85 protein-coding genes and 1 riboswitch (2 of these 86 only partly in view) are annotated in these 115,343 nt (G+C 68.9%); of the genes, 44 read left to right on the top strand and 41 right to left on the bottom strand.

Annotated features, from left to right (window positions below):
• Positions 1–232: the 5' portion of an MFS transporter gene (locus tag VMT65_RS13540; protein WP_326308503.1), read on the bottom strand. 1,127 nt of this gene lie to the left of the window's left edge; 232 of the gene's 1,359 nt are visible here — the first part of the coding sequence; the start codon lies at positions 230–232; its stop codon lies beyond the left edge, outside the window.
• 142 nt (positions 233–374) lie between these two features.
• On the opposite strand from VMT65_RS13540, the gene VMT65_RS13545 reads away from it, so the two are divergent.
• Positions 375–1,406, top strand: a complete 1,032-nt coding sequence (locus tag VMT65_RS13545; RefSeq protein ID WP_326308504.1) for a LacI family DNA-binding transcriptional regulator — start codon at positions 375–377, stop codon at positions 1,404–1,406.
• Here VMT65_RS13545 and VMT65_RS13550 read toward each other — a convergent pair.
• Positions 1,396–2,172, bottom strand: coding sequence for a GntR family transcriptional regulator (locus VMT65_RS13550; protein ID WP_326308506.1), 777 nt, complete (start codon positions 2,170–2,172; stop codon positions 1,396–1,398). The two genes, VMT65_RS13545 and VMT65_RS13550, sit on opposite strands and share 11 nt — an antisense overlap.
• 131 nt (positions 2,173–2,303) lie before the next feature.
• Between VMT65_RS13550 and VMT65_RS13555 the strand changes: the two genes are divergently transcribed.
• From VMT65_RS13555 to VMT65_RS13595, 9 genes are all read left to right on the top strand, one after another.
• Positions 2,304–3,752 carry an ABC1 kinase family protein gene (locus VMT65_RS13555; protein WP_326308507.1) on the top strand — a complete coding sequence of 483 codons (1,449 nt, stop codon included), beginning with the start codon at positions 2,304–2,306 and terminating at the stop codon, positions 3,750–3,752.
• A 78-nt stretch (positions 3,753–3,830) separates the two neighbouring features.
• Positions 3,831–4,400: a DJ-1/PfpI family protein gene (locus tag VMT65_RS13560; protein WP_326308508.1), complete on the top strand. Its 570-nt coding sequence runs from the start codon at positions 3,831–3,833 to the stop codon at positions 4,398–4,400.
• Between the two features lie 68 nt (positions 4,401–4,468).
• Positions 4,469–5,995, top strand: a complete 1,527-nt coding sequence (locus VMT65_RS13565; protein WP_326308510.1) for an HNH endonuclease signature motif containing protein — start codon at positions 4,469–4,471, stop codon at positions 5,993–5,995.
• Positions 5,996–6,538: 543 nt separating this feature from the next.
• The gene (locus VMT65_RS13570; protein ID WP_326308511.1) at positions 6,539–7,636 is read left to right on the top strand and encodes a TDT family transporter; all 1,098 of its coding nucleotides are present in this window, start codon (positions 6,539–6,541) and stop codon (positions 7,634–7,636) included.
• A gap of 146 nt (positions 7,637–7,782) precedes the next feature.
• The gene (locus VMT65_RS13575) at positions 7,783–8,376 is read left to right on the top strand and encodes an RNA polymerase sigma factor (protein WP_326308512.1); all 594 of its coding nucleotides are present in this window, start codon (positions 7,783–7,785) and stop codon (positions 8,374–8,376) included.
• Positions 8,373–9,059, top strand: a complete 687-nt coding sequence (locus tag VMT65_RS13580; protein WP_326308513.1) for a Rieske (2Fe-2S) protein — start codon at positions 8,373–8,375, stop codon at positions 9,057–9,059. Before VMT65_RS13575 ends, VMT65_RS13580 begins: the two co-directional genes overlap by 4 nt.
• Before the next feature lie 73 nt (positions 9,060–9,132).
• Positions 9,133–9,621: a cupredoxin domain-containing protein gene (locus VMT65_RS13585; protein ID WP_326308514.1), complete on the top strand. Its 489-nt coding sequence runs from the start codon at positions 9,133–9,135 to the stop codon at positions 9,619–9,621.
• Positions 9,618–10,544 (top strand): metallophosphoesterase family protein, encoded by a 927-nt coding sequence (locus VMT65_RS13590; protein WP_326308515.1) that lies wholly within the window; start codon positions 9,618–9,620, stop codon positions 10,542–10,544. The genes VMT65_RS13585 and VMT65_RS13590 overlap by 4 nt, the downstream gene beginning before the upstream one ends.
• A gap of 162 nt (positions 10,545–10,706) precedes the next feature.
• Positions 10,707–11,921 (top strand): L,D-transpeptidase, encoded by a 1,215-nt coding sequence (locus VMT65_RS13595; protein ID WP_326308517.1) that lies wholly within the window; start codon positions 10,707–10,709, stop codon positions 11,919–11,921.
• Positions 11,922–11,925: 4 nt separating this feature from the next.
• Here the strand turns inward: VMT65_RS13595 and VMT65_RS13600 are convergent, their stop codons facing one another.
• The gene (locus VMT65_RS13600; protein WP_326308518.1) at positions 11,926–12,909 is read right to left on the bottom strand and encodes an oxygenase MpaB family protein; all 984 of its coding nucleotides are present in this window, start codon (positions 12,907–12,909) and stop codon (positions 11,926–11,928) included.
• 112 nt (positions 12,910–13,021) lie between these two features.
• Here VMT65_RS13600 and VMT65_RS13605 point away from each other — a divergent pair, with 112 nt between their 5' ends.
• Positions 13,022–13,720, top strand: coding sequence for a TetR/AcrR family transcriptional regulator (locus VMT65_RS13605; RefSeq protein ID WP_326308519.1), 699 nt, complete (start codon positions 13,022–13,024; stop codon positions 13,718–13,720).
• 29 nt (positions 13,721–13,749) lie between these two features.
• Positions 13,750–14,763 (top strand): NADP-dependent oxidoreductase, encoded by a 1,014-nt coding sequence (locus tag VMT65_RS13610; protein ID WP_326308520.1) that lies wholly within the window; start codon positions 13,750–13,752, stop codon positions 14,761–14,763.
• Positions 14,764–14,767: 4 nt separating this feature from the next.
• Here VMT65_RS13610 and VMT65_RS13615 read toward each other — a convergent pair whose 3' ends face one another.
• Positions 14,768–15,418, bottom strand: a complete 651-nt coding sequence (locus VMT65_RS13615; protein WP_326308521.1) for a hypothetical protein — start codon at positions 15,416–15,418, stop codon at positions 14,768–14,770.
• A 69-nt stretch (positions 15,419–15,487) separates the two neighbouring features.
• Positions 15,488–16,150: a hypothetical protein gene (locus tag VMT65_RS13620; RefSeq protein WP_326308523.1), complete on the bottom strand. Its 663-nt coding sequence runs from the start codon at positions 16,148–16,150 to the stop codon at positions 15,488–15,490.
• A gap of 143 nt (positions 16,151–16,293) precedes the next feature.
• Between VMT65_RS13620 and VMT65_RS13625 the strand changes: the two genes are divergently transcribed.
• Positions 16,294–16,692 (top strand): DoxX family protein, encoded by a 399-nt coding sequence (locus tag VMT65_RS13625; protein WP_326308524.1) that lies wholly within the window; start codon positions 16,294–16,296, stop codon positions 16,690–16,692.
• Positions 16,693–16,719: 27 nt separating this feature from the next.
• Here the strand turns inward: VMT65_RS13625 and VMT65_RS13630 are convergent, their stop codons facing one another.
• The 6 genes from VMT65_RS13630 to VMT65_RS13655 form a co-directional block, all read right to left on the bottom strand.
• A complete protein-coding gene (locus tag VMT65_RS13630; RefSeq protein WP_326308525.1) occupies positions 16,720–17,562 on the bottom strand; it encodes a hypothetical protein in 843 nt (280 codons plus the stop codon).
• The gene (locus tag VMT65_RS13635) at positions 17,556–18,281 is read right to left on the bottom strand and encodes an HAD family hydrolase (RefSeq protein WP_326308526.1); all 726 of its coding nucleotides are present in this window, start codon (positions 18,279–18,281) and stop codon (positions 17,556–17,558) included. The genes VMT65_RS13630 and VMT65_RS13635 overlap by 7 nt, the downstream gene beginning before the upstream one ends.
• Positions 18,278–19,066, bottom strand: coding sequence for an AfsA-related hotdog domain-containing protein (locus tag VMT65_RS13640; protein ID WP_326308527.1), 789 nt, complete (start codon positions 19,064–19,066; stop codon positions 18,278–18,280). The genes VMT65_RS13635 and VMT65_RS13640 overlap by 4 nt, the downstream gene beginning before the upstream one ends.
• Positions 19,067–19,079: 13 nt before the next feature.
• Positions 19,080–19,190, bottom strand: a riboswitch (SAM riboswitch).
• Between the two features lie 101 nt (positions 19,191–19,291).
• On the bottom strand, positions 19,292–20,575 hold the full coding sequence (locus VMT65_RS13645) for an MFS transporter (protein WP_326308529.1): 1,284 nt from the start codon (positions 20,573–20,575) through the stop codon (positions 19,292–19,294).
• Positions 20,553–21,179 (bottom strand): FMN-dependent NADH-azoreductase, encoded by a 627-nt coding sequence (locus VMT65_RS13650; protein ID WP_326308530.1) that lies wholly within the window; start codon positions 21,177–21,179, stop codon positions 20,553–20,555. The genes VMT65_RS13645 and VMT65_RS13650 overlap by 23 nt, the downstream gene beginning before the upstream one ends.
• Before the next feature lie 105 nt (positions 21,180–21,284).
• Complete coding sequence (locus VMT65_RS13655) at positions 21,285–22,187, bottom strand: LysR family transcriptional regulator (RefSeq protein WP_326308531.1); 903 nt, start codon at positions 22,185–22,187, stop codon at positions 21,285–21,287.
• A gap of 80 nt (positions 22,188–22,267) precedes the next feature.
• Here VMT65_RS13655 and VMT65_RS13660 point away from each other — a divergent pair, with 80 nt between their 5' ends.
• Positions 22,268–22,924 carry an SDR family oxidoreductase gene (locus tag VMT65_RS13660; protein ID WP_326308532.1) on the top strand — a complete coding sequence of 219 codons (657 nt, stop codon included), beginning with the start codon at positions 22,268–22,270 and terminating at the stop codon, positions 22,922–22,924.
• Between the two features lie 30 nt (positions 22,925–22,954).
• On the opposite strand, the gene VMT65_RS13665 is transcribed toward VMT65_RS13660, so the two are convergent.
• On the bottom strand, positions 22,955–23,356 hold the full coding sequence (locus tag VMT65_RS13665) for a hypothetical protein (RefSeq protein WP_326308533.1): 402 nt from the start codon (positions 23,354–23,356) through the stop codon (positions 22,955–22,957).
• Positions 23,357–23,755: 399 nt separating this feature from the next.
• Here VMT65_RS13665 and VMT65_RS13670 point away from each other — a divergent pair, with 399 nt between their 5' ends.
• Positions 23,756–24,604 (top strand): hypothetical protein, encoded by an 849-nt coding sequence (locus VMT65_RS13670; RefSeq protein ID WP_326308534.1) that lies wholly within the window; start codon positions 23,756–23,758, stop codon positions 24,602–24,604.
• A gap of 22 nt (positions 24,605–24,626) precedes the next feature.
• Here VMT65_RS13670 and VMT65_RS13675 read toward each other — a convergent pair whose 3' ends face one another.
• From VMT65_RS13675 to VMT65_RS13690, 4 genes are all read right to left on the bottom strand, one after another.
• On the bottom strand, positions 24,627–25,211 hold the full coding sequence (locus VMT65_RS13675) for a TetR/AcrR family transcriptional regulator (protein ID WP_326308535.1): 585 nt from the start codon (positions 25,209–25,211) through the stop codon (positions 24,627–24,629).
• Positions 25,204–25,620: a hypothetical protein gene (locus VMT65_RS13680; RefSeq protein WP_326308537.1), complete on the bottom strand. Its 417-nt coding sequence runs from the start codon at positions 25,618–25,620 to the stop codon at positions 25,204–25,206. The genes VMT65_RS13675 and VMT65_RS13680 overlap by 8 nt, the downstream gene beginning before the upstream one ends.
• On the bottom strand, positions 25,617–25,940 hold the full coding sequence (locus VMT65_RS13685; protein ID WP_326308539.1) for a hypothetical protein: 324 nt from the start codon (positions 25,938–25,940) through the stop codon (positions 25,617–25,619). Before VMT65_RS13685 ends, VMT65_RS13680 begins: the two co-directional genes overlap by 4 nt.
• 117 nt (positions 25,941–26,057) lie before the next feature.
• Positions 26,058–26,645 (bottom strand): TetR/AcrR family transcriptional regulator, encoded by a 588-nt coding sequence (locus VMT65_RS13690; protein WP_326308540.1) that lies wholly within the window; start codon positions 26,643–26,645, stop codon positions 26,058–26,060.
• A 113-nt stretch (positions 26,646–26,758) separates the two neighbouring features.
• Between VMT65_RS13690 and VMT65_RS13695 the strand changes: the two genes are divergently transcribed.
• From VMT65_RS13695 to VMT65_RS13755, 13 genes are all read left to right on the top strand, one after another.
• The gene (locus VMT65_RS13695; RefSeq protein WP_326308541.1) at positions 26,759–27,928 is read left to right on the top strand and encodes a hypothetical protein; all 1,170 of its coding nucleotides are present in this window, start codon (positions 26,759–26,761) and stop codon (positions 27,926–27,928) included.
• A gap of 212 nt (positions 27,929–28,140) precedes the next feature.
• Positions 28,141–29,577: an amino acid permease gene (locus VMT65_RS13700; protein WP_326308542.1), complete on the top strand. Its 1,437-nt coding sequence runs from the start codon at positions 28,141–28,143 to the stop codon at positions 29,575–29,577.
• On the top strand, positions 29,574–30,671 hold the full coding sequence (locus VMT65_RS13705; RefSeq protein WP_326308543.1) for an alpha-hydroxy acid oxidase: 1,098 nt from the start codon (positions 29,574–29,576) through the stop codon (positions 30,669–30,671). The genes VMT65_RS13700 and VMT65_RS13705 overlap by 4 nt, the downstream gene beginning before the upstream one ends.
• Positions 30,668–31,027: a RidA family protein gene (locus tag VMT65_RS13710; protein WP_326308544.1), complete on the top strand. Its 360-nt coding sequence runs from the start codon at positions 30,668–30,670 to the stop codon at positions 31,025–31,027. Before VMT65_RS13705 ends, VMT65_RS13710 begins: the two co-directional genes overlap by 4 nt.
• Positions 31,024–32,028 (top strand): hypothetical protein, encoded by a 1,005-nt coding sequence (locus tag VMT65_RS13715; protein ID WP_326308546.1) that lies wholly within the window; start codon positions 31,024–31,026, stop codon positions 32,026–32,028. The genes VMT65_RS13710 and VMT65_RS13715 overlap by 4 nt, the downstream gene beginning before the upstream one ends.
• Before the next feature lie 197 nt (positions 32,029–32,225).
• Entirely contained in the window at positions 32,226–33,101 is an 876-nt protein-coding gene (locus tag VMT65_RS13720) for a PIG-L deacetylase family protein (protein ID WP_326308548.1), read from the top strand.
• Entirely contained in the window at positions 33,098–34,054 is a 957-nt protein-coding gene (locus VMT65_RS13725) for an alpha/beta hydrolase (RefSeq protein WP_326308549.1), read from the top strand. Before VMT65_RS13720 ends, VMT65_RS13725 begins: the two co-directional genes overlap by 4 nt.
• A 33-nt stretch (positions 34,055–34,087) precedes the next feature.
• Positions 34,088–35,191 carry a glycosyltransferase gene (locus VMT65_RS13730; RefSeq protein WP_326308550.1) on the top strand — a complete coding sequence of 368 codons (1,104 nt, stop codon included), beginning with the start codon at positions 34,088–34,090 and terminating at the stop codon, positions 35,189–35,191.
• Between the two features lie 52 nt (positions 35,192–35,243).
• Positions 35,244–35,576, top strand: a complete 333-nt coding sequence (locus VMT65_RS13735) for a DUF732 domain-containing protein (RefSeq protein ID WP_326308551.1) — start codon at positions 35,244–35,246, stop codon at positions 35,574–35,576.
• 198 nt (positions 35,577–35,774) lie between these two features.
• The gene (locus VMT65_RS13740) at positions 35,775–36,146 is read left to right on the top strand and encodes a hypothetical protein (RefSeq protein ID WP_326308552.1); all 372 of its coding nucleotides are present in this window, start codon (positions 35,775–35,777) and stop codon (positions 36,144–36,146) included.
• 95 nt (positions 36,147–36,241) lie between these two features.
• Positions 36,242–36,850: a dihydrofolate reductase family protein gene (locus VMT65_RS13745; RefSeq protein WP_326308553.1), complete on the top strand. Its 609-nt coding sequence runs from the start codon at positions 36,242–36,244 to the stop codon at positions 36,848–36,850.
• Positions 36,847–37,188: a YciI family protein gene (locus tag VMT65_RS13750; RefSeq protein WP_326308554.1), complete on the top strand. Its 342-nt coding sequence runs from the start codon at positions 36,847–36,849 to the stop codon at positions 37,186–37,188. The genes VMT65_RS13745 and VMT65_RS13750 overlap by 4 nt, the downstream gene beginning before the upstream one ends.
• A gap of 1 nt (position 37,189) precedes the next feature.
• Entirely contained in the window at positions 37,190–38,428 is a 1,239-nt protein-coding gene (locus tag VMT65_RS13755; RefSeq protein WP_326308556.1) for an RNA polymerase sigma factor, read from the top strand.
• Here VMT65_RS13755 and VMT65_RS13760 read toward each other — a convergent pair.
• The 4 genes from VMT65_RS13760 to VMT65_RS13775 form a co-directional block, all read right to left on the bottom strand.
• The gene (locus VMT65_RS13760) at positions 38,415–39,233 is read right to left on the bottom strand and encodes a bifunctional allantoicase/(S)-ureidoglycine aminohydrolase (RefSeq protein WP_326308557.1); all 819 of its coding nucleotides are present in this window, start codon (positions 39,231–39,233) and stop codon (positions 38,415–38,417) included. The genes VMT65_RS13755 and VMT65_RS13760 overlap by 14 nt on opposite strands.
• Before the next feature lie 79 nt (positions 39,234–39,312).
• Positions 39,313–67,587: a non-ribosomal peptide synthase/polyketide synthase gene (locus VMT65_RS13765; protein WP_442790221.1), complete on the bottom strand. Its 28,275-nt coding sequence runs from the start codon at positions 67,585–67,587 to the stop codon at positions 39,313–39,315.
• 60 nt (positions 67,588–67,647) lie between these two features.
• On the bottom strand, positions 67,648–68,985 hold the full coding sequence (locus VMT65_RS13770; RefSeq protein ID WP_326308559.1) for a MupA/Atu3671 family FMN-dependent luciferase-like monooxygenase: 1,338 nt from the start codon (positions 68,983–68,985) through the stop codon (positions 67,648–67,650).
• Positions 68,982–70,694 (bottom strand): fatty acyl-AMP ligase, encoded by a 1,713-nt coding sequence (locus VMT65_RS13775; protein ID WP_326308561.1) that lies wholly within the window; start codon positions 70,692–70,694, stop codon positions 68,982–68,984. The genes VMT65_RS13770 and VMT65_RS13775 overlap by 4 nt, the downstream gene beginning before the upstream one ends.
• Positions 70,695–71,017: 323 nt before the next feature.
• Between VMT65_RS13775 and VMT65_RS13780 the strand changes: the two genes are divergently transcribed.
• Positions 71,018–72,274 carry a DoxX family protein gene (locus VMT65_RS13780; protein ID WP_326308562.1) on the top strand — a complete coding sequence of 419 codons (1,257 nt, stop codon included), beginning with the start codon at positions 71,018–71,020 and terminating at the stop codon, positions 72,272–72,274.
• A 12-nt stretch (positions 72,275–72,286) separates the two neighbouring features.
• On the opposite strand, the gene VMT65_RS13785 is transcribed toward VMT65_RS13780, so the two are convergent.
• Positions 72,287–73,261, bottom strand: coding sequence for an oxidoreductase (locus VMT65_RS13785; RefSeq protein WP_326308563.1), 975 nt, complete (start codon positions 73,259–73,261; stop codon positions 72,287–72,289).
• 146 nt (positions 73,262–73,407) lie between these two features.
• Between VMT65_RS13785 and VMT65_RS13790 the strand changes: the two genes are divergently transcribed.
• Positions 73,408–75,363, top strand: a complete 1,956-nt coding sequence (locus tag VMT65_RS13790; RefSeq protein WP_326309169.1) for an aconitate hydratase — start codon at positions 73,408–73,410, stop codon at positions 75,361–75,363.
• A 20-nt stretch (positions 75,364–75,383) separates the two neighbouring features.
• Here the strand turns inward: VMT65_RS13790 and VMT65_RS13795 are convergent, their stop codons facing one another.
• Genes VMT65_RS13795 through scoE form a run of 6 tightly spaced genes read right to left on the bottom strand, consistent with a single transcriptional unit; the run spans position 75,384 to position 83,501 of the window.
• Positions 75,384–76,112, bottom strand: coding sequence for a hypothetical protein (locus VMT65_RS13795; RefSeq protein ID WP_326308564.1), 729 nt, complete (start codon positions 76,110–76,112; stop codon positions 75,384–75,386).
• Positions 76,113–76,168: 56 nt separating this feature from the next.
• Positions 76,169–80,359: a thioester reductase domain-containing protein gene (locus VMT65_RS13800; RefSeq protein WP_326308565.1), complete on the bottom strand. Its 4,191-nt coding sequence runs from the start codon at positions 80,357–80,359 to the stop codon at positions 76,169–76,171.
• Position 80,360: 1 nt separating this feature from the next.
• Positions 80,361–80,597 (bottom strand): phosphopantetheine-binding protein, encoded by a 237-nt coding sequence (locus VMT65_RS13805; RefSeq protein ID WP_326308566.1) that lies wholly within the window; start codon positions 80,595–80,597, stop codon positions 80,361–80,363.
• A gap of 15 nt (positions 80,598–80,612) precedes the next feature.
• Positions 80,613–82,121, bottom strand: a complete 1,509-nt coding sequence (locus VMT65_RS13810; protein ID WP_326308567.1) for a long-chain-fatty-acid--CoA ligase — start codon at positions 82,119–82,121, stop codon at positions 80,613–80,615.
• Positions 82,118–82,651 (bottom strand): FcoT family thioesterase, encoded by a 534-nt coding sequence (locus VMT65_RS13815; RefSeq protein ID WP_326308569.1) that lies wholly within the window; start codon positions 82,649–82,651, stop codon positions 82,118–82,120. The genes VMT65_RS13810 and VMT65_RS13815 overlap by 4 nt, the downstream gene beginning before the upstream one ends.
• A gap of 1 nt (position 82,652) precedes the next feature.
• Positions 82,653–83,501, bottom strand: coding sequence for a (3R)-3-[(carboxymethyl)amino]fatty acid oxygenase/decarboxylase (scoE, locus tag VMT65_RS13820; RefSeq protein WP_326309170.1), 849 nt, complete (start codon positions 83,499–83,501; stop codon positions 82,653–82,655).
• A 140-nt stretch (positions 83,502–83,641) separates the two neighbouring features.
• Between scoE and VMT65_RS13825 the strand changes: the two genes are divergently transcribed.
• From VMT65_RS13825 to VMT65_RS13840, 4 genes are read left to right on the top strand one after another with little or no spacing between them, the layout of a single operon-like run.
• Positions 83,642–84,757, top strand: a complete 1,116-nt coding sequence (locus VMT65_RS13825) for an ABC transporter substrate-binding protein (protein WP_326308570.1) — start codon at positions 83,642–83,644, stop codon at positions 84,755–84,757.
• Positions 84,735–85,799 carry a FecCD family ABC transporter permease gene (locus VMT65_RS13830; protein WP_326308571.1) on the top strand — a complete coding sequence of 355 codons (1,065 nt, stop codon included), beginning with the start codon at positions 84,735–84,737 and terminating at the stop codon, positions 85,797–85,799. The genes VMT65_RS13825 and VMT65_RS13830 overlap by 23 nt, the downstream gene beginning before the upstream one ends.
• On the top strand, positions 85,796–86,635 hold the full coding sequence (locus VMT65_RS13835; RefSeq protein ID WP_326308573.1) for an ABC transporter ATP-binding protein: 840 nt from the start codon (positions 85,796–85,798) through the stop codon (positions 86,633–86,635). The genes VMT65_RS13830 and VMT65_RS13835 overlap by 4 nt, the downstream gene beginning before the upstream one ends.
• Entirely contained in the window at positions 86,632–88,668 is a 2,037-nt protein-coding gene (locus tag VMT65_RS13840) for a cytochrome c oxidase assembly protein (RefSeq protein WP_326308574.1), read from the top strand. Before VMT65_RS13835 ends, VMT65_RS13840 begins: the two co-directional genes overlap by 4 nt.
• On the opposite strand, the gene VMT65_RS13845 is transcribed toward VMT65_RS13840, so the two are convergent.
• Both VMT65_RS13845 and VMT65_RS13850 read right to left on the bottom strand, forming a co-directional pair.
• A complete protein-coding gene (locus VMT65_RS13845) occupies positions 88,640–90,910 on the bottom strand; it encodes a heavy metal translocating P-type ATPase (RefSeq protein ID WP_326308575.1) in 2,271 nt (756 codons plus the stop codon). The genes VMT65_RS13840 and VMT65_RS13845 overlap by 29 nt on opposite strands.
• A gap of 58 nt (positions 90,911–90,968) precedes the next feature.
• Entirely contained in the window at positions 90,969–91,685 is a 717-nt protein-coding gene (locus tag VMT65_RS13850; RefSeq protein WP_326308577.1) for a zf-HC2 domain-containing protein, read from the bottom strand.
• A 109-nt stretch (positions 91,686–91,794) separates the two neighbouring features.
• Between VMT65_RS13850 and VMT65_RS13855 the strand changes: the two genes are divergently transcribed.
• The gene (locus VMT65_RS13855; protein WP_326308578.1) at positions 91,795–92,361 is read left to right on the top strand and encodes a sigma-70 family RNA polymerase sigma factor; all 567 of its coding nucleotides are present in this window, start codon (positions 91,795–91,797) and stop codon (positions 92,359–92,361) included.
• Between the two features lie 51 nt (positions 92,362–92,412).
• On the opposite strand, the gene VMT65_RS13860 is transcribed toward VMT65_RS13855, so the two are convergent.
• From VMT65_RS13860 to VMT65_RS13870, 3 genes are all read right to left on the bottom strand, one after another.
• Positions 92,413–93,558 carry an acyl-CoA dehydrogenase family protein gene (locus tag VMT65_RS13860; RefSeq protein ID WP_326308579.1) on the bottom strand — a complete coding sequence of 382 codons (1,146 nt, stop codon included), beginning with the start codon at positions 93,556–93,558 and terminating at the stop codon, positions 92,413–92,415.
• 180 nt (positions 93,559–93,738) lie between these two features.
• Complete coding sequence (locus VMT65_RS13865) at positions 93,739–94,617, bottom strand: lysophospholipid acyltransferase family protein (RefSeq protein WP_326308580.1); 879 nt, start codon at positions 94,615–94,617, stop codon at positions 93,739–93,741.
• 70 nt (positions 94,618–94,687) lie between these two features.
• Positions 94,688–96,370, bottom strand: a complete 1,683-nt coding sequence (locus tag VMT65_RS13870; RefSeq protein WP_326308582.1) for an AMP-binding protein — start codon at positions 96,368–96,370, stop codon at positions 94,688–94,690.
• A 330-nt stretch (positions 96,371–96,700) separates the two neighbouring features.
• Here VMT65_RS13870 and VMT65_RS13875 point away from each other — a divergent pair, with 330 nt between their 5' ends.
• Positions 96,701–97,597, top strand: a complete 897-nt coding sequence (locus VMT65_RS13875) for an EamA family transporter (protein WP_326308583.1) — start codon at positions 96,701–96,703, stop codon at positions 97,595–97,597.
• Between the two features lie 161 nt (positions 97,598–97,758).
• On the opposite strand, the gene hflX is transcribed toward VMT65_RS13875, so the two are convergent.
• Both hflX and VMT65_RS13885 read right to left on the bottom strand, forming a co-directional pair.
• On the bottom strand, positions 97,759–99,255 hold the full coding sequence (gene hflX / locus VMT65_RS13880; RefSeq protein WP_326308585.1) for a GTPase HflX: 1,497 nt from the start codon (positions 99,253–99,255) through the stop codon (positions 97,759–97,761).
• A 42-nt stretch (positions 99,256–99,297) separates the two neighbouring features.
• Positions 99,298–99,669: a MerR family transcriptional regulator gene (locus tag VMT65_RS13885; protein ID WP_326308586.1), complete on the bottom strand. Its 372-nt coding sequence runs from the start codon at positions 99,667–99,669 to the stop codon at positions 99,298–99,300.
• A 60-nt stretch (positions 99,670–99,729) separates the two neighbouring features.
• Between VMT65_RS13885 and VMT65_RS13890 the strand changes: the two genes are divergently transcribed.
• On the top strand, positions 99,730–100,830 hold the full coding sequence (locus VMT65_RS13890) for an alkene reductase (RefSeq protein ID WP_326308587.1): 1,101 nt from the start codon (positions 99,730–99,732) through the stop codon (positions 100,828–100,830).
• 130 nt (positions 100,831–100,960) lie between these two features.
• Here the strand turns inward: VMT65_RS13890 and dapF are convergent, their stop codons facing one another.
• The 4 genes from dapF to VMT65_RS13910 form a co-directional block, all read right to left on the bottom strand.
• Positions 100,961–101,881 carry a diaminopimelate epimerase gene (gene dapF / locus VMT65_RS13895; RefSeq protein WP_326308588.1) on the bottom strand — a complete coding sequence of 307 codons (921 nt, stop codon included), beginning with the start codon at positions 101,879–101,881 and terminating at the stop codon, positions 100,961–100,963.
• Positions 101,882–101,886: 5 nt separating this feature from the next.
• Positions 101,887–102,708, bottom strand: coding sequence for a TrmH family RNA methyltransferase (locus VMT65_RS13900; RefSeq protein ID WP_326308589.1), 822 nt, complete (start codon positions 102,706–102,708; stop codon positions 101,887–101,889).
• 127 nt (positions 102,709–102,835) lie between these two features.
• The gene (miaA, locus tag VMT65_RS13905; protein WP_326308590.1) at positions 102,836–103,753 is read right to left on the bottom strand and encodes a tRNA (adenosine(37)-N6)-dimethylallyltransferase MiaA; all 918 of its coding nucleotides are present in this window, start codon (positions 103,751–103,753) and stop codon (positions 102,836–102,838) included.
• Positions 103,750–104,553, bottom strand: a complete 804-nt coding sequence (locus VMT65_RS13910) for a hypothetical protein (RefSeq protein WP_326308591.1) — start codon at positions 104,551–104,553, stop codon at positions 103,750–103,752. The genes miaA and VMT65_RS13910 overlap by 4 nt, the downstream gene beginning before the upstream one ends.
• A gap of 176 nt (positions 104,554–104,729) precedes the next feature.
• On the opposite strand from VMT65_RS13910, the gene VMT65_RS13915 reads away from it, so the two are divergent.
• Together VMT65_RS13915 and VMT65_RS13920 are read left to right on the top strand one after the other, a co-directional pair.
• Positions 104,730–106,325, top strand: a complete 1,596-nt coding sequence (locus tag VMT65_RS13915) for a DUF349 domain-containing protein (protein ID WP_326308593.1) — start codon at positions 104,730–104,732, stop codon at positions 106,323–106,325.
• Positions 106,326–106,468: 143 nt separating this feature from the next.
• Positions 106,469–107,254 carry a phosphatase gene (locus VMT65_RS13920; protein ID WP_326308594.1) on the top strand — a complete coding sequence of 262 codons (786 nt, stop codon included), beginning with the start codon at positions 106,469–106,471 and terminating at the stop codon, positions 107,252–107,254.
• Positions 107,255–107,259: 5 nt separating this feature from the next.
• On the opposite strand, the gene VMT65_RS13925 is transcribed toward VMT65_RS13920, so the two are convergent.
• Complete coding sequence (locus tag VMT65_RS13925) at positions 107,260–108,279, bottom strand: GlxA family transcriptional regulator (protein ID WP_326308595.1); 1,020 nt, start codon at positions 108,277–108,279, stop codon at positions 107,260–107,262.
• Positions 108,280–108,425: 146 nt separating this feature from the next.
• Here VMT65_RS13925 and VMT65_RS13930 point away from each other — a divergent pair, with 146 nt between their 5' ends.
• Positions 108,426–109,826, top strand: coding sequence for an MFS transporter (locus VMT65_RS13930; RefSeq protein ID WP_326308596.1), 1,401 nt, complete (start codon positions 108,426–108,428; stop codon positions 109,824–109,826).
• A gap of 63 nt (positions 109,827–109,889) precedes the next feature.
• Here the strand turns inward: VMT65_RS13930 and VMT65_RS13935 are convergent, their stop codons facing one another.
• Positions 109,890–110,471, bottom strand: a complete 582-nt coding sequence (locus VMT65_RS13935; RefSeq protein WP_326309171.1) for an Rv2732c family membrane protein — start codon at positions 110,469–110,471, stop codon at positions 109,890–109,892.
• 291 nt (positions 110,472–110,762) lie between these two features.
• Complete coding sequence (miaB, locus tag VMT65_RS13940; RefSeq protein ID WP_326308597.1) at positions 110,763–112,289, bottom strand: tRNA (N6-isopentenyl adenosine(37)-C2)-methylthiotransferase MiaB; 1,527 nt, start codon at positions 112,287–112,289, stop codon at positions 110,763–110,765.
• Between the two features lie 178 nt (positions 112,290–112,467).
• Between miaB and VMT65_RS13945 the strand changes: the two genes are divergently transcribed.
• The 4 genes from VMT65_RS13945 to VMT65_RS13960 form a co-directional block, all read left to right on the top strand.
• Positions 112,468–113,196: an amino acid ABC transporter ATP-binding protein gene (locus tag VMT65_RS13945; protein WP_326309172.1), complete on the top strand. Its 729-nt coding sequence runs from the start codon at positions 112,468–112,470 to the stop codon at positions 113,194–113,196.
• A gap of 53 nt (positions 113,197–113,249) precedes the next feature.
• On the top strand, positions 113,250–114,083 hold the full coding sequence (locus VMT65_RS13950; RefSeq protein ID WP_326308599.1) for a glutamate ABC transporter substrate-binding protein: 834 nt from the start codon (positions 113,250–113,252) through the stop codon (positions 114,081–114,083).
• An 82-nt stretch (positions 114,084–114,165) separates the two neighbouring features.
• On the top strand, positions 114,166–114,846 hold the full coding sequence (locus VMT65_RS13955) for an amino acid ABC transporter permease (RefSeq protein WP_326308600.1): 681 nt from the start codon (positions 114,166–114,168) through the stop codon (positions 114,844–114,846).
• Positions 114,843–115,343 carry the 5' portion of an amino acid ABC transporter permease gene (locus VMT65_RS13960; protein ID WP_326308601.1) on the top strand. The gene runs 447 nt beyond the window's last position, so only the first 501 of its 948 coding nucleotides appear in the window; it begins with the start codon at positions 114,843–114,845; the stop codon falls past the right edge of the window. Before VMT65_RS13955 ends, VMT65_RS13960 begins: the two co-directional genes overlap by 4 nt.

A 115,343-nucleotide genomic window follows, 5' to 3' on the forward strand; every position in this document is an offset into this window, starting at 1 on the left:
GTCGCCCGAAGACCAATGCGCCCACGAACATTCCCACCACCGCGGCGGCCGAGACCGCGCCGGTCAGGAATCCGGACATGTGCCATTGCTTGGTGACGGTCGGCAGGGCGACGGCGATGACGGTGATGTCGTAGCCGTCGAGGAACATTCCGGCCGCCGACAGCACCGTCACCTTGCGGTGGAAGGCGGTCAGGTCGTCGGAGTCCAAAACTGAGAAGGCATCGCGGGACACGATGCTCCTTCCGGGTCGAAGCTGCTGTACTCAATCGTTTTAGCAGAGCTAGCTGGGTCGTCGAAGGGTATCGCGTCAGAGTCCATCGACTGTTCAGACCATGACCATGGGTGTTCAATTCGCGTTCGCTAGGGTGTCGTTCGTGCCCGTTGCGCGAGAACCCGTCACCCAGCGCGATGTCGCGGCCTCGCTCGGGGTCTCCATCTCCGCGGTCAGCCTCGCGCTGTCCGGGCGGCCCGGGGTCGGCGACGACCTGCGGCGACGCATTCTCGATCGCGCCGCCGAACTGGGTTACCGCCCCAATGCCTCCGCGGTCGCGCTGCGCACCAGCCGAACCCGCGTCCTCGGCCTGCTCATTCGCAACCTGCGCAATCCACACTTCCTGGATGTGATCGACGGCTTCGACGAGACCTGCGCCCGCGCGGGCTACGAGGTCATGGTCGGGTCCTCGCGCTACGACCCGACCCGGGAGGCGCAGTTGGTCGACGCCTTCCAGCATCGCGCCATCGACGGCCTGGCCATCGCGCCCATCGGCACCAACCATCGCGTCCGAGAGCGCTTCTCGGCCACCAGTCGACCGGTCGTGCTGCTCGACACCGCGGCTCCGGACGCGGCCACCATGAGTGTGCGCTCGGATCAGGAAGCCTCGGTGGATCTGGCGGTCCAGCATCTGCTGGAGCTGGGGCATCGCCGCGTGGCCATGGTGGTGGCTCCCGACGACAAGTCACCCGATCCCGAACGCCTGCAACACTTCCGACGTCTGGCCGCCGATCTCGGTTTCACCGCCGACACCGTCACCACCGAGCTCTCCGCCGACGCTGCCCGCACCGCGCTGCGCCAGGCACTGGAACGCGACGCGGCGACGCGCCCGACCGCGTTCATCACCAATAGCGATTACATCGCCCACACCGTCTATCTCGCCGCCGCCGATCTCGGACTGTCCATCCCCGAGGACATCTCGGTCATCGGCCACGACGACCTGCCCACCTCGGCCAGCCTGTACCCGGCCCTGACCACCATTGCCGTCGACCGCCGCAGCATTGGCGAACAGGCCGCGACGCTGCTCATCGACGCGCTGGCCGGAGGTCCGGGCGACCGGACGAATATCGTTGTCCCGGTGGAGCTTCGAGTCCGATCCAGCACCGCCCGGCCCGCGGGTGGGCTCAGGCCGTAGCGCTGTGCCGCCGCTCCTCGGAGCCGGTGTCGAGGCCGACCAATTCGCCGAATCGGGCCAGCACTTTCTCGTGGTACATGGCGAACAGGTCCTCGAACAGCGCCAATTGCGCCTCGGAGGGCCCGTTCTCGGACTCCCACACCGCCAGCAGCGCCCGCCACACCAGTACGTGCAGGTCCGGTGAGACCACGAAGTACGCCCGCGCGGCCTCGGGCACCTCGAACAGCATCTCCCCCACCGAGTTCAGCACCGCGCGCTGCATCGTGTGGCCGAGATCGGTGAGCACCGTGCGCACCAACCCCACCTCGAGCTCGAGCATGCGGACCTGATCGGGATCGGCGCTGCGGGCCAGGGTTTCGAGTTCGTCCACCGCCGCGGTCAAAACCGCGGGCTCGATGCCGCGCTCGGCGGCGGTGTAGTCGAGCAGCGCCTCCAGCACGATGGCCCGCTCGGCCGCCACGATATTGGCGAACATCTCCGCGGCCGTCTCGGGCGAGGGCAGCGACAGCCGGAACAGTCGCCGATACACGTCCACCCCGCCCGCCCGGCGCACATCTCGCACGGTGAATCCGCGACCGCGATGGGCGTCGACGAACCCGTAGGACTCCAGACGACCCAGAACCAGTTGCGCGGTAGCCCGATTCATATCGAACTCCTCGGCGACCTGGCGAACCGACGGCATCAGGTCCCCGGGCGCGTACTGCCCGGTCGCCACGCGGCGAGCGAGCTCGTCCGCCACATCGGCGACGACCGTCTGGGCACCCATCCTGTCACCTTTCGACAACTTTCGGATACGTCCCAGACAGTTTAGACTTTCGTGTGCCAAACTGCACGTGCACGAGGTGTGGCGGGCCACATAGCCTGGGGCGGTCGGGCACGCACACGACGAGGTGAGCAATGTCGATACGGCGGATCGGAAATCGTTCGGGGGCCAGTACACCCGTGCCGCCGGTCCGTGCCGCCACCCGCAATGCCCGAATCGCCAGTCTCCCGGTCGCATTCGCCGGACGACAGGCCGCCGGGGTCGGCAAGAAGGCGCTCGGCAAATCCCCGGCAGCCGTCGACCACGACATTCGGATGCGCACGGCCCAGCACATTTTCGAGGTGCTCGGTGAGTTGAAGGGCTGCGCCACCAAACTGGGACAGCTGCTCTCACTGTATGAGCTGGCCCTGCCGCCGGAGATCGCCTCCCCCTACCGCGACGCCCTCACCCAGCTGCAGGATTCCGCGCCCACCATGCTGCCCGCGACCGTCCGCGAGGCCATGGCCGCCAACCTGGGCGAGAACTGGCGTTGGCACTTCAGCGAATTCGACGAGCGCCGCGCCGCCGCGGCCTCCATCGGCCAGGTGCATCACGCGACCTGGCGGGACGGCCGCAAGGTCGCGGTCAAGGTCATGTATCCGGGCGCGCACCAGGCGGTCCTCGCCGACCTGCAGCAGCTGCGCCGAATCTCGGTGCTGGCCACCGTGTTCGCGCCGGGCGCGGATGTCCCCGCGGTCACCGAGGCCATCTGCACCTGTGTGGCACAGGAACTCGACTATGCCGCCGAGGCCGAGCACCAGCGACGCTTCGCCGAGGCCTACGCCGACGATCCGGACTTCGTGATCCCGAACGTGATCGCCCAGCGCGGCGATGTGATCGTCACCGAATGGCTCACCGGCACACCGGTTTCGCGCATCATCGAATCGGGTGCGCCGGAGGAGCGCAGCCGGGTCGGCATGCTCATCATCCGCTTCCTGCTGTCGGCCTGGTCGCGCACCGGGCTGCTGTACTGCGATCCGCATCCGGGGAATTTCCGAGTGCTGCCCGACGGGCGGCTGGGCGTGGTGGATTTCGGGGCCTGCACGCCCTGGCCGCCGCCGGGCTTCGAGGAATTGGTCGGCGAGGTCATGGATGCCGCATTCAATGGGGGCATACCGGAATTGGATGCCGCCATCCGCCGCCACCGCTTCGTGCGGCCCGGCCGCAGCTACGATGTGGCGGCCCTGGCCGAGGGACTCGACACGGTCGGCGAACCGCTCACCGTCCCCACCTTCCGCCTCACCACCGCCTGGCTACGCGGCCACGTCCGGTCCGTCCTGGCCCCTCGACTGTCGAATGTGCACCGCCAGCTCGACATGCCCGCCTACTTCACACCCTTCGCCCGCTGCTTCCTGACCGCCCTCGGCGTGGTGTGCCAGCTCGAGACCGAGGGGCCGCTGCGGGCCGAATTCGCGCGCTGGTCACCGGAATTGGCCGCCGTCTTCGAGCGCTACGACGCCGCCCGCGCCCAACCCACCGACCTCGGAATCGTCCGTCACCTCCGCAGCGTGCCCACCGACCGCCGCGCCTCCAGCGTCGGCTGACCCGAAACGCCCTCCGCCGACCCGAAACGGCCTTGCCGCACTGTGGGTCTCGATACGATTTCCCCAGGGAGGTGCGCCATGACAAAGGTGCTCTTGATCACCGGTGATGCCGCCGAAGACCTCGAGGTCATGTACCCCTACCAGCGCCTGCTGGAAGAGGGCTACGAGGTCGACATAGCGGCCCCCACCCAGAAGAAACTCCAATTCGTCGTCCACGACTTCACCGACGGCTTCGACACCTACACCGAAAAACTCGGCCGCACCTGGCCTTCGGACGTAGCCTTCGCCGACGTCGACCCAACCGAATACGCCGCCCTGGTCATCCCAGGCGGACGAGCCCCCGAATTTCTCCGCAACAACCCAGACTGCCAACGCCTGGTCCGCCACTTCGCGGAAACGAACAAACCGATAGCCGCGCTATGCCACGGACCCCTGATCCTGGCAGCCGCCGGTGTCCTACACGACCGCACCGCGAGCAGCTATCCAGCGCTGGAGCCCGACGTTATTGCCGCCGGGGGCAATTGGATAGACAGCCCCGACAATATCGACGGCAATTTAATTACCGGCCGAGCCTGGCCCGATCATCCACAATGGATGCGAGCATTCATGGAAGTGCTACGCAAATCCGCACCACCCGCTGGCCAATAATTCGAAAAGCACTGTAAGAACAGACATTTCGGGTTCCCCCCTTTCGAATTCAGCGGTAGAATTAAAGCATGAATTCGAAGGGGGAAACACTCGACAGCACCGGCATCGGCGCCCTGATGACCGCGATCACCAACGTCGCCGACAATGCCCTGCACGGTGGACTCAAGCCGCTCGCCGATATCGATGCCGTGGAATTCATGCGTCGCTTGGAGATCTGCAAGCGTCAACTGGCTGCGGTGGATTCGGCTCTGGTGATCGAGATCGCGGAGCGGGACCTGCCGCGCAAGGCGGGGGTGAAGGATGTGGTGCCGTTCCTGCGTCAAACCCTCGGTTTGTCGCGGTATGACGCGGCGATGCGGGTGAAGATCGCCGAGGCGTGTGGGGAGTTCCTGGGAGCCGACGGCACGCCGCGCCCGGTCACCTTGGCGGCGACCGCGAACGCCTTTGAAGCGGGCGTGATCTCACGCGATCATGTGCGCGGGATCGTGGACATCATGACGCATCTGCCCGCCGACGTGCCCGCGCCCGCGCGGGTCGAGACCGAGGCACTGCTGGTCGAGCACTGCGTGACCGGGCACCCCGACGACCTCCCGAAGATCGGGCGCGAGATCCTCGCTCGTTTGGATCCGGAGGGCACGGTGATTTCCGATGCCGATCGTCGTCGCCGTCGCGGGATCACGATCAGCCGTCCCGGGGTGGATGGGATGTCGAAGATCGAAGGCTGGCTCACCCCAGAGTTGCGCGCCCTGCTGGATGCGATCTTCGCCAAGCTGGCCCGCCCGGGCATGTGCAACCTCGACGATGCTGACACCGAAATCCTCACCGCCACCACGCACGTCGAGTCCAAGGTGTTGGAGGCCGCCGCACGCCGTGATCGTCGCGACGCCGGGCAGCGCACCCACGACGCGTTGTTCGCGCTCGTGACCGCCTTGCAGCCGGTCACCGACACCGCCACTGGTGTCGATGCCGCTGGCGCTGGTGTTGGTGTTGCTGCGGCGCGTGCGGGTAAGCCGGTGAAGCTGGGCAAGCACCGTGGCCTGCCCGTCGAAGTCGTGGTCACCATGAGCCTGGCCGACCTCGAGAAAGGTGCGGGTGTGGCCACCACCGCCTCGGGTGGACATCTGAGCATCAATGAAGCACTCAAGTTGGCCAAGGGATCTCGCCCCGTGCTCGCGATCCTCGACAAGGACGAGATCCCGCTCTACCTGGCACATGGTGAGCGTTTGGCTTCCTCGGGTCAACGCCTGGCGTTGATCGCCCGCGATCGCGGCTGCACCCACCCCGGCTGCGATGTACCCGCGAGCATGTGCGCGGCCCATCATGTGATCGATTGGGCCAAGGGCGGACCCACCGACCTGAACAACCTCGCCCTGGTCTGCGACCACCACCACGCGATGGTCAACGACAGCGAGCATGGGTGGCAGACGGTGATGTTGGGCAAGGACTCGGCTCATCCGGGTCGGGTGGGGTGGATTGCCCCGGCGACGTTGGACCCCTCCCACACCCCGCACGTCAACGACAAACATCACCTCGGGGAGCGGGTCGCCACGGCAGTCGATTCCAGTTGCCGGAAGTGGGGTTCACGGGCAGCGTGACACCCGGCTGCTCGTCTCCGGCTGGCGTGCGCAAAACAACGGGAAGCGTGGTCACCTCGCCTGCCCTACCGGACTGGGGCTGACGCCGAGTTGGGAGCCGCCACCTCACCTCCCAGCCCACGGACTGCACGCATCACCTTCTCGAGACAACCCAAGAACTCGAAAACCACCGAACCGTTCGACAGCTCCACAGTTTTCAGGTTCTTTGACAATTCCATAGAGACGATGAACGGCCGAGCGGTGAGGGGGCTGGTAGGTGAGTGAGGTTCGGTAGGTAAGGGGGCTGGTAGGTGCGGTTTTTGCGGGAGGGGGCTGGTAGGTGAGAGGGCCTCGCAAGCTCGGCCACCCTCTCTCCCTCCTCCTGGCTTCTTTTATCTTTTCTTCTTTTGTCTTTTGGCTCTTCGGGGGTTTCTAGTCATAGATCCGTTCTATGCATCCATCGGATCATGGCCGCTACCGGGAGAAATCCCGACGAACGAGAGTGGAGGCATGACCACAGCAACCTTTCGTAGGACCGCCGAAGCCTCCGTATCCCCTGCTCGGGTGAGTACGGGGTCCTCGGTGCGGGAGGGCGAGCGGTGGGAGCCGATTCGGCATTTGGCACCGAACTGGTTTGCCGTGGTGATGGGGACCGGGATCGTGGCCAATGCCGCGGGCACTCTGCCGTTGCAGTTCCCCGGGCTGCGCGGGGCCGCCACCGGGGTGTGGGCTCTGGCTGCGGTGATTTTGGTGGTTCTCGCGGGGTCGTGGGTGTTGCACTGGCGTCGGTATCCCGAGGAGGCTCGGGGGCATGGGATGCATCCGGTCATGATGCAGTTCTATGGGGCTCTGCCCATGGCGCTGATGACCGTTGGTGCGGGCACGCTGCTGCTCGGTAAGGATGTGATCGGGCTGACCGCTGCCGTGGCCGTCGATTGGGTGTTGTGGTCCGCTGGAACCGTGCTCGGCCTGTTGACAGCCGCCAGCATCCCTTACCGCATGATCACCCGCCACAATTTCGATGCCGATTCCGCCTTCGGCGGCTGGCTGATGCCCGTGGTGCCGCCCATGGTGTCGGCCGCCCTCGGTGCGCTGCTGGTGCCCTACGCTCCCGAAGGGCAGCTGCGTCTGACCCTGTTCGTGGCCTGCCTGGCCATGTTCGGTCTGAGCCTGATCGCCGCCTTCGCCACCATCATCCTGATCTGGTCGCGACTGCTGCACCACGGTCTGCCACCGGCCGGCATGGTCGCCACCGTCTGGCTGGTGCTGGGTCCCCTGGGCCAAGGCGTGACCGCCGCCGGTGCCCTGGCCAATGTCTCGGACACCGTGCTGCAGCCCGGTGACGCCTCCGGGTTCCAGCTGTTCTCGCTGCTGTTCGGCATTCCCACTTGGGGTTTCGCCATGCTGTGGCTGGCCCTGGCCATCGCCGTGACCTACCACGCCCGCAAGTCGATGCCGTTCAATATGACCTGGTGGGGCTTCACCTTCCCCCTGGGCTGCTGCGTCACCGGCAGCACCGCCCTCTACCAGCACTCCGGGGCCAATGTCTTCGCCGTGATCGCGGTGGCTCTCTACGCCCTGCTGGTCGCCGCCTGGGCCGTGGTCGCCGCCAAGACCGTCCGGGGCGTGCTGCACGGCAACCTGCTGCGCCCCGCCAACTGAATATCCCGATCCGAGAGCGTGGCACGGTCCGACCGACGGACCGTGCCCGTTCTTGTCGAACCCGCTCCGTTGTAACCCCGTGCCCTATCTACTGGCAGACGTGAACCTACGTCGGCTTTTTCGGTGGATACAGAAAGCAGCGGTTCATGGTGCGAGGGGTGGAATCCGACCATCAACGCCTCGATCCCGGGCGCCGAACACAACCCTCCGCGGGTTCGGGCACGGGTCGGGAGTTGCGGCTGGTGTCCGGTGACAGCTACGCCAGCTGGGAGGCGGTCTACCGCGACAACGCCACCTGGGTCTACGCGCTGATGTTCGGCAAGGTCGGAAACCGGCCGGACGCAGAGGATCTCACCGCCGAGGTGTTCATGGCGGCGCTCAAACCGCTGCGCATCACCGCCAGCGCCCCCGAGGTGCGGGCCTACCTGCGGGCCACGGCGCGCACGGTGCTGGCCGCGCACTGGAAGGCGCGCATGGGCCGCGAGATCACCACCATCGAGGGCGATATAGCCGACGATCCCCCCGAGGAACTGCCCGATTCCGGAGCCGAGGCCCGCGCAAAAGCCGTGCTGGCCGAGCTCCCGGACCGCTATCGTCGCGTACTGGAACTGCGATTCCTGCAAGGACTCTCGGTGAAGGAGGCGGCGCAGAGCCTGGGTGTGACGGTGGCGAATGCGAAGGTGTTGCAGCATCGGGCGTTGCAGATGGCGTCCCAGCTGAATGAGCGAGGTGTGCGGTGAGCGGGCGGGATGTGCGGCGTTTCGTCGACGAACTACTGGCCGGTAAGCGGTCCACGGGCTTCGAACCCGACGACGCCGAGGCGCAGGAGATGCGCACGGCCATCGAACTGCGTGCCGCGCGCATGGGCAGCGACGCACCCAGCGAGGAATTCCTGAGCAGCCTGCAACGCCGCCTGGCCGACGAAATCGAGGACACGCCAACGGAAGTCCCGAAGACCAACGGCTACCGACGCCGGAACCTGTTGATCGGCACTTCCGCCGCCGCGGCCGCCGCGACCGTCGGCGCGGTGGTGGATCGCACGCTCCTCGGCCACGGCGAGGTGACGACGCCCCCGGCCGCGCAAGCCCCGTTGTCCCCCAATACCGGTGCGTGGCTGCCCATCGCGCGATCCAGCGATCTGCCCGAGGGCGCGACGGTGGCCTTCGATGTCGGCACGGTCAACGGCTTCGTGCGCCGCGCCCAGGGCATTCCGGTCGCGGTCTCGGGCGTGTGCACCCATCAGGGCTGCAAACTGTGGCTGGACGCGCCCGCCGAACGCCTGCGCTGCCCGTGCCACTCCACCTCGTTCTCCATCGAGGGTGCGGTGGTGACCCATCAGCTGCCGGTCGCCCCCGCCCCGTTGCCGACCATTCAGGTGCGTGAAAACAACGGCACGATAGAGGTTTTCGCGCCGACGGTGTAACCCCCGCCCCTATCTATGGATGACCGATTCGCAGCAGCGAAGCGACTCATCCCGGATGGAGGCCCGGACACCCATGAGACCCACCCGCAGCCCACGGCGCGTCGCGCTCGCCGTCGTCGCCGCCACGGCAGCCCTGCTGACCGCGAGCGCGTGCGGCTCCAGCGGCGGCGGCAAAGCCCCCGACAATGCCGCCCCCGGTATCACTTTCGCTTCCGGCACCGCAACGCCCGGCATGGTGCCGGACGGTAGGGGTCCGGCCATGCCCGGCATGTCCATGCCGAGCACGTCGTCCGCCGCGGCGGCGCCGGCCGGACCCAATGCCGTCACCATCGACAATTTCGCCTTCGGGCCCAGCTCGCTGACCGTCAAGGTCGGCACCACGGTGACCTGGACCAATCACGACGAGGAACCGCACACCGTGGTCGCCACCGACGGGACGTTCCGCTCCCCGACCCTGGGCAACAACGCGACCTACACCTTCACCTTCGGCAAGGCGGGCACCTTCGCCTACGTCTGCTCGATTCATCCGTTCATGCACGCGACCGTGGTGGTGACCCAATGACCGAACAGGATCCGCAGCAGATGACCCGCCGCCAGCTCATGCGGCACAGCGCCTGGTTCGGGGCGGCGGTGGGCCTGGCGGTGGTGGGCGGCGAGGTGGTCTCGCACGTGGCAGGCACCGCCCTGGCCGACACCGCGCGCCCGACCCTGCGTTTCGCGCAGGTCAGCGATAGTCACATCGGTTTCACCGGCACCGCCAACACGAGCGTGACCGACACCTTCACCGAGGCCATCTCGCAGGTGAACGCACTGGGCTACGAACCCGACTTCGTCATCCACACCGGCGATCTCACCCACCTGGCCACCCAGGACCAGTTCGATCAGGTCAAGCAGATGATGCAGGGCTTCAAGACCCCGCACGTGTTCACCGTTCCGGGAGAACACGATTCGAGCGACGACGGCGGCGCGCGCTACCGCCAGACCTTCGGCAATGGCACCCGCGGCGACGGCTGGTACAGCTTCGACATCGCGGGCGTCCACGTCATCGGATTGGTCAATACGCTCAATCTCAAGGATCTCGGACATCTCGGACAGGATCAGCTGGATTTCGTCCAGAAGGACGTGGCCGGATTGTCCAGTGACACACCGATCATCGTGTTCAGCCACATCCCGCTGTTCGCCATGTATCCCCAATGGGGCTGGGGCACAGACGATGCCACCCAGGCGCTCAGCTATCTGAAGCGCTTCTCCTCGGTGACCTGCCTCAACGGTCATGTCCACCAACTGTTCACGAAGACCGAGGGCAATGTCACCTTCTACAGCGGCACCACCACGGCCTATCCCCTGCCCAAGCCCGGCGACGGCCCCGCGCCCAAACCGGTCACCCTGCCAGCTGGCAAGCTGCACGACGCCCTGGGGATTCGCGAAGTCACCTACCAGAAAGGTCAACAGCAACTTGCTATCAAAGAACAAACGCTGAAATGACCACTGCCGACCGGCATGTCGCGCGTGTGTCTCACATCGTTGTCATTTCGTCAGCACCACCTGGCGCTTGAAGATCGAAAACGCAAGGTAATCTACTAGGCTGGGCAGTATCAAAATGCTGTGCTGCAGTGCGGCGCACGGCGAGTACAAGAGGGAGAGCCTGTGCCAGCCCGTCGTTTTCGGACGAACGCCGCCGCGAGCGTGTTCATCGCTCTGGTCTTGGCGCTGACGGCATGCTCGTCGAACCTTCCGAGTGGGAAGGTCGGTCCGCGCACTCCGGCCGCGCAGTCCATCACCATCAAGCCCGCACAGGGCTCGGACAAGGTGGATCCCTCGGCGCCGGTCGAGGTGAGCACCAGCAGCGGCGTGCTCACCGACGTCTCGCTGACCAATGAGGACGGCCGGGTCATCGAGGGCACCTTCACCCCGGACAAGACCGCGTGGAAGCCCAACGAGCAGCTCGGCTACAGCCGCACCTACACCCTGAAGGCGTCGGGCGAGGACGTGACCGGTCTCACCGGACCGGTCACCTCCACCTTCACCACCATCGCGCCGAAGAACCAGACCAAGGTGTATCTGAACACCACGGGCGGGCAGGCCATCGTCGACGGCAACAGCTACGGCGTGGGCATGGTCATCGTCGCGCACTTCGACGAGGACATCCCCAACCGGGCGGCCGCTCAGAAACGCCTGGTCGTCACCACCGACCCGCCGGTCGAGGGCGCCTGGTACTGGCTGGACAATCGCAATGCGCACTGGCGGCCCAAGGAGTACTGGAAGACCGGCACCAAGGTGAGCGTGGCGGCCAACCTGTACGGCGTGGAGGTCGGCAACGGCCTGTTCGGCCAGGAGGACTCCAAGGCCAACTTCGTCATCGGCCCCTCGCACGTCTCCATCGCCGACGACAACACCCACCAGGTGCAGGTCTTCGAGAACGGCCAGTTGGTCCGCACCATGCCCACCTCCATGGGCCGCGGCGGCACCGAGACCATCGCGGGCAAGACATTCAGCTTCTGGACCATGCCCGGCACCTACACGGTCATGGACAAGGCCAATCCGGTCATCATGGACTCCTCCACCTACGGTCTGCCGATCAATTCCAAGCTCGGCTACAAGGAGTCCATCAACTGGGCCACGCGCATCAGCACCGACGGTATCTATCTGCACGAGCTGGCGTCGACGGTCTGGGCGCAAGGCAACACCGACACCTCGCACGGCTGTCTGAACCTCAGCCCCGAGAACGCGCAGTGGTTCTTCAACTTCGCGCAGCCCGGCGATGTGGTGGAAGTGCACAACACCGGCGGCCCGCCGCTCGAGGTGTGGCAGAACGGCGACTGGACCCTGAGCTGGGATCAGTGGCTGGCCGGTAACGCCTGACCGGTCACGCGACGGCGGCCTGGAGCCTGCGGGCGTGCGCGGACAGCGCCACCGCATCCGGGCCGCTGATGCGCCGTTCGACGGCATCGGCGAAACGCCGAATGGTGAAGGCGCGCATGGCCGGACGGGTCAAGCTCAGGGAGAGGTTCAGGAGCGGGTCCAGCGCGGCCGGGATGCCGAGGTTGCGGCGGGCCGGACGCGGGAGCGTGGCCATCAGCTGCGGCGTCAGCACCGCGGACAGCAGCAGTGGGGCCAGTTCGGGGAGTTGGGTGAGGGCGAAGCCGCGGATCAGCGCCAGGGTGGGTGCGACGGCCAGGTCGGGACCGAAGGATTCGATGACGCCGTAGCGGTGCGCGATACCGGCGTAGTAGTCGGCGACTTCCCGACAGGTGGTCGGGATCTCGTCGGGATTCGCGCCCATGAGGACGCCGAATTGCTTGGCCTCCAACCAGAATCGGTCACGATCGGCCGGTGCCAGGCGGGCCGGGCGGCGTCCACCCTCGTAGGCGAAGCTCTCGTAGATCAGCAGGGCCGCCTGCATGATCGTCACGTGCGCGAACAGCACCAACTCGGGCCCCTGGGCGGCGTAGGGCTCGCCGGTCCCGGGCACCGTCCCGGTCATGGACCGGTGATAACGGCGCAGATGAGCGGCGATCCGATCGGCGGAAGCCTTGTCGCCCAGGATGATCGGCACCGGAACGCCGACGGTGCGCTGGGCACGGCGGACCGCCATGATCGGGCTCATGCGGCGCTGTGCGCGCCCGGTGACCGCGAGCGGATCGTGGTCGAGCAGGACCGCCTGCATGCCGATGTGCGGCACCTCCAGCAGCGCCGTCACCGGGGCCAGGAAGGGCGTGACCACCGGGTGCAGCAGCACCCGCCAGACTTGTGAGCCGGGCCCGAAATAGCCGTGATCGGCCTGCTCGCCGAGGCCCGCGGGAGTGGGGGCGGGACCGCGTCGCCAGATCCGGATGTCCTGTGCTGCCATGGCCGATCACCTCTTCGTGATTCCATATCGGCTGTCGCACAAGCGTATTGATCAGTCGAACGACTTGACAAGTCGGCCGACTTGTTCGTTGCGCAACCGGTATCGTGGGCGAGTGCCGGTCACGACGGGAAATAGCAAGCGCGACAAGTCCGAAGCACCCAAGGCCAAGCCCGAAGCACCCAAGGCCAAGCCCGAAGCGAAACCCGGTCGCAGCCGGGCCGAGCAGCGGGAGGACACCCGGCTGGCCATCCTGGACGCCACCATCGCCAGCCTCATCGAGAACGGCCACGCCGCCACGACCACGCGCGGGGTGGCCGAGCGCGCCGGGGTCAGCCAGGGCGCGGTCCAGCACTACTACCCCACGCGCGCCGAACTCCTCGACGCCGCGATTCGCCGGGTCGCCGACATCACCGCCCAGGCGGTCATCGAAACCTACTCCACCACAGCCGGATCCGAGCGCGAGCGGGTCGCCGTCCTGGTCGACGAGCTGTGGACCCTGGCGCAGGTGGCACCGGTCAGCGTCGGCTTCGAATTCCTCGCCGCCGCCCGCACCGACCCCGAAATGTCGTCCACCGTCGCCCATCTCGTCCAGCACCTCGAGGAAACGGTCTTCGGCGTCGCCCGGGGCGTCCTCGGCGAGCTCGCCGACCGCCCCGGTGCCCGCGACTGGATGCGGATCACCGTCATCACCATCGCGGGCGTCCTGCTCACCGCCTCGGTCCCCGCCGCCACCGCCCTGGTCCCGGACTGGCCCACGGTCCGCCATCACATCATGACCAGTTTCGACACTTGGCGAGCGGAACGGTCGTGAGCCTGGGCAACAATGGGCAGAATGAGGGGATGAAATCCACCCGTATCGTGCTGGCCTCGCGGCCGGTCGGCATGCCGCAGCAGGAGAACTTCCGCACCGAGACGGTCGAGTTGGACGGGCCGAAGCCCGGCGAGGCCCTGTTGCAGACGTTGTATCTCTCGCTGGACCCCTATATGCGGGGGCGGATGAGTGATGCGCCCTCGTACGCGCCGCCGGTCGAGGTGAACGGGACCATGGTCGGCGGGACGGTGTCGCGGGTGCTGGAATCCACCGATCCCGCGGTGCGTCCCGGCGATATCGTGCTCGGCCAAGCCGGCTGGCAGACGCATTCGGTGGAGAACGTGAAGGCGCTGCGCAAGCTGGACCCGGATGTCGCGCCGATTACCACGGCGCTGGGTGTGCTGGGCATGCCGGGGTTGACCGCCTACACGGGTCTGATCAATATCGGTCGGCCGCAGCCGGGGGAAACCGTCGTGGTCGCGGCCGCCACGGGACCGGTCGGCGCGACCGTCGGCCAGGTCGCGAAGATCAAGGGCGCGCGGGCGGTGGGCATCGCGGGCGGGCCGGAGAAGGTGGCGTTGCTGCGCGAACGGTTCGGGTTCGACGCGGCCATCGACCATCGCGCACCGGACTTCGCCGAGCAGTTGGCCGCCGCCACCCCGGACGGGATCGACGTCTACTTCGAGAATGTGGGCGGAGCGGTCTTCGACGCGGTGCTGCCGCGGCTCAATCAATTCGCGCGAGTTCCGGTGTGCGGCTTGATCGCCAACTACAACAACACCGACCTGCCGCCCGGGCCCGACCGGCTGCCGCTGCTCATGTCGGCCATTCTGCGCCGGAGCCTGACCGTGCGCGGCTTCATCGTCACCGAGTTCTGGGACCAGGCCGCAGAGTTCGTTCCGGCTGCGGCGCAATGGATCGCGGAGGGCAAGCTCGCCTACCTCGAGGATGTGGTCGAGGGCCTGGACCATGCCGTCGAGGCGTTCCAGGGGCTGCTCACCGGAAGGAATCTCGGGAAGCTCGTGATCAAAGTCGCTGACTGAGCGCCTATTTCATGGCCTTGATGTAGGGCCGCAGACCGAGGGTGATGTCCACGCACACGCCGAGCAGCACGTCCCGCTCCACCTGGTCGAGCGGGTGTTTCAGCCACAGGCGCGTGCCCAGGATCGGGATGGGGAGCGGCTGTCCCGCACGATCCCACCAGAAGGTGTCGTCGTAGAGGTCGCTCACCATGCGGGCCCAGCCGCCGACCCTGCGGATGACGTCGAGGCGACCGGTCTCCACGCCCATCCGGTCCAGGACCACCAGGCGGAACAGTTCGGGAGTCTTGGACTCCTCGGGATCGGGGACGAAGTGGAAAAGCGTTCCCGCCGTGGAGCCCACGGCCGTGGAGGTGTCGGCACGCTGAATGGTGCCGATGGCGGTGCCGTCCCCGCGGCTGAGGACCGTGGGGGCGGAATCGCGCGATTCCACCCAGACGATCGAACCGTCGGCATAGGTGATGCGGTGTTTGCCGGTGCCGCCGTTCTTGAAGCCGAACAGGATGGCGGTCTTGGCTCCCAGGCCATTTCCCGCGCCCTGCACGCCGACCGCTAGCGGATCACCGGGACCGTTGCTGAAGGTGATCTTCAGAGCATTGCTGACCTTGTGCACGACCCGGCCCTCGATCATCGTCGAGCCGTCCTGCGGCGCTGACATCGTTCGATGGTAGGCCCGTCAACACGGCTCCACCGGCGATTTCGCGCCCAGATCGCGGCCGGGCGGCAATCAGTTGCCGTTGGGATGGCCGACCTTCGCCAAGGCGGTGGTCCAGTCGGTGGCGATGGCCACCTGCGCGTCGACCAGTGCTACCTTGCCGCTACAGACGAGGCTGTGCAGCCGGGATTCGACGCCGTCCTTGGGGTTGTTCGGCCCGTTGCCCGCCTTGTGATCCGGTGACGGGGGTTCGACCCAGATATTGCGCGGATCATTCGGATCGCCGCCCAGCTCCAGGGAGATGAGGTGGTCGTACTCGGCATCGCGCGGGTCGCCGGTGTAGTCGTAGGACTTGATATTGGCGGCCTTCTCGGGATTGGTGATCGAGCTATTGGGCCGAATCGACTCCGTATAACCCGACTTACAGATGGTGTCGGCCAGATTCGACGCTGTCACTTTGGGATTCGTCGCGCCCGGTGTGCAGTTGGGATCGGGCAGCGGCTGCCCGTCGGAGGTCTTGCGGTAGTGGCAGCTGCCGGGCGCGGGCTGGGCCTGGACGGTGTAGACACCCTGCGGGCCAGGACCGACCGGTATGGTGCCTTCCTTCTCCTTGGGCGCTGGCTGCGGAACCGCTTGGGCCGGTGCGTTGGACGGATGCTTCGCCTCCTCCTTCGAGCAACCAGCGATCAAACCCACGACCAACAGGGCCATCGCAAGCCCTTTGTGCGCCTTCATAACTTCCCCTGCTCGAGCCGGACAGCAGCCTAATTGTGCGTTACCCCTTGGCGATCGGCTACTCGCGACGACGACACACCGGAGGGAAACGCGGGAATCGGTGACCGACCGGACAATACAGACCGACCGGTTATGCTGCAGCAATGGCAGCAGATTCGCCCGGCACCTCCGGAGTCCGTACCCGCGCGCTGGCCCTCGCGGGCCTGCTGCTGGGTGTGGGCAGCTTGCATTTCATCGCCCCCAAGCCTTTCGATGCGCTCATACCACCCCAGCTGCCCGGCAAACCCCGTACCTACACCCAGGTTTCGGGCGCGGCGGAATTGACCGCGGGCACCCTGCTGCTGCTCCCCCGCACCCGCGGCCTGGGCGCACGCCTGGCCGCGGTCATCTTCCTCGCCGTGTTCCCCGGCAATCTGCAGATGGCCTACGACTGGTGGAACAGCGACAGGCCGATGGCGCTCAAAGTCGGTGCCCTGCTGCGGCTCCCGATGCAGATTCCCATGGTGATCACCGCGCGGAAGGTCTATCGCGCCGCACGGTGATCCCATCGAGTCCAATGATCCCGGGTGTCAGTCCCGGGTCACGAACTCGTCGAAGACCGGGGTCGGCAGTTTGAGCTGGGCGTGAATATCACCGCCCAGGCCGAAATGGCCTATCGCGCCACCGTAGTTCTGCTGATAGCTCTGCCACAGCACGACCACGCTGATGATGCGGTTCGCGCCGGGCAGCGCCGGATCCGGGAAGGGGTTGGGCAGGACCGCGCGGTAGGTGGCGGTTCCGTTCTCATCGGTTGTGAAGACGTTCGGGACGCCCAGGGGGCCGGGGCGCGTGGGAGCGTCGGGGTCCAAGTCCTTGGCGCGCAGGGACATCACGGTGTAGAGCGAATCCGGGATGAGGCCGGTGAACTCGAAACGGAACTCCCCCGATCGCGCCTCGTCGTCGACGGTGACCTCGAGGGTGCCGCGCGCCTCGAGCCACGCGCCCAGGATCACCGGCTCGGTGAGTTTGCGGCCGTCCTGCGGGCGGAAGTCCGGGATCGGCGTCTCGTGGAACGGGTAGCTGGGCCGGGTCACCGTGTCGGCGTCGGGACGCTGGTCGGGGGCGAAGACCATCGGATAGTTGTTGGCGGGCAAGGGCAGCGGCAGGGTGTGCAGGACGCTCGCGGCATCCTCCTCCGAGAGGTCCTCGCCCAGCTCGCGCACGATCGTGTAGGCGGCCAGCTCGCCGAATTTCGGCACCGGCGTATCAGCGGCGACAATGGCCCGCCCCCAGCGGCGGGTGATGCCGCCGTCCGCGTCGGGCTCGGTGAGGAAGCCGACCACAATGAAATTGCCGTCGGCGTCGAGGACTTCGCTCGGCGGGTACAGCGGGCCCTGGGTGGTCGGGGTCAGTTCGTAGCTTCGGGTCACCATACGGAGAGCGCTTCCTGATCGGAGAGAAGGCGGCCGGGATCGTCGACGGACGCGCCGACCCGGTCGGAGAAGTGGATCCAGCCGTGGCCGTGCGCCGACAGCACCGCGTCGTCGCCGCGGAAGCCGGGGTGTGCGACGGCCCGCAGGAACGGCAAATCGCTGGCGTGATCGCCGTAGCCGTAGCTGTTTTCGCGGGCGATGCCGTGCTCGCGCAGGAAATCGGTGACCGCGCTCGCCTTGGCGGTGCCGATCATGGGGTGATGGACCTCGCCGGTCAGCACGCCCGCCGCGTCGACCACCGGGGTGGTGGCGATGAGGTGATCGGCACCCAGCGCATCGGCGACCGGGGCGATCGCCGCGGCGAACGAGCCCGACAGCAGGACCGTGGTGTCACCCGAATTCTGGTGTGCGCGCAGCGCTTCCACCGCGTCGGTGTAGTAGACGGCACCGCTCGCGGAGAACTCGGCGAACCAGCGGCGGCCGGCGGCGGCCAAGGCGTCGGCACGCACGCCTCGATAGGCCCGGTAGTACTGCCGGTTCACCTCCTCGCGGGGTGTTCCGGACGCGGCCTGTCGCTTGATCTCGTCGCTGAGGCGCGCGTATTCGCTGCCGTCGTCGCCGTTCTCGGCCAGCCAGAAGCGCTGGAAGGCGAACATGCTCTTGACGGTGATGAGGGTTTCGTCGACGTCGAAGAACGCCGCACCCGCTGTCGCGCTCATGCCACCGCGCCCAGGTAGGCGGCGATCGCCTTGGCGGCCTTGTGGCGTTCGATCTGCGAGATGCGCTCATTGGGCAGGGCCGCGTAGGTGATGCGGGTGGTGGCCACGCTGCGGTCGAGCTGGCGCACGTCGACGTCGATGGCGAACTCCAGCTTGGCCGGGTCCTCGATGGCGATCGGGGTGAGCACCGCGTGCAGGGTGGCGGGCAGCGGGAACAGGAAGGACTTGAACTCCAATTCGATGCTGTTCCAGACGATGTAGAAGTGCTGTTCGGGCCAGCGGCGGCCGTACTCCAGCTCGAACGCGCCCAGGAACAGCTGGCGCACCGCCTCCACGATGACGATGCCCTGCACGTGTTCGCCGGTCTGGTGGTCGAGCAGCAGTTCGTTGTCGCCGTGAATGCGCAGATCCGCCCGGAACTCGGTCTCGGACTCGCGAATCAGATTGGCCAGCAGCACATTCGAATTCTGATACTTGTGTACCTGGTGGCGGGGTGCCGGTTCGTCGACCGCGCCGCGCACGTGCAGCCCGGCCGGGGCGTGCACCCGCGCCACGTGCTCGAGGTAGTCGAGGTCGTGGCGGGTCACCCCCTGCCCGAGATGAACGGTCAACGCGCGCTCCGACTCCCGCCACCGGCCGCCGCGCAGGGCGGCGACCAGTCCCGACACCGTGAAGGCCCGGTCGTCCTCGGCGATACCGCGGAAGCGGTCGGCCACCAGCAGCACCTCGCCGACGGCCACCTCCCCCGAGAGCACGGACACCGAATCGAGCTGGGCTACAGACATTTTTCCTCCGAGAGCAAGACGCTTATGGCGGCGCTCGCCACCATCCGGTCGTCACCCGGAGCACCCCGCCGTCGTGGAGGGTTGCCGCCCAGCCAGCCGGGGCTTGACACTGGAACTCATGACCGTCCACGAAAACCTATGTCCCCCAGTATTTTTGACCCATAGTTTCAACCACCCCGATCGAAACCCGCCCACGGAGGACAGCGCTGTCCCCCGCCCGCCGATCTAACCCGCGGTGGCTTCCCCCACGCCGACCCCGCTCGGTGCCGTCGCGGCTTCCCGGACAACTACTCGCGTCGAGGCGACGGCCAATGCCGCCCCCAGCGCCGCCAATGCCGCGATGGTCAGCGCGACCGCCGAATAGCCATGGCGTGAAACCAGATTGGCGAGCTGTGGTCCCGCACTGGCCCCGACGAACAGGGCGAAGGTGTAGAGCGCGGTGGCGGTGCCCCGTGCCTCGCCCGCCTGCGCCGCGATCGCCTGGACCGCCGCCGGTGCCGCGACCGCGATGGCCGTCACGAACACGAACAGCCACATCGCGACCCATACGCCGCCCAGGGGGACCGCGGTGATCGCCGCCGCTGCGGCGGCTGCGGCCAGGGCGGTGATCAACCGTGCCGCCGGTGCGATCACCCCCAATCGTCCGGCGAGCAGCGGCACCGCCACCATGGCCGGAATCGCGCTGGCCCGCAGCGCGAGCAGGGCGGCATTGCCGGATCCCACTCCGTCCGGCGGTGCGAGCTGGATACCGGTATAGATGCCGACGAACGAGCCCAAGATCGCCAGGCAACTCAGATACAACAGAGCCAGGCGAGATTGCCGGAGCAGAATCACGAAGGGCACGAACACGGTTCGCGCGACATCCGCGAATCCACCCTCGGTTGTGACCGCCGCGTCTCTTACCGAATTCGGCGGCTGGAGAACCACGCGCAGTAACACCGCCGACAGGGCGAACACGACTGCTCCGGCGACGAAGATTGCGTGCCAGCCCCAGGCATTGCCGACGAGTTGGGCCAGGACCTGGGCCACCACGCCCGCGCCGAGGAAGGAGCTGGTCAGGCAGGTGAGGGCGAAGATTCTGCGGTCGGGGGCAATGCGTTCGGCGAGGTAGGCGAAGGCGGCGGGGGCGAAGAAGGAGGCGGTGAGGCCCTGCAGGATTCGTGCCGAGAGGCCGGTCACGAGTCCGGGGGCGGCCGCCACCAGGAGGGAGCTCACCACTGTGGCGAGCAACCCGCCGACGATCACCGGCCGCCGTCCCCAGCGGTCCGAGAGCGGCCCGGTCACCAGGAAGCCCGCGCCGTAGGCCAGCCCGAAGGCGGTGGTGGTCCAGGTGGCCGCCGACTTGGACGTATCCCAGTCCGCCGCAAGCCGATTCAGCACCGGCAGCACCACGTAGAGCTGGCCCACCACCAGGATGCCGACCGCGCAGACCGCCGCGACGGTCCGACCGGTCGGGGCCCAGCCCGGCTCGGTAGCCGAGCCCGGCTCAGTAGTCGGCGGCGAGCTCACGCGCACGCTCCTGGGCCGCGGCGAATCCCGCCTCCGGCTTCTCGGTCAATACCGTTGGCGCGAACCGGATCTCGGCAATGTCCTTGATGCCCACGAAGTTCAGCCAGTCCTCGACGAACGGCGTCGCGAAGTCGGAGCCGAACTGCACCGGCACACCCGGCTGATGTACGCCGCTGGTGTACACCGTGACCGCCCGCTTGTCGGTGAGCAGCCCCGAATACCCGCTCTGCGGATCGAAGGTGAACGTCCACCCCGGCTGGGTCACGATATCGACCCACTGCTTGAAGATGTACGGCACGCCCGCATTCCAGATCGGCAGGTTGATCACGTACAGATCGGCCGCCGCGAACCGCTCGAACACCACCCGCGCCCGCTCCCAGGCCGCGAGCTGCTCGGGTGTCTGATCCCGCCCGGTGAACAATGCCAACTTGGCCTCGGCCGCATGGGTTCCGAAGTCCGGCAGGTCGGCGTCGAACAGATCGATGGTGTCGACCGTCAGCCCCGGATCCTTCGCGACGAGCCCATCGATGAATGTCCGAGCCAACGCCCGCGACTGACTGCGCTCACCGCGCGCCGACGCATTGATATGCAACAGGGTGGTCATCGAATCCCTTTCGTAGACAACGATGTCCACGTCTATCAAGCGGCACCCGCCCCGCACGACGGTTCTGTGCGCGCTGATCCGAAGCCCCCGGCACCGACCGGGCCTTCACTCGAGTGCGGTGGCGACCGCGGCGGGGACCGGGACGCCACGGCGGACGACCTCGGCGATGAAGCGGCGCACCAGAACGTCGGCGGGAGTCGCGGTCAGGCACACCAGGTCTCGGGTGACACCCGGTCGCAGGCGACGGATCGGTGGGACCGCGCCGCCGCCGAGGGCCGTGGTGGGGACGAGGGCCACGCCGAGACCGGCGGCGGCCAGGCGGGCGGCGGTGCCGGCCTGGCGGGTGCGGACCGCAGCCGTGAGCGTCACCTGGTGGCGGGCGGCTTCGGCGTCCAGCCAGGCGGCCAATCCGTTGTCGGGGTGGTAGTGGACCAGGGGTTCGTCTCGGAGTTGTTCGAAGGTGATGAGCTTGCGTTCGGCCAGGGGGTGGCCCGGCGGGAGTACCGCCACGATCTCCTCGACACCGATCAGCTCGACAGCGCCCGTGAAGCGGGTCGGGCGGGGGCCGATGGCCACATCGGTTTCCCCGGCGTCGATCAGCCGGGCCAGCTCGTCGGCGCTGGTGGTCTCGGTGAGACTCAGGCCCACGGCGGGATTGCGGCGCAGCCAGGTCCGCAGTACGGGGGCGAGCAGGCCCGCGGTCATGCTCTCGGCACAGGCCAGGCGCACATGGCCGCCCGCGCCGCGCGCGGTGGCGCGGCCGGTGCTCACCACCCGCTGTGCCGCCGCCAGCGCCGCCCGGGCGTCGGCCGCCACCGCGCGTCCCACCACCGTCGCACGCACGCCACGCGGCAGGCGTTCCAGCACCGGCGCGCCGATCTCCCGTTCCAGGGCGGCCAGCTGATGCGACAGCGCCGGTTGCGACATGTGCAGCGCCGCCGCGGCTTCGGTGATCGATCCGGCGTCGAGCACGGCGACCAGGCATTCTAGAGCGCGCAGGGTAGGCATTCGGTAATTCTATGGGAACGAAAGAAAACCTTCAGATCGCGACGGGATGATCGAGGGGCGGCCGAGCGCTCATCCTTGGCATGACGACATTGCGGAACAAGAAGCTCGTGATCATCGGCGGCAGCTCCGGCATCGCCCGGCGACTGGCGGCCGACGCCGAAGCGCAAGGTGCACAGGTCATCTCGGTAGGCCGCCCCGAGGTCGAGCTGGCCGACGAGGCCACCATCGCCGCCCTGGCCGAACGCGTCGGCGTCCTGGACTATCTGGTCACCCTGGCCGCGGACCCCGCCAACGGCCCGGTCGCCGCTCTCGACCGCGCGGCCATCCACCGCGCCTTCGACGCCAAGGTGATCGGCCCGATCCTGCTGGCCAAGCATTTCGCACCGCGCTTCCGTCCCGGTGGCGCGCTGCTGCTGTTCTCCGGCGTCGCCGCGTGGCGACCCGCGCCCGAACGCGTCGTGATGGCCACGGCCAATGCGGCGGTGGCCACGCTGGCCGCGGCCCTCGCGGTGGAGTTGGCACCGCTGCGGGTCAATGCGATCTCGCCCGGAATCGTGGATTCGGGTGCGTGGGACGGGCCCGGCAAGGCGGAGCTCTTCGCCGCCGTGGCCGCCAGGAATCCGGCCCGCCGCGTCGGCGCGCCCGCGGACATCGCGTCGGCGGCCCTGCTGGCGCTGACCAATCCGTTCCTCACCGGCACCACCCTGCACGTCGACGGCGGCGGTCGCTGGGCGTGAAAACGGCCGGGCGGCAGTGGTTCTCGACGCTCAGGCCAGGATGAAGCTCAGTTGCTGGACGTAGCCGCCCCCTTCGCGATTCCACGAGTAGCCGAACCAGACGCCCGGGGTCACCTCGCGGATCTCGTCGTAGAGCGACGGGGTCGGCGAGGGCGCGTAGTCGAGGATCCAGGCCGGGCCGCCGTCCACGACCGAGGGTCCGGCGAAGACGTTCGCGGGCCAGGCTTCGAATCCGGCGGCCGTGAGGCGGTTGAGGAGGTAGCCGCCGGACGGGCCGGTGTAGAAGTCCTTGCCGATCCACAGGAGCGGGGCCCAGGACTGCATCTCGCGCGGGGCGGCGACCCAGCCGTCCTTCGCGCCGATCGGAACATCGCCGCGCGGGGCGTTGCGGTAGATCGTCTCCAGTTGCGAAGGTGCGCATCTGAAGCGCAACGAGTCCACGGTTGCTGATGTGTTGTCAGAGAACAGAACACACCCGTTGCCATAGTCCGCCTCGGCGTGGGCGACCACCGGGACGAGCATGACCAGCACCCCGAAACCGAGGGGGGCGAGGCTATTCACGAGGGCTTTTCGGAGTCTTTCACCGCTAGTACCCATCACTGTCTCCACCGGGATGAATCCCGACCCACCAGCGATCTTAGTTCGCGGCAAAATAGCTGATCCGAACCGATTCCGAACCGAGACCAGATCGATCCGCAGTTAACAGGAAATTGACAGCGTTCGACTGGAAATGTCTCGAGCTTCGTGTCGATCTAATTAGCTATGACCCCGATTCAGGCCCGCTCACCGCACGCGCGGTGGACTTGGATCGCGGCCGGCAGTTTCGTCGCCGTGATCTCCTTGGCATCGCTCGCCCCGCGTGCCCTCGCCACCTCTCGCGATCAGATCGGATTCGATCAGGTCCCGGAGACCACGCCCGGCACCACGGTGATTGCCCCGCATCCCATCTCGGTCACGGCCATCGCCCAGCAGATGCAGGCCGCCATTCAGGCCGCCTCGCCCGGCACCAGCGTCGGTATCGACGTGGTGGACACCACCACCGGTACCCCCGTCGCCAGCCTCAATGCCGATCAGCAGTTCTACACCGCCTCGGTGGTGAAGCTGCTCATCGCGCTGGACACGCTGAAAAGCCAGGATTGGCAACCGGATTCGGATACCGCCGACCGGGTGAGCCAGATGCTGTCGACCAGTGACGACGATATCGCGGACGCGCTGTGGGACAACGGCGGCAATGACGCCATCATCGACCGCATGGTGAGCACCATCGGGCTGACCGCCACCACCGCGCCCGAGGACACCGCGCAGTGGGGTGAAACGCTCACCACGCCAAGAGATGTCGTGTCGATCTTCCACTACATCACCACCGCGGCCCCGGCCTCGGCGCGGGATCTGATCCTGGGTGCGCTGCACGACGCGTCCGAGACCGCCGCGGACGGGACGAATCAGTACTTCGGCATCCCCGACGCGTTGACCGGTGCGAGCTGGGCGGTGAAGCAGGGGTGGATGGATCTGGACTCCTCGACCACCCTGGACACCACGGGGTTGGTGAGTCCGTCGCCGGATCAGCCGTATCGCTATGCGGTGGTGGTCCTATCGACCCAACCCGCGGGCACCAGCTGGTCGGTGGCGGGCACGGCCCTCACTGCCGGGGTGCAGCTGCTCCATGCTGTCTTGAAGTAGCGGGGCCGTCCTGAAGTAACTCTCACCCGATCCACTGCCGCACCCGATTGCGGGCGATGCGGCGGGCACGTTCCGGCGATACCCGATCCGGCTCGGTGATCACCGAGATCGCCAGCCCGTCCAGCAGCGCCAGCAATTCGGTTGCGGTATCCCGGGATTCGTCCTCCCGCGCGGGCGCGGCGCGGGTCAGCACCCGCGCCAGCAGGTCCTCGGTCTCCCGCCACTGCTCGCGGTGCAGGGCCGCGATCTGCGGGTCGTGGGCCGCGCGCGCCACCAGGGCCAGCCAGACCCGCGCCAGCCGGTCGTCGGCGGTGGGCGGGAGCAGCAGCTCGGTCAGACTGAGCAGCTGTTCGTCCGGCGGGAGCGCGGCGAGGTCCTCGCGCGTGAACCGCATGGCCGCCTGGTGTCGCACGTGATGCCAGGCGGCCAGCAACAACTCGGTCTTGGTCGAGAAGTTGTATTGCACCGTGCCGATGGAGACTCCGGCGCGGGCGGCCAGATCGCGAATGCTGACGCCCTCGATGCCGGTCTCGGCAATGGCGTCGGCGAGGCGTTCCAGCAATTGGTAACGCCGGTCGGTGGTTTCGACGGGGCGGCGGTCAGCCACGGCGTCCTCTCTGCTCGCGGGTGGAGTAGTAGCGCCACGCCTGACCGATCAGCTTGCCCGCCAGCGCGGCCGGTTCGGGGCGCTGATCGGAGTTCGGGGCGCGATTGGCCACGGCGGCGAAGAACAACAGCAGTATGCCCAGCCCGCCGATGCCGAAATACACCCCCTCGCCGAGCATGCCGACGATGAAGCGGGCCGACTCGTGCTCGTGGCCCGCCAGGCCGGGCATGATCAGGTCCTTCTGGGCCCAGTGCAGGGCCTCGGCGAGCACCCAGGCGAAAGCGGCCGCGACGGTGCACCATCCGGCGAGGGGGTGGCGGCGGGCCAGGGACAGACCGAATACCACGGTGACGGCGGCGAGCACGCCGACGGCGATCTCGCTCGCGCCGAACAGGGTCGCGCCGTTCATCGCCGCACCGCCGTTTCCGACCGCGTCTCCGGACCCCGGCGATGCCGCCCAATCGCGACCAGCAGCAGGATCCACGCGCCGATGAGCAAGAGGTTCCGCAGGGCGGCACCGATTTCCATGTGCTCGGTCATGCCCTCGGTGTCCCCACCCAGGAACAGGGTCCGCTCGGCGATCATGGCCACCGCCGAACCGGCCAGCCCGATCACCGCCGCGGCCATCGCGAAACCGAACGCGCCGCCGAGGCGTCGGCGGTAGTAGACCGCCAGTGCCGCACCGGCCACCGGAGCGCACAGCCCCAGCAGCTCCAACACTCTGAACATTCGACCCACCCCTCATACAATCGTTCAATCATCGATCTATTCCGCAGTTCAGAGTGTCATACGATCGTATGAATCGCAACATACCCCTGGCCGGTGGGGTTGCCGATCGGGTGCGGCTCAGATCGTGATGCCGAGGGCTCCCGCGACCGCCCGGGTCAGGTGGTCGGTGACCTCGGTGGCGGTCCAGTGGCGGTGTTCGGTCAGGTCGTAGACGACGCGTTCGTCGAAGATGGTGATCCACAGCAGCACGGCGTAGGTGACGTCGTATTCGGTGGTCTTGCCCTGCAGCGCCAGCGAATTCAGCACCTCGGCGAGCATGTCGTGCAGGGCGGTGATGGATTCGTCCCCGGCGGCGAGGCGCTCGATGAAGCCCTTGGAGCTGCGGATGTAGCGCACGGCCGGTCCCCACTGCGCGGCCTGATCCACCCAGGTGCGGCAGCAGCGATGGAAGCGGTCCACCGGATCGGGTCCGGCGTCCACGGCCGCGAGCGCCTCCATCAATTGCTCGATGGCCCGGCGGTGGAAGGCCTGCAGCGCATCCTGCGGTGTCGGGAAATGCCGGTACGCGGTGGCCACGCCCACGCCCGCCTCGGCGGCGAGCTCGGGGATGGAGAAGCCGATCCGTCCGGCCTGCAGCAGGGCCTGGACCGCATCGACCAGCAGCACGCGGCTGCGCTGAGCATCACTGCGGGTGTTCACGGGCACGCCTCCATCCTCCGCGAACGCGGGTCGGGATTGCCGCGCGGCGCTCGAGTAGAGAAGTTCTTCTCAGTTTCGTATTCTCTAACAGAGAAGATCTCCTCACTTAGGAGGCCGGGATGCGGGCAGCCGCACCGGGCGCGCTCTTGGTCCTGATCATGGCGCAGCCCAATATGGCGACCGGGATGATGCCGTACTACCGGCATGCCTGGGCGCTCGCGCCGCTGCTCATCACGGTGATCTTCGCCGCCTACCTGTTCGCGTTGACGCCGACGCTGTCACTGCTGGGGACGCCGTCCGCGCGCGCGGCCTGGTGGTGGCGGATCGGGGTGGGCAGCGGGTTCGGCGTGGCCGCGGATGTGGCCATGGCCGTGGCGCATTCGCCGTGGCCCGTGGTCGTGGCGCGCGTCTGCGCCGGGCTCTCCGTCGGATTGGTGACCGGATCGCTGGCCGGATTGATCCTCGAGCGCAAGGGCGAGGGCGGGCGCACCGCCATGGCCGTGGCGACCGTGCTCGGGTCGGCGCTGGGGACCATCGCCGCCGCGGTGGTGGCCCAATACCTGCCCGCACCCGGCGTGACCGTGTACCTCGCGCATGGCGTTCTCCTGGCGGCGATGCTGGCGGCCGTACTGAGCGATCGGGCGGTCCGCCCGGCGTCGGTCGCTCAGCACGCGGCTCCCCCGCCGGATGCGACCGAGCCTCGAATCACCGGATACCTCAGTGGAATCGCCGCGTGGGTGTCGGCGGGATTGGTGGTCGCGCTGCTGCCGAGTTACGGCGCGGAATTGCTCGGCACCACGAATCTCGCCCTGCTCGCCTTGCCGGTGACGCTCTACCTGGTGAGCGCCTGGGTGGTGCAGCGAGTGCTGCCACCGGGCCGGCTTGCCGCCGAATCCGTTACGGCACAGGTCATCATCGTGCTCGGCGTCGCGCTGGCCGCGGCCGTGTCGTGGGTGCCCAGCCTGGCCCTGCTGCTGTGCGGCGGCGTGGTGGCCGGGTGCGGGCAGGGTCTGGCCTATCGCACCGGCCTGCGAATCGTCAGTGCCGCAACGCCTCCCGATCAGCACGCCCGGGCCGCCTCGCGATTCGCGAGCGTGGCCTACGCGTGTGCCGCGCTCACCACGGTCGGCCTCGGGGCCATCGCCACGGTCGCGTCCCTGCGCGACGCGGTGCTGGCCGCCGCGGCCGTCCTGCTCCTGGTGGCCGTGGTCACCGCAGTCGTCCGCCGGCGCGCAACGGCGCGCGCCGCGGACTCCCCTCCCGCACCGCGACTCTCGACAACCGCATAACTCGCCAATTCGAAGAATCGAATCCATCGGCGTGAATTCCCGCGCGAATTCCGATCGCGCGTAATTTCGCATGCCCGGTCGAGAATTCCCTTGTCGCCATTGCCAAAATGCCCGAAACGAAGACGTTACGCGAGTTCATCGGACCATAAAATCCAACCGTTTCACTGGAATGCATCGACCTCAAAGACATTCTCTCCGAATGGATTCCAGAAATGGCAGCACCAACTCTCAACCGCAGTCTGAGCCGGTGGGATCTCATCGCCATGGGCGTGGGCACCATTGTGGGCGCGGGCATCTTCGTCACCACCGGCATTGCCGCCGCCACCAAGGCCGGACCGGCCATTGTTCTCTCGTTCGTGCTGGCCGGGGCCATTTGCGCGCTGGTGGCGCTGTGCTACAGCGAACTCGCCGCCATGACGCCGCTATCCGGCAGCGCCTACACCTATACGCGCGGCACGCTGGGCGAGGTGCCCGCATTCCTGGTCGGCTGGAATCTGCTGCTCGAATACGCGGTGGCGGCCTCGGCCATTGCCATCGGCTGGTCCGGATTGTTCGGCGCGGCACTGAATTCCCTCTTCGGGATTTCTCTGCCCAAGGCGATTTCGGCGGGGCCCAGCGATGGTGGCGTCATCAATCTTCCGGCCGTCCTGATCGTCGCCGTGTTGATCGGTGTGCTGATATTCGAGGTGAAACTCACGGCGGCCGTGGTGAAAACCCTGGTGGCCGTGACCATCGGGGTGCTCGTGCTGGTGATCGCGATCGGCGCGCCGCACGTGCATCCCGGCAACTGGTCGCCGTTCCTGCCGTTCGGCGTGCACGGTATCGCGGCCGGGGCGGCGCTGGCGTTCTTCGCGTATCTGGGATTCGACGTCGTGGCCACCTCCGCCGAGGAGACCCGCGATCCGCGCCGGGATCTGCCCTGGGGCATCATCGGCTCGGTCGTCGTCGCCACCGCCCTGTATGTGGCGGTGAGCGCCGTATTGACCGGTGTCGCACCGTATTCCACGCTCGGCAATGCCGCGCCGGTGGCGACCGCGCTGGCCGCGGTGGGCGCGGGGTGGATCGGCAAGGTGATCCTGGTGGCCTCGGTGGTCGCGCTCACCAAGGGCCTGCTCATGGTGTGTTACGGACCCACCCGGCTGGTGTTCGCCATGAGCCGCGACGGGATGCTGCCGAAGGCGCTGTCCCACACCGGTTCCCGAGGCACCCCGGTGCGGCTGAGCCTGCTGCTGGGCACGGTGGTCGCCGTGGTCGCGGGCCTGCTGCCCATCGGCACGGTGGCGGAGCTGGTCAATATCGGCGCGCTGTTCGCCTTCCTGATCGTGGCGCTGGGCGTGCTGATCCTGCGTCGCACCGCACCCGACCGCTCGCGACCCTTCCGAGTCCCCTTCCTGCCGCTGGTCGCGGTGGGCGCGATCGCCGGATGTATCTGGCTGGCCACCACTTTCGAGGCCCTGACCTGGCTGCGCTTCGTGATCTGGAGTGCCGCGGGGGTGGCGGTGTACCTGTCATACGGCCGCCGTCACGCCACGGCGTCGCCCGTGGCCGAGGCCCCGGGTTCCACCGCCAGCCCGGCGGCCGCCGCCGCGTCCGCTGACGCACCCGAGCTGCCCGCGTCCGCCGCCCTGCCCGCCGGAGGTGTGGCGTGACCGCGCAACTGGACAGTTTCTACCCGACCCGCGTCGACTTCGGCAGCCTCGACGAGATCCGGCAGGCGGCCGCCGCGGCCCTGCCCGCCGATGTCCTCGATTTCGTGGAGGGCGGTGCGGGCAAGGAGATCACCCTGCGGGACAACCGGCTCGCCTTCGATCGCTGGCGCATTCTGCCCGCGCCCATGAGCGGGGTGGGCGCACCGTCCACGCACACCGAGTTTCTCGGAATGCCCTTGGCCACCCCGATTCTCACCGCACCCTTCGGTGGTGACGCGCTGTTCCACCCGGATGGCCACCCCGCGGTGGCGCGGGCGGCGCAGGCGCGGGGAGCGCTGTCCGTCGTGCCGGAGGCGGGCAGTTTCTCCTATCAGCGGGTGCGGACGGCCGCGCCCGAGGCCGCGCGGATCGCGCAGGTGCATCCGTTCGGGCATGCGACGGCGGTGGCCGAACGGGTGGCGCGGCTGGGTTACGACGCCCTGTGCGTCACGCTGGACTGCCCCGTCGGGGGCTTTCGAACTCGCAATATGGCCAATCGATTCGACCCGGATCAGCGGCATTTCGCGGGCAATCTGACCGGCGAGGACGGTGCCCCCGGCGTCGCGGAGGTGTTCGGGCAGCTGCTCAAACGCGGTGGCATGGTGTGGGGTTGGGCCGAGCTGGCCATCGCCGCCACCGGGTTCGGGTTGCCGTGGATCGCCAAGGGGGTGCTCACGCCCGCGGCGGCCGAGCGGGCCTTGGCCATCGGGGCGAGTGCGCTGGTGGTGTCCAATCACGGTGGGCGGCAGGTGGATCCGGCTCCCGCCAGTCTGGACATGCTGCCCGGTATTCGCGCCGCGGTCGGGCCGGAGGTGCCGATCCTGTTGGACAGCGGCGTGCGCACCGGCAGCGATATCTATCTGGCGCTGGCCCTGGGCGCGGACGCGGTGATCATCGGCCGCTCCGCCATCTACGGGCTGGCGGCGGCCGGGGAGGCGGGGGTGGATCGGGTCCTCGAACTGCTCACCGAGGAACTGCGCACGCTCATGATCCTCTCGGGCGCGCCGACCATCGCCGCGATCGACGCCTCCCGAATCACGCGGGCCGCCTCATGAGCGCATTCCCGTTGGCCCGCAGCGGTTCCGGCCTCGTCTTCACCTCCGGCCTCGCGGCCGTCGATCCCGAGACCCTCGCCGTCACCTCCGACACCTTCGAAGGCCAGGCGAAAGAGGTCTTCCGCCAACTCGATTCGGCCCTCGACGCCGAGGGCAGCAGCCGCGACCGCGTCCTCCGCCTGGACTGCTATCTGGCGGATCGCCGCTGGTTTCCCGACTGGAACACCGAATTCCGCTCCTACTTCCCGACGGCCGCACCGGCGCGGATCACCACCGTCACCACCCTGCCCATCGACGGGCTGCTCATCGAAATCCAGGCGATCGCCGTCGCCACCGCTCAGGAAGAACGATCATGACCGCAGTCACTCCGCTCATCCATTCGCACTCCGCCATCGGCGATTTCACCATTCGCGACGTCATCGAGGGCCAGACCGCCGGACAACTCATCGTCGCCGCCGACGACTGGGGATGGTGGGTCACCCTGCTGGGCGGCGACACCATCGTGCCCGCCACCGGCATCCAGCAGACCGTCGCCGAGGGGCTGATGCGCGCCGGGTTCCTGATTCGGCGTGGGCACCGCTACCAGCTCACCCACACCGGGCACGATGTGGGGAAGAATCGCGGCTTCGTGCGGGTCGCGGTGCGCGGGTGGGAGCCCACCTTCCGGCAGCTGTCGGACAGCCCGCATCGCGAATACATCCCCGCCGCAACCGAACCCGGTGAGGTGGCCCGGGGCTGCACCGATATCGCGCGGCGGCGGCCGGAGATCTTCGAGGCCATCGGCCGCGCCATCGCCGCCGACACACCCGGGTGCACCATCGACCTCGGCTGCGCCGACGCCGGTCGCGTGATGGCCCTGTCCGGCATCGCCGAGCACGAGCGCTTCCTCGGGGTCGACATCGAACAGGGCGTCATCGACGACGCCACCGAGGAACTCGCCACGCGCGGCCTCACCGACCGCATCACCCTGCTCGCCGGATCGGTTCAGCCCGAACCCGAACCGCCCGCCTGGCTCGCGGCCGTCGACCGCGAGGCCGTCACCACCGCCATGTCCTTCTTCCTGCTGCACCAGTTGGCCAGCGACGGCGAAGGCATCGCCGCGGTCCTGCGCGGCTGGATGGACTGGTTCCCCAACCTGCGCCGCCTGGTCATCGGCGACGGGTACCTGCTCGAAGCCCCGTATTGGACCGAACAGCCCTGGTTCTCGCCCACCTACGAGATCTACCACGCGGTCACCGGCGTCCGCCTCTGGACGCGGGAGGAATACGAGCAGGCCTTCGCCGACCTCGGCTGGAGTGTCCGCCGCCGCCTCGAGGACCACACCATGCTCGTCACCAGCATCCTCGAACGCGCCTGACCCCGCGGCCGAGCCCTCACCAGCATGCGATCCGGCAGGCGTCCGCTCGACGTTCGCCTGCCGGATCGCATGCTCGCGGGATTGGGGATGGGGAAGCGGGGAGGGCGGTACGGTTGGGGGGGCTCGCTGGGCGAAGGTGGTGGTTGGGCTCGAGGTTTTCGGGTACAGCACCCTTCGCTCGGTGAGAGGAGGGCGCGATGGATCTTTCCCGGATGCTCGATGCCGCGGGCCGAATGGTCGTGGTGTCGCCGCATTTCGATGATGCGGTGCTGTCGGTCGGGGGATTGATCGCGGCGCGGGCGAGCCGGGGGCAGACCGTCGAGGTGCTCACCGTGTTCTCCGCCGCCGGGGCCGCCATCACGGGTGGTGAGCGACAGAAAGCGTTCTCCGATTACGCGGTTCGGGTCGGGGAGGATGATCGGGCGCTGGCGGTGCTGGGGGCGCGGGCGCGGCGGCTCGGATTGTTCGAGCGCCTGTTTCGTGATCCGCGGCCGCGCGGGCCGCTGCCACTGTTCCGGACATCCGAGGATCTGGCGCGGGGCGCGTACGTCGAAGAAGTTCGGCGGGCGATCGCGCGGCTGGTGGCGTCCGAAGACACGGTTGTGCTGTCCCCCTTGGGAATTGGCAACCACGTCGACCACGTGATCGTGGCGGTGGGCGCTTTGCGGGCCGGGTCGCGGGTGCTGTTCTACGAGGACTTCAACGCGCTCTCGGAGCGCAATCGACGGCGACATCCGGTCTCGCGGCTGCGGCCGTTCCCCTATCGGTCCGCGCCCGGATGGGCGAGTCCGCGCGCCGGATTCGAACTGGAGGCCATGTCGCTGTTGGCGCGGGGGCCGGATGCGACGGCGCTGGCCGGGGTGACGGTGCACCCCGAGCAGTGGAGTATGACGGCGTTTCCGGTGACCGGTGGCCTGGAGGCGCGGAAGCTGCGGGCCGTCGGCGAATATCGGACGCAGACAAAGACTTTGGGTGGGGAGGCGCGGCTTCGTGAGATCATGAGGCGGGCGCACGCGGTGCGCGGGGGCGAACCGATCTGGCGGTTCGACACGGCGGGAGCGGGGCCGTCATGAGGTGGATCGCGATACTGGCGATGCTGCTCGGGGCGACCGTCGGGGCACCGGGGGCGCGAGCGGACGCCGCCGCGACCATCGATCACATCGTGCGGGTCACCGACCGCTGGCTGCAGGTCTTCGTCCGCTCCCCCGCCATGGCGGGCACCGTGCAGATCGATGTCCTCCTGCCACCGGACCGTTCGGTCCCGCGGCCCACCGTCTACCTGCTGGAAGGCATCGACTCCGCCCGACCCGACCAGAACGACTGGACCTTCCAGGGCGGCGCGGTCGAGTACTTCGCCGACAAGAACGTCAACGTCGTGCTCCCGGTGGGCGGCGCGGGCAGCTACTACACCGATTGGCAGCGCGACGATCGCGTGCGCGGACACCAGAAGTGGGAAACGCTGCTCACCCGGGAACTGCCGCCGCTGCTCGACGCTCGATTCGACGGCACCGGCCGCGCGGCGGTGCTCGGCATCTCCATGGGCGCGCAGGCGGCGATGATGCTGGCCGAGCGGTCCGGGAACCTCTATTCCGGGGTCGCCGCGCTGAGTGGATGTTTCGATACCGCCGATGCGATCGGGCAGGCGGAGCTGCGCTATATCGTCGGCACCGACGGGTCCGATCCGGATGCCATGTGGGGAGTCGCCGATGATCCGGACTGGGCCGCACATGATGTGCTGACCCACGCGGATCGCCTGCGCGGCAAGGCGCTCTATTTCTACGCGGCGTCGGGTCTGCCCGGGGAGCACGAGAATCCGTCGACTCCGGACCTGCCCGATGTGGTGTTCGAGGGCGGTGCCATCGAATTCGGCACCCGGGTGTGCACCGATCTCCTGCATAGTGAACTGGACGGTCTTGCCATACCGGCCACCTACGACTTCGCTCCGGCGGGCACGCACAGCTGGCCGTACTGGCGCGATCACCTCGCCGCCGCCTGGCCGGTGCTGGCCGCCGCCCTCGGCTCGTAGGGCGAAAACGTCGGGGAGAGAGGAAGTACCAGGGTGCGAGTACTGTTCGTCGCCACCCCGCTGATCGGCCATGCCTTCCCGATGCTGCCGCTGGCCCTGCGCCTGCGCGCGGCAGGGCACGAGGTGCTGCTCGGTTCCGGCGACGAGGTCGTGACCGTGCTGCGCGACCGATTACCGACGGTGACGGTCGCCGATCCCATGAGCGTGCGAGTTCCCCTGCGCGCCTTGGCTCTCCATCCGCTCGCCGCCCGGCACGCGATCATCGGCTCCGCCGATCCGATGGTCGCGGCCCGCGTCTTCGCCGCCGTGAACGACAACATGCTGCGGCGGGTGCTGGCGCTGTCGGAGCAGTTCGCACCCGATCTCATCGTGCACGAGCCCTTCGCCGCCGTCGCCGCGATCGCCGCCGACCGGCTGAAAGTCCCCGCGGTGCTGCACAATATCGGGCTCGATCACGGCGAGCTGGTCTGCGCGCGGCTGCTGGAACGACTGGGGGAACCGGAGGTCGGCGACACCGCCGCGCTGAGCATCGCGCCGCCCAGCATCGTCTCGATTCCGGGCTGGCCCATGCGCTACATCCCCTTCTCTACGCCCGGACCGCCCCTGCCCGACTGGCTCGAGACGCCCGGTGATCGCCCGCGAATCCTGGTCACGCGCAGCACGATGCTCGGCGATCGAGCGACGCCCTTTCTCCGCTCGGTCGTGCGCGCCGCGCCGGATGTCGACGCCGAATTCGTCATCGTCCGACCCGATCGGGGTGTCACCCGCCATCCCGCGCTGCCCGCGAATATCCGCACGGTCGGCTGGACCGTTCTCGCCGACGCCCTGCGCACCTGCGACGCCATGATCAATCACGGCGGTGCGGGCTCGGTGTATGCCGCCCTGAACGCCGGTCTGCCCCAAATCCTCACGCCCGACACCGGCGACCGCGGCTGGAACGCGGAGCTGATCCACGCCCGGGGCTGCGGGCTGTCCGTCGCGCCGAGACGCATTACCGCCGAGCACATCACGCGCCTGATCGACGATCGCGCCCTGGCCAAGGCCGCCCGCGAGGTCGCCGCGGAGATATCGGCCATGCCGAGTCCGGACGAGCTGTTCCCCCGCCTCGAGGGCTTGGCCGACTTCTCGCGTGATTAGCGGCCGGGCCGGGGTAGGCTCGCCGGGTTCGTTCGATGTTGAAGGAGAGTTCGTGGGTAAAAAGCGCCGTCTCGCTTCGGGTTTCGGAGTGATGGTCGCGGGGGTTTTCTTGGTGGGAGCGGCCGCGGGGGCGGCCGGTGCGGAGCGGGCGCTCACCGCACAGGAGCAGGTGTTCGTGAGTTATCTGCAGGCGCACGGAGAGCTCCTGTCGGATAACGATCAGCAGGTGGCGGCCATCGATGTGGGCAAGGCCGACTGCTCCGCGCTGGCGGGCGGGCTGACCAAGGAGCATCTGGTCGAGCAGCTGCCGGGCGGCGCGTCCGAGAAGGAGGAGGCCGTGCTGTTCCTGGACGCGGCCACCGCTCCGGGCAGCCTCTGCGGCTGAGATTCCCAGCGGACCCGTGGGCGCTGCCGGATTCGGCAGCGCCCACGGTTTTTTCGGGCCCACGACCGCTAACTGATTGCGTAACTTGTTAATTGCATACCTTGCGGAATTCTTCAGCAAATCCCATACCGCGCACCACGGGCGGGCGTAGCGTCACCGCACGCGAGGACCCGTCACGGCGCACGAAGGGAAATATCCATGGCGGACTTGGAAATTGCTCTGAAGGACATGATGATGCTCGACGGCGCGATCGGCGCGGCCGTCGTCGACTATGGCAGCGGTATGCCGCTGGGCATGTTGGGCGGTACGAAGAATCTGAACATGGAGATCGCGGCGGCCGGGAACACCGAGGTGATTCGCGCCAAGATCCGGACCATCGAGCAGCTCGGGCTCAATGAGGAGATCGAGGACGTGCTCATCACGCTCAGCAGCCAGTACCACCTGGTGCGGCCCTTGCGGGGGCGGCGCTCGCACGGGCTGTTCCTGTATGTGGCGCTGGATCGGGAGCGCGGGAATCTGGCCCTGGCGCGGCATCGGCTCAAGGACATCGAGGAGAATCTCGAGGTCTGAGAATTCTTTTTCGCGGTGATGTCGTATTCGCGGTAGCCCGTTCGTGTAGGGGATGAGCCCGGCATTCGGCCGGGCACGATCCCGAGGAGCGAATCATGGGCACGATCACCGCGGTCGTCAATCTGACCCTCGACGGCGTCATGCAGGCGCCGGGTCGGGCGGATGAGGACACCCGCAATGGATTCACCGGCGGCGGCTGGGCGCACCCGTACGCGGATCCGGTGCAGGGCCGGGTCATGGGTGAGCACATGGCCGCGCAGGCGGCCCGCGAGAGCGCGCTGCTGTTCGGCCGCCGCACCTATCAGGACTTCCACGGGTACTGGCCGAACCAGACCGACAATCCGTTCACCGAGGTGCTGGACAAGTCGGAGAAGCTCGTCGCCTCCCGCACGCTGACCGATCCGCTGCCGTGGCAGAACTCGACCCTGCTGTCCGGTGACGCGGTGACGGCCCTGCGGGAGGTGTTCGCCGAGCGGCCCGGGCTGAGTCTGGTGGTGCTCGGCAGCGGCGAGTTGCTGCGCTCGCTCATGCGCGCGGGCATGATCGACGAGTATCTGCTCTCGATCCATCCGCTGACGGTCGGTCCCGGCACGCGCCTGTTCGAGGGCGTGAATGTGGGCGCGCTGCGGTTGGTGCAGAGCGTGACCACGACGACCGGTGTGCTCATCGCCACCTACCGTCCCGCCGGAGAGGAGTCGCTGTGACGCAGTATCTGCTCAGCATCTACCAGCCCTCGGATTCCGCGCCGCCGGACAATCTCGACGAGATCATGAGCGAGCTGGGCAAGCTCAATGCGGAGATGCAAGCGGCCGGGGCGTGGGTGTTCGCGGCCGGGCTGCACGCGCCCAGTACCGCGACGGTGTTGCGGGCCAAGGGGTCCGAGGTGCTCATGACCGACGGGCCGTTCGCCGAGGGCAAGGAGCACATCGGCGGCTTCACCGTCATCGAGGCGGCCGATCTGGACGAGGCGCTGGACTGGGGCGGGCGCATGGCCACCGTCATCGGCCTGCCGATCGAGGTCCGGCCGATCCAGGATCGGTGACATGCCTTTCGGCACAGTCGATCTCGCGGCCGTCGAAGCGGTGTTCGCCGAACACTACGGCCGCGCGGTCGCCAGCCTGATCCGGGTCTTCGGCGATGTCGACATCGCCGAAGACGCGGTCCAGGACGCCTTCGCCACCGCGGTCCAACGCTGGCCGTCGGACGGCCTGCCGCCCAGCCCGCCCGGCTGGATCATCACCACGGCCCGCAACCGCGCCGTGGACCGCCTGCGCCGCGAGGCCGCCCGTCCCGACAAGTACGCCCAGGCCGCACTCCTGCACGAACGCGACACCCCACCCGAGGAGGGCGCAGTGCCGGACGATCGCCTCCGCCTGATCTTCACCTGCTGCCACCCCGCCCTGTCCCTCAACGCCCGGGTGGCCCTCACCCTCCGCCTCCTCGGCGGCCTCACCACCGCCGAAGTGGCCCGTGCCTTCCTGGTCCCCGAAACCACCATGGCGCAACGCCTCACCCGCGCCAAGGGCAAAATCCGCGACGCCCGCATCCCCTACCGAATCCCCTCCGACGCGGACCTTCCCGCCCGCCTGGATTCGGTGCTGGCGGTCCTCTACTTGATCTTCACCGAGGGCTATACCGCCACCGCGGGCGACCACCTGACCCGCCCCGACCTCTGCGCCGAGGCCATCCGCCTGACCCGCGTTCTCTTCGACCTCATGCCCGACGAGCCGGAAGTCTGGGGCCTGTTGGCCCTGCTGCTCCTCACCGAATCCCGCCGCGCGGCACGCACTTCCCCCGACGGAGCACTGATCCCGCTACCGGACCAGGACCGAACTCGCTGGGACGCGGCGTTGATCGCCGAAGGCCACACTCTGGTCCGCAAGTGCCTCCGCCGAAACCACCCCGGCCCCTACCAACTTCAAGCCGCGATCCAGGCGGTCCACGCCGACGCCCGCACCCCCGAGGCGACCGACTGGCCCCAAATCCTCACCCTCTACGACCATCTGGCCGCCCAACTCCCCACCCCCATGGTCCTGCTCAACCGCACGGTCGCGCTGGCCGAAGTCTCGGGCCCGACAACGGCTCTCACCGAACTGGAGGCCCTCGACCTGCAAACCCACCACCTCTACCACGCGATCCGAGCCGACTTCCTCCGCCGCCTGAACCGCACCTCCGAGGCCGCCGAGGCATACCGGTCCGCCATCGCTCTCGCCGCCAACAACCCCGAACGCGACTACCTGATGGCCCAGGCCAACTCCCTCGGGCAGATCAGGTCAGTTTGATCTGGCGATTGACGTCCTTGTACAGGAGGTAGCGGAACTTGCCGGGCCCACCCGCATAGCAGGCCTGCGGGCAGAAGGCGCGCAGCCACATGAAGTCTCCCGCCTCGACCTCGACCCAGTCGTCGTTGAGGCGGTACACGGCCTTGCCCTCGAGCACGTAGATGCCGTGCTCCATGACGTGGGTCTCGGCGAACGGAATCACCGCGCCGGGCTCGAAGGTCACGATATTGACGTGCATGTCGTGCGCGAGATCGTTCGGGTCGACGAAACGCGTTGTGGCCCAAGCCCCATTGGTATCGGGCATCGGCGTCGGCTCGACGTCCTGTTCCTGCACCGCGAACGCGCGCGTCGTGTAACCCTCGAGCGGCTCGTAAGCCTTGCGAACCCATTGGAAGGTCGCCACGTCGGCGGACTCGTTCGCCACCGACCAATCGGCCCCCGCGGGAAGGTAGGCGTACCCGCCCGGCGTGAGGCTGTGCTTCTCGCCCTCGATCACGACATTCAGCGTGCCGGTCAGCAGAAACAACACCGATTCGACGCCGCGCTCGGGCTCCGGTTCGGCACTGCCACCCCCGGGCGACACCTCGACGATGTACTGCGCGAACGTGGTCGCGAACCCCGCGATCGGCTTGGCCAGAATCCAGGTCCGGGTGTTGTTCCAGCCGGGCAGATTACTGGTCACGATGTCCCGCAACACCCCGCGCGGAATGACGGTGTACGCCTCCTTCACCACGGCCCGGTCGGTCAACAAGGTGGTCTGCGACGGCAGCCCGCCTTCAGGTGCGTAATACGTCGGCTCGCTCACACCCCCACGCTGTCACCCGCGACCAGCAAGAACAATCGCGCGGAACGATATATATCGAATATTCCGACCGCCCTCACCGTCACCTCTCACCGAGGAGGCGGGAGTTGAGGAAGGGGGTCAGTTGGGGGGCGCGGGTGGGGGTGAGTAGGGCGGTGTGGAAATCGTTGATGGAGATTTGGTCGATGCGGCCGGTGATGTGGGGACGCCAGGCTTGCATGAAGCTGGGCCGGTTGGGTTCTCGGGTGGCGGTGAAGAGGAGGGCGTTGCCGCTGTAGCGGGCCGGGGTGTACGGGAGGGGGTGGGAGAAGCTGTGCAGGACCCGTTGGATTTGGTGGGGGGTGAGGAGGCCGGTCTCGGCCATGCGGTTGGCGATCAGGGAGTAGAAGTCGTCGAGGGTGTCGACGGTGGGGATTTCGGTGAGGTTCAACAGGTCGTGCCAGCCGCCCAGGATTCGGGTTATGGCTTCGGAGACGTCCTGGCGGGTGGGTTCGGCGGACTCGGCCACACCGGTTTCGGGGGTCGTGTCCACCAGGGCGAGCAGGCCGACCCGGTGGCCGAGCTCTTGGAGGCGGACGGCCATGGCGTGGGCAATTTGGCCGCCGAGGGACCAGCCCAGCAGGTTGTAGGTGATGCCGGGGAAGCGGGTCACGAGTTCGCGGACGTAACGGTCCGCGTAGGCCTCGACGGATTCCAGGCGGGGTTCGTCGGCGACGATGTGGGGGTCCTGAAGGCCGTAGAGGGGGACGTCGGGGTCCAGGTGGGGTACGAGGGAACCGTAGACCCAGGACAGACCGCCGCCGGGGTGGACGCAGAACAGGGGCGCGCGAGTTCCGGTGGAGCGCAAGGGAGTCAGGACGTCGAGGGAGATGTTCAGGGCGTCCGAGCCGCTTTCCATCGTGCGGGCGACCGAGGTCGGGGTGGCGTCGGAGAAGAGCTGACCGAAGTGCAGGTCCCGGCCGGTGCGGGAGCGGATCAGGGAGACGACCTGGACGGCGGTGAGGGAGTTTCCGCCGAGGGCGAAGAAGTCGTCGTCCGCGCCGACCTTCTCCGCGCCGAGCACCTCGGCGAAGACGTCGGCGATGAGCTGCTCCAGTCCCGTTGCGGGGGCCCGGAATTCGTGCGAAGACGATTCGGGTTCGGGCAGGGAACGACGGTCCACCTTTCCGGTCGGCGTCAGGGGCAGTTCGTCGAGCACTATGACGACGTCGGGGACCATGTAGGCCGGGAGCCGATCGGCCACCGCCCGCCGGATGGACACCGGATCGACCGCGATACCCGCGACCGGCACCACGTAGGCGACCAAACGGGCTGCGGCATCGGCGTTTTCGGCCTCACCCCGGTCGATCGTGGCGACCGCCTGCTCGATCCCCGGCACGGCGGTGAGCGCGGCCTCGACCTCGCCCAATTCCAGCCGCTGCCCGCGCACCTTCACCTGGAAGTCGGAACGGCCGACGAACTCCAAACCGTGTGCGCCCCAACGCACCAGGTCACCGGTCCGGTACAGCCGCTCCCCCGGCGCGCCGAACGGATGGGCGACGAAACGCGAGGCCGTCAACCCCGTCCGCCCCCGATAGCCGCGTGCCACACCGGGTCCCGACACATACAGCTCTCCGACGACGCCGACCGGCACCGGCCGCAGCCACGCATCGAGCACCACCGCGCCGGTCCCCGCAATCGGCCCACCGATGCCGATCGCCTCACCCGGCACCAGCTCCGCGCCGGTGGTCCAGATCGTCGCCTCGGCGGGCCCGTACAGGTTGTGCACCCGCCGCAGACCCGTGCCATCGGTCCCCGACCATTGCGAAACCAGCCGCCGCGGACACCGGTCCCCACCGGTGAGCACCACGCGAAGCCGGTCCAGCCCGGCCGGATTCACGGTCAACGCGACCGACGGCGTCAGGAACGCGTGGGTGACCCGCTCGGCCCGCAGCAGTTCGGTCAGCGGTTGGCCGCCGTACACCTCGGCCGGTGCCACCACCAGCGTCGACGCCGCCGATACGGCCAGCAGCAGTTCCAGCACGGCCGCGTCGAAGGTGCGCGCGGCCACCGCCAGCACGCGGGACTCGCGGTCCGGCGCGCAGCGGCGTCGGTGATCGGCGACCAGCATCGCCAGCCCGGCGTGGGTGACTTCCACGCCCTTCGGTCGACCGGTCGAACCCGACGTGTACACGACGTAGGCGGTATTGCCCAACCACGGCAGCACATTCGGAGCCGCAACAGCGGCCTGCCCGAACGCGACATCGGTGCCGTCCAGCAGCATCCACGACACCTCGTCCGGCAGGGACCCGTGGTGCTCGACCGTCGTGATCCCCACCCGCACACCGGAATCGGCGCACACGAACCGATTCCGCTGCACGGGATGCGCCGGATCCACCGAGACGAACGCCGCCCCGGTCTTGGCGATCGCCCACACCGACACCACCCAGTCCAGCGACCGCAGCACCCCGATCGCGACCACCGATTCCAACCCCACCCCGCGGTCGATCAGCCACCGCGCCAACAGGTTCGACCGCTCGTCGAGCTCCCGATAGGAGAGCCGCCGCCCTTCGAACACCACCGCGTCACCCTCGGGATTCGCGGCCACCGCGGCGGCGAACAGCCCCGGCAGGGTGACGGGCGCACCGATCGACTCGACTCCGGGGCCACCCACCAGCCGCTCGCGCTCCCCCACGGACAGCAGCTCGATGTCGCGCACCACGACCGACGGATCCGCGGCAACGGCCGCCAACACCCGCCCGAGCCGTTCGGCCAGCCGCGCGATCGTCTCCGGATCGAAAAGGTCGGTGGCATAGCTCATTCCGACAGGAATGGCACCGTTCTCATCGGGCGCGTCGGTCAGCGTGAGCGTCAGATCGAACCGCTCCACACCCACGTCCGCCCCCACGGCCGACACCGCGACACCCGGCAACTCGAAGCTGACCTCGTCGAGATTGTGGAACCCGAGCATGACCTGGAACAGCGGGTGCTGCGCCCGACTGCGCGGCGGGTCCACCGCCTCCACCACCTGCTCGAAGGGAATCTCCGCATGCGCGAACGCATCCAGATCCACCCCGCGCACCCGCCCCAGCAGCTCGGTGAACGACACCGACTCGTCGACCCGCGTCCGCAGCACGACCGTGTTCACGAACATGCCGACCAGATCGTCGAGCAGTGCCGACCCGCGCCCCGCCACCGGCGTACCCACCGCGATATCGGTGCTCCCGGACAGTCGCGACAGCACGATGGCCAGCGCCGCGTGGAACACCATGAACACCGTCGCCCCGGACGCCCGCGCCACCCGCTGCAGCCCGGACACCACGGCCGGTGCCACCGAGAAGGCATGGGTCGCACCGCGATGCGAGGCGACCGCCGGTCGCGGCCGGTCGCTCGGCAACTCCAGCACTTCGGGCAGATCCAGCAGCTGATTGCGCCAGTACCGCAGCTGCCGCGCGAGCAGCGATTCGGGATCGTCCGCCGAACCCAGCAGTTCCCGCTGCCACAGCGTGTAATCGGCGTACTGGATCGGCAACGGTGACCAATCCGGTTGCCGCGCATCGCACCTGGCCACATAGGCCGCCGCGAGATCGCGCGCCAGCGGAGCCATCGAGAAGCCGTCGGCGGCGATGTGATGCAGCACCAGCACCAACACGTACTCCTCGGCGCCCACCGCCAGCAGCCGTGCCCGCAGCGGAATCCGCTGGGCCACATCGAATCCGGACGACACCACCTCGGCGACGGCGGAGGATACGGCGGCGGCGTCCACCACCCGGGCCGTCAGATCGATGTCCACCGCGTCGGCGAGCTCGCCGACCCGCGTCACCGCCTGATACGGCACCCCGTCGATATCCGGGTACCGGGTCCGCAGCACCTCGTGCCGGGCGAGCACGTCCATGACGGCGGCCGACAGTGCCGCGCGGTCCACGCTGCCCGACAGCCGCAGCACCATGGGCAGGCTGTAGGACACCGATTCCGGCGCGAACCGGTTCACGAACCACATTCGCTGTTGCGCGAACGACAGCGGTACCCGGGCCGGACGCCGCTTCGGCTCCAGCCGCGGCTCGCCGTTCCCGCCGTCCGGCCCGTCGATGCGCGCGGCCAGCCGCGCCGCCAGCTCCTCGACCGTGGACGCCTCGAACACATCCCGCAGCGCGACGCCCGCGCCCACCGCGTCGGCCACCCGCGCCGACAGTCGGGTCGCGGACAGCGAGTTGCCGCCGAGCGCGAAGAAGTCGTCGTCGGCCCCCACCCGCTCGATCCCGAGCACCTCGGCGAAGACCCGCGCCACGGTCGCCTCGAGCGGCGTGGACGGCTCCCGGAATTCGCGGGCGCCGAAGACCGGCTCCGGCAGGGCCTTTCGATCCACCTTGCCGCTCGTCGTCAGCGGCAGCTCGGCGAGCACCAGCACCGTGTCGGGCACCATGTACCGCGGCAGCCGCTCCCCGACCGCTCGCCGCACCTCGTCGCCGTCGAGCGCGCGGCCCGCTTCCGGCACCGCGTAGCCCACCAATCGCGCACCGGCCGAACCACTCTCACCGGCGAGGTACACGACCACCGCGCGATCGACACCGGGCACCGCGCACAACGCGGCCTCGACCTCGCCGAGTTCCAGCCGCTGCCCGCGCACCTTCACCTGGAAGTCCGAGCGGCCGACGTACACCAGAGCGTGCGCACCGGATTCGTCCACGACCCACCGCACCAGGTCCCCGGTCCGATACAACCGCTGCCCGGGCGCGCCGTGCGGGTCGGCGACGAACCGGGCCGCGGTCAGCCCCGCCCGCCCCCGATAGCCGCGCGCCACACCGGGACCCGCCACGTACAGCTCACCCACCACGCCCGCGGGCACCGGCCGCAGCCAGCCGTCGAGCACGGTCAGGTGCAGTCCGGCGATACCGGATCCCATGGTGATGGGCGCACCGCCGCGCAGTTCCGGACTGACGGAGGTGATGATCGTGGCCTCGGTCGGACCGTAGGAGTTGAAGAACCGCCGCGCCCGGCCCGCGTCGGTGCGCGACCAGCGCGCGACCAGCTGCGGCGCGAAATGCTCACCGCCGACCCACATGACCTGGAGGTCGTCGAGTCCGGCCGGATCCAGGGACGCGGCCACCGACGGCGTCATCCAGGCGTGGGTGACGCGCTGATCGCGCAGCAGATCGGTGAGCGCCTGCCCGCCGTAGACATCGTCGGGCGCGATCACCAGTACCGCACCGGCCGAGAGCGCGAGCAGCAGTTCGAGTATCGCCACGTCGAAGGTGCGTGCGCCCACGCCCAATACCCGGGATTCGGGCTCGACGGCGTACAGGTGATGGTGTGCGGCCAGCGTGCCCAGGCCCGCGTGGCTCACCTCCACGCCCTTGGGCCGCCCGGTCGAACCGGAGGTGTAGATGACGTAGGCGGTGTTGTCGGGCCGCACCGGCCGTATTCGGTCGGCGTCGGTCACCGCGTCGGTGGAGTGCTGTCCGATGGCGGTGATCGACTCGGGGTCGTCCAGCACCAGCCACGACAACCCGTCTCGCGGCAGCACGGCGAGCTGCCGACCGACCGTGATGCCCACGCGCACACCGGAATCGGCGCACATGAACCGATTGCGGTCGAGTGGATGCGACGGATCGACGGTCAGGAACGCCGCCCCGGCCTTGGCGATCGCCCACACCGCGACCACCCATTCCAGCGACCGCGACAGCCCGATGGCCACCACCGACTCCGGACCCGCACCGCGCTCGATCAGGAAGCGCGCCAACCGATTCGACCGCGCGTCGAGGTCCCGATAGGTGACCCGCCGATCCCCCTCGACCACCGCGTCCCCATCCGGATTCGCCGCGACGGCCGCCGCCAACAGGGCCGGCAGGGTCGCGCCGACGGAGCCGAGTTCGTCCGCGTCGAGCAGCTCGGCCGGATCGCCGCGGCCCCAATCGTCCAGTAGCGCTGTGCGTTCCGTATCCGGCAGCAGGGCGACATCGCGCACGGCGACGCCCGGGTCCGCGGCGAGGGCAGCCAGCACGACGCCCAGCCGTTCGGCGAGCGCCTCGACCACGTCCGCGTCGAGCACATCCGGCTGGTATTGCAGTCGAATCCGGAGTGTGTCCTGCTGAATCACGGTGCAGGACAATGGATAGTGGGTGGAGTCGGTTCCGGTGACCCCGGTCAGCTCGAGGCTGCCGTCATCGGTGACCTGCCGGATGTGGTCCACGTCCACCGGATACGACTCGAGCACCATGGCGGTGTCGAACAGGGTGTCGGTGCCGGTGACCGCGTGGATATCGGTCAAGCCCAGGTGATGATGGTCGAGCAGCGCCGCCTGCTCGCCGTGGATGCGCGTCCAGAGCTCGCCGAGGGTCTCGGCCGGGTCCAGCCGCACCCGGGTGGGAATCGTATTGATGAACAGGCCGATGGTGCGATCCGCCGCCGGGACTTCGGCGGGACGCCCGGACACCGTGGTCCCGAATACGACATCGTCGCGCCCGGTCACCTGCGCCATGAGCAGCGCCCAGGCCGACTGCAGCACGGTATTGAGCGTGACCCCGGCCGCTGCCGCCGCGGCCAGCAGCCTTCGGGTGGCCGCGGCGTCGATCACCAGCGACCGATCCACCACGGCGCTCGTGGCGGTCGCGGTCGGATCGGCGATCAGGGTGGGTTCGACGCCGTGCAGCGCCGCGGCCCAGGCCGCGCGGGCGGCCTCGCGGTCGCGGGTCGTCAGCCACGCCAGGAAGTCCCGATACGAGCCCACGGCCACGCCCTCGCCCCCGGCGTAGCGGGTGAACAGATCGGTGACCAGCAGCGGCCAGGACCAGCCGTCGAGGATGACGTGATGGTCGGTCAGGACCAGCGCCCAGCGGTCGGGGCCCAGTTCGGCGAGGGCGAACCGCAGCAGCGGCGCGGCGGTGAGATCGAACCGGTGCGCCTTCTCTGCCGCCGCCAGCTCGACCAGCGCCGCTTCGGGGTCCGACCGATCGCTCAGATCGACGACCCGCCAAGGCAATTCGACGCCATCACAGACGACGGCGACGTGCGTGCCGTCGCCGGTGGAGGTGTAGGCCGTGCGCAGCATGGCATTCCGTTCCACGAGCGCGCCCGCGGCCGCACGCAGCCGCTCCGGCTCGAGCGCACCCGAGAAGCGCAGGACCACCTGCGCGGCATAGACATCGATCCCTGCCACGCCCGCGGCCAGCTGCGCGTGGAAGATCAGTCCGTCCTGCAGGGGCGTCACCGGCCACACATCCGCCAGGGTGGGGTACGCCCGTTCGAGCGCGGAGACCTCCGTTTGGCTCAGCCGCACCAGCTCGAAGTCCGACGGCGAATACCCGCCCGCGCCGGGCATTTCGGCGAGTTCGGCCAGCGCGGTCACCGCATCGGTCCACAGGTCGGCCAGTTCCTCGATATCCGCCGGATGCAGCAGCGTGCGGGGGAAGCGGAAGGTGGCCCGCATCCGGTCGTCGAGCACGAGCGCGCTCACATCCAGCGCCACGGTGACCGGCATGGTCGGATCGGCGGGCACCACCAATTCGCCCAGCCCGCCGTCGATTCCCTCGGCGAGGCCCGAGACCCGCCCCAGGTAGTTGAACCCGATCCGCCCGGGCATGCGTTGCGGCAACGCGCGCGCGGTGTCCGCACCGAGGTAGCGGAGCAGCCCGTATCCGATGCCCTTGTCCGGGATCGAGCGCAGCGTCTCCTTCACCGAGAGCACCACCGCCGCAACCTCGTCGGGCGTGACGTTCCCGACGTCGAGCCAGCTCAGATCGAATCGCACCGGGAACATGGAGGTGAACCACCCGACCGTGCGCGACAGGTCCGCACCGGGCACCACCTGTTCCTCGCGGCCGTGGCCCTCCATGCGAATCAGCACCGACGGATCGTCGATGCCCCGCCGCGCCCGCCAAATCCGCACCGCCACGGCCAGACCGGCCAGCAGGCCGTCGTTCACGCCGCCGTGGAACGCCGCCGGTACCCGCGTGGTCAGCGCCCGGGTCACCGAATCGGGCAGCTCCACCTCGATCTGGTCGAGGGTGTCGGCGGTGTCGATGCTCGGATCCAGGTCGCGTCGACCCAGCAGCGGGTCCGGGCCCGAGACCATGTCCTGCCAGAACGCCAACTCTCCCAGGCGAATCGGATCGGCGGCGGCCTCGACCAGCCCGTGCGCCCACCGCCGCATGGATGTCCCGACCGGCTCGAGCGCCGGTGCGCGGCCCGCCGCGATCTGCTCGAACGCCGACAGCAGATCCGGCACCAGCACCCGCCACGACACGCCGTCGACGACCAGGTGGTGCGCGACGATCAGCAGCCATCCCGGTGTCCCGTCCGAGGTCTCCAGCCACACGAACCGAACCATGGAACCGGCCATGGGGTCGAGCTTGCCCAGCGCCGAATCGAGTTCCGCCACGGCGATATTGGCGACCGACTGCCGCCCGGCGTCGGTCGTGGTGCCGCCGTCGATGACTCGTCGCAACAGCAGATCCGACACCGCGACCGCGTCGGCGGCCACGACCTCCATCGACCACTCGCCGTCGGCTCCGCGCCGCAGTCGTGAGCGCAGCATGTCGTGTCGCTCCAGCACCGCGCCGAGCGCGGCCGTCATCTCGTCGGCGTCGACGATGCCGGGCAGTCGCAGCACCATGTGCTGATCGAACCGGTCGAAGCCCTTGCCCCACTCGACCATCCAGCGCGCCACCGGCCACAGCGGCAGCTCACCGACGCCACCGCCCGGCAGTTCGGCCAGTTGAATCGCGGCCGCCTCGTCGGCCCGCCGCGCACGCGCGGCCAGCCGCGCCGGGGTGCGCTGCTCGAACACATCGCGCGGACCGAACACCACGCCCTGCCCGCGCGCCTTGGTCACCAGCTGGATGGAGACGATCGAATCGCCGCCCAGCGCGAAGAAGTCGTCGTCGACACCGACCCGTTCGAGGCCGAGCACCTCGGCGAACACCCGGGCCAGCGTCTCCTCGACGGGACTCGACGGCGCCCGGAAATCGTGGTGCGGGAATACCGGTTCGGGCAGCCCGCGTCGATCGACCTTGCCGGTGGCGGTGAGCGGCAGCTCCGCGAGCACCATCACCACATCCGGGACCATGTAGGCGGGCAGTCGCTCCCCCACCCGCTGCCGCAGCTGTTCCGCGTCGACCGTGTGTCCTTCGGCCACGGTGACGTATCCGACCAGGCGTGCACCGGAACCGGATCCGGTGTGCACGATCGCGACGGCCTGTTCGACACCCGCCAGCTCGCACAGCGCGGACTCGACCTCGCCCAGTTCGAGGCGCTGGCCGCGGACCTTGACCTGGAAGTCGGAGCGTCCGACGAACTCGAGTGTCCCCGAACCGGATTCCTCGGCGACCACCCGCACGAGATCGCCGGTACGGTACAGCCGCTCCCCGGCCGCATCGAACGGATTCGCGACGAACCGCGACGCGGTCAGACCCGCCCGCCCCCGATAGCCGCGCGCCACACCGGGACCGGCCACGTACAGCTCGCCGACCACTCCGGCGGGCACCGGCCGCAGCCACGGATCCAGAACCGCCACACTCGTTCCGGCCAGCGGCTCACCGATGGTGATCCGTTCGTCCGGCAACAACTGCGCACCGGTCACCCAGATGGTCGCCTCGGCGGGTCCGTACAGGTTGTACACGCGCCGCTGTCCGGCCGCATCGGTGCCCGCCCATCGCGAGACGAGTTGCGGCCCACAGCGATCACCGCCGGTCAGCACCACCCGGAGCGCGTCGAGCCCGGCGCTGTCCAGCGACAGGGCGACGGCCGGGGTCAGGAACGCATGGCTGACGTGCCGCTCGTGCAGCAGTTCCCACAGGGGCTGTCCGCCATAGACATCCGGCGGTGCGATCACCAGCGTGGCACCGCGCGAGACGGCGAGCAGCAATTCGAGGATCGCCGCGTCGAAGGTTCGCGCGGCCACCGAGAGCACCGTGGAGTCCGGGTCGACCGCGCAGCGCCGAACATGGTCGGCGAGCAGGGTCGCCAATCCGGCGTGGGTCACCTCGACGCCCTTGGGTTGTCCGGTGGAGCCCGAGGTGTAGACGACGTACGCGATATTGCCCGGATGCGTTGGGGCACAGCGTTCCGCATCGGTCACCGCCGCCGCGTCCAGGGTGGACAGATCCGCCTCGTCGAGCCTGATCGCGTCGGTTCCGGGCAGGTCGAGACCCGCATCGCTCCGAGTCAGCACACAGCGGGCCCCAGAATCCGTGCACACGAACCGATTCCGCTCGACCGGATGTGCGGGGTCGATCGAGACGAAGGCCGCACCGGTCTTGGCGATGGCCCACACCGCGAGCACCCAGTCCGACGATCGCGGCAGCCCGATCGCCACCACCGACTCGGGTCCGACGCCACGTCCGATCAGCAAGCGCGCCAACTGGTTCGAACGCGCGTCCAGTGCGCGGTAGGAGATCCGCAGGTACCCTTCCACGACCGCGTCGCCGTCGGCATTGGCGGCCACCGCCTGGGCGAGCGCGTCGGCCAGCAGGATGGTGTCGCGGTCGTCCCGGCGATCGATCAGCGCGGCACGCTCGCCCACCCCGATGTCCCGCACCGGCATGGACGCGTCGCGACCGATCGTCACCAGCATCTGCCGCAGCTGCTCGCCGAGCGTCGCGATCGCCGCCGCGTCGAAAAGGTCGGCGCGGTACTGCAATCGCATCCCCAGCGTGTCCCGCAGCATGGCGGTGCACGACAACGGGTAGTGCGTGGCATCGGCCGCGACCACCCGGGTGATGGCGAGATCGCCGTCCCCGACGGCGTGTTCGATGTCGCGCATATCGATCGGGTAGGACTCCAACACCATGAGCGTGTCGAAGAGCCGATCGGTTCCGGTGCGCGCGTGGATGTCCCGCAGGCCGATGTGGTGGTGTTCGAGCAGCGCGGCCTGTTCGCGATGCAGGCGGGTCCACAGCTCCGCGACGGTCTCGGTGGGGTTCAGCCGGACGCGCGTGGGAATCGTATTGATGAACAGGCCGATGGTGCGGTCGGCGTCGGGCAGCTCGCCGGGCCGCCCGGATACGGTCGCGCCGAACACGACATCGGTGTGGCCGGTGTGCCGGGCCATGAGCATGGCCCATGCCGATTGCAGGACGGTATTCGCGGTCACCCCGGCCGCGGCGGCGGCCGCGACCAGAGCACGGGTCTCGGGCTCGTCGAGGCCGATCGTGCACTCGGCCACTTCGGTCGCGCCCACCTCGGAATCACCGGCGATCAGGGTCGGCTCGACCCCGTCGAGCGCCTCCTCCCACGCAGCCAGGGCGGTGTCCCGATCGCGAGTCACCAACCACGCCAGGTAATCCCGATACGATCCGGCGGCTCGGCTCGGGGCTGCTCCGGTGTACGCGGTGAACAGTTCGGTGAGCAGCAGCGGGTAGGACCAGCCGTCGAGGATGACGTGATGGTTGGTCAGGATCAGCGCCCACCGATCGGCGGCGAGCCGGGCCACGGTGAAGCGCAGCAGCGGCGCGGCAGACAGGTCGAAGGGTGCCGCCTTCTCCGCTGCCGCGAGCTCGTCGAGCGCGGCGGCGGTGTCGGTAGAGGCGCTCAGATCGATTACACGCCAGGGTAATTCGAAGGCGTCGCCGACGATCGCCACATCGATTCCGCTGGCGGTGGTGGTGAAGGCGGCCCGCAGACTCTCGTGCCGCTGCACCAGCGCCGTCGCGGCCGTGCGCAGCCGTGTCGGATCCAGCTCGCCCGCCAGGTGCAGAACCAGTTGGGCGACATAGGCATCCGCCTCGGCCTCGGCGTCGGCGAGGTGGGCGTGGAACAGCAGACCGGCCTGCAGCGGGGTCACCGGCCACACGTCGGTCAGGTCCGGATGCGCGCGTTCCAGCTCGGTGACATCGGACTGGCTCAGGTGGACCAGCGCGAAGTCGGACGGGGAATACCCACCGCTGCCGGGGGTTTGGACATGATCGGCGATCGCGGTCAGCACCCGCGACCACAGCTGTGCCAGCTCCTCCACCTCGTCGGGTGCGAGCAGTGTGCGCGGGAAGCGGAAACTGGCGCGCAGCCGATCCTCGATCACAATGGCGCTGATATCCACCGCGACCGTCACCGGCATGTCCGGATCCGGTGCCGCGGTGAGCTCACCGAGACCAGCGTGCGGACCGTTCGCACCGATCTCGGCGCTGGAGATGCGGCCCAGGTAGTTGAACCCGATTCGCCCCGGCATCCGGTCCGGCAGCAGCCCCGCCGTCTCATCGTTCAGGTACCGCAGCAGCCCGTAACCGATGCCCTTGTCCGGTATCGACCGCAGCGTCTCCTTCACCGACAACACCACCGCCGCAACCGAATCCCCACCGGCGATCACGTCATCGACATCGACGCCACCCAGACCGAACCGCACCGGGAACATCGAAGTGAACCAGCCCACCGTCCGCGACAGGTCCGCACCCGGGACCACCTGCTCCTCGCGGCCGTGCCCTTCCAACCGGATCAGCACCGACGAGTCGTCGACTCCACGGCGTGCGCGCCACAGCCGAACGGCCACCGCCAATCCCGCCAGCAGCCCGTCGTTCACGCTGCCGTAGAACGCCGTCGGCACCCGTGACAGCAAGGCCTGTGTCACGGCTTCCGGCAATCGCACCTCGACCTGTTCCAGCGCGGCCGCGGTATCGATGGCGGGGTCCAACTCCCGCCCGCCGATGACCGGGTCCGCTCCGGCGACCATCGACTGCCACAGGCCCAACTCCCGCAACCGATTCGGCTCGGCCGCCGCCCGCACCAGCCCGTGCGCCCACCGCCGCATCGAGGTGCCCACCGGCTCCAGCACGGGCACACCGCCCGCGGCGACCTGTGCGAGCGCCGCCATCAGGTCCGGCACCAGCACCCGCCACGACACGCCGTCGACGACCAGGTGATGCGCCACCACCAGCAGCCACCCCGGCACCTCACCCGCGGGCTCGAGCCACACGAACTGCACCATCGCCCCGCCGCGCGGGTCCAGCCAGTCCAGCGCCGAATCCAGTTCCGCCGTGGCGATTTCGGCCACCGCGCGCCGACCGGCCTCGGTGTCGACCTCCAGGTCCGGTTCGAGCGCACGGCGATGCAGCAGCCAGGCCGGATCGACGCCGCGCTCGGGCGCGACCTCCATCGACCACTCCCCGGTGTCGCCGCACCGCAGCCGGGATCGCAGCATGTCGTGCCGATCGAGCACCGCGCCGATCGTCGCGACCAGTCCCGCCTCGTTCACGCCCTCGGGCAGTCGCAGCACGACATGCTGGTCGAAACGGTCGAAACCCTTGCCCCACTCCACCATCCACCGCGCCACCGGCAACAGCGGCACTTCGCCGACGCCACCGCCGGGCAGCTCGGCCAAGCCACCGCGTTCGCCCGCGACGGTCTGCGCGGCAGCGGCCAGCCGTGCGGGAGTCCGCTGTTCGAACACATCGCGAGGCCCGAACACCACACCCTGGGCGCGGGCCTTGGACACCACCTGGATCGACACGATCGAATCGCCGCCCAGCGCGAAGAAGTCGTCATCGACGCCGACCTGCTCGCGCCCCAGGACGTCCGCGAAGACCCCGGCGATGATCTGTTCGACCGGGGTGGACGGGGCGCGGAATTCGCGCGGTGTGAAGACCGGTTCCGGCAGCGCCCGCCGATCGATCTTTCCGGTTGCGGTCAAAGGCAATTCGTCGAGCACCAGCACCAGATCCGGCACCATGTAGCCCGGCAGGCGTTCGGCCACCGCCGCCCGCAGCGCGTCGGAGTCGACCGCGTGCCCGGCCCGCGCGGCGACGTAGGCCACCAGCCGGACCGCCGCGTCGGCGCTGTCCCCGTCCGAGTGCACGACGGCAACCGCCTGCCCGACACCGTCCACCTCGCACAGCGCGGCCTCCACCTCGCCGAGTTCGAGCCGCTGCCCGCGCACCTTCACCTGGAAGTCGGCGCGTCCGACGAAAATTAGGACGCCGGAACCGGATTCATCGACCGCCCAGCGCACCAGGTCGCCGGTGCGGTACAGCCGCTCGCCCGGGCCCTCGAAGGGATTCGCGACGAATCGCGAGGCCGTCATCCCGGCCCGGCCCCGATATCCGCGTGCCAGGCCCGCCCCCGACAGATACAGCTCACCGACCACGCCGACCGGCACCGGACGCAGCCACGCGTCCAGTACCCGCACGCCGATGCCGGGGATGCCGGTGCCGAGGTCGAGGGGATCGCCCGCCCGCAGTTCGCGGCTGATCATGGCGATGACCGTGGTCTCGGTGGGCCCGTAGGTATTGAAGAACCGGCGCGAGCGGGCGGCATCGGTGCGCGACCAGCGTTCCACCAGCCGCGCCGAATAGCCCTCGCCACCAACGGTCAGGACCCGCAGGTCGTCGAGCCCGTCGGGATCCAGTGAGGCGACCACCGATGGGGTGAGGAAGGCGTGGGTGATGCGCTGCTCACGCAGCAATGCGGTCAGGGCGGGCCCGCCGTAGGCGTCCTCGGGGGCGATGACGAGGGTCGCGCCGACGGGGACGGCCAGCAGCAGCTCGAGCAACACGGCGTCGAAGGTGCGCGCGGCGACGGCCAGCACGCGGGAGTCCTCGGTGACCCCGTAGTCACGCAGTTGCGCGGCGGCGACCGCCGCCAGTCCGGAGTGGCTGACCTCCACGCCCTTGGGACGGCCCGTCGAACCCGAGGTGTAGACGACGTAGGCCGTGTTGTCCGTGCGGAGCACGCCATGTCGCTCGGCGGCGGTGAGAGCGGTCGACGGGTACTGCCGGACGCGACCCGTCACCGACGGGTTGTCCAGTATCAGCCAGGACACCTCCTCGGGCATGGCCGAGGCGTGCTCGTCGTCCGTAATGCCGAGCGCGACACCGGAATCCACGCACATGAACCGATTGCGGTCGAGCGGATGGGTGGGGTTCAGGGCCAGGAATCCGGCGCCGGCCTTGGTGACCGCCCACAGGGCGAGCACCCATTCCAGCGAACGTGGCAGGGCGATGGCGACGACCGTGTCCGGGCCGACGCCGTGGCCGATCAGGAAGCGCGCCCACTGATTCGAGCGCTCGTCGAGCTCCCGGTAGGTGATGGCGCGATCGCCGTCCACGATCGCGAGACCGTCCGGATGGGCGGCCACCGCGGCGGCCAGGAGCGCCGGCAGTGTCACCGCCGCATCGGTGACGGCGAGCGCGGCGATATCGGGAGTGCCCGTGCCGCCCCAGGTTTCGAGGTCGCGCCGCTCGGCGTCCGACAGGATCTCGACCTCGCGCAGGGCGAGTGCGGGATCGGCGATCACGGTCCGCAGCAGGTGCTGCAGGCGGTCGGCGAACCCGGTGATGGTGTCGGCGTCGAACAGGTCTGTGGCGTAACTCAGATCGACCGGCATCGCGCCGTGCGCGTCGGGCCGGTCGGCCAGGGTCAGCGTCAGGTCGAATCGCTCGACACCGGTTTCGGCACCCGACGGCGTCACGGCCAGACCCGGCAGTTCGACGGCCGCCGGGTCGAGGTTGTGGAAGGCCAGCATGACCTGGAACAGCGGGTGATGCGCCTGACTACGCGGCGGATCGAGGGCCTCCACCACCTGATCGAACGGAATCTCCGCCTGCGCGAACGCATCCAGGTCCACCGTGCGCACCTGGGCCAGCAGGTCGGTGAACGATGCCGACTCGTCGATCCGGGTCCGCAGGACGACGGTATTGACGAACATGCCGACCAGGTCGTCCAGTAGCGCCGACCCGCGCCCGGAAACCGGTGTGCCGATGGGGATGTCGGTCACTCCCGCCAGCCTCGACATCAGCAGCGCCAGGGCGGCGTGGAACACCATGAAGGTGGTGGCACCGGTGGCGGCGGCCAGTTCCCGCAGGCCGGTCACCACGCCGGGCTCCACGACGAAGCGATGCGTCGCGCCCCGATGCGAGGCCACGGCCGGACGCGGTCGATCCGACGGCAGCTCCACGAGCTCGGGCAGATCCCGCAATTGCGCTGTCCAGTAGCCTATTTGGCGGGCGAGCAGTGATTCGGGGTCGGCCGCCGACCCCAGCAGTTCCCGCTGCCACAGCGCGTAATCGGCGTACTGCACCGGCAAGCTCGGCCAATCCGGTTGGCGTCCAGCGCACCTGGCCGCATACGCCGACGCCAGATCCCGCGCCAACGGGGTCATGGAGAAACCGTCGGCATTGATGTGGTGGATCGCCATCACCAGCACGAACTCCTCGGCCCCGAGCGAGAGCAGCCGAGCTCGCAAGGGAATCCGTTCGGCCACATCGAAACCGGCGGACACCACCTCCGATACCGCGCCCGCCAGGTCCGCCGCCGCGACGGTGCGCGGCGTGAGGTCGACATCCACCGCCGTCGGGAGATCGGCTGCCGCCACCACCGACTGGTAGGGCACACCGTCCACATCCGGGTACCGGGTCCGCAGGACCTCGTGCCGGACCAGCACATCCATGATCGCCGACGTCAGGGCCTCGATATCCAGCGCACCGGACAACCGCAGCACCAGCGGAATGCTGTAGGACGCCGACTCGGGGGCGAAACGGTTGACGAACCACATGCGCTGCTGCGCGAACGACAGCGGCACCCGCTGCGGCCGCGGCCACGGCCGCAGGCGCGGACCCTCGCCGGTTCGATCCGCCTCGGCGCTCGCCCGTTCCGACCCCGTCAACCGTGCGGCCAGTTCCGCGACCACCGGGGCCTCGAAGACCTCGCGCACGCCGACGGGCGTCCCGAGCCGATCCGCCAGCCGAGCCGACACACGCGTCGCCGACAGCGAATCGCCGCCGAGGACGAAGAAGTCGTCGTCGACGCCCACCCGGTCCACACCGAGCACCTCGGCGAAGGTCGACGCCACCAGCTCTTCCCGGGGCGTCGCCGGAGCCCGGTACTCGGCACGGGTGATCACGGGTTCGGGCAGCGCGGCCTTGTCGAGCTTCCCGTTCATCGTCAGCGGCAGCGCGTCCACGGCCATGACGACATCGGGCACCATGAAGCCCGGCAGTCGCCGTCCCACCGCGCGCCGCACCCGCGCCGGATCGAACGCGCGGCCCGGTGCGGCGACCACATAGGCCACCAGGCGGGTACCGACACCGGTGTCGCGGGCCAGCACGACCGCATGATCGATGCCGTCGAGTGCGCACAGGGCGGATTCGATCTCCCCGAGTTCGAGACGCTGTCCGCGCACCTTCACCTGGAAATCGGAGCGGCCCACGAACTCCAGCACCCCGGTCTCGGATTCATCGGCCCGCCACCGCACCAGGTCACCGGTGCGATACAGCCGCTGCCCGGGTTCCCCGAAGGGATCGGCGACGAACCGCGACGCCGTGAGCCCGGCCCGCCCCCGATAGCCGCGCGCCACACCGGGACCCGACACGTACAGCTCGCCGACCACACCGACCGGCGCCGGACGCAGCCAGGCGTCCAGCACCAGCGCGGACATCCCACCGATCACCGACCCCATCGGAACCGGCTGGCCCGCAACCAGTTCGGGGGTGGCCGTCACCCAGATGGTCGCCTCGGCCGGGCCGTACAGGTTGTGCACCCGGCGACGGCGAGCACCGTCGGTGGCCGCCCAGCGCGCGACGAGCGCGGGCGGGCACGCCTCACCGGCGACGGTCAGGACCTCCAGCTCATCCAGTCCGGTGGGATCCATGGCCGCGACCACGGTCGGGGTGAGGACGGCGTGGCTGACCCGCTCGGTGCGCATGAGCTCGGCGAGCGTCGGCCCGCCGTAGACGTCCGGCGGCGCGATGACCAGGGTCGCGGTGCCGGAAACCGCCAGCAGCAGTTCGAATATCGCCGCGTCGAACGTGCGCGAGGCCACGCCGAGCACACGGGATTCCGGTCCCGTCGCGAACCGTCGCCGCTGCGCACCGCAGACCCCGGCGAGCCCGGCGTGGGTGACCTCGACGCCCTTCGGACGCCCGGTGGAGCCCGAGGTGTAGACGACGTACGCCGTATCCGCCTCGCAGACGGGAACATCGGCCGTCGGCGCGGGCGAATCATCGGCCAGGTCATCGAGATCCAGCCACGCGATGTCGTCCCGCGGCAGCGCTGCCGCGTACCGGCCCGTGGTAATGCCCACGCGCACAGCGGAATCGGTGCACATGAACCGATTGCGGTCGATCGGGTGCCCGGGGTCCAGCGAGACGAAGGCCGCGCCGGTCTTGGCGATGGCCCACACGGCCAGCACCCATTCGAGCGAGCGCGGCACCCCGATCGCCACCACCGATTCCGGGCCGGTCCCACGCTGGATCAGGCACCGCGCCAACAGGTTCGAGCGCTCATCGAGTTCTCGATAGGAGACGCGTCGCGTGCCATCCGCGACCGCACAGCCGTCCGGGTTCACGGCCACGGCGGCCGACAGGATCTCCGGCAGGGTCGATCCGTCGGACGTGCCGAAGGCGTCCAGATCGAGCCCGTTGCCCCGGCCCCGACTCAGGAGCCCTCGCCGTTCCGCCAGCGGCAGGGTTTCGACGTCACGCACGGACACGGACGAATCGGTGACGATCGCACGCAAGACCTGTTCCAACCGCCGCGCGAAGGCCATCACCGTCGCCGCGTCCAACACTTCGGGTTGGTATTGCAGCCGGATGCGCAGACCCTCGTGCACGGTGATGCTGCATGTCAGCGGATAGTGCGTAGAGTCCGTCGCGGTCACCCCGGCGACCATCAGGTCCGCCTCGCCCGTGAGTCGCCTGATGCCCTGGGCGTCGAGGGGATACGACTCGAGCACCATCACGGTGTCGAAGAGCCGGTCGGTCCCGGTCAGGGCGTGGATGTCGGGCAGTCCGAGATGCTGATGCTCGAGCAGCGCGACCTGTTCGGATTGCAGGCGCGCCCACAGCCCGGCGACGGTCTCGGCGGGGTCCATGCGCACCCTGGTCGGGATCGTATTGATGAACAGACCCACGGCGCGCTCGGCATCGGGCAGCTCGGCGGGGCGACCGGAGACGGTGCCGCCGAAGACGATATCGGTGCGACCGGTCAGCTGCGCCAGCATGATCGCCCACATCGATTGCAACACGGTGTGCACGGTGACCCCGGCGTTCGCCGCGGCGGCGGTCAACGCTCGCGCGAGGGTGGGATCGACCGCGATCCACTCCTCGGCCACCACACCGGTCGCGGCCTGCTCGGTGGTGACCAGGGTGGGCTCGACGCCCGCGAGGGCCTGCGCCCAGGCGGCCGATGCCGCGTCACGGTCACGACTTGCCGTCCACGCCAGGAAGTCTCGATACGACCCGGCGGCGACGCCCGGGGCATGACCGGTGGCGTAGTGGGTGAACAGATCGCTGATCAGCAGCGGGTAGGACCAGCCGTCGAGGATCACGTGGTGATTGGTCAGAATGAGCGCCCGGTCGTCGGGGCCCACGTCGGCCACCGTCCAGCGCAGGAGCGGTGCCACCGCCGGATCGAAGCGGCGCGCCTGCTCCGCGGCCGCGAGCTCGGACACCGCGAGGTCGCGATCCGCGCTCTCGGTGAGATCGACCACCTGCCAGGGCAGTTCGACGTCATCGCAGACCACCGCGACACTCGTGCCACCGCCGGTGACGGTGAAGGCGGTCCGCAGCATTGGATGCCGATCCATGAGCGCACGGGCCGCCGCACGCAGGCGGTCGACATCGAGGGCCCCGGACAGACGCAGAACCAGCTGTGCGACATAGGCATCCGCCCGGCTGGCGTCGCCCAGTCCACTGTGGAACAGCAGACCGGCCTGCAACGGCGTCACGGGCCACACGTCCGTCATCGACGGATACGTTCGGTCCAGCGCGGCGACCTCGGATCGGGTCAGGTCCACCAGATCGAAGTCGGAGGGCGAATGCCCACCCGCGCCGGGGGTTTCGGCGTGGTCGGCCATGGCCGTCAAGGCCTGTGCCCACAGCGCCGCCAGCTCGTCGACGTCCGCGGCATCGAGCAGGGTGCGCGGGAACCGGAATTGGGCGCGCAGCCGGTCCTCGATGACGATCGCGGTGACCTCCACCGCCAAGGTGACCGGCTGCCGCGGGTCCGGGCTCACGGTCAATTCGTCTGCCGCGCCGTTGATTCCACTCACGCGGGCATCGTCGGCCGAGATGCGTCCCAGGTAGTTGAACCCGATCCGCCCCGGCATCCGATTCGGCAACAACCCCGCCGTCTCATCGTTCAGATACCGCAGCAGCCCATAACCGATGCCCTTGTCCGGAATCGACCGCAGCGTCTCCTTCACCGATAACACCACCGCCGCCACCGAATCCCCACCGGCGGCGGCGTTCTCGACATCGATACCGGCCAGATCGAATCGCACCGGGAACATCGAGGTGAACCAGCCCACCGTCCGCGACAGGTCCGCGCCCGGAACGACCCGCTCCTCACGGCCGTGCCCCTCCAGCCGGACCAGGACCGACGGCTCGTCGATGCCACGCCGGGCCCGCCACAGGCGCACCGCCACGGCCAGACCGGCCAGCAGCCCGTCACCGACCTCGCCGTGGAAAGCCGCGGGGAGCCGGGACAGCATCGCGTGGGTCACCGTTTGCGGCAGCTCGATCTCCGCGTGCTCGAGGGTGGCGGCCGTGTCGACCTCGGGATCGAGTTCCCGTCCGCCCCAGAGCGGATCGGGGCCGGTGACCATGGACTGCCACAGGTCGAGTTCCCGCACGCGATTCGAGTCGACGGCCGCCTCGGTGAGCCCGTGCGCCCAGCGCCGCATCGAGGTGCCCACGGGTTCCAGCGTCGGGGTACCGCCCGCGGCGACCTGTTGGAAGGCGGACAGCAGATCCGGGACCAGCACGCGCCATGAGACCCCGTCGACCACGAGGTGATGTGCCACCATCAGCAACCGGCCGGGCGCGTTGTCGATCGTCTGCCAGACGAAGCGGACCATCACCCCGGCAAGCGGGTCCAACCGCGCGACAGCCGCATTCGCTCGTGTCCGGAGGTCGGTTTCGGAGGTGCAGCGCTCGAACAGCGTTGCCGCCTCGATCGATCCCGGCGGCTCGACGATCAGCGACCACTCGCCGGTCTCGGCGTGCCGCAGGCGGGAACGCAACATGTCGTGACGGTCGAGCAGCGCGCTGACCGCCGTGAGCACCTCCGACTCGTTCAACCCGCTGGGCACCGGAACGACCACATGCTGTTCGAAGTGCCCGAAACCGCTGCGCCAGTCCGTCATCCACCGCGCCACCGGCAGCAGTGGCAGTTCTCCGACGCCGCCCCCGGGCAGTTCGGCCAGGCTCTCACCCGTCCCGTCCACGAGCCGGGCCCGGCTCGCCAGCCGCGCCGGGGTCCGCTGCTCGAACACGTCCCGCGGTCCGAACACCACACCCTGCGCCCGGGCCTTGGACACGACCTGGATCGACACGATCGAATCACCGCCGAGCGCGAAGAAGTCGTCCTCGGCCCCGACCCGGTCGAGCCCGAGCACCTCGGCGAAGACCCCGGCCACGATCTCCTCGACCGCGTTCGCGGGCGCGCGGAATTCCCGCACCGCGAACACCGGTTCCGGCAGGGCGCGGCGGTCGATCTTTCCGGTCGCGGTCAGCGGCAACTCCGCGAGCACCAGCACCGCATCCGGAACCATGTACGCGGGCAGCCGGGCGGCCGCGAACTCCCGGATTCGCTCCGGATCGACCGCGCGGTCCGGGCCGACCGCCACATAGCCCACCAGCCGCGCACCGTCCTCGGGTGCGTGGACCACGACCACGGCCTGTGCCACGCCGTCCATCGCGCACAGCGCCGCCTCGATCTCGCCCAGCTCCAGCCGCTGGCCGCGCACCTTCACCTGGAAGTCCGAACGGCCCACGAACTCCAGTGCGCCCGAACCCGATTCGGCGGCCGTCCAGCGCACCAGGTCACCGGTTCGATACAGGCGACCGCCCGGTGTGCCGAACGGGTCGGCCACGAACCGCGTGGCCGTCAGCCCGGCCCGATCCCGATAGCCCCGCGCCACACCGGGACCCGCCACATACAGCTCACCCACGACACCCACGGGCACCGGACGCAGCCACGCGTCCAGGACGACGACGCTCATGCCCGCGATCGGCGTCCCGATGCCAATGCGCCGCTGCGGCGCCAGCTCCGAACCCGTGACCCAGATCGTGGCCTCCGCCGGGCCGTACAGGTTGTGGACCCGCCGGACACCGGCGGCATCGGTCCCCGACCATCGGGTCACCAGCTGCTCGGAGCACCGGTCACCGCCGGTCAACAGCACGCGCAGGTCGTCGAGCCCGGCCGGGTCCAGGGACGCGGCCACGGCCGGGGTGAGAAACGCATGGCTGACCCGCCGGTCCCGCATCAACTCCCACAGCGGTTGTCCGCCATACACGTCCGCCGGGGCGACCACCAGGGCCGCGCTGCCCGACACCGCCAGCAGGAGCTCCAGAATCGCCGCATCGAAGGTGCGGGCGGCGACCGCGAGAACTCGGGACTCCGGCTCCAGCGCACAGCGCCGCATGTGATCGGCCAGCAGGGCCGCCAGCCCGGCATGGGTGACCTCGACGCCCTTCGGGAGTCCGGTCGATCCCGAGGTGTAGACGACATAGGCGGGATTGCCGGGCCGGACCGCGCCGAGACGTTCGGCATCGGTCACGGCGTTCGCGTCGAGATCGGTCAGTTCGAGCCGCTCCAGATCGATGACCTCGACCCCGAAATCGTCTGTCCCACCGACACCCAGCACGAGCCGGGCACCGGAATCCCCGCACACGAACCGATTCCGCTCCACCGGATGCGCCGGATCCAACGACAGGAACGCGGCCCCGCTCTTGGCACTGGCCCAGACCGCCGCCACCCACTCCAGCGAGCGCGGCACCGCGACCGCCACCACCGACTCCGGACCGATCCCCCGCCCGATCAGGTACCGGGCCAGTCGATTCGACCGTTCGTCGAGGTCGCGATACGAGACCCGCCGCTCCCCGTCGATGACCGCGCCGCCGTCCGGGTTGGCGGCCACGGCCGCCGCCAGCACGCCGGGCAGGGTCACCGGGTCGGGACCGTCGAGCTCGCCGAGGCGGCCCCACTCGCGCACCAGCCGATTCCGTTCCGGCGCGGTCGAGGTCTCGATATCCCGGATCAGCACGGCGGGATCGGCGGTCACCGTCCGCAGGACCCGCTGCAGCCGTCCGACCAGCGCCGCCACCGTGTCCGGGTCGAAAAGGTCGGTGGCATAACCGAGATCCACCGGAATCGCGCCGTCCCGATCGGGCGCGTCGGTCAGGGTGAAGGTCAGATCGAAGCGCTCGATACCGGTTTCCGCGCCCGCGGCGGTGACCACCACGTCCGGCAGTTCGAGCCGGGCCTGATCGAGATTGTGGAACGCCAGCATGACCTGGAACAGCGGATGATGCGCCCGACTGCGCGGCGGGTCGAGGGCCTCCACCACCTGTTCGAAGGGGACGTCGGCGTGGGCGAAGGCATCCAGGTCGACACTGCGCACATCGGCGAGCAGGTCGGTGAAGGGCCGGGATTCGTCGACCTCGGTGCGCAGGACGACGGTATTGACGAACATGCCGATGAGCTCGTCCAATTCGGCCGCCCCGCGTCCGGCCACCGGGGAGCCGACCGCGATATCCGAGCTTCCGGACAGCCGCGAAAGGACCACCGCCAGCGCCGCGTGGAAGACCATGAACACGGTGACGCCGCGAGCCTGCGCGAGCGCGCGCAGACCCTCCACCACCGTGGGCGGGATGACGAATCCGTGGGTCGCGCCCCGGTGCGTGGCCACCGGCGGGCGCGGGCGATCGGTCGGAAGCTCCAGGACCTCCGGCAGATCGGCCAATTGCCCGGCCCAGTACCGGAGTTGACGCGCGGGCGGCGAATCCGGGTCGTCGGCCGCACCCGCGACCTCACGCTGCCACAGCGCGTAATCGGCGTACTGCACCGCCAGCGGCTGCCAACTCGGCTGCCGCCCGGCGTGCCTGGCCGTATAGGCGGCGGCCAGGTCCAATGCCAGCGGCTTCATGGAGAACCCGTCGGCGTTGATGTGGTGGACAACGATCAGCAGGACGAAATCGGTGGAACTGGTGGACAACAGCCGAACTCGCAACGGAACCCGTTCGGCCACATCGAAACCCAGTGACACCACCGTGGAAATAGCCGCCGCCAAGGCGGATTCGTCCACTCCGGCCACGCTGAGGTCCAGGTCCGCGGCGGCGTCCAGTTCTTCGACGGGCACCACGTCCTGGTACGGCACCCCGTCCGCGTCCGGATACCGCGTGCGCAAGATCTCGTGGCGCGCCAGCACATCCCGCAACGCCGTCGTCAGCGCCGCGACATCCAGCGCACCGGAGAGCCGGATGACCATCGGAATGTGGTAGGCGATCGACTCCGGATCGAACCGGTTCACGAACCACATGCGCTGCTGTGCGAACGACAGCGGCACCCGATCCGGTCGCATCCGCGGCCGCAGCCGTGGCCCCTCCTCGACGACCCGGGAATCGGACACCCGCGCGGCCAGCAGATCGGCCAGCGCACCGACCGCCGACGCCTCGAAGACATCGCGCACCGAGACGGGCACACCCACGCCGTCGGACAGCCGGGCCGACAGGCGGGTCGCCGACAGCGAATTCCCGCCCAGCACGAAGAAGTCGTCGTCGATGCCGACCCGTTCGATGCCGAGCACCTCGGCGAAGACGGTCGCCACGACCTCCTCGACCGGGGTCGAGGGGGCGCGGTAGGTGGCGCGGGCCACCACGGGTTCGGGCAGGGCCGCCTTGTCCACCTTGCCGTTCACCGTCAGCGGCAGCGCGTCGAGGACCATCATCACGTCGGGCACCATGTAGGCGGGCAGTCGCTCGCTCAGGCGCTCGCGCAGTATCGCGCCGAGAGCCGTTGGCGCACTCCAGCTCTCACGCCGTTCCAACAGCGCCGATCCGCTGTCGTCCGCCGCCGCGGCCGGGAGAGTGGCCCGGATGGCGTACACGATGTGCAGGTCCGTGCCCACCACGTTCGGCGAGACGCGGGCCTCGGCGGTGAATCCGTGCTCGCCGAGCAGGTTCTCGATGCGGGCGAGCCGGTCGTCCACATCGTTGACCTCGATCACCATGCGGTCGATGAGCGGCCAATGGCGCGCCTCGATGCCGTGCAGGGCGTCGAGCTCGCTGCCCTCGACGTCGAGTTTGAGCAGATCGATGTGCTCGATGCCGTACTCGTCGACGATGTGCGACAGGGTGCGGACCGGGACGTCGACCTGCACGCAGTCCAGGCGTTCGGCGATCAGCTGATCGACCAGCCGCTCACCGAGATCCTGTGTCTCCGCGCGGTATTCGTGATGAATGAACGATTCGAGGATGGCGTGCTGCTCGTGGCTGTCGGTGCCGCGACCCGACAGCACCGACATCTCCGGGTAGTAGGTGAAGGTGTCGGTGGTGGCCTCCGCTCCGATCGCGTACGGCACCAGGGTCGCCTCCAGGCCGTGCAACGCCGAATTGGCCGCGTACATGCGCCGCAGCTCCGGCATGGGTTCGACGGCGAAAAGCTTGACGTGCGGCGACTTTCGCTTGGCGTAGATCGAGAACATGCCGACGTGCGCGCCGATATCGACAATGCAGCCGCGCTCGGGAATCGTGACGCCGCCGTGGCAGTATTCCTCGGTCTCGAAGATCTCCTCGTAGAGGAATTCGATATTCGACCGGTTGCGGCCCACCACCGGCATGCCATTGGGCAATTCGTGCAGCTCGTCGGCCGCGATCGCGCCTTCGCGCTGCAACTCGAGACAGGTGGCGGCCACCGGGGCGAAGTGCGCGTCTGGCACCAGGTAGGCGACCAGCTGGGTATCGGCGGGCGCGTCGGGGCTGGCCGGTCCGGCCGTGTGGGTGGTGACGACCGCGCCCGCCACGCAATCCTGTGCGGCCAACAGGGATTCGATCTCACCGAGCTCGATGCGGTAGCCGCGGATCTTCACCTGTTCGTCGGCGCGGCCGAGATATTCGAGGACGCCCGCCTCGGTCCAGCGGACCACGTCACCACTGCGGTAGAGACGGCCGGTGGGGTCGAACGGGTCGGCGACGAAGCGGGACGCGGTCAGGTCCGGGCGTGCGAGATAGCCGCGGGCGACCTGGTTGCCCGCCACGTACAGTTCTCCCGCGACGCCGACCGGCACCGGCCGCAACCACGAATCCAGCACGTACACACGCAGATTCGCCAGCGGCACCCCGATGGGGCTCAGACCCGGCTCACCGCGCCAATGCTGCGGGGTGAGCGGCTGCTCGGTGACGTGCACGGTGGTCTCGGTAATGCCGTACATATTGATCATGCGCGGCGGGTTCGGGCGCTCGAGCAGCGGCCAGCGTTGCAAACGAGTGGGGTCCAGGGCCTCACCGCCGAAGACGACCATGCGCAGTCCGGGCGCGTCCGTGGCCGTGGCGCGGCGGGATTCGATCAAGGTGTAGAAGGCGGACGGGGTCTGGTTGAGGATCGTCACGCCTTGCTCGACGATGAGATCCCACAGCTCGGCCGGTGCGTAGGCCACCTCGCGCGGCACCACCACCACGCGGCCGCCGTGCAGCAGCGCGCCCCAGATCTCCCACACCGAGAAGTCGAAAGCCTGTGAGTGGCACCAGGTCCAGACATCGTCCGGGCCGAAGTGACACCACGACTGCGTGCTCTGGAACAGGGAGACCGCGTTGGCGTGAGTCACCGCCACGCCCTTGGGTTTTCCGGTGGTGCCCGAGGTGTAGATGACATAGGCGACATTGTCCGGGCGCGGCGACCGGGGCAGGTCGGCGGGCGGTGTGCCGTGACTGTTCGAGTCCGAGAAGTCCACGCGGATGCGCGGAACCTCGCTCGCGGCGACGAGATCGGCGGTGGTCTCGTCCACGAGAACCAGGATGGGCGCGGCGTCGGCGAGGATGTAGCCGATCCGCTCGGGCGGGGACGTGGGATCCAGCGGCACGTAAGCGGCACCGGTTTCGAGCGTGGCCAGCAGACCGGTGATCAGCGGGATGCCCTTCGGAAGCGCGAGGGCCACAAGGCTTTCCGGCCCGGCACCGCGTCCGGCGAGGACCGCCGCGAGACGTCGCGCGTCGGCCGCGAGCCGCTGGTAGCTGATGTGCCGGGCCCCGTCCACGACCGCGACCGCCTCGGGTGTCGCGGCGGCCTGCCGCCGGAACATCTCGATCAAGGTGGTGGCCGAGTCGATCGGCACCGGATGGTCGTTCCAGTCCCGCAGCACCCGCTCGCGTTCACCGGCCGCCAGCAGATCCAACGCGCGCAAGGGTGTGGCGGGATCGGCGCACAATGCCCGGACGAACTCGTCGAAGAACCGCAGGAACCGATCATGATGGTGCGCAAGCTCTTCCGGCGTGTACAGGTCATGATTCGCCACGAAGTCGATGCGGGTGGCGGTCGTACCCTCGGTCTCGCCCGCGCCCACGTAGACGCTCACCGACACATCCGACACCAGTCCCGGCGTCAACACCTGCAACTGCCCGACGATCGAACCCAGCCGCACCGTCGTCTCGAACATCATCAGGTCCACGTACGGCCCGAACACCTGCGTCTGCGGTGTCAGTCGGCCGATATCGCGGAACATGTCCTCCTGCCGGTACCGCTGCCGGCGCAAGACCTCGATGAGCCGGTGCTGCGTGGCCGCCATGAGCTCGCCGACGGTCGCGCGCGGACCCATGGCGAGCCGGAAGGGCAAGGTATTGGCCAGCATTCCGCCCGAGCGCAGGGCGGCGGTGGTGACGCGCGCGGAGACCGGCAGGCTGAGCACGATGTCGTCGCTGCCGGTCATGCGGGCCAGGAACAGGCCGAAGGCCGCCAGATACGGGACCGCGGGATTGGCCGAGGTCTCCCGCACCACGGCGGCGAGCAGGGCCGCGGTCTCCGCCGGCAGCACACCGCTCACCGAGATCGGGTGGCCGTCGGCCTGCGCGCTGCGCCCCGCCAGGCTCACGGGGGCGGGCAGATGGTCCAGCTCCCGCTGCCAGAATTCGCGGTCGGTCTCGAAACGCGCCGAGGCACGGTACTTCTCGTCGGCGGCGACGAGATCGGCCAAACCCTGCACCTTCGCCTCCGGCGCGGGCCTGCCCTCGACGGCGGCGGTGTAGAGGTCGCCGACGCGTGCGAGCAGCGTCATGGCGGCCAGACCGTCCATGGCGATGTGATGCGCGCGCAGATACCAGCACCAGCGCCGGTCCTCGACGCGCAGCACGGCCGTGGTGATGAGGCGATCGCGCTGCAGATCGACGGGACGGCTGTACTCCGCGCTCATCCATTCCCGCGCCGCCGCCAGCGGATTCGCCGCCGAGCGCAGGTCGAGGTATCGGGTCGGCTCGTCGAGGGGCCGGTCGAGCACCTGCACGGGCCCGTGCTCGGTCTCGATCACCCGCAGCCGGGCGGCCCCGAACTCGCCCGCGACCCGCCAGAACGAGGCCATGAGCAAGTCGACGTCCAGTTCGCCGCGCAGATCGATATACAGGGCGTTGGTGATCGGGTTCGAACCGGTCAGCTGTTGGGCGTACCAAATCCCCTGTTGCGCTGCCGACAACGGAAAAGGAACCGAACTGGGCCCGGTCAAATTCGCTCCTGCGTCTCGAATGGACGATTCCTACTTCGACAGCGCCACGGTCTTCAGTTGTGCGAGGGTCTCGAGTCCGGCCAGCACCTCGGCATCGGGAATGCCGAAGTCGATGAGGCAGGCGATCTCGTCGACACCGATCTCGCGGAGCCGGGCGACCATGGCGGCCGCGGACTCCGGGGTGCCGAACAGGCCGTTGTTGCGGTAGTAGCGTTCGAACGCGAAGTCCAGGACCTTGGCCCGGGTCTTGGCGTCCAGGCTCTCCAGGGCCTCGGAACCACGCCGCCACAGGTCGACAGAGTCCTCGAGATAGCTCTTGAACGGGCCTTCGACGGTCTTGCGGACCTGGGCCTCGTCGCTGCCCACGAAGGTGTGCAGCATGACGGTGACCGTGCCCGAGTCGGCATCGTGGCCGTGCTTCGCGCGCGCGGCGCGGTAGGCGGCCAGCTTCTCGGCCAGCTCGTCCACCTCTTGAAACAGCAGCGCGGTCAGGATGTTCACGCCCAGCGCACCGGCCATCTCGAACCGCTCGACGCCGCCGCTGCAGGTCAGCCAGGTCGGCAGGCTCGGCTGCACCGGGGCCGGGAAGATCCGGACCGCGCGCTCCTCACCCGCGCCGGTGCGCAGCGACACCGACTCCCCGCGCCAGAGTCGTTGCACGGTATCGATTCCCGCGCGGGTGATCTCGACCCGATCGGCGTAATTGTCGGGTGCGAGCACGAAATCGTCGGCGTTCCAGCCGGTGGCGAAGGCGAGATCGACGCGGCCGTGCGAGAGATTGTCGACGACCGACCAATCCTCGGCCACGCGAATCGGATTGTGCAGCGGCAGCACCACACTGCCCGCCCGAATCCGCACCCGCTCGGTCGTGGCGGCGAGCGCCGCGCCGAGCACGGACGGATTCGGGTACAGGCCGCCGAACTTGTGGAAATGCCGCTCCGGCAACCACATGGCCCGGAAGCCGTGGGTGTCGGCGAAGCGCGCGCTGTCGAGCAGCAGCCGATAGCGGCCCTGCGACGCCCGCTGGGCGTCGCTGGAGAAGAACAGCAGGCTGAAATCGACCTCGCGTCCGCGCGGGCGGTCCGCGGCCGGGAAGCCCGGCTCGGCGGTCCCGGGCGTCTGCGCGTTCCCGCTCCGCGCGGCCAGATCGGCGACATCGGCCAGGCTCAGACCGTCGAAGATGTCCTCGGCGGTGATCTCGGTGTCGAAGCGGTCCTCGAGGATGGTCATCAGTTCGGCGGCCTTCACCGAGTCCAACCCCAGCGAGGTGAGCGGCAGTTGCGGATCGACGGTATCCCGCTCCAGCCGATCGGCGGCCCACTCCACGAAGAAGTCCAGCACCGTGCCGGTCTCGGGCGGGGTACTCATAGCACGCTCTCCTCGAATGCCGTTGTCGATGAATAGGTTTCCCGCAGCCGCCGCCGCTGGATCTTGCCGCTGGTGGTCTTGGGCACCTCGCCCTTCCCGACGAACACGACCCGGTGCACGCTCAGGGCGTGCTCGCGGCTGACGACGGCGCGAATCGAATCCGCCAGCGCGGCGGTGTCTTCCGGCCGCTCCGGATCGAGCTCCTGGACGACCATCACCCGCTCCTGATCGTCGATCTCCGCCGCGAACACCGCGCAGCCGCCGGGACGCAGCGTGGGATGGTTCGCGACGATGGTGCGCTCGATGTCCTGCGGAAAGATATTGCGGCCGTGCACGATCATGAGTTCCTTGATGCGCCCGGAGATGTAGAGCTCACCGTCACAGACGAAACCGAGGTCGCCGGTCCGCAGATACGGCGTCTCGTCCTCGCCCTCGATCGTGGCCCCGAAGGCCGCCGCGGTCTCGGCCGGTTTCTGCCAGTACCCGGCGGTAATGCTCGGCCCGCTCAGCCAGATCTCGCCGATGAAGTTGTCGGCGCAGCGGGTCCGCCGCTCGCGATCCACCACGGCCACGCCGGGGCCGACGGCTCCGACGCTGATCAGTTCTCGCCCAGCCGGTTTCGCGATCGCGACCCCGCCCTCCAGATCGTCCGGCGAGAAGAACCGGGACCGCGCACCGGCGCCCAGATCGCTGCCGTTGACGTAGAGGGTGGACTCGGCCAGCCCGTACATGGGCGCGAAACTGCGAGCGCGGAAACCGCTCACCGCGAACGCATCCGCGAAATTCCGCAGGGTGCGTGGATCGACCGGCTCGGCTCCGACGAAGGCGCAGTCCCAGCCGCTCAGATCCAGGTCCGCGGCCTCGGTCGGCGACACGCGCTTGGCGCAGAGCCCGTAGGCGAGATTGGGCCCGCCCGCCACCACGTGGTCGTGTTCGGAGATGGCGCGCAGCCAGCTCAGCGGATGACGCAGAAAGGTCATGGGCGAGAGCAGGGTACTGGGGAATCCGACGAACATCGGCAGCAGCGAACCCTGGATCAAACCCATGTCATGGTAGGGCGGCAGCCACGAGACGATCGAATTGTCGGGCGTCAGTTGATATTTCGCGCGCAGCACGCCGAGGTTCTCGATCAGGTTGCGATGGCGCACCATCACGCCCTTGGGCACCCCGGTCGATCCCGAGGTGTATTGCAGAAAGGCCAGATCCTCGGGCTCGGGGGCCGAGCCCGGGAACGGTTCGAAACCCAGCCCGTGCCCGGCACTGTCGCTGTCGATAATGCGAATGTCGCCGCCGAGCTGGGAACTGTCGACCGGCACCGTCGACCGCGGCGCGATGACCGCCGCCGCGCCGGAGTCGTGCAGAATGGCCCGCAGCGTGGCGATCTGCTGCTCCGACATCGGAAGATGAACCGGCACTGCGATTCTGCTCGTGGTCAGGCAGGCGAAGAACGCGCACACGAAATCCGCGCCGGGCGGGCACAGGAGTGCGACCCGGTCGCCGGGGGCGGTGTTCTCGATGATCCGTTCGGCCAGCCCGGCCACCCGGTCCCAGACGCGCTGGTAATCGAAAACGTCCTTGTTCTCTTTGTGGTTCGCGAAGGTGTAGGCCGGTCTATGCGGGGTTTCGAGCACTCGTGCCGACAGGATATCGACCAGGGTGCGGGCGTTGGTGTCCCGTCGGCCCTGCGAGTTCCTTCGCAATCTCTGCATACGCCCGGCTCCAATCGGATCAAGACGAAAGAGCAGCGGAAAGAACAGTCCAGGCCCCATCTTGGCGGCTGGGACCGCACTCGGCAACATTCCCGCATCTCATCGCGTGTCGGCGGGACGGGCCACCATGGCCGAGGGCATCATCGGTGCCGGTCGATCTGCACACCTCGCCGCTCGCGATGGGAGTCCGGATGTCGAGCATTACCGCCGATGTTCTCGAACGCGAAGACCGCAGCGCCCCCGAGACAATGACCAGACCACGGTGGAAACCCTTGACGCGGTGCGCATTCCGCTTCAGTGTCGCCTATTTCGGCTTGCTCTGTATGCTGTTCGCGCAAATCGTGCTGGTCTTCGCCGGGCCCCTGTTCCCCCGGTTGGCGGCCCACGCGGTGGGCGGGCAGATGGACGGGCTCGACGATTTCGTGGGGGCGGTCAGCACCCACGTCTTCGGCACCGAGGTCGCGCCGCTGCGCAAGTCCTACAGCGGCGATCAGGCGCCGCTGTGGGTGCTGATCTTCTGTGTGTTCGTCGCGGCGGTCGTCATCACCGTGGTGTGGTCGATCCTGGATCGCCGCCGCGCGTCCTACGTCCGGCTGCACGCCTGGTTCCTGACCTTCATTCGGCTCTGCCTCGGCGGGCAGATGCTGGTCTACGGCACCGCCAAGCTGATTCCGCTGCAGATGCCCCGGCCCACGCTGATCACCCTGCTGCAGCCCTACGGCGATTTCAGCCCGACGGCGGTGCTGTGGAATCAGGTCGGATCCGCGCCGGTGTACGAAATGCTCTTGGGCACAGCGGAAGTGCTGGGCGGACTGCTGCTGTTCGTCCCGCGCACCGCGACGGTGGGCGCGCTGCTGAGTCTGGTCAGCCTGCTGCAGGTGTTCGTGCTGAACATGACCTTCGACGTGCCGGTCAAGCTGCTGTCGTTCCATCTGGTGCTCATGTGTCTGTTCGTGCTGGCGCCGCAGCTGCGGCGGCTCGCGAATGTCCTTGTGCTGGAGCGGCCTTCCGCGCCGGTGACCCAGCCGCCGCTGCTGCGGGGCGGTCGGGCCAATGGGCTCATCGGCCTGGCCTGTGCGGCATTGGGCATCTGGGTGCTGGTCGGGGGCGTGCAGATGGCGATGGAGGGTTACCGGGCCCAGGGCGATGGCGTCGCGGAGCCGCCGCTGTACGGGATCTGGGAGGTCACCGACTTCACCCTGGACGGCAAGGCGCTGCCGCCGCTGACGACCGACGAGAATCGGTGGCGGCGGCTGGTTTTCGACACCCGCAAGGCGGCGGTGCAGAAGATGGACGACTCGATGGTGCCCGCCGTCGCGTCGGTGGACATCGAGGCGGGCACCCTCACCCTGTCCAGCCCGCCGCCCACCGAGACGGCTCCGCCGAGCGGGCTGCCGTCGTTCAGCTACACCCTCGCCTACCAGCGGGCGGCGACGGACCGGCTGAGTCTGCGCGGCGACCTCGGCGGGCGGCCGGTGGAAGTGGCGCTGCGCCAGGTGAATCCCGCGTCCTTCCCGCTGCGCGGGCGGGCCTTCCATTGGGTTCAGGAGTATCCGAACACCGGCAAGCTGATTCGCTGACGCGGGACGGGGTCAGCGCAGGGTGGCCTTGTGCCGGTGCTCGTCGTAGGGCACGAGGTCACCCGCCCGGCCGGTGCGGAGCAGGTCGACGAAGTCGGGATTCGCCAGCACCGCCCGCCCCACCGCGGCGATATCGAACTCGCCGCGTTCGAAGCGGCGCAGCAGCGGAACCAGGGAGTCCACCGCCTCGGCCGCGTCGCCGCGCTTGGCCAGCCCGATCGAGCCGACGATGATCGCGGGCCGACCGGTCACCGCCCGGGTCCAGCCCGCCAGGCTCAATTGCCCACGGGGCCCGCCGGTCTCGGGGAATCCGGGCTCGTCGAAGCGGCGGGTGGACGGGTGGAACGCGGCCACGCCCGCCTCCGCGAGCGGGCGCAGCATCGCCTCGAGGTCGGCGGGCGTCTCGGCGACGCGGTCGTCGTAGCGATCGATCCGCCACTGTGAGAAGCGGTAGGTGATCGGCACGGTGGGTCCGAGTTCGGCCCGGACGGCAGCCACCAGTTCCACGCCGAAGCTCGACCGGGTGGGCAACAGTCCGTGGGCCGCATGGATTTCCACCCCGTCGAAGCCCGCCACCCGGGCCTGCCGCGCGGCCGCCACGTACCCGGCGATCGTGCGCTCGGTCTCCACCGGCCGCGACCCGCTCGTCTGCTCCCGCATCAGCTGCGCGAAGATCGGCACCCGCTCGGCGTGCACGGCGTCGACGATCCGCTTCCAGGCCGTCACGGCCCCCGCGTCCCGAATGCCCGCGACCCCTGACCCTGCCGGGCCGTCGCCGATGGAAATGCCCTCGCTGATGATGAGTCCGGCCCCGCCCGCGGCCCGCCGCCGATAGAAGGCACCCAGTTCCGGGGCGGGAATCCCGCGCCGCGCCGCGTACCGCGAGAGCGGGGCCATGGCGAACCGATTGCGCACCGCCACCGTGCCGATCGCCGACGGCGTGAACAGGGCCGAGAGATCGAGATCCGCATCGAGCGCGTTCCGCATGCCGCCCCACTCCCGTTTCCGATGTGGTTCCAGCCGTCCAGTACTACGCCGTACGTAGTCTAAGCACACCGGTGGCCGCGAGACGTTCACGCCTCGCGCACCGCGAGGTTTATCCCTCGCGCGCGGTGGTATGGCCGAATGTGACCTTGGCTGAGAATGTGGCGCGGAAGTTGATCGGAGCCCATCTCGTCGCCGGTGAGATGACGCCCGGGCACGAGATCGCGCTGCGAATCGACCAGACCCTGACCCAGGACGCGACCGGCACGCTGGTGATGCAGGAGCTCGAGGCGCTCGGGCTCGATCACGCGCGCACCGAGGTGAGCGTCCAGTACGTCGATCACAATCTGCTGCAGACCGACGAGAAGAACGCCGAGGACCACGAGTATCTGCGAACCGCCGCGCAGCGGTTCGGGCTGTGGTTCTCCAAGCCCGGCAATGGCGTCTCGCATCCGACGCACATGCAGCGCTTCGGGGTGCCGGGCAAGACCCTGGCCGGATCGGATTCGCACACGCCCGCGGCCGGGTCGCTGGGCATGCTCGCCATCGGGGTGGGCGGGCTGGAGGTGGCGCTGGCGATCGCGGGGCAGCCGCTGCGGTTGGTCATGCCCGAGATCTGGGGCATCCGGCTGGAAGGTGAACTGCCGCAGTGGTGTTCGGCCAAGGACGTGATTCTCGAGATGCTGCGCCGCCATGACGTGAGCGGCGGCGTGCACCGGATCATCGAGTATCACGGGCCGGGGTTGGCGCACCTGTCGGCCATGGATCGGCATGTGATCGCCAATATGGGAGCCGAATTGGGGGCGACCACCACGGTGTTCCCCAGCGACGCGGCCGTGCGCGAGTTTCTGCGGGCCGAGGGACGCGAATCCGATTGGGTGGAACTGACCGCCGACCCGGACGCCCGCTACGACATCGAGGACGCCATCGACCTGTCGCGCCTGGAACCGCTGATCGCCAAGCCATCCTCGCCGGGGGACGTGGTGCCGGTCCGTGAGGTCGCGGGCACCGATATCGCCCAGGTGGTGATCGGGTCCAGCGCCAATCCGGGACTGCGCGACTTCGCCATGGCGGCGGCCATGGTGTCGGGGCGGCAGACGGTGCCGCAGGTCAGCTTCGATATCAATCCGACCTCGCGGGAGATCCTGACCGATCTGACGCTCATGGGGGCCACCGCCGATCTGGTGGCCGCCGGGGCGCGCATCCATCAGGCCGGCTGCATGGGGTGCATCGGCATGGGTCAGGCGCCGGCGACCGGACGCAATTCGCTGCGCACCATGCCGCGCAACTTTCCGGGGCGCTCGGGGACCAAGGAGGACGCGGTCTGGCTGTGTTCGCCGGAGACCGCGGCCGCCTCCGCGCTGACCGGGGTGATCACCGACCCGCGGGAATGGGCCCGCACCGTCGGCATGGACTATCCGAAACTGGATCTGCCGCAGCGGCATTCGGTCAATACCGCGATGTTCGCCGCTCCCCTGCCGCCGGAGCGGGCGCTGCGCGTGCAGCCGGTGAAGGGGCCCAATATCTCGAGCCTGCCGACCTCCACACCGCTGCCCGACCGGATCCAGGCCCCGGTCCTGCTGAAGGTGGGCGACAATGTGTCCACCGATGACATCTCCCCGGCCGGAGCTCGCGCCCTGCCGTTCCGCTCCAATATTCCGGAGCTGGCGAAGTTCAGTTTCGCGCGAATCGATGAGTCGTATTGGCAACGGGCACAACAGGTCATGGACTCCGGGCACGTGATCGTCGGCGGCGAGAATTACGGGCAGGGCTCGTCTCGTGAGCACGCCGCCATCGCACCGGCCTACCTGGGTCTGCGCATCGTGGTGGCCAAATCCTTCGCCCGCATCCACTGGCAGAATCTGGCCAATTTCGGTGTGCTGGCCCTCGAATTCGAGGATCCGGCCGACTACGACGCCATCGACCAGGACGATGTGCTGTCGGTGCAGGATCTGCGCGAGACGCTGCCGCGCAAGGCCGCCTTGACGGTCCGCAATCTGACCAAGGACTCCAGTTTCACCGTCCACCACCGCCTTTCGCCACGCCAGGTCCAGGACGTCTTGGCCGGTGGCCTGATTCCCCGGCTGGCCGAACGCGATCGGTGAGGCCGGGGAATGGGCTTGGGCTACTTGCTGGCCTGCTTGTTCATGGCGTCCAGGAACTGCAACGCGCCAATACCACCGAGCGGGCCCGCGATGAAGATATTGCCGATGACCGCGCCGATCGCGCCCAGGGCCGCGCCGGTCACCAGGCAGCCGCCGAGAAAGCCGGGGATGGTCAGGGTTCCGATGGTCACCGTGCCGAGGGCGGCGGCCAGGGCGACACCGCCCGCGACACAGCCGATGGTGGCCCCGACGACGGTGCCGATCAGTGTGCCCAGGGTGACGCCGAGACCGGCCATGGTCGAGAAGTTCATGACGGCGGAATTGAAGTCCGGGGACTGCCAGTCGATGGCGGTGTCGTGCAGGGCCGCATCGGTCAGGGCGGCCGGGACGGCGGGCGCGGATGCAGGGACGGCCCGGGCGGGATCGGTGGCGGGGGTGAGGGTGGCGGAGTCACCGTGGATCTCGGCGGCGATCGGCCACGTCTTGCCATCGCGCTGGTAGGTGAGCGGAATGCCGTCCAGCACTTCACCGTTCGCGTCGCGGACCGCGAAGCGCCCGTCGGTGGCGGTGAGGGTGCCGCCGTCGGTGGTCACCTCCACCGAGTTGCCGACAATTGTGGCGGTGAAGTGCAGGCCGGACGGCCGCGGTGCCGGATTCGATGGCGCGGGGGCGGCATTCGCGGTGGCGGCGGTGACGGACAGGGCGGCCGCGGACAGGACGGCGAGGGCGGTGGTGTGCAGGGTGCGCAAAGGACAGACCTCTCATCGGGATGGTGCGGTGGCGCCGCGTGGGCGACGTCCGGTGATCAGGCGACGGACACGGAGTCCGGTGCCGGTAGGAACCCGGTGCGTTGGAAGAACCGGAGACAGGCGTCGATGATTCGGTCATCGACGAGTGGTGCGGGGATGGCTGTGTCGCGCAGGGCATTGTCGGCGTTCGTGCGGTCGAAGCGGATCGACTGCCGGGGAGCCGGTGGCCTGGCGTCCAGGAGGGCGCGGGCCTGTTCGCCCGCCGCGCCCAGCCGCGGGAGCCGCTCGAGCCAGAGGTGCTCCGGCATTGGGGACAGGTGGTATCCGTGAGCGCGCAGCCTGGCGAGAATCGTTGTCAGCGAGGTCATTTCATTGACGGTGTGGTGATACACCCCGGTCCGGCCTAGGTGCACCAGATGCGCGACGGCACCCGCCACGTGATCTACCGGCACCAGATTCACGAGCTCCGCGCGATCCGGCTCGACACCCAGCAGCACCATGGTGCGCACCAATGACCAGAACGCGTCGCGGCCATTGCCGACGCCCGTGACCGAATGGCCGCAGACCAATCCGGGACGGTGCACCGCGACCGGCAGACCGCGCTCCCCCGCCGCCAGCACCAAGCCCTCGGCCACCCATTTGGCCTGGATATAGCCATTGGCAAGGACTTTCGCGGCCGGGGCGCGGCGGCGCTCGAGGACGAGTTCCGGATTGTGGTCCGAGGCGACGGCCGTATCGCAGGTGGAGATGTAGTGCACCGGGGTGCCACGTAGTGCCGCCAGGCGCAGGACTTCGCGGGTCCCCTCGACAATGCCCGGTCGCAATCGCGCGTAGGGCGTCAGGTGGTTGACCGGCGCGCCATTGTGGACGACGGCATCGACGGATTCGGCGAGTGCGCGGTAGATGTCGGCGTTCAGGCCGAGGCCGGGATGTGCGAGGTCACCGGTGATGACCGTCACCCGATCCCAATCGATCCGAATTCCGGACTGCGACAGCGCCTGTCGCAGTCTTGTCGGTCCCGTGTTCCCGCGAATCAGACAGGTCACCCGGGTGTCCGGCCGAGCCAGCAGTTCGGCCAGGAGAAATCCGCCGAGGAATCCGGTGGCACCGGTGAGCAGGATATTCGTTGGCGCACCGTGTGCTTCGGCCGCGCGTGATTCGACGCGGAGGTCGGCCTCCAGACGGGCATCGGCCTCGAGATCCGGAACCGGCTGTAGCCGAGTCCGATTCGCGTCCAGCTCCGCGGCCAGTTCGGCCACCGTCGCGGTTTCGAAGATGGTGCGGACATCGGCGGCGACGGACAGCGCCTCCCGGATGCGCGCGGCGACCCGGACCGCCATGGCGGAATCGCCTCCGAGAGCGAAGAAGTCGTCGTCGATGCCGATGTCCGGGACGCCCAGCACCTCGGCGAACAGGGCGCACAGCAGGCGCTCGACCTCGTCGCGCGGCGGGCGGACCACCGCGCCGGTCGCGGCCGGGCGGGGCAGGGCGGCGCGATCCAGCTTGCCGGTCACGGTGGTCGGCATGCGATCCACCGTGACGAACAGGGACGGCACCAGATACCGCGGAACGAGATCGAAGAGGTGGCGGCGCAGATCGGCCGGGCGCGGCCGCGGGTCGGTGGTGACGACGTATCCGACCAACCGGTCGTCGACGACCGTGCATGCCGCGGACGTGACCCGCGGGTGGGTGGCGAGGGCGGCCTCGATTCCGGCGGGTTCGATGCGCACGCCCGCGAGATTCACCTGATCGTCTGTGCGCCAGAGGTATTCGAGCGTGCCGTCGAGCAGGCGGCGCACCCGGTCACCGGTGCGGTACCGCCGCGCACCCGGCGGGCCGTCGGGGTCGGCGAGAAAGCGGGTGGCCGTCAGACCGGGCCTGCGGTGGTATCCGAGCGCGAGTGAATCCCCGGCCAGATACAGCTCTCCCGGCACCCCGGGCGGCACCGGCCGCAGCCGACCGTCGAGCACCTCGCAGCGGACGCCCGCGACGGCCGTGCCGATCACCGGGCTCGCGGAATCCGCCAGGCGCGCCCAGGTGGCGTCGACCGTGGCTTCGCTGGGACCGTACAGGTTGTACACATCGATGTCCGGGGCTTCCCGCAGCGCGCTCCAGAGTGCCTGTCCCACAGCCTCTCCGCCGAGGGCGAGCACCCCGGGCCGGTACGCGCCCGGGGCGAGCAGTCCGGCCGCGACGAGCTGCTCGGCCTGGGTGGGTGTCGTATCGAGGAAGTCGATGCGATGCCGGTCGACATACGCCAGCAGTTCCTCCGGCGCGGACCGCACCTCCTCCGAGACGATATGCAGCTCATGGCCGTTCAACAGCCAGAACAGGCCCTCCCAGGAGGTATCGAAGCAGAACGAGGCGGTGAGCGCGGCCCGCCTCGGGTGCCGCTCGTCCGGGATGAACAGCCGCCGGTGCTGGCGGGCGAGGTTCACCAGGCCGCGATGGGTGATCCACGCGCCCTTGGGTGTTCCGGTCGAGCCGGACGTGTAGGTCAGGCACACGGGGTAATCGGGCCGGATCTGCGGGCCCGGCGATGCTGGGCGATCGTCGACCGCCGCACGGTCCACGGCCGACAGCAGCACGTCCGCGCCGCTGTCGGCGCGGAGGAACTCCACGTGTCCGGCGGGGTGATTCGGGTCCGCGGCGACGTACGCCGCACCGGCCGCGGCCGTGGCGAACAGCGCGACCACCGCGTCGACGGTGCGTGGGAGTACCAGCAGCACAACCGATCCCGGTCCGACACCGCGGGCACGCAGCTGTGCCGCGAGCGCCTCCACCCGCGCGCCCAGCTGGGCGACGGTGATCGCCTCGGCACGGTCCACCACGGCTACCCGCTCGGGTGTCCGGCGCACCCGGGACCACAACATCGCCACCACGGTGTCGTCATCCGCCGCGGTCGGTTCGAGTGACGGTGTCCGCCTGGCGGTTTCGCGCTCGCGCCAGGTGCGCAGCAGCGCCGCGTCCGCGGCGTCCACGAGCGGCAGGTGGCTCAATGCGCGATCGGGGTCGGCCAGGAGACGGGCGAGAAACACACCGGGTCGGCGGGCGTGGGCCTCGAGTTCGCCGTGGCCGTAGAGATTCGGGTTGCCGTCGACGACGAGTCGGATACCGGCATCGCCGTAGTCGTAGAGGCGGAAGGCGATGTCCTCCTCGACCCCGGCGGCGACATTGCGGACGGTGCCCGGTGATTCGGCGAAGCGGAGACCGAAATCGAAGGGCATGACATTCACCGACGGACCCGAGATCCGGCGGTCGCCACCGGTATTGACGAGCCTGCGCAGCAGATCGCCGTAGCGGTAGCGGTGGTGGGGTCGACTGGTGCGCAGGTGGGTCGACACCTGGGTGGTGATGTCGGCGAAGGTGCTCACCGGGGTGAACGTCGTCCAGCAGTGAATGGCATTGACCGTCATGGTCGGCACCCGCAGGGCCGGGGTGCCGACGCGCATCATGACCGGCAGGGCCAGACTCACCTGGGGCGCGCCAGTGACGCGATGCAGATAGGCGGCGATGCCCGCGATGATCGCCTCGGCGGAGGTCGCGGTGCGTTGCGCGCGCAGGGCGGTGACCAGATCCGGCGGAAGGTCGTGGTGCACTCGGGTCATTCGCGGCGACAGGGGCGCGGTGCGTCCGGCGGGGCCGACCGGTGCGGGCCGGTCGCGTTCGTAGTCCAGCCAGAATTCCGCCGCACGCGCGTAGTTCTCGGAGTCCAGATCGGCGCGATCGTGCTCGACGACCGCCGCGAGCGAGCCGAAGTTCACCGGCGGGGGCGTCGCGCCCATCGCGAGGGCCGTGTACACCTGCGCCACCCGGCGCGCGAACAGCACCAGACCGTATCCGTCGAGCAGGATGTGATGCACCCGGTGATACCAGAGTGTGGTGTCGGCGTCGATCAGGAACACCGCGTGCGCGAACAGTCGGTCGTTGTACACGCACAGGTCGGTGGCGACATCGGCGGCCATCCATTCCCGCGCGGCGGCAAGGGGATTCGCATCCTCGCGCAAATCCACCACCTGGACCTCGCGGTCCACGTCCGCGGGTTCCTGCCGCGGCCCGTCCTCGGTGTCGCGGAAGCGCATGGTCAGCGCCTCCGTCTCGCCGACGGTGGCGCGAATGGCCGCCGTCAGCAGCTCCACCCGGATCGCCCCGCGAATCTCGACGTACTCGGCGATATTCAGCATCGCGGTGGACGCGAGCTGCCTCTGCTGCTCCCAGATCTCGTATTGCGCAGCGGTGAGCCGCAATTCAGCTCTCCCGCGAGTTCAGCAGTCGCCACCACGCCGTCGCGGTGGGCTCGTCGAGCAGATCGACGAAGCCGACCTCGCGACCGGCGGCGCGCCAGCGTTCCACCAGGGACAGCACGCGCACCGAGTCCAGACCCGCGGCGAACAGGTCGGCCGACGGATCCAGCTCCTCCGGGTCGAGGAAGAGTTCGGCCGCGATATCCGCGCGCACGGCGTCGAGGGTGAAAGGTTGGGACACAGTCGTTCTGCTCTCTCAGTTGATGCGCCGACCGGCGGCGGGCCAGAATCGGTCGCGCAGTTCCCGGCGCAGGATCTTGCCGCTGGGATTGCGCGGGACGCGGTCGACGAACTCGAAGCGGGACGGAATCTTGAAGGCGGCCAACTCGTTCCGGCAGAACAGGAACAGCTCGCGGGCCGTCGCCGTGGCCTGCGGGCGCAGCGCGACGCAGGCGTGCACGCGTTCACCGAACCGCTCGTCGGGGGTGCCGATGACGGCCACGTCCGCGACGGCCGGATGCTTGGCGATGGTGTTCTCGATCTCGGCGGGATAGATGTTCTCGCCCGCGACAATGATCATGTCCTTGATGCGGTCGCACAGGTAGAGGTAGCCGTCGTCGTCGAGGTAGCCCGCGTCGCCGGTGTGAATCCAGCCGTCCACCAGGGCTTCCGCGGTCGCCTCGGGGCGATTCCAGTATTCGAGCATGTGGCCGGGCGTGCGCAGGCAGATCTCCCCCACCTCGCCGGGGGCCAGGGCCGCGCCGTCGGAGCCGATGATCTTCACGCCGAAGCCCGGGTAGCAGCGTCCGGCCGCGCGCAGCAGCGGACTGCCGGGCACGTGCGCGGCGGGCGGCAGGCAGATGGCGGTGTTGCCGGTCTCGGTGAGCCCGTAGATCTGGGCGAAGTCGCAGCCCAGGCGCTCGATCGCGGTCTGCAGCAACGATTCCGAGATGGGCGAGCCGCCGTAGACGACCTTGCGGACGCTGGCCAGGGCGGCCGGGGTGGCGGCGGGGTCGTCGAGCATGAGCCGCAGCATGGACGGCACCACGCACACGGTGGTGATGCCGAGTTCGGCGATGAGCGCGACCGCGGTTCCGGCGTCGAAACGCGGCATGGCGATCATGGTGGCCCCGGCGGCGAGACCCTGTGTGGCCCACCAGAGTCCGCCGACATGGAAGCCGGGGATGCCGATCAGGCCGATATCGCCCGCGCGCCAGTCGATCCAGTCCGCGCCCGCCTCGGCGAGTGCCTCGCGCACGGCGAAGAAGCTGCGATGGGCCAGCACCACGCCCTTGGGCAGTCCGGTGGTGCCGCTGGTGTACAGCTGCACCACGGCGTCGTCGGCAGTTGGCGCGAATCCCGCTTCGTTGTCCGGATGCTCGCCGTACCAGCGGGGGAATTCCTCGGCGAGCACCACGGGGATATCGAGCGGTCCCAGCGCGGCCCACATCGATTCGTCCACTACCAGCAGCGCGGTTCCGGAATCCGCCAGGATGTAGCCGATCTCGGTGGCGGTGAGCCGGAAGTTGATGGGCACCAGCACGGTTCCGCTCTTGGCGCACCCGAGCAGCGTCGCGTAGTAGTCGACCGACTCCAGACCCAGATAGCCCACGCGCGCACCGGGTTCCAGCCCGGCGGCACGCAACGCGGCGGCAATGCGATTGCTCGCCGCGTCCAGTTCCGCGTAGGTCAGCGCGCGGTCGCCGCAGCGCACCGCGATGACGCCCGAATCCGCGTGTGTCCGGGCCAGTTCGGCGAGGATCACGCGGTCGCCCCGGTATCCAGGACCACGACCCGAATCTCCCCGTCGCACGCACCGCCCCGCTCGTCCCAGAAGCGGTACGAGGTCTCGAGCGCGATTCGCTCGGCCCGGTCCGGGCCCGGCCGGTAGCGGGCGGCGCGGTCGATGACGAACTCGCCGGAGAAGCTCGCCGAACCGATGGCGCGGCGGAAGACATTGCGGGAGTCGGCGATCAGCACATCGGGCAGATAGCGGCGCAGGAACTCGTCCATGGTCCAGTCCGCCAGCACCGGACCGGTCGCGTGCCGGACCATGGTCGCCATGGTCTGGTAGAGCAGCTGGTTGTAGCAGATGCCGACCTCGACGGCATTGAGATGCCCGGTGTCGTCGATGTAGCAGGGTTCGGGGATCGAGAAGGTCCCGGTGCCGATCACGCGGTCGCCGTCGACGGTGACCGCCAGCGATTTCAGATACCGGCAGTGCGGCTTGTAGCAGCGCAGCACCTCGTCCAGCTCGGCCGGGGAGTTCTCGAAAAGGGTTGGCGCGGTGGTCATGTCAGGCCGCCGCCCGATCGTGCACGGTGACCCGCCAGGAGACGGCGGGCTCGGGGGTGTCGGTGTGCACGGCGCGATGCACCAGGGCGCGGTTGTCCCACACCAGCACATCGCCCGCCTCGAAGGTCTGCAGGTGCACCGGCACGGCGCTCGGCTCGTCGTCGAGTTGTCCGGTGGCGGCGAGCAGTTCGCGCAGCAGGTCCGGCCGCGACCGGCCGTCGGCGTCGTGAATCGACTCGGTGAAGCCCTCGCTGAGGTACAGCACGCGTTCGCCCGTGTGCGGGTGCTCGTAGACCGTGGGCGCGGTGACCGGCGGCGTCTTGGCATCGACCTCGGCGACCAGTTCGCCCAGTGGACGGAACACATCGCCGGGCCGAATCTTGAAGTAGCGCCGCACGGTATGGGTGGCGGTGCTGCCCTCGACCTGCTCCTTCAGCTCCGGTGACAGGCCCTCGTAGGCGCGGGCCAGATCGATGAACAGCGTGCCGCGGTTGCGGCTGGGCACCACACGCGGGCAGGTGATCGTGAGGTCGAAGGGCCGCGGCATGAACTGGTAGTCCGAATGCCAGAAGCGCCCGGTCTTGGGGACGCCGATGCGCCGACCGTTCTCCTCGACATTGGCGGAGACGAACACCTCGGGATGCTCGGGGTGATGGTAGGCGGGCTCGTAGTAGGCCTCCGGCGTGCCCAAGCGCCGACCGAGCGCGAGGAATCCGGGAACGTCCAGGTCCAGGCCGCGCAGCACGGCGATCTTGTCGCGGTACACGGTCTTCTTCAGCAGTGCCACGTCCTCGGCGCTGTCCGCGTCGAAATTCTCGACCACGACGCCCATTCCGGGCTGCGCTGCCATTCTCACGGGGGTTCCTCCGATCTCGGGTGCGGCCACAGGAACAGTCGGGGCGGCGCGCGCGGCGGTTCCCCGCGACCGTCGGTCTGTGACTTGTTCGACATCCGGGAACCGGAACGCCGCCGCGTCCGACGGCTTGTCATGTGTCTTCCGCTCCGCGCGCAACGCGCTCCCCATCCCGACCCCGCCGACGCCGCGCGGCCCCGGCCGTCCTGCTGATCGCGGCCCTGTTCGCGACCGCGTGCGGGACGACCACGACCGATCCGGCACCGGACGCGCTCTCGCGGGAACCGCTGACCGCCGCGCCGACCAGCTATCCGCTGACCATCGACAACTGCGGCAAACAGCTGACCTTCGCCAAGGCTCCCAGCCGCGTCCTGCTCACCAACGGCGCGTCGGTCGCGGAGGTGGAGAGCTTCATCGCCCTGGGCATCCAGGATCGGATCGTCGCCAACAGCCAGTCCTACGGGCTGTCCGACGAAGCGGGGATGGCCGAGAAGGTGGCGGCGGTGCCGACCGGCGGGCTCACCCTCAACGAGAACATGGCGGTGCCGCGCGAACAGATCCTGGCGCAGCGGCCGGATCTGGTGATCTCCACCTGGTACGGGGAGTTCGACGACAAGATCGGGTCGATCAGCCGGGATGCGCTGGCGGCCAGCGGAATTCCGGGCTTCGTCGATCCGGCCAACTGCACGCTGGGCAATCCCGCCGCCACCGCCGACGAGAAGGCGCGCGCACAGCGGCAGACCGTGGACGCCTCCTTCGATCTGCTGCTCACCCTCGGGCGCATCTTCGATGTGCAGCAGCGAGCCGTGAATTACGTGAAACAGCAACGGGATCGGATCGCGGCGGTGCAGCGGCGGGTCGACGGGAAGCCGCGGCCGAATGTGCTGCTGGTGTATCCGGGTATGACGGGCATGAACTCGAACGGGCTGCCCGCCGTGTTCGGCGGCGGCATCTACGACGATGTCATCAACCGGGCCGGTGGTCGGAATCCTTTTGGCGGCAAGAGTTTCGAGCAGCTGGCCGATGTCAATGCCGAGGCGCTGGCCGCGACGCCGGTGGACCTGGTGGTGATCGGGCGCTACCGGGCCGACGAGGACGCGGCCAAGGAGGCCGACGCGCTGTTCACCAAATTCCCGCAGTGGGCGGCGTCGAAGAACAAGAAGTGCATCACGCTCTCCGACAGCCCGTACGTGGGACCGCTCAATGCGATCGCCATCGAGAATATCGCCGATGCCCTCCATCCCGGCAACTGAGCGCCGGGCCGGACCGCATCCGGTGTCCGGCAAGGCTTTCGGGCCGTTGCTCGGCGCGTTGGTCGCCGGGCTGGCGGTCGCCGTCGTGGTGGCCATTGGCGTGGGAACGGTGAATGTCGCGCCCGCCGAGGTGGTGCGGGTGCTGTGGGCCCACCTCGGCGGCACGGGCACGCCCGATCCGCTCACCGACCAGATCGTGTGGCAGTTTCGGACGCCGCGCGTGCTGCTGGCGGCCGTGGCCGGGGCGGGGCTCGGGCTGGCCGGAATGTGCCTGCAGAACCTGGTGCGCAATCCGCTCGCCGACCCGTACCTGTTCGGGGTGACCTCGGGGGCGTCGCTGGGCGCGGTGGTCGCCATGACCACGGGAGCCTTGGCGGCCACCGGATTCGGGGTCACCGGCAGCGCCTTCGCTGGGGCGCTGCTGAGTCTGGCGCTGGTGTTCGGGCTGGCCCAGCGCGGTGGGCGGCTGATCGGATCGGATCTGCTGCTCGCGGCCGTCGCGGTGTCGTATCTGGGGACCGCGGCCACCAGCTATCTGCAACTGCGGGCCAAACCGGCCGAGCTGCGCGGGGTGATGTTCTGGCTGCTGGGGTCGCTGACCGGGGCGAGCTGGTCGAGTCTGATCGCACCGGCGGTGGCGGTCGCGGCGGGGATGGTCGTGCTGCCGGGATTGGCGCGGTCCATGAACGCGCTGGCGCTCGGCGACGACACGGCCGCGGGGTTGGGTGTGAATCCGAATCTCTTGCGGCTGTGGCTGTTACTGATCTCGTCGTTGCTCACCGCGACCGTGGTGGCCGCGGCGGGCGGGATCGGGTTCGTGGGGCTCATCGTGCCGAACGCGGCGCGGCTGTTGGTCGGGCCGGATCATCGTCGCGCACTGCCGGTTTCGCTTCTGATCGGGGCGATCTTCCTGGTGCTGGTGGATCTGGCGGCGCGGATGGTGGATCGGCCCAATGAGATTCCGATCGGCATCATCACCGCGGAGTTGGGCGCGCCCGCGTTCCTGATCCTGTTGCGGCGCAGGAAGGCCGGTGCGGCATGAGGATCACCGTGAGCTCGCTCGAGGTCACCATCGACGCGGTGCCGATTCTCGGCGGAGTCGACCTGGACCTCACGCCCGGATCGTTCACCGGGCTGGCCGGGCCCAATGGGTCGGGGAAGTCCACGCTGCTGCGCTGCCTGTATCGGGCGCTGCGGCCGAATTCCGGTGTGGTGCGGATGGATTCGGCGGATGTCTGGAATTCCGGCGCGCGGCAGGCGGGTCGGCGCACCGCGGTGGTGGGGCAGGATCACGGCCTCGACCACGGCTACTCGGTGCTGGAAATGGTCGCCATGGGCCGCATTCCGCATCAGGGCGCGTTCGCCCGCGACAACGCCGCCGACGGCGAGATCGTGCGCACCGCCCTGGAACGCGTCGGATTGGGCTGGGCCGCCGGGCGGGTGTTCGCCTCGCTGTCCGGCGGGGAACGCCAGCGGGCGCTGCTGGCTCGCGCGCTCGCACAGCAGACCCCGGTGCTGCTGCTCGACGAGCTGACCAATCATCTGGATCTCGGTGCGCAGCTCGAACTCTTGGAACTGGTCCGGGAACTGGGCCTCACCACGGTGGCCGCGCTGCACGACCTGGACCACGCCCTCGCCTATTGCGACCACCTGGTGCTGCTCGACAAGGGCACCGTGGTCGCCTCCGGCCCGCCCGCACGGACGCTCACACCGGAGCGGGTGGCGGCGATCTTCGGCGTGCGCAGCGCCATCGTCGCCCATCCGCTCACCGGCAGGCCGCACCTGGTCACCGCCCCACCCGAACGCGCACCGGCAGAGCCCGAACGCGCACCGGCAGAGCCCGAACGCGCACCGGCAGAAAGGGATCAACTCGGATGACAGGCACCACCATCGCCGAGAACACCGAAAGACCCGCCGCACCCGACGGTCCGCGCGGGCGGCGCGGCCCGGTTCCCCGCTGGGTGCCGTGGTCGGCGGCCGCCGCGGCGGCCGGGCTGGTCGTGGCCGTCACCATGACCGTGGGCGATCGCGCCTACCTGGATCAGGGCATTCCCTATCCCGGCGACGGGCCCGCGGTGACCTACGCGCTACTGCGTCTGATCGCCTGTCTGGCAGGCGGATTCACGCTCGGGCCACTGGTCTACGCCCTGTTCTGCGCCGTGCCCGGCAAGCAGGGGCGGATGGATGTGGACGGCTACGCCGCGGTGCGGATCGCCGAGCGCGCCGCCGCCGTCTGGGCCTTGTCCGCCGTGGCCTCGGTGCCCGTGACAGCGGCCGACGCGGCGGGCATGTCCCTGGGCACGGCGATTCGATTGCGCGCCTTGCCACCCCTGATCGAAGCGGCCGAGAAGCCCAAGGCGTGGATCGTGGTGGCGGTGCTCGCCATCGCGGTCGCCGTGCTGTTGCGGTTGGTGTTGTCGTGGAACAGCCTGTTCGGGCTGGCGGGACTGAGCGCGGTCGCGGTGATCGCGCCCGCGGTGGTGGGCAATGCCGGGGAGGGGCCCAATCACGACTACGCGACGGGGGCGGTCATTCCGTTCACCATCGCGCTGTCGATGCTCGCGGGGCTCACCTGGTGCCTGGTCGGGCAAGGGAGTCGACTCGGGGACGCGGCATCGGTGCGGCGGTTCGAGCTCGCGCTGCGGCGCTACCGGATCATCGTCGGCTCGGGCGTGGCCGTCATGGTGCCGACGGCGGCGCTCCTGGTCGCGATTCTCACCCCGCCCAGCACTTTCGGCGGGGTCTACGGGTGGCTGGGCGTGGCGGCGGCGGTACTGCTCACCGCTCACGCCGGGCTGGTCTGGTGGTTGCGGAACCCGCTGGACCGCATCGAATCGCGCGCGTTGCCATATGTTCTCGCAGCCGCCACCGCTGCGGGGATTGTCTGGCTGGGGATTTCGGTGAGCATGGCCATCCAGCCCGCTCCGGCCTTCGCCAACCGCTCGTTCACGGCGCTACAGGTGTTCCTCGGCTTCGATCTGCCGCATCCGCCCGACCCGTGGCGGTTGCTCAGCGTATGGCGCTTCGACGTCGTACTGGGTTCCGCGGCAATACTTCTCGCCTTCGCGTATCTGATGGGTGCGCGGCGGTTGCGACAGCGCGGTGACGCGTGGCCGCGGTGGCGGACCCTGTCGTGGACCCTCGGCTGCTTCGGGCTGCTGCTGGTGACGTCCTCGGGCATCGGCGCGTACGGCTACGGCATGTTCAGCGTCCACATGATGACCCACATGGCGCTCAATATGTTCATCCCGGTCCTGCTGGTGCTGGGCGCGCCGGTGACCCTGCTGCTGCGCGCCGTCGCACCCGCCGGGCGCGGGGCCGCGCCGGGACCGCGCGAATGGGTGCTGTCGCTGATGCATTCGCGGTTCACGCGGCTGCTGAGCAATCCGGTGATCGCGCTCGTCATCTTCGTGGTGTCGCTGTACGGGCTGTACTTCTCGCCGCTGTTCGATCAGCTGATCCGCTTCCACTGGGGGCATCTGCTGATGAACATCCACTTCCTCATCACCGGCTACCTGTACTACTGGGCCATCATCGGCATCGATCCCGGACCCAAGCGGCTGCCGCATCTGGGGCGGCTGGGCATGCTGTTCGCCATCATGCCGTTCCACGCGTTCTTCGGCGTCGCCGTCATGTCCATGGACACGCTCATCGGCGCGGACTTCTACCCGCAGCTGCAATTGGGTTGGATGCGTGACCTTTTGAGCGATCAGCACCTCGGCGGCACCCTGGCGTGGATCTCCGGTGAGGTGCCGGTGCTGTTGGTGGTGGGTGCGCTGCTGTCGCAGTGGGCGAAATCGGAACGCAAGCAGGCGGCGCGCATCGACCGGCATCAGGAGGAATATCCCGAGGACGACGAGCTCGCCGCCTACAACGCCATGCTCACCCAGCTGCGCGCGAGCCGCCGCTGAAACCCCGCAGCCGCAGGCTGTTCCACACCACGAACAGCGACGAGAAGGCCATGGCCGCGCCCGCCAGCAGCGGATTCAACAGGCCCGCCATGGCCACCGGGATCGCGGCCACGTTGTAGCCGAAGGCCCACACCATGTTTCCGCGAATCGTGCGGAGCGTGGCGTGGGCCAGCTCGATCGCGTCCGGCACCGCCGCCAGATCCTCGCGCACCAGGATCATGTCGGCCGCGCCGATGGCCACATCCGTGCCGCGGCCGATGGCCAGACCCAGATCCGCGGTGGCCAGGGCCGGGCCGTCATTGATGCCGTCGCCGACCATGGCGACCCGACGGCCCTGCTCGCGCAGGCTGCGCAGCACCTCCACCTTGCCCTCGGGCAGCACCTCGGCGATCACCTCGGAGATGCCGATCTCGTCCGCGATGGCCTGTGCGGCAAAGGCATTGTCGCCGGTGACAAGCAGCGTGCGCATGCCGAGCCGGTGCAGCCGCGCGACGGCGGCGGCCGCGCTGGGCCGGGCCGAATCGGCGACCGCCAGGACGGCCACCGCGCGGCCGTCGACCGCGAAGTAGACGGCGGTCCGGCCGAACTTCTGCTCCCGCTCCAGCATTCGCCGGAGTCCGGACGGAATGTCCACGCCCACTTCGGCGAGCAGGGCGGGACGGCCGATCAGGGTCGCGTGTCCGGCCACCACACCGCGCGCGCCGAGCCCGGGGAGCGCGACGAACTCCTCCACCTCGGACAGCTCCGCGGTGTCACGACGACCGTAGGCGGTGATCGCGGCGGCGATCGCGTGTTCGGAGGCCGACTCCAAACCCGCTGCCAGCCGCAGGATTTCGGCGCGGTCGCCGCCCTCCACGAGGTGGACGGCGACCACGGTCATCTCCCCCTCGGTGAGGGTTCCGGTCTTGTCGAACACGACGGTGTCCACCGTGCGACTCGCCTCGAGGGCGTCATGGCCCTTGATGAAGATGCCGAGCTGCGCGCCACGGCCGGAGGCCACCATGAGCGCGGTCGGGGTCGCGAGACCCAAGGCGCACGGGCAGGCGATCACCAGGACCGCCAGACCCGCGCCGATGGCGGCGTCCAAGCCCGCCCCACCGAGCATCCAGCCGGTGAAAGTCAGTGCGGCCAAGGCGAGAACGACGGGAACGAAGACGCCGGAGATGCGGTCGGCCAGGCGCTGCAACGCGGCCTTACCGGCCTGCGCCTCCTCGACGAGGCGAATCATGCCCGCCAGCCGGGTATCCGCGCCGACGGCCGCGGCCGCCACCACCAGGCGACCGGTCAGGGCGACGGTGCCACCGGTGACCGCGGTACCGGGCACCGCTTCGACCGGGGTGGACTCGCCGGTCATGGCCGAGGCGTCCACGCTCGAATGCCCCTGCACCACAAGGCCATCGGTGGCGATGGTCTCCCCCGGGCGCACCAGGAAACGACTGCCCTCGGTGAGTTCCTCGATGGGGATGGTGATTTCGCCGCCGTCACGGGTCAGGACGGTCACGTCCTTCGCGCCGAGTGCGGCCAGCGCCCGCAGCGCCCCGCCCGCGCGCCGCTTGGCCTTCGCCTCGAAATACCTTCCGGCCAGGACGAACACGGTGACACCGCCCGCCACCTCCAGGTAGATGGAGTCCGCGTGCAGGATGGCGTTCCACACCCCGTGCACCGGTTCGGGATCGCGGTCACGGAAGAACAGGGTGACGATCGACCACGCGGTGGCCGAGGTGATGCCGATGGACACCAGCGTGTCCATGCTCGTCGCGCCGGTGCGCAGGCCCGCCACGGCCCGTCGGTGCAGCGGGGCCGCCGACCATCCCACGATGGGCAGCGCCAGGCCCAGCAGAATCCACTGCCAGCCGGTGATCCTGGTGCTCGGCTCCACCGCGAACATGATCGACAGGTCGGCCAGCGGGAAGAACAGCAGCAGCGCCACCACCAGCCGCCGGAACAGGTCGCGCGCCGCGCGGTCCTCGGGTCCGGTGTCCATTCTCGGTGTGGCACCGGTGATCTCGGTCGCCCCGAAACCGGCCGCCACCACCGTGTCACACAGCTGCTGGGCATCGATCTCCGCGGGCGCGTCGACCGTCGCCACCCCGGTCGCCACATTGACCGCGGCGGTCACGCCATCCATGCGATTGAGCGCCCGCTCCACCCGGGCCGAGCAGCTCGCGCAGCTCATACCGGTCACCGCCAGCCGCGTCCGCGTCCGGTCGAGCACGGGTGCGGTCGAGGTCGAAGTCTCCACTGTCGTCGGCTCTTTCGTCGTCTCGGGAATTCCGTGGATCTACCGCGCGACCGGGGGCCTAGGCCGCCGGATCGTGGCGCGACAGGTGATCGGTGCGGCGGCCCGCGCGAGCGCCATCCGGGACGGGCACCGGTTCGTGCTCGGTGCCGCGCTCCTCCGGGCCACCGCGCAGCCGGCGGCGCAGCAGGATCGCCACCAGCAGACCGGCCACCACCACCAGATGCGAGGTCGCCCGCGCCACCGTCATGTCGTGACGGGCCAGATCGAGCGCGACGAACAGCGCCACCACGCCGGTGAATCCGCCCAGGATCGGGACCAGTCCCGACGCGGCGTCGGTGCGCAGGGCGCAGTAGACCATGCCGATGCCCAGGGCCAGATTCCACGCGGTGGACTCGTTGAACAGGTGCGCCGCACCCGCGTGCTCGAGATGATCGGCGTGCATGCCGACACTGATTCCGGCGAGCTGCGCGATACCCAGCGCGCACTGGATCGCGCCGATCACACCCAGCAGCAAGCGCAAGCGCTCCACGCGGCTGTCGCGGAACCCGGGCACCACGCCCTCGGCCACCGCGCGCTCGACGATCAGATCCACGAAATCGGGTGTGGGCGTGACGGGTCGCATGCGCAGTCCGCGCGTCGCCGCGACCGCCGCCGCATACCACTGCGCGCAGGTCGGGCACTCGTCGAGATGCCCGTCGACCTGCTCGGACGGCACCGGCTCCGGCTCGCCGTCGATGCGCGCGGACAGCGCTTCCTGGCACACTTCGCACTTCACGTCGGGAGTTGTCGTGGATTCGGGCCGCAAAGTTCCCGGGCCCGGGTGTGACATTGTCGGCACCCCGCGGAATTGCCGGTCGACCCCCGGTCCTGGCTATGGTGTGCCGGTGCACTCGGCGTCGAGCGATGCCCGGATCGATGTGCTCGCGATGGCCGCCGCGCAAGGAGACAGGCGCGCCACCGAGCAATTCATCCGCGCAACCCAATCAGATGTGTGGCGATTCATCGCCCACCGAACCGACCCTGGACGCGCCGACGACCTGACGCAGGAGACCTACCTGCGGGCCCTCGGCAGCCTGCCTCGGTTCGAAGGACGGTCGACGGCACGCGCCTGGCTGCTGTCCATCGCCCGGCGCGTGTGCGTCGACGAGATCCGCACCGCCATGGCCCGACCCCGGGTCTCGTGGAGCGCGGACTGGGAGGAGGCGGCCGACCGCCGCAGCACCGGCGCCGACGCGGCCGTGCTCGAATTCGCCGAAGTCAAGATCATGCTCGCCGCGCTGTCCGACGAACGCCGCGAGGCGCTGATCCTCACCCAGGTACTCGGCCTGTCGTATCAGGAAGCGGCCGAGGTGTGCGGCTGCCCGACGGGCACCATCCGCTCCCGCGTGGCCCGCGCCCGCGAGGACCTCATCGCCGCCATGCGCGGCGACGACGCGGCCGACGCCCGCTGACCCGGTGCGGGGCCGACGAATTCGCCGGCCCCGAGGCGAAAACCCGTACGCTCAGGAGAGTTTCAGGCTGCGGCCGATGATCTCCTTCATGATCTCGGTGGTGCCGCCGTAGATGGTTTGGACACGGGCGTCCATGTAGGCCTTGGCGATCGGGTATTCGCGCATGTAGCCGTAGCCGCCGTGCAGCTGCAGGCACTTGGTGATGAGGTCGAGCTGTTCCTCGGTGGACCACATCTTGGCCATGGCGGCCTCTTCGACGGTCAGCTTCTCCTGGTTGAGCAGCTCGATGCAGCGGTCGGTGAAGACGCGGACGGCGGTGGTCTTGGTGGCCAGCTCCGCCAGCACGAAGCGGGTGTTCTGCTGTGCGCCAATGGGTTTGCCGAAGGCCCTACGGTCGCGCACGTACTGGCAGGTGAGCTCCAGGCAGGCCTCCATGGCCGCGGCGGCCATGACGGCGATGGACAGGCGCTCCTGCGGCAGGTTCTGCATCAGGTGGATGAAACCCTGGCCCTCGGTGCCGAGCAGGTTCTTGCCGGGGACGCGGACATCGGTGAACGACAGCTCCGCGGTGTCCTGCGCCTTGAGGCCGATCTTGTCGAGATTGCGGCCGCGCTCGAAGCCGGGCATACCGCGCTCGACCACCAGCAGCGAGAAACCCATGGCGCCCTTGGTCGGATCGGTCTGGGCGACCACAATCACGATGTCGGCATTGATGCCATTGGTGATGAAAGTCTTGCTGCCGTTGAGGATCCAGTCGTCCCCGTCCTTCACGGCGCGGGTCTTGATGCCCTGCAGATCCGAACCGGTGCCGGGCTCGGTCATGGCGATGGCGGTAATGATCTCGCCGGAACAGAAGCCGGGCAGCCAGCGCTGCTTCTGCTCCTCATTGGCCAACTCCAGCAGGTAGGGCGCGATCACGTCATTGTGCAGACCGAAACCCAGGCCGGAGTACATGCCCTTGGTGACCTCCTCGGTCACGATGGCGTTGTAGCGGAAATCCTTGACGCCCCCGCCGCCGTACTGCTCCGGCACCGCCATGCCGAGGAATCCCTGCTTGCCCGCCTCGAGCCAGACCGAGCGATCGACAATGCCGTCGTGCTCCCACTGCTCATGGTGGGGGGCCACATGCTGATCGAGAAACTTACGGAACGACTCCCGGAACAGCTCGTGTTCGGGTTCGAAAAGGGTGCGCTCCACGCCAACCTCCTACAGTGACCACATCGGCACCATCGCCTGTGTCACATACGGTACTCGAAAGTCGAACGGAGGTTAACTTCACGGGGCCGGAAAGTGGTCCGAACTGCGACGGTCGCCATTGACGTCGCGGAACGGAGGGGCTGAACCTCGGTAAACCTACCGAGAAGTCAGGGTGACGCGCTAGAGACCGAAGCGGTCCAGGGTGCGACCCAGCAGGCTGCGACCCCGGTCACGGTCGCGCTCGGCCAGCAGGAAGTCGAGTTCTTCTTCCAGGGCCTTCTTCACCACGACCTGCAGATCGCGCGCGGCGGCCTCGAGATCCTCGGCATCGCGCCAGGGGCTGGTGTCGATCGGCGTGCCGAGCGCGTAGTAGAAGCGCTCCGGCTTGGGCACCAGGGTCGGGCCGAGGCCGCGGATGAGTGGCGGGGTCAGATTCGAGCGCAGACCCAGGCCCTCGACGGCCTTGCGCAGCGGCGTCATGACCGGGTGGTCGCCGTCGAAGACGATGTCGTAGATGTCGTCGCCGCCGACCATGGCGGTCGGGACGATGGGCGCGCCGGTCCGAATGGCCATTTTGGCGAAACCGGTGCGGCCCTCCCACAGCAGCTTGTACTTCTGCCCCTTGCCGCGCATGGCCTCGCGGCCGCCGCCCGGGAACACCGCCACGGCCTCGCCCTGCTCGAGCAGCGTGGTGCAGTTGTGGCGGTTGCCGCGCACGATTCCCCAGCGCTGCAACACATCTCGCAAGCCCGGGACGTCGATGAGCACGTTCTCGGCCAGCCCCCGCACCAGCCGGTCGCGCTTCACCAGGATCTCGTGGGCGAGCAGCGGCGCGTCGGTGCCGCCCGCCAGCGAGTGATTGCCGACCAGCAGTACCGGGCCATGGTCGGGGAAGTTCTCCATGCCGTAGAAGCGCGGGCTGAACCAGGCGCGCGACGGGGCCATGAGCAGATCGATAATGCGGCGGTCGGTGTCGGTGAGATCGACGTGCAGCGGTGCGCCGTCGCTGAGCCCCCTGGGCTTTTCGTTTTCGGACGAATGTTGGTCATTACGAGACAAGACAACCCTCCCTGCAGAGCCTTCGATAACAGCATCGTAACGAAAGCTCTTGCAGGTCACAGACCGAGGGTTAGAACAGGTTGTCGCGTCCGAAAGTGGAAAACTCTGCCTTCAGTTCGGATTTGTCCGAGTCGGTGAAGCGGTCGTACTCGGGTTTGCCGCGACCGAACCAGCGATAGACCGGATCGGTGGTGTGCCAACGCTGCTGTTGCAGTTCGCGTTTGAGCACCTTGTTCGAACCGGTGACGGGGAGATCGGCCGAGACCCGCAGCAGTCTCGGCGCACCCTTGCTGCCGAGATCATTTTGGGCGCTGAGGAATTCGGCGAACTCGGTCACATCGAAGGCGGCCGGGTCGGCGACCTCGATGGCGGCCATCACCCCGTCGCCCGAGCGGGGGTCGGGGACGCCGTAGACGGCGGCGGCGATCACGGCGGGATGGCGTCGAATGACCTGTTCGATCGCCAGCGTCGAGATGTTCTCGCCGTCCACGCGCAGCCAATCGCCTTTGCGGCCCGCGAAATAGAGAAAGCCCGCCTGGTCGATATAGCCGAGGTCGCCGGTCCAATACCAGCCATTCCGCAATCGCTCGGCATCCGCGACATCGTTCTTGTAATAGCCCTCGAACACGAGCGCGCCCGCCTTGTCGATCATCTCGCCGACGGCTTCCTCCGGATTCAGGACCCGACCGTATTCATCCAGCACGGCTCGGGCGCAATCTTCGAGAGTCTCCGGATTCACCACGGCCACACCCGGATGCGCGGGTCGACCGAGCGCCGACGGTGGAGCCTGCGGGTCGAGGGCGGCCAGGGCCGGGCCCTCGCTGGAGCCGTAGCCCTCGAACAGCGGGGCCCCGAAGCGGCGGCGGAACTCGGCCTGATCGGCCACCGATGCCTCGGTGCCGAAGCCGCGCACCAGCGTGTTGTCGGCGTCATCCGGGGCCTCCGGGGTCGCCAGCAGGTAGCCGAGCGCCTTGCCCACGTAGGTGAAGAACGTCGCGCCGAAATACCGCACATCCGAGAGGAATCCAGAGGCCGAGAACTTCGGAGTGAGGCACACCGTCGCGCCATTGGCCAGCGCGGGAGCCCACAGCGCCATGATCGCATTGCCGTGAAACAACGGCATACAGCAGTAATCGACATCCTCGCGCACATGTCCGAACTTGTCACTCGCCCCATAGGCAATAGCCGCCAACCGCCGCTGACTGCACTTGACCGCCTTCGACGTCCCGGTAGTCCCCGACGTGAACAGCAACAGCAACAAGTCTTCCGCCCCCGCGTACGCGACCGGCTCGACCCGATGCGCCGCAACCCGTTCGAGGTAGGCCGGATCATCCACCAGCAGAAACCGATCCGCCTCGAGCCCGAGATCCAGCCCCCGCAGCCGCCCCATCCCCGCCGTATCGGTGACGATCAACTGACAGTCCACATACCGAATATCGGCCTCCAACTGCGCATCCCCCCGCGTCGGATTGATCCCGACCACGGTAGCCCCCACCAACGCCGCACCGCCGAGCCAAAACACAAAATCCGGCACATTGTCGAGCAACACCCCGACATGAAACGGCCCCTCCCGCCGCAACTCTCGCGCCAACTCCCCCCGAGCCGCCGACTCCCGAACCACGGCATCCCAACTCCACTCCCCCTCCCGAGTCCGCAACCCCACCCGCCGATCCCCCACCCGATCCAGCAGCATCGCGGCGACATCCCCGCGCCGCGCGCCCGCCGACCCTGTCATGCCCAAATCACCGTCCATCCCCCGAGTGTCGCCGAGTGGCGCACCTCCGAGGTGATTTGTCCGAAATTCCCTCCCTCCTGCGCCATTCAGCGGAAGCATCGGCAGAGGGACGGCCGGGCCAGATGGGCCAAATCCTGCACTATGACAGCGGAATCGGCAGGAACCTGCCCTTCGGTGCGGAATTGTGCAGGGATCAGCCCATTTCGGGAGGCCGAACGGTGCCGGAGGTCTCTCCCGCCGGAAATTGCGTGGCCAGGTTGGCGGTCACGTGACCACACTGCCCACGTGTTGATGACGAAAATCGTTGCGCGATCACCGACGCGGTCCAGGGCCACCGCGTGGAGCTTGATGTCCTGGGCCTTGTTCGCGACCTCCGGGCCGATAGCAAAGGCGGTGATGGTGGCAGGGTGGTCACCGGCGGCGGTGACAGTGGCGCGGATCGGGGTTGCCGCAGCGGTGCTCGTTCCGGCGGTCGCGGTGGTTCGACCGCAGGCCTTGAAGTTCCGGCGTGGTGATCTGTGGACGCTGGGCGGGTATGGGGTGCTCGGAGTCGCCGGGGTGCAGTTGCTGTTTTTCGTGGCGGTGCAGCGTATTCCGATCGGCCTGGCGATGGTGCTGGTCAACCTCGCCCCGGCACTGGTCGCACTGTGGTCGCAATTCGTACGGCGGACTCGGCTACCACGACGAGCGTGGTACGGCATCGGCCTAGCGCTAACTGGATTAGCACTGGTGGCCCAGGTCTGGCAGGGCGCGCGGTTGGACTTGGTAGGTATCGCAGCCGCCCTCGGATCCGCACTGTGCTCGGCCGGATACTTCCTAATCGGCGAATACGGAGCGAGCAGACACGACCCACTCGGGATGACAGCAATCGGATTAACCATCGGCGCAATACTTTTAGCGGTCTTCACGCCCCCTTGGTCGCTGCCCGTGGGCCCACTCACCGCCTCGGCAGCACTGGGCAACCTGCGAACACCGGTATGGTCGGCGCTCTTGGTCCTGGCGGTCGCCGCGACCGTGCTGCCCTACTTGACCGGGCTACATGCCCTGCGTCAGCTACCCGCGTCCGCGTCCGCCACCCTCGCACTGGTGGAACCGCTGGTCGCCGCCCTCCTGGCCTGGGCATTGCTCGGCCAAGCGCTCGGTCCGATCCAAATCGGCGGCGCGGTAATCATTCTCATCGGCGCGACCCTGGTGCAACTGAACCTGCCCGAACACGCCCTGGCCAGATCGCCGAACCTGGCGTAGTGATTTCACAGCTGCGCACGCACGCCGCCTCCCGTCGGCTGCCTTCGCTCACCAACTACCGCAACATCCTCTTCGACACCAGCCGGACTGAACAAGATCAGGGAGCTCTTGGCGCGGGGAATCGGGTGAGATTCCGCGGGGAGAGCTCCCTGGTCTTGTGGCTACTGCTGGTCGGGGTCGGAGCCGGCGTGGGCGTAGTCGGCGAGTTGGGCGGCGAGGGCGGTGGGGACTCGGGCGTGGACTCGGGTGCCGTCGGGCTCGTGGTCGGAGGTGATGATCTTGCCGTCGGCGTGGATTCGGGCCAGGAGGTCGCCGCGGGTGTAGGGGAGCAGGACGCTGATCTCGACGTCCAGGCCGCCGAGGATCTGGCCCAGGCGGTCGCGGAGTTGGTCGAGGCCGGCACCGGTGCGGGCGGAGACGAAGACCGCGTCGGGCAGCCAGCCGCGCAGCTGGGTCAGGTCCAGCGGATCGAGGGCGTCGATCTTGTTGACCACCAGCAGCTCCGGCGGGGCGGGCGTCTTGGTGTCGCGCAGCACATCGGTGATGACCTCGCGCACCGCCTTGATCTGCTGATCCGGCAGCGGATCCGAGCCGTCCACCACGTGCAGCAGCAGATCCGCGCCCGTCACCTCCTCCAGCGTCGAGCGGAACGCCTCGACCAACTGGGTCGGCAGGTGACGCACGAACCCGACGGTGTCGGTGAACACGACCTCGCGGCCGTCCTCGAGCGCGGCCCGGCGCGTGGTCGGATCCAGGGTGGCGAACAGCGCGTCCTGCACCAGGATTCCGGCATCGGTGAGCGCGTTCATCAGCGAGGACTTGCCCGCGTTGGTGTAGCCGACAATCGCGACCTGCGGAATACCGCTGGCGGTGCGCTTGGCGCGCTTGGTGTCGCGGGCCGTCTTCATCTCGCGAATCTCGCGGCGCAGCTTGGCCATTCGCTCACGAATGCGGCGGCGATCGGTCTCGATCTTGGTCTCACCGGGACCACGCAGACCCACACCGCCATTGCTGCCCGCGCGACCACCGGCCTGCCGGGACATGGACTCACCCCAACCGCGCAGCCGCGGGAGCATGTACTCCATCTGCGCGAGCGAGACCTGCGCCTTGCCCTCCCGCGAGGTGGCGTGCTGGGCGAAGATGTCCAGGATCAGCGCGGTGCGGTCGATGACCTTCACCTTCACGACCTTCTCCAGCGCGGTCAGCTGCGCGGGGGTCAGCTCACCGTCGCAGACGACGGTGTCGGCACCGGACTCGAGCACGATGGATCGCAACTCCTCGGCCTTGCCCGAACCGATGTAGGTCGACTTGTCGGGGCGGTCGCGACGCTGGATCAGCGCATCGAGCACTTCCGAACCGGCGGTCTCGGCGAGGGCGGCCAGCTCGGCCATGCTCGCCTCGGCCTGGGTGGCCGTGCCCTCGGTCCAGACACCGACCAGCACCACGCGTTCGAGGCGCAGCTGCCGGTACTCGACCTCGGTGACGTCTTCGAGTTCGGTGGACAGACCCGCGACGCGGCGCAGGGCGCTGCGCTCGTCGAGCTGCAATTCACCGACCGTCGGCGGGGCCGACCAGCCGTTGCGACCGGTTTCGGGGGCGGCGGTCTCCTCGTCGAGGTCCTCGGCGGGGGTGAACTCATACGTTTCTGGCTTACTCATATACCTCCATGGTCCCACGTCCCAACGGAGCGCCGCATTCGGTTATTTCGCGGCGAAGCGTTCCCCAGCCCGCGCGATGACATCGTCGAGGACCTCGCGGGAGCGCACCAGGTCGGCGATCGTGCGGTCGATGCGGTCGCGTTCGGCCCGCAACTCGTGGACCAACTCGGGCGTGGCGCGTTCGTTCGCGCCACCGTCGCTGTCCCGCATGCACGGCAGGATCGCGTAGATCTTCTTGCTGCCCAGGCCCGCGGCGAAGAGCTCCTGAATGTGGATGACGCGGTCGACGGCCATCTCCGGATAGTCGCGCTGCCCGCCGGGCGTCCGGGTGGGCACCAACAGCCCCTGCTCCTCGTAGTAGCGCAGCGAGCGTTCGCTCACCCCGGTGCGTTTGGCCAGCTCACCGATTCGCATGGGGCACTCCGGAATCCGAGGCTTGCACCTCACATCAATGTCAGGTTCTACCTTACCGGCATGACGAACACGGACCTCTTCACCACCGCCCGGCTGGGCGCACTGGAACTCCCGAACCGGCTGGTCATGGCCCCGCTGACACGCAATCGCGCCGAGGCCGACGGGACCCCGTCGGAGCTCATGCGGATCATGTACACCCAGCGCGCGGGGGCCGGGCTGATCATCGCCGAGGGCACGACGCCGAACGCGGTCGGGCAGACCTATCCGAACATCCCTGGCATCCACACCGATTCGCATATCGCGGGCTGGCGGCGCGTCACCGATTCGGTGCGGGACGCGGGCGGGCGGATGTTCCTGCAACTACAGCACGGCGGACGCGTCGGGCATCCCGACAACAGCGGGCTGATTCCCGTGGCACCGTCGCCGATTCCGCTGCCCGAGGGCATTCACACCCCGTCCGGGCATCAGGAGTCGGTGACACCGCGCGAACTGAGCCCGGCCGATATCCAGGACACCATCGCCGATTTCGCCACCGCGGCCCGCAATGCGGTGGCCGCCGGATTCGAGGGCGTCGAAATCCACAGCGCCAACGGCCATCTGCTGCACCAGTTCCTGGCGGCCAACACCAACCGACGCACCGACGCCTACGGCGGCCCGATCGCCCACCGCATCCGCTTCACCCTCGAGGTGGTGGACGCGGTCATCGCGGCCATCGGCGCGGACCGCGTCGGCATCCGCATCGCGCCCGGCGTCACCACCAACGGCATCGCCGAGAACGACACCGACGAGCTGTACCCGGCACTGGTCACCGCACTCGCCCGACGGCACCCGGCGTATCTGCACATTGTCTTCGCCGACCCGGAAAGCGCACTCTTCCAGCGGATTCGGCAGCTGTGGCCGCACACCTTGATCGCCAACCCGAACCTCGGCCGGGGCGAGCTACCCGCCGACGGTGGCAAGGCCGCCGCCGAGGCCCTCCTCGCGGCGGGCGCGGACCTGGCTTCTCTGGGCCGCGCCTTCCTGGCCAATCCCGACCTGGTGGACCGCCTACGCCTCGGCGCACCCCTCAACCCACTCGGCGACGCACCCCTGATGTACGTCGGCGGCCCCGACGGCTACCTGGACTACCCCGCGCTCGACGCCTCCTCTGAGGCCGCGTGACCAGCATGGAGCTTGCACGCCAAGAGCGCCTCTACTTCGCGGCGGTTGGCTTCAACCTGTCCAGGCGTCAACCTCACTCGGCGCGCACGCCACTCTTCCTGAGTCAATGCGCTCATTGATTGCCTGGGTATCAGGCGTCCTGCCACCACTTGGCGGCGATGCGGCCGGTGGCGACGAGTTCGGAAGGGCCGCGCAGCCAGGCCGCGCCGTTCTCGATGCCGACGGTGACGACCCCGCCGGGGATGCGGACCTTGATGTGGCCGACGTCCGAGGACAGGTCGAAGCCGTCGGCGGCGAGGGCGGCGGCCGCGGCGGCGACGGTTCCCGTTCCGCAGGAGCGGGTTTCGCCGACGCCGCGCTCGTAGACGCGCATGTCGACGCCCTTTTCACCGTCGGAGCCGACGCCGAGGGCGGTGAGGATCTCGACGTTCACACCGTGCGGGAACAGGGTGTGGTCGAAGGCGGGAGCGTGTTCCAAGTTCAGACCGGCGAGGATCTGCGGGGTCAGGGTCGGGTCGACGCAGGCCAGGTGCGGGTTGCCGACATCGATTCCGAGGCCGGAGAATTCACGGCCGTCGAGGGTGGCGGTGGAGGGGCCGAGGGATTTCACGGTGCCCATCGCCACGGTCACCTCGCCGTGCACCGGGTCGGCGTGGTGCACGACCACCGGCCGCGCACCCGCGCGCGAGCCGACCACGAATTCCGCACGCTGCTCCAGGCCGTTCGCGACCAGGTAGTGGGCGAACACCCGCACACCATTGCCGCACATCTCGGCAATGGACCCGTCCGCATTGCGGTAGTCCATGAACCAGTCCCCGGCGCTCACACCCTCGGGCAGCGCCGCCAGCACCCCGGTCTCGACCAACGCGCCCGCACGGGCCACGCGCAGCACGCCATCCGCGCCGAGCCCACGCTGGCGATCACACAGCGCCGCGACCCGGGACGACGTGAGCTCCAGCCACGCGTCCGGGTCGGGCAGCACCACGAAGTCGTTCTGGGTGCCGTGGCCCTTGCTGAATTCGATATCGGCGGCGCTGTTCTCGCTCGTCATGGTCCTTACCGTAGCGCCCGGCGCTGCCGAGCTATTTCGTAGAGTGCCACCGCCGCCGCGGAGGGCGCGCCGAGGGTGCCGTCGGTCGGGATGCGGACCAGCTCATCGCACACCCGCTGCCACGTGGGACCGAGCGATTCGCTCTCGTCGCCGAGCACCAGGACGGTGCCGCCGTCGAAACGCGCGTCGTCGAGGGCGAGGCCGCCGCGATCGTCACTGCCGACAATGCGGGTCGCGATGCCGCGGGCCCCCTGCCGGTCCCGGAACGCGGCCACCTGCGCCGGGCCCGAGGCGCGCAGCACCGGGATCGCGAACAGCGCGCCATCGGAGGCGCGCACGCTCTGCGGGTCGTAATGGTCGACGCCGGAACCGGTCACGATCACCCCGCCCGCCCCGAACGCCATCGCGGACCGGATCAGCGCGCCGAGCCGAACCGCCGACGCGGGCCGGTCGATGACCACCACGGTCGCCGGATCCTCCGGTGTGCCCGGCGCGAACTCCTCGAGTTCCGGCCGCCGCGTCACCGCGACCGCCACCAGTTCCGGCACCGGCTCCGAGGGCTCGGCCAGCTCGGCCATCACCTCCGGCACCAGGCCCACCCCGGTCACCCCGCTGGTCTCGAGCAGCTGCCGCACCCAATCCGGCGGCTCGGGCGCGCCCAGCCGATAGACGAGCGTCTCCAGCGGCCAACCGTATTCGAGCCCGCGCGTGATGGCGCGCCTGCCGTGCACCAGGAATCGACCGTCCCGCACCCGTTTGGCCCTGTTGCTCAGGTATTCCCGCCACAGCTCCACCGAGGCATTCCGCGTACTCCCACGGCCCGTCACCCCAGCAACGTAGCGCGGTCCCCCGACATCCACGGCGCGATTCTGGCGTGTCCGCCGACCGTGGAGTGTCAAGGGTCCGGTCGACCGGAAAGGTGTGTGCCGGTGCGATGTTCGGCGGCCGACCCGGTTACGCGCGGCCGACCGACACCTTCTCGACAATGGCCGAAGCCGTTGCGGCCAAGGCGGGATCCGCGCCGTCGACCCAGTGCACTCGCTGGTCGCGGCGGAACCAGGAGCGTTGGCGGCGAACGTAGCGGCGGGTGCCGATGAAGGTGCGCTCCTGGGCCTCGGCGAGGTCGTATTCGCCGTCGAGGTAGTCGAGGACCTGGGCGTATCCAATGGCGCGGCGAGCGGTTTGGCCGTGCCGCAGGCCCCGGGTGATGAGCCGTTCGGTCTCCTCGAGCAGGCCCGATTCGAACATCTTCGCCGTGCGCAACTCGATGCGGGCATCCAATTCGGCGGTGTCGCGATCGACACCGAGAATGACCGTGCCCCAACGGGGTTCACCGATCTGGGGCGCGGAGGCGGCGAAGGGTTTGCCGGTCAGCTCCACCACTTCGAGTGCGCGCACCATGCGGCGGCCGTCGGTGGGCAGAATCGTCCGCGCGGCCACGGGATCGGCCAGCTTCAACGCCTCGTGCACGGCGACCGTGCCGCGATCGGCCAGCACCGCTTCCCATTTCGCGCGGATCTCCGGGTCGGTGGCCGGGAAGTCCCAATCGTCCAGCAGCGCTTGGACGTACATCATGGAGCCGCCGACGATCACGGGGGTATGCCCGCGGGCCATGATCGCCTCGACGTCGGCGCGGGCGGCGGCCTGGTAGGCGGCGACCGTCGCGGTCTCGGTGATGTCGAGCACGTCGAGCTGGTGGTGCGGGATGCCGCGACGCTCGGCGACCGGCAGTTTCGCGGTGCCGATGTCCATCCCGCGATACAGCTGCATCGCGTCGATATTGACGATCTCCCCGTCCAGCCGTTCCGCCAGATCGAGGGCCAGATCGGATTTCCCGGTGGCGGTCGGCCCGACCACGGCGATCGGCCTCACGCGCCGACTCCACTGCGAGCGCCGACCGGCTGCCACACGCTGACGTGGTAGGCGACGCCGAACGGGGCCGCGGCATAGAGCGTTTCGACCTCGGGATCGGCCGGGTCGACGGCGAAGAGTCCGGCCAGCACCTGGTAGGCGGGTCGGCCCGCGACGTCGAGCTCGGCCAGCAGATGTGTGTCCAAGGCCGCCAAGGCCTTCCGATCCCCCGCGCTCAAGGCCCGGTCGATCTCGGCCTGCACGCCCTCGGCGCGCTCGTCGAGGTAGCGCGGAGCCTTGAGCGACAAGGTTGCCGCGCCGTCGCCGACGACCAGAACGGCGGTCGGCGCGGATTCGGCGTCCAGTTCCGCGCGCAGGTGGCGGCCGAAGGTCAGGGCCTCGTCAGCGGAGGCATCGGCCGAGATCAGGCGGCATTCCGCGACGGCCTCGGGGGCGGCCTGCCCGCGCAGCCAGCCCGCGATGAGCGCCGGGAGCGGCAGTAGCGGGTCCGCGCCGGGACCGAACCCGGCGGCATCGATGGATCCGGCAAAACCGACACGCACGTCCACCCCGTATCCCCGGAATGTGCCCACCGATTCCGAACCGATCACCCGGTCCGCTTCCGCGCCCGCGGCGACCCCCTCCGAGTCCGCCACGCCGACCACGATCCACCGCGACGCGCGGGCCGCCAACTCCCCGGCCGCCCGCAAGACCGCAGCTCGCAGGGCCGCGACGTCGCCATCGCCCGTCGCACCGGCCGCACCCTCGAGTTCGGGCACCAGCACGGGCGGGGAGGGAACCAACGACGCAACACAGAACACGCCGTCAACCGTAGCGCTAACGCACCTCACCAGCCCCACCCCGGCACGGTCGCCGCGCCGCCGAAGCGGGCTCAAAGACAGCATTTCCCATCTCAGCCTGGTTGAATGGGATGCAGCTGTACAGATGAGCTAGGGCGTAACCAGGCAGCCGTGACGCGCGGCAGGGACGAGGAGCAATGACCGACAACAACGGAACCGAGAAGGCCACCCACTCGGAGTCGACCCCGACGCCCAAGCCCGGCGCGCCGCTGCCCTCCCCGAGCGAGACCGTGACTCCTTCTAGCGAAACAGCTGGGACCCCTTCCAACGAAACAGCTGGGGCCCCTACCGGCGAAACAGCCGTGCCGCCGTCGAGCGAGCCGGCCCAGCCCGCGCCGAGCGAGTCCGCCGGAGCCGCCCCGAGCACTCCCGCGGGTACGCCCAAGCCGTCTCCGGCCGCGGCCGCCGCCCCCCGCCCGGGCGGCCCGCGCCGCAAACCCGAGTCGCCCAAACCCCATGCCGTCAAGCCCACGCCGGGCCCGGCCACCCCGCACCCGCATCCGGTGGTCGTGCCGACCGTGAGCGACCCCAGCCAGTGGGGCCGGGTCGACGACGACGGCACCGCCTGGGTCAAGACCGCCGACGGCGAACGCGTCATCGGATCCTGGCAGGCCGGGGACGCCGCCGAGGGGTTGGCCCACTTCGGCCGCCGCTTCGACGATCTGGCCACCGAGGTGGCGCTGCTCGAGGCGCGCCTGGCCGCGGGGACCGACGCCCGCAAGACCAAGGCCGCCGCCACCGCGCTTGCCGAGACGTTGCCGACGGCCTCGGTCATCGGTGATATCGACGGTCTGGCCACCCGGCTGCGCGCCATCATCGAACACTCCGACGAGGCGGCCGCCCACGCCAAGGAGGAGAAGGAACGCACCCGGCACGAGCAAACCGAGCGCAAAGAAGCCCTGGCCGCCGAGGCCGAGCAGATCGCTGCGGAATCCACCCAGTGGAAGGTCGCCGGGGACCGGCTGCGGGAGATCCTGGACGAGTGGAAGACCATTCGCGGCGTGGACCGCAAGGTCGACGACGCGCTGTGGCGTCGCTTCTCCAAGGCGCGCGAGGCGTTCAACCGTCGTCGCGGGGCGCATTTCGCCGAACTCGATCGCGAACGCGCGGCCGCGAAGACCCGCAAGGAAGAACTCTGCGTGCGCGCCGAGGAACTCTCCGGGTCGACCGACTGGTCCGGCACCGCGGCCATCTTCCGCGACCTGCTGACCGAGTGGAAGGCCGCGGGCCGCGCCCCGCGCGAGGCCGACGAGCAGCTGTGGCGTCGCTTCAAGGCGGCCCAGGACGTCTTCTTCGCCGCCCGCAATTCCGCGGCCAGCGAACGCGATCACGAGTTCGAGCAGAACGCGACCGCCAAGGAAGAACTCCTGCGCCACTACGAGCACATCAACCCCGAGACCGATCTCGACGGTGCTCGCACGGCCCTGCGCGAACTCCAGGAGAAGTGGGACGCCATCGGCAAGGTCCCGCGCGAGCGCATGCACGATCTCGAATCCCGCCTGCGCACCATCGAGAAGAAGGTCCGCGAGGCCGTCGACGCCCAATGGCGCCGCACCGATCCCGAGGCCATGGCCCGCGCCGCCCAATTCCGCGAACGCGTAGCCCAATTCGAGGAACAGGCCGCCAAGGCCCAGGCCGCGGGCAAGACCCGCGACGCCGAAAAGGCCCTCGAACAGGCAAAGCAATGGCGCGAATGGGCCGAAGCCGCCGAAGGCGCGGTCAGCCAGCGCTGACCCGGCAGTAACACAGCGAACCGGCCCGGCCCCCACAGGCCGGGCCGGTTCGCTGTCTCCGCCAGGCCTAGCCCCCGGACGTGAAATCCCCTGCCCCTCAAGATGATCGGCGTTGAACGCAGTTCCTGGTTACGCTCGAGTTCATGGCACCGAGTCGGGAACAACTGATCGCCCATTTGATCGCGACGGGGATGGCGGGGCCGGTGGCCACGCCGAGGGAGAACAATCTCGCGCACTATTGGCGGCTGGCACAACGCGATCCGGGGTTTCTGTTCGGGCTCGACATCGGCCCGGAGTGGGATGTCGACGCGATTTTCGATTTGATGGTTCGGAAGGTCGGGGTGGATTCGCGGCGGGATTTCCGGCGCGGGGTGGACACCATTGATCCGGAACGCACGGTGGCGGCGCTGGATCGGTACGCGGCGCGGTTCGACAAGGCGGTTCGGGAGCGGCAGCGGGTGCTGTTCGCCACCGGGCATCCGAAGACGCTCACCCGGCTGTATCAGCGGCTGGCCGCGGCGTTGGTCGAGGCCGGTGGCTCGGTGGTCGAGGCGGGCGCGGGAGCCGTCTGGGAGGATCAGACGCACTACGGCGTCCAGCGACTGCACATCGACTATTTCCAGGGCGTCGCCAATCTGATGGCCACGCGCGGGGCGATCCACACGCATTCGGCGGTACCGATCCGTTTGTCCCTGGAGGCGCTGCGTGCGGCCGGGGAGCCATGGCCGGATCTGGTTGTGGCCGACCACGGTTGGTGCGGCGGGGCGGCGCAGGCCGGTATCGACGCGATCGGGTTCGCGGATTGCAATGACCCGGCACTGTTCGTGGGCGAGGAGCTCGGCACGGTCGCGGTGGCCGTACCGCTCGACGACGGCATCGACGCCGAACAGTACGACCTGCTGGGCGAATACATTCTCGGGCGGGATTGAACCACTCAGTTGAGTTCGGCTGCGAGCGAGTGGGATTCGGTGATCACCTCGTGGCGGGTGGGGCGGTGGGCGCGGCGGTATTCGCTCGGGGAGATGCCCACTTCGCGGTTGAAGTGGGTGCGGAGGTTGGCGGCGGTGCCGAGGCCGCAGCGATCGGCGACCACGTCGACCGGAAGTTCGGTGAGTTCCAGCAGTTCTCGGGCTCGGATCAGGCGTTGGGTGAGCAGCCACTGCAGCGGGGTCGCGCCGAGTTCGGCGTGGAAGCGGCGGGCCAGGGTGCGGTCGCCGAGGTTGGCGTAGGCGGCGAGGTCCGAAACCGTGAGGGGGCGTTCGAGATTCGCCAGCGCCCATTCCAGGGTGGCGGCGAGACCCGAATCGCTGGGCCGGGCGGGGACCGGGGACTGCACGTATTGGGCCTGCCCGCCCGCGCGGTGCGGTGAGACGACCAGGTAGCGGGCGGCCGCGTTGGCGGCCTGGGAGCCGAGATCCTTGCGAATCAGGTGGATGCACAGGTCCATTCCGGCCATGGTGCCCGCGCTGGTGAGAATGCGGCCATCGTCGATGTAGAGGACGCCGGGGTCGATATCGAGGTGCGGATGCCGGGTGCGCAGGGCCTCGATGTGCCGCCAATGGGTGGTCATGCGGCGGCCGTCGAGCAGGCCCGCGGCGGCCAGCACGAAAGCGCCCGTGCACAGGGAGGCGATGCGGGCCCCGCGCTCGTACGCGGCCCGGACGGCCTCGACCAGGTCGGCGGGCGGATCCTCGCGGACGCTCGGCGTGGACGGGACGATCACCGTATCGGCGCGCACGAGGTCGTCGTAGTCGTGGGCGGTCAACGCCACGAAGGGATCTCGCAGCGTGGCGTGATGGGCTTCGCGCGGACCGCAGAGTTGGAAGTCGTACCAGGTGTCGGGATCGACGCCGATCGGCGGCTCGTAGAACACCTGGTACGGAATGGCGACCTCGAAGATCGGCATGCCGGGCGCGACGGCCACGGCCAGCGTGCCGGGACGATTCGTCTCCACGTTCCCACCTCTCGCAATGCCCTGATGCCCAACCGCGATACCCCGCGGCACACTTCCAACCTAGCGCGGTGGGTTGTCAGAAATCTAGCGGAGTGTGGCATTCCTGCCACTCGTGGATCGGGCCGCCGCCTCGGATAGTCGGAGACATGACCACGACGACCGAACGCACGACCCCAGTCCCCCAGCCGGATTCGCCGCCGGACCCGCGCCGGTGGCGGGTACTGGCCATTGCGGCGATCGCGCAGTATCTGGCCATCCTGGATCTGTTCGCGGTCATCGTCGCCTTCCCCGCCTTGCAGGAGTCCTTCGGGAACGCGTCCACCGGCACGGTGTCGTGGACGTTGAACGCCTACACGATCGTGATGGCCGCCCTCCTGGTTCCGGCCGGTCGGTTCGCCGACGACACCGGCCGCAAACGCGGATTCCTGCTCGGCATAGCACTTTTCGGCCTGGCCTCCATCGCCTGCGGCCTCGCCCCGAACCTGGCGGTCCTGATCATCGCCCGGGTGCTGCAGGCCGCGGCCGCCGCCATTCTCATCCCGACCGGTCTCGGCCTGGTGCTACCGGTCTTTCCGAAGCGCGAACACACCACCGTCATGGGCATCTGGACCGCCATCGCCGCGGCGGGTGGCGCGAGCGGCCCGGTCATCGGCGGCCTGCTGCTCCAGGCCGGATGGCGCTGGATCTTCCTGCTGAACGTGCCGTTCACGGTGGTGGCCTTCGTCTTCGGGCTGAAGGTGCTGCCCGATATCCAGCAGCGCGCCAACCGCCGCCTGGATCTGCTGGGCGCGGCCCTGATCCTCGGCGCGACAGCCGCTTTCACCACGGTGTTCGTGCAGGCCACCGACTGGGGCTACACCGCGCCCGCCACGCTGGGCTGTCTGCTCGCCGCGCTCGTCCTGACCGCCCTGTTCGTGCTGCACGTGCGCCGCCACCCCGACCCGGTGGTGAGCCCGATCATCCTGCGGCACCGCCTCTTCCGCACCGCCACCCTCGGCGTCTTCTGCTACTACCTGGCCTTCGCCGCCATGATTCTGGAGGCGACGCTGTTCATGACCGAGCAATGGCACTACTCGACGCTGCGCGCGAGCTTCGGGGTGGCGGCCATGCCGATCAGCTGCCTGATCATGTCCCCGTTCTCCGGCCGGTTCGTCGCCCGCTTCGGTGCCCGTGCCTCGGCCGCCCTGGGTGGCGCGGCCATCGCGCTGGGCTGCGCCTGGTGGACGGTGGCCACCGGCTTCTCGCATTCCTATGCGGTGGTGATGATTCCGGGCGCGCTGCTGGCCGGTGCCAGCACCGCGCTGCTGCAACCACCGCTGTTCGGGGCCTCGACACTGCTGCCCGCCGATCAGATCTCCCTCGGCTCCGGCACTTTGATGATGGCCCGCCAGACCAGTTCCGCGCTCGGCGTCGCCATCCTCACCGCCATTTTGGGCGGTGCCGCCACCCGGACCATGACCGAATTCCGGGCGGGCTGGATCTTCATGGTGGTCGCGGGCCTGGCCGCCACGATCGCCGGTCTCGCCTACCGTCCGGAGCGCGCCTGATCAGCGCGTGAAAAAGGCCCGGCGGCAACCGAACACGGTTGCCGCCGGGCCCCTGTCGAAGACTCAGTCCTCGCCGAACAACCGGCGGCGCTGCTGCTCCTCGGCCTTGGCCGCGGCCAGCCGACGCTGCTCCTCCGCGGCCAGCTGCACGGAGGTACGGGCCCACACCACGCGGACCCAGTGGAAGGTCAACACCATGATCGCGATGGTGGCCACGATCAATCCGACGCCCGGTCCGGCACCGTGATAGTTGCCCAGCCCCGGGGTCTGCCGGTGCCAGATCGACAGCACGCCGAACACGCTGGCGATCGCCGAGCCCGCCACCGCGATCCAGGCCAGCAGCCACCGCCGGGTGATCAACGCCAGCACCGAGAACCCGATCCCGAAGATCGTCACGAACCAGACGAACACCCGCGACGGCAACCCGATGTGGTCGCCCTGCGCGACCGTGTCGTAGAGCAGCACGTCGAAGCCGCGGGTCTTGCCCGCGTGCGGCAGCACCAGCGAGGCCAACAGCACGAACACCGACCCGGCGACCACCATGGCCCGCACGCCCGGGTCGATCTCCCCCGCGATCTTGCGTTCGACCGCTTCGAGATCCGACCGGAACTGCTCGAAGTCCTGATTGTTCTCCGCGGCCTTCATGCTCTCCTCGTTCGCCTCGGGGCTCGGTTCTGCCTGTCCTGCTTGCTCTTCCGGCCGCGCTCGCTCGCCCGATCGCTCCGGTTCCCGCGCCTGCTCCGACCGCTCGGCGGGCTCGTCGGGGCCATTGGACTGCTGCTCGCTCATTCCGCTCACGCCCTACTCGATTGGTCGGCGGCGTGCGGTCCGGAGTTCCCGCTCACGAGCCCGCACGTACCCCTGGCATCCTGCCCTATGACACTGCGTAGTTGACAGCGACCCCACCATTCCGGAGTGATGGAGAGCTGGCCGCCGTCAGTCGCCGCAGGCGGAACCGCAGCCCGCGGCGGCGGTTTCGACGACCACCGGCGCGCCGATGGTCGGCAGGCCGAGGCCGACGCCGATCGGCGCGGTCTTCGGGGTGATGCCGCGTTCGTGGGCGTCGCCCGCGCGGGTGCGGCGGTGAGTCAGGACCTCGCCGTCGGCGATCAGGTAGTGCGGGGCCGCGCCCGTCACGTCGATGGTGATGACGTCGCCGGGGCGAATCTCGGTGCCGGGGGCGGGATTGGCGGGCGGGCGGAAGTGGACCAGCCGGCCGTCGCGGGCGCGGCCGGACATGCGGGCCGTCCTGTCGTTCTTCTTGCCAGCGCCCTCGGCGACCAGGAGTTCGACCGTCGAGCCGATCAGCGCCTGATTGCCTTCCAGCGAAATCTGTTCCTGCAGTGCGATCAACCGGTCGTAGCGCTCCTGGACGACTTCCTTCGGCAGCTGATCGGGCATGGTCGCGGCGGGTGTGCCGGGGCGGATCGAGTACTGGAAGGTGAAGGCGCTGGTGAAGCGCGCCTGCCGCACCACGTCCAGGGTGGCCTGGAAGTCCTCCTCGGTCTCGCCCGGAAAGCCGACGATGATGTCGGTGGTGATGGCCGCGTGCGGCATGGCCGCGCGCACCTTCTCGATGATGCCGAGGAACTTGGCGCTGCGGTAGGAGCGGCGCATGGCCTTGAGCACGCGGTCCGAACCCGACTGCAGCGGCATGTGCAGCTGCGGACAGACATTCGGGGTCTCGGCCATGGCCTCGATGACGTCGTCGGTGAATTCGGCCGGGTGCGGGGAGGTGAAGCGCACGCGCTCGAGGCCCTCGATGTTTCCGGTGGCGCGCAGCAGTTTCGCGAACGCGCCGCGGTCGCGCTGCTCGTTCGGGTCGGCGAAGGAGACGCCGTAGGAGTTCACGTTCTGACCCAGCAGCGTCACCTCCATGACGCCCTGGTCGACGAGCGCCTGCACCTCGGCGAGCACGTCGCCGGGCCGCCGGTCGACCTCCTTGCCGCGCAGCGACGGCACGATGCAGAACGTGCAGGTGTTGTTGCAGCCCACCGAGATCGACACCCAGCCCGCGTAGGCGGACTCGCGCTTGGCGGGCAGCGTCGACGGAAACGCTTCCAGCGCTTCGATGATCTCGACCTGGGCCTCGTCATTGTGGCGGGCCCGCTCCAACAGCACCGGCAGCGAGCCGATGTTGTGTGTGCCGAACACCACATCCACCCACGGGGCCTTCTTGACCACGGTGTCGCGGTCCTTCTGCGCCAGACAGCCGCCGACGGCGATCTGCATGCCGGGCCGCTCGGCCTTGATGGGCGCGAGGTGGCCGAGGGTGCCGTACAGCTTGTTGTCGGCGTTCTCGCGCACCGCGCAGGTATTGAAGACGACCAGGTCGGCGGTGTCGCCGGCCACTGCCTTGACGTAGCCGGCATCCTCGAGCAGACCCGAGAGGCGCTCGGAGTCGTGCACGTTCATCTGGCAGCCGTAGGTGCGGACCTCGTAGGTCCGGGCCGGGGAATTCACCCAACCAGGGTAATAGCTGGCGCGCGGAGGCCATAAACCCGTCCTGACGGGCGTGACCGGCGTCTCGGTTGCGGCACAGTGCGGCCCCGGCAACTCAAAGACGAGCATTTCGGGCACGACATATATAGGGTCACTGGTCATGACCGACGCTGCCGATCCCATCAGCAACTCCGCGCCGATGATCTCGATGCGGAAAGTGGACAAGCACTTCGGCTCGCTGCACGTATTGCGTGACATCAATCTCGAAGTGCCCCGGGGGCAGGTCGTGATCGTGGTGGGACCCTCGGGCTCCGGCAAGTCGACACTGTGCCGAACCATCAATCGACTGGAGACCATCGACTCCGGCGAGATCGCCGTCGACGGGGTGAAGCTCCCCGACGAGGGCAAGGCGCTGGCCAAGCTGCGCGCCGACGTGGGCATGGTGTTCCAGCAGTTCAACCTGTTCGCCCACAAGACGATTCTCGAGAACGTGATGCTCGCGCCGGTGAAGGTGCGCGGGCAGAAGAAGGACGCGGCCCGCAAGCGCGCGCTCGAACTGCTCGAGCGGGTCGGCATCGCCAATCAGGCCGACAAGTATCCGGCGCAGCTGTCCGGCGGCCAGCAGCAGCGCGTGGCCATCGCCCGCGCGCTGGCCATGGATCCCAAGGTGATGCTGTTCGACGAGCCCACCTCCGCGCTCGACCCGGAAATGGTGTCCGAGGTGCTCGAGGTGATGGTGCAGCTGGCCAAGGACGGCATGACCATGCTGGTCGTCACCCACGAGATGGGCTTCGCGCGCCGCGCGGGCAATCGCGTGCTGTTCATGGCGGACGGGCAGATCGTCGAGGACGCCGAGCCCGAGGCCTTCTTCACCGCACCGAAATCGGATCGCGCCAGGGACTTCCTGGGCAAGATCCTTTCCCACTGACCCCACCCCACCCGGGAAAGACTCCCGCACTCCACGAGAGAACAGGACCTTCGATGAGGATCAACCACGCAATCCGGATCGCCGCCGGAGTGGCTGCCCTGGCGCTCGCCGTCACCGGCTGCGGCGGCGGCAGCAGCAAATCGGCCAGCCAGCACGCCGCCGGCGGCAAGCTCACCATCGGCATCAAGTTCGACCAGCCGGGTCTGGGCCTGCTGAACAAGGACGGCAGCTACAGCGGCTTCGATGTCGATGTCGCCAAGTACGTGGCCGACAAGCTGGGCGTGAAGCCGGAGAACATCACCTTCAAGGAGTCGCCGTCGGCGCAGCGCGAGACGCTGATCCAGAACGGGCAGGTCGACTTCATCGTCGCCACCTACTCGATCACCGACGCGCGCAAGCAGAAGGTCGACTTCGCGGGGCCGTACTTCCAGACCGGTCAGTCGCTGCTGGTGCGGTCGGACAATACCGATATCACCGGGCCGGAATCGTTGAACGGCAACAAGAAGCTGTGCTCGGTCAAGGGCTCGACCCCGGCGCAGAACATCAAGGACAAGTACGCCCACGAGGTGCAGCTGCAGGAGTACGACACGTACTCGCTGTGCGTGGAGGCGCTGAAGTCGGGCGCGGTCGACGCGGTCACCACCGACGACATCATTCTGCGCGGTTACGCGGCGCAGTCGCCGGGCGCGCTGAAGGTGGTCGGCAATACCTTCACCACCGAGAAGTACGGCATCGGCGTGAAGAAGGGCGACACCGAAACGCGCGGCAAGATCAATGACGCCATCGACGCCATGATCTCCTCCGGGGCGTGGAAGGCCGCGCTGGAGAAGGAATTCGGTTCCACCGGCTTCCAGATCCCGCAGCCGCCCACGGTCGACCGGTACTGAGTCACGGACACGTGCCGGGTGATTTCCGACTCATGAAATCACCCGGCGCGCTTCGTTTTCCGATCGGAGGAATGGGGCAGTCGTGTTCGACTTGATCTCCAACTATCACACCAAACTGCTCGACGCGTTCTGGGTGACCATCAAACTGACGCTGTATTCGGCGTTCTGGGCGTTGATCCTCGGCACCGTCGTCGCGGCCATGCGGGTGTCGCCGGTTCCGATCGCGCGGTGGATCGGCACCCTGTACGTCAATATCATTCGCAATACGCCGCTCACGCTGATCATCGTGTTCTGTTCGCTGGGCCTGTACCAGACCCTCGGGTGGCGGTTGGCACCGGAGGGGCCGAACAGTATCGCGGAGAACAGCTTTCGCTTCGCGATCGTCGGATTGAGTATCTACACGGCGGCTTTCGTGTGCGAGTCGCTGCGCTCGGGCATCAATACGGTGCCGTTCGGGCAGTCCGAGGCGGGGCGGTCGCTGGGGTTCACCTTCGGGCAGAACCTGCGCTATGTGGTGCTGCCGCAGGCGTTTCGGTCCGTGATCGCCCCGCTGGGCAGTGTGTTCATCGCCTTGACCAAGAACTCGACCATCGCGTCGGCCATCGGTGTCGGTGAGGCCGCGCTGCTCATGTCGGAGATGAACGAGACCGAGGCGGCGGCGCTGAGCATCGGTGCCATCTTCGCGCTCGGGTTCATCATTCTGACGCTGCCGACCGGGCTGCTCTTCGGTTGGCTGGCCAAGCGATTCGAGGTGAAGCGATGACCATCACCCTGGGCCACCGCGCTCCCGAGGCATCGGTCCTCTACGACGCGCCCGGACCCCGCGCACGGCTGCGCTACCGGATCTATTCCGTCGTCGTGATCGTGGTGGCGGCGGCCGCGGTGTGGTTCGTCTACCACGGCCTCGCCAACAAGGGACAGTTCACCTCGGCGAAGTGGAAGCCGTTCACCGAGAGCCAGATCTGGACCACCTACCTGCTGCCCGGTCTGCGCGGCACGCTGGAAGCGGCGGTGCTGTCGATCGTGCTGGCCCTCGTCTTGGGCATGATCTTCGGCATTCTGCGGCTGTCGGATCATCGGGTGATCCGCTGGGTCGCGGGCGCGGTCGTGGAGATCTCGCGCGCGATTCCCGTGCTGATCCTGATGATCTTCCTGTTCAACCTGTTCGGCACCCAGAACGTCTTCCCGTCCGACCAGTTGGCGCTGGGGGCCGTGGTGGTGGCGCTGACCATCTACAACGGGTCGGTCATCGCCGAGATC

It is taken from the genome of Nocardia sp. CDC153, assembly GCF_035818515.1.
Lineage (GTDB): Bacteria > Actinomycetota > Actinomycetes > Mycobacteriales > Mycobacteriaceae > Nocardia.

Coding starts and splice junctions, on each gene's coding strand:
- VMT65_RS13550 (WP_326308506.1), bottom strand. CDS start 2,172: ATGGGTGCCCAGACGGTCGTCGCCGATGTGGCGGACGAGCTCGCTCGC.
- VMT65_RS13555 (WP_326308507.1), top strand. CDS start 2,304: ATGTCGATACGGCGGATCGGAAATCGTTCGGGGGCCAGTACACCCGTG.
- VMT65_RS13560 (WP_326308508.1), top strand. CDS start 3,831: ATGACAAAGGTGCTCTTGATCACCGGTGATGCCGCCGAAGACCTCGAG.
- VMT65_RS13565 (WP_326308510.1), top strand. CDS start 4,469: ATGAATTCGAAGGGGGAAACACTCGACAGCACCGGCATCGGCGCCCTG.
- VMT65_RS13575 (WP_326308512.1), top strand. CDS start 7,783: ATGGTGCGAGGGGTGGAATCCGACCATCAACGCCTCGATCCCGGGCGC.
- VMT65_RS13585 (WP_326308514.1), top strand. CDS start 9,133: ATGAGACCCACCCGCAGCCCACGGCGCGTCGCGCTCGCCGTCGTCGCC.
- VMT65_RS13590 (WP_326308515.1), top strand. CDS start 9,618: ATGACCGAACAGGATCCGCAGCAGATGACCCGCCGCCAGCTCATGCGG.
- VMT65_RS13600 (WP_326308518.1), bottom strand. CDS start 12,909: ATGGCAGCACAGGACATCCGGATCTGGCGACGCGGTCCCGCCCCCACT.
- VMT65_RS13610 (WP_326308520.1), top strand. CDS start 13,750: ATGAAATCCACCCGTATCGTGCTGGCCTCGCGGCCGGTCGGCATGCCG.
- VMT65_RS13615 (WP_326308521.1), bottom strand. CDS start 15,418: ATGTCAGCGCCGCAGGACGGCTCGACGATGATCGAGGGCCGGGTCGTG.
- VMT65_RS13620 (WP_326308523.1), bottom strand. CDS start 16,150: ATGAAGGCGCACAAAGGGCTTGCGATGGCCCTGTTGGTCGTGGGTTTG.
- VMT65_RS13625 (WP_326308524.1), top strand. CDS start 16,294: ATGGCAGCAGATTCGCCCGGCACCTCCGGAGTCCGTACCCGCGCGCTG.
- VMT65_RS13630 (WP_326308525.1), bottom strand. CDS start 17,562: ATGGTGACCCGAAGCTACGAACTGACCCCGACCACCCAGGGCCCGCTG.
- VMT65_RS13635 (WP_326308526.1), bottom strand. CDS start 18,281: ATGAGCGCGACAGCGGGTGCGGCGTTCTTCGACGTCGACGAAACCCTC.
- VMT65_RS13640 (WP_326308527.1), bottom strand. CDS start 19,066: ATGTCTGTAGCCCAGCTCGATTCGGTGTCCGTGCTCTCGGGGGAGGTG.
- VMT65_RS13650 (WP_326308530.1), bottom strand. CDS start 21,179: ATGACCACCCTGTTGCATATCAATGCGTCGGCGCGCGGTGAGCGCAGT.
- VMT65_RS13655 (WP_326308531.1), bottom strand. CDS start 22,187: ATGCCTACCCTGCGCGCTCTAGAATGCCTGGTCGCCGTGCTCGACGCC.
- VMT65_RS13660 (WP_326308532.1), top strand. CDS start 22,268: ATGACGACATTGCGGAACAAGAAGCTCGTGATCATCGGCGGCAGCTCC.
- VMT65_RS13680 (WP_326308537.1), bottom strand. CDS start 25,620: ATGAACGGCGCGACCCTGTTCGGCGCGAGCGAGATCGCCGTCGGCGTG.
- VMT65_RS13685 (WP_326308539.1), bottom strand. CDS start 25,940: ATGTTCAGAGTGTTGGAGCTGCTGGGGCTGTGCGCTCCGGTGGCCGGT.
- VMT65_RS13695 (WP_326308541.1), top strand. CDS start 26,759: ATGCGGGCAGCCGCACCGGGCGCGCTCTTGGTCCTGATCATGGCGCAG.
- VMT65_RS13700 (WP_326308542.1), top strand. CDS start 28,141: ATGGCAGCACCAACTCTCAACCGCAGTCTGAGCCGGTGGGATCTCATC.
- VMT65_RS13710 (WP_326308544.1), top strand. CDS start 30,668: ATGAGCGCATTCCCGTTGGCCCGCAGCGGTTCCGGCCTCGTCTTCACC.
- VMT65_RS13715 (WP_326308546.1), top strand. CDS start 31,024: ATGACCGCAGTCACTCCGCTCATCCATTCGCACTCCGCCATCGGCGAT.
- VMT65_RS13720 (WP_326308548.1), top strand. CDS start 32,226: ATGGATCTTTCCCGGATGCTCGATGCCGCGGGCCGAATGGTCGTGGTG.
- VMT65_RS13725 (WP_326308549.1), top strand. CDS start 33,098: ATGAGGTGGATCGCGATACTGGCGATGCTGCTCGGGGCGACCGTCGGG.
- VMT65_RS13740 (WP_326308552.1), top strand. CDS start 35,775: ATGGCGGACTTGGAAATTGCTCTGAAGGACATGATGATGCTCGACGGC.
- VMT65_RS13745 (WP_326308553.1), top strand. CDS start 36,242: ATGGGCACGATCACCGCGGTCGTCAATCTGACCCTCGACGGCGTCATG.
- VMT65_RS13755 (WP_326308556.1), top strand. CDS start 37,190: ATGCCTTTCGGCACAGTCGATCTCGCGGCCGTCGAAGCGGTGTTCGCC.
- VMT65_RS13770 (WP_326308559.1), bottom strand. CDS start 68,985: ATGAGTACCCCGCCCGAGACCGGCACGGTGCTGGACTTCTTCGTGGAG.
- VMT65_RS13775 (WP_326308561.1), bottom strand. CDS start 70,694: ATGCAGAGATTGCGAAGGAACTCGCAGGGCCGACGGGACACCAACGCC.
- VMT65_RS13780 (WP_326308562.1), top strand. CDS start 71,018: ATGCTGTTCGCGCAAATCGTGCTGGTCTTCGCCGGGCCCCTGTTCCCC.
- VMT65_RS13785 (WP_326308563.1), bottom strand. CDS start 73,261: ATGCGGAACGCGCTCGATGCGGATCTCGATCTCTCGGCCCTGTTCACG.
- VMT65_RS13815 (WP_326308569.1), bottom strand. CDS start 82,651: ATGACCACCGCGCCAACCCTTTTCGAGAACTCCCCGGCCGAGCTGGAC.
- scoE (WP_326309170.1), bottom strand. CDS start 83,501: ATGGCAGCGCAGCCCGGAATGGGCGTCGTGGTCGAGAATTTCGACGCG.
- VMT65_RS13830 (WP_326308571.1), top strand. CDS start 84,735: ATGCCCTCCATCCCGGCAACTGAGCGCCGGGCCGGACCGCATCCGGTG.
- VMT65_RS13835 (WP_326308573.1), top strand. CDS start 85,796: ATGAGGATCACCGTGAGCTCGCTCGAGGTCACCATCGACGCGGTGCCG.
- VMT65_RS13840 (WP_326308574.1), top strand. CDS start 86,632: ATGACAGGCACCACCATCGCCGAGAACACCGAAAGACCCGCCGCACCC.
- VMT65_RS13870 (WP_326308582.1), bottom strand. CDS start 96,370: ATGGACGGTGATTTGGGCATGACAGGGTCGGCGGGCGCGCGGCGCGGG.
- VMT65_RS13875 (WP_326308583.1), top strand. CDS start 96,701: ATGTCCTGGGCCTTGTTCGCGACCTCCGGGCCGATAGCAAAGGCGGTG.
- hflX (WP_326308585.1), bottom strand. CDS start 99,255: ATGAGTAAGCCAGAAACGTATGAGTTCACCCCCGCCGAGGACCTCGAC.
- VMT65_RS13885 (WP_326308586.1), bottom strand. CDS start 99,669: ATGCGAATCGGTGAGCTGGCCAAACGCACCGGGGTGAGCGAACGCTCG.
- VMT65_RS13890 (WP_326308587.1), top strand. CDS start 99,730: ATGACGAACACGGACCTCTTCACCACCGCCCGGCTGGGCGCACTGGAA.
- dapF (WP_326308588.1), bottom strand. CDS start 101,881: ATGACGAGCGAGAACAGCGCCGCCGATATCGAATTCAGCAAGGGCCAC.
- VMT65_RS13915 (WP_326308593.1), top strand. CDS start 104,730: ATGACCGACAACAACGGAACCGAGAAGGCCACCCACTCGGAGTCGACC.
- VMT65_RS13920 (WP_326308594.1), top strand. CDS start 106,469: ATGGCACCGAGTCGGGAACAACTGATCGCCCATTTGATCGCGACGGGG.
- VMT65_RS13930 (WP_326308596.1), top strand. CDS start 108,426: ATGACCACGACGACCGAACGCACGACCCCAGTCCCCCAGCCGGATTCG.
- VMT65_RS13935 (WP_326309171.1), bottom strand. CDS start 110,471: ATGAAGGCCGCGGAGAACAATCAGGACTTCGAGCAGTTCCGGTCGGAT.
- VMT65_RS13945 (WP_326309172.1), top strand. CDS start 112,468: ATGATCTCGATGCGGAAAGTGGACAAGCACTTCGGCTCGCTGCACGTA.
- VMT65_RS13950 (WP_326308599.1), top strand. CDS start 113,250: ATGAGGATCAACCACGCAATCCGGATCGCCGCCGGAGTGGCTGCCCTG.